The 112788-nt window shown below is 71.3% G+C and carries 106 protein-coding genes, 2 pseudogenes and 1 riboswitch (2 of these 109 cut by a window edge); of the genes and pseudogenes, 55 read left to right on the forward strand and 53 right to left on the reverse strand.

Annotation, left to right across the window (positions count from 1 at the left end):
- Both OG866_RS24160 and OG866_RS24165 read right to left on the reverse strand, forming a co-directional pair.
- Nucleotides 1–690, reverse strand: partial view of a zinc-binding dehydrogenase gene (locus OG866_RS24160; RefSeq protein WP_329337720.1) — the 5' portion only. The gene continues 291 nt to the left of window position 1, outside the view; only the first 690 of its 981 coding nucleotides appear in the window; the start codon lies at nt 688–690; its stop codon lies off the left edge, out of view.
- 59 nt (nt 691–749) lie between these two features.
- Complete coding sequence (locus OG866_RS24165) at nt 750–1910, reverse strand: FAD-dependent oxidoreductase (RefSeq protein WP_329337722.1); 1161 nt, start codon at nt 1908–1910, stop codon at nt 750–752.
- A 157-nt stretch (nt 1911–2067) separates the two neighbouring features.
- Here OG866_RS24165 and OG866_RS24170 point away from each other — a divergent pair, with 157 nt between their 5' ends.
- Nucleotides 2068–2778, forward strand: coding sequence for a pentapeptide repeat-containing protein (locus OG866_RS24170; protein WP_329337724.1), 711 nt, complete (start codon nt 2068–2070; stop codon nt 2776–2778).
- A 21-nt stretch (nt 2779–2799) separates the two neighbouring features.
- Here OG866_RS24170 and OG866_RS24175 read toward each other — a convergent pair whose 3' ends face one another.
- Nucleotides 2800–3261 carry a hypothetical protein gene (locus tag OG866_RS24175; RefSeq protein WP_329337725.1) on the reverse strand — a complete coding sequence of 154 codons (462 nt, stop codon included), beginning with the start codon at nt 3259–3261 and terminating at the stop codon, nt 2800–2802.
- A gap of 75 nt (nt 3262–3336) precedes the next feature.
- Nucleotides 3337–3837, reverse strand: a complete 501-nt coding sequence (locus OG866_RS24180; RefSeq protein ID WP_329337727.1) for a hypothetical protein — start codon at nt 3835–3837, stop codon at nt 3337–3339.
- A gap of 324 nt (nt 3838–4161) precedes the next feature.
- Between OG866_RS24180 and OG866_RS24185 the strand changes: the two genes are divergently transcribed.
- Nucleotides 4162–5565, forward strand: coding sequence for a M1 family metallopeptidase (locus OG866_RS24185; protein ID WP_329337729.1), 1404 nt, complete (start codon nt 4162–4164; stop codon nt 5563–5565).
- 156 nt (nt 5566–5721) lie between these two features.
- Nucleotides 5722–8088 (forward strand): ATP-binding protein, encoded by a 2367-nt coding sequence (locus tag OG866_RS24190; RefSeq protein WP_329337730.1) that lies wholly within the window; start codon nt 5722–5724, stop codon nt 8086–8088.
- A 255-nt stretch (nt 8089–8343) separates the two neighbouring features.
- Here OG866_RS24190 and OG866_RS24195 read toward each other — a convergent pair whose 3' ends face one another.
- The 3 genes from OG866_RS24195 to OG866_RS24205 all read right to left on the reverse strand — a co-directional run bounded on the left by OG866_RS24195 (nt 8344) and on the right by OG866_RS24205 (nt 11781).
- The gene (locus tag OG866_RS24195) at nt 8344–9891 is read right to left on the reverse strand and encodes a M4 family metallopeptidase (protein ID WP_329344266.1); all 1548 of its coding nucleotides are present in this window, start codon (nt 9889–9891) and stop codon (nt 8344–8346) included.
- Between the two features lie 298 nt (nt 9892–10189).
- Nucleotides 10190–11131, reverse strand: a complete 942-nt coding sequence (locus OG866_RS24200; RefSeq protein ID WP_329337731.1) for a bifunctional GNAT family N-acetyltransferase/NUDIX hydrolase — start codon at nt 11129–11131, stop codon at nt 10190–10192.
- A 74-nt stretch (nt 11132–11205) separates the two neighbouring features.
- Complete coding sequence (locus OG866_RS24205; protein ID WP_329337733.1) at nt 11206–11781, reverse strand: TerD family protein; 576 nt, start codon at nt 11779–11781, stop codon at nt 11206–11208.
- A gap of 157 nt (nt 11782–11938) precedes the next feature.
- On the opposite strand from OG866_RS24205, the gene arfB reads away from it, so the two are divergent.
- Both arfB and OG866_RS24215 read left to right on the forward strand, forming a co-directional pair.
- Nucleotides 11939–12376, forward strand: coding sequence for an alternative ribosome rescue aminoacyl-tRNA hydrolase ArfB (arfB, locus tag OG866_RS24210; RefSeq protein WP_329337734.1), 438 nt, complete (start codon nt 11939–11941; stop codon nt 12374–12376).
- A 232-nt stretch (nt 12377–12608) separates the two neighbouring features.
- A complete protein-coding gene (locus OG866_RS24215; protein ID WP_329337735.1) occupies nt 12609–13469 on the forward strand; it encodes a sigma-70 family RNA polymerase sigma factor in 861 nt (286 codons plus the stop codon).
- Here OG866_RS24215 and OG866_RS24220 read toward each other — a convergent pair.
- A complete protein-coding gene (locus tag OG866_RS24220) occupies nt 13466–13933 on the reverse strand; it encodes a GNAT family N-acetyltransferase (RefSeq protein WP_329337736.1) in 468 nt (155 codons plus the stop codon). The two genes, OG866_RS24215 and OG866_RS24220, sit on opposite strands and share 4 nt — an antisense overlap.
- A gap of 48 nt (nt 13934–13981) precedes the next feature.
- Entirely contained in the window at nt 13982–14464 is a 483-nt protein-coding gene (locus OG866_RS24225) for a flavin reductase family protein (protein ID WP_329344268.1), read from the reverse strand.
- Between the two features lie 398 nt (nt 14465–14862).
- Here OG866_RS24225 and cdgB point away from each other — a divergent pair, with 398 nt between their 5' ends.
- The gene (cdgB, locus tag OG866_RS24230; RefSeq protein WP_329337737.1) at nt 14863–16515 is read left to right on the forward strand and encodes a diguanylate cyclase CdgB; all 1653 of its coding nucleotides are present in this window, start codon (nt 14863–14865) and stop codon (nt 16513–16515) included.
- A 120-nt stretch (nt 16516–16635) separates the two neighbouring features.
- Entirely contained in the window at nt 16636–17589 is a 954-nt protein-coding gene (locus OG866_RS24235; protein ID WP_329337738.1) for a CBM35 domain-containing protein, read from the forward strand.
- A 3-nt stretch (nt 17590–17592) separates the two neighbouring features.
- On the opposite strand, the gene OG866_RS24240 is transcribed toward OG866_RS24235, so the two are convergent.
- The 3 genes from OG866_RS24240 to OG866_RS24250 form a co-directional block, all read right to left on the reverse strand.
- Nucleotides 17593–18522 carry a 1-phosphofructokinase family hexose kinase gene (locus OG866_RS24240; protein ID WP_329337740.1) on the reverse strand — a complete coding sequence of 310 codons (930 nt, stop codon included), beginning with the start codon at nt 18520–18522 and terminating at the stop codon, nt 17593–17595.
- A 115-nt stretch (nt 18523–18637) separates the two neighbouring features.
- The gene (gene nagA / locus OG866_RS24245) at nt 18638–19849 is read right to left on the reverse strand and encodes an N-acetylglucosamine-6-phosphate deacetylase (protein ID WP_329337742.1); all 1212 of its coding nucleotides are present in this window, start codon (nt 19847–19849) and stop codon (nt 18638–18640) included.
- Complete coding sequence (locus tag OG866_RS24250) at nt 19849–20790, reverse strand: ROK family protein (protein WP_329337744.1); 942 nt, start codon at nt 20788–20790, stop codon at nt 19849–19851. The genes nagA and OG866_RS24250 overlap by 1 nt, the downstream gene beginning before the upstream one ends.
- Nucleotides 20791–20898: 108 nt before the next feature.
- On the opposite strand from OG866_RS24250, the gene OG866_RS24255 reads away from it, so the two are divergent.
- The 3 genes from OG866_RS24255 (at nt 20899) to otsB (ending at nt 23514) form a co-directional block, all read left to right on the forward strand.
- The gene (locus OG866_RS24255) at nt 20899–22179 is read left to right on the forward strand and encodes an extracellular solute-binding protein (protein ID WP_443063657.1); all 1281 of its coding nucleotides are present in this window, start codon (nt 20899–20901) and stop codon (nt 22177–22179) included.
- Between the two features lie 33 nt (nt 22180–22212).
- Nucleotides 22213–22440 (forward strand): DUF3263 domain-containing protein, encoded by a 228-nt coding sequence (locus OG866_RS24260; RefSeq protein WP_329337745.1) that lies wholly within the window; start codon nt 22213–22215, stop codon nt 22438–22440.
- 174 nt (nt 22441–22614) lie between these two features.
- Nucleotides 22615–23514 (forward strand): trehalose-phosphatase, encoded by a 900-nt coding sequence (gene otsB / locus OG866_RS24265; RefSeq protein WP_329337746.1) that lies wholly within the window; start codon nt 22615–22617, stop codon nt 23512–23514.
- Here otsB and OG866_RS24270 read toward each other — a convergent pair.
- Both OG866_RS24270 and OG866_RS24275 read right to left on the reverse strand, forming a co-directional pair.
- Nucleotides 23490–24878: an alpha,alpha-trehalose-phosphate synthase (UDP-forming) gene (locus tag OG866_RS24270; protein WP_329337748.1), complete on the reverse strand. Its 1389-nt coding sequence runs from the start codon at nt 24876–24878 to the stop codon at nt 23490–23492. The two genes, otsB and OG866_RS24270, sit on opposite strands and share 25 nt — an antisense overlap.
- Before the next feature lie 74 nt (nt 24879–24952).
- On the reverse strand, nt 24953–25897 hold the full coding sequence (locus OG866_RS24275; RefSeq protein ID WP_329337750.1) for a glucosyl-3-phosphoglycerate synthase: 945 nt from the start codon (nt 25895–25897) through the stop codon (nt 24953–24955).
- A 150-nt stretch (nt 25898–26047) separates the two neighbouring features.
- Nucleotides 26048–26203: riboswitch (SAM riboswitch) on the forward strand.
- Nucleotides 26204–26221: 18 nt separating this feature from the next.
- Here OG866_RS24275 and thrC point away from each other — a divergent pair.
- The 7 genes from thrC to OG866_RS24310 all read left to right on the forward strand — a co-directional run bounded on the left by thrC (nt 26222) and on the right by OG866_RS24310 (nt 34286).
- A complete protein-coding gene (gene thrC / locus OG866_RS24280) occupies nt 26222–27508 on the forward strand; it encodes a threonine synthase (RefSeq protein WP_329337751.1) in 1287 nt (428 codons plus the stop codon).
- Nucleotides 27509–27619: 111 nt separating this feature from the next.
- A complete protein-coding gene (locus OG866_RS24285; RefSeq protein ID WP_329337752.1) occupies nt 27620–27895 on the forward strand; it encodes a MoaD/ThiS family protein in 276 nt (91 codons plus the stop codon).
- A gap of 451 nt (nt 27896–28346) precedes the next feature.
- On the forward strand, nt 28347–28553 hold the full coding sequence (locus tag OG866_RS24290; protein ID WP_007493268.1) for a cold-shock protein: 207 nt from the start codon (nt 28347–28349) through the stop codon (nt 28551–28553).
- 337 nt (nt 28554–28890) lie between these two features.
- Entirely contained in the window at nt 28891–30513 is a 1623-nt protein-coding gene (groL, locus tag OG866_RS24295) for a chaperonin GroEL (protein WP_329337754.1), read from the forward strand.
- A gap of 208 nt (nt 30514–30721) precedes the next feature.
- A complete protein-coding gene (locus OG866_RS24300; protein ID WP_329337756.1) occupies nt 30722–31840 on the forward strand; it encodes an NADH:flavin oxidoreductase in 1119 nt (372 codons plus the stop codon).
- Between the two features lie 28 nt (nt 31841–31868).
- A complete protein-coding gene (locus OG866_RS24305; RefSeq protein WP_329337758.1) occupies nt 31869–32729 on the forward strand; it encodes a metallophosphoesterase family protein in 861 nt (286 codons plus the stop codon).
- Nucleotides 32730–32804: 75 nt separating this feature from the next.
- Nucleotides 32805–34286 (forward strand): MFS transporter, encoded by a 1482-nt coding sequence (locus OG866_RS24310; RefSeq protein ID WP_329337759.1) that lies wholly within the window; start codon nt 32805–32807, stop codon nt 34284–34286.
- A gap of 57 nt (nt 34287–34343) precedes the next feature.
- On the opposite strand, the gene OG866_RS24315 is transcribed toward OG866_RS24310, so the two are convergent.
- The 5 genes from OG866_RS24315 to OG866_RS24335 all read right to left on the reverse strand — a co-directional run bounded on the left by OG866_RS24315 (nt 34344) and on the right by OG866_RS24335 (nt 38617).
- Complete coding sequence (locus OG866_RS24315) at nt 34344–34910, reverse strand: hypothetical protein (protein WP_329337760.1); 567 nt, start codon at nt 34908–34910, stop codon at nt 34344–34346.
- Between the two features lie 169 nt (nt 34911–35079).
- Nucleotides 35080–35286 (reverse strand): hypothetical protein, encoded by a 207-nt coding sequence (locus tag OG866_RS24320; RefSeq protein WP_329337761.1) that lies wholly within the window; start codon nt 35284–35286, stop codon nt 35080–35082.
- The gene (locus tag OG866_RS24325; RefSeq protein WP_329337763.1) at nt 35283–36632 is read right to left on the reverse strand and encodes a PTS transporter subunit EIIC; all 1350 of its coding nucleotides are present in this window, start codon (nt 36630–36632) and stop codon (nt 35283–35285) included. Before OG866_RS24325 ends, OG866_RS24320 begins: the two co-directional genes overlap by 4 nt.
- Before the next feature lie 17 nt (nt 36633–36649).
- The gene (murQ, locus tag OG866_RS24330; protein WP_329337765.1) at nt 36650–37585 is read right to left on the reverse strand and encodes an N-acetylmuramic acid 6-phosphate etherase; all 936 of its coding nucleotides are present in this window, start codon (nt 37583–37585) and stop codon (nt 36650–36652) included.
- 111 nt (nt 37586–37696) lie between these two features.
- The gene (locus OG866_RS24335; RefSeq protein ID WP_329337767.1) at nt 37697–38617 is read right to left on the reverse strand and encodes a MurR/RpiR family transcriptional regulator; all 921 of its coding nucleotides are present in this window, start codon (nt 38615–38617) and stop codon (nt 37697–37699) included.
- Nucleotides 38618–38672: 55 nt separating this feature from the next.
- On the opposite strand from OG866_RS24335, the gene OG866_RS24340 reads away from it, so the two are divergent.
- Nucleotides 38673–39068, forward strand: a complete 396-nt coding sequence (locus OG866_RS24340; RefSeq protein ID WP_329337769.1) for a hypothetical protein — start codon at nt 38673–38675, stop codon at nt 39066–39068.
- Nucleotides 39065–39334, forward strand: coding sequence for a DUF4031 domain-containing protein (locus OG866_RS24345; RefSeq protein ID WP_329337771.1), 270 nt, complete (start codon nt 39065–39067; stop codon nt 39332–39334). The genes OG866_RS24340 and OG866_RS24345 overlap by 4 nt, the downstream gene beginning before the upstream one ends.
- On the opposite strand, the gene OG866_RS24350 is transcribed toward OG866_RS24345, so the two are convergent.
- On the reverse strand, nt 39331–40473 hold the full coding sequence (locus tag OG866_RS24350; protein ID WP_329337773.1) for a GNAT family N-acetyltransferase: 1143 nt from the start codon (nt 40471–40473) through the stop codon (nt 39331–39333). The two genes, OG866_RS24345 and OG866_RS24350, sit on opposite strands and share 4 nt — an antisense overlap.
- Nucleotides 40474–40588: 115 nt before the next feature.
- On the reverse strand, nt 40589–41227 hold the full coding sequence (locus OG866_RS24355; protein ID WP_329337774.1) for an HD domain-containing protein: 639 nt from the start codon (nt 41225–41227) through the stop codon (nt 40589–40591).
- Nucleotides 41228–41265: 38 nt separating this feature from the next.
- On the opposite strand from OG866_RS24355, the gene OG866_RS24360 reads away from it, so the two are divergent.
- Together OG866_RS24360 and OG866_RS24365 are read left to right on the forward strand one after the other, a co-directional pair.
- Nucleotides 41266–41934, forward strand: coding sequence for a maleylpyruvate isomerase family mycothiol-dependent enzyme (locus OG866_RS24360; protein WP_329337776.1), 669 nt, complete (start codon nt 41266–41268; stop codon nt 41932–41934).
- 111 nt (nt 41935–42045) lie between these two features.
- Nucleotides 42046–42738 carry a copper homeostasis protein CutC gene (locus OG866_RS24365; protein ID WP_329337778.1) on the forward strand — a complete coding sequence of 231 codons (693 nt, stop codon included), beginning with the start codon at nt 42046–42048 and terminating at the stop codon, nt 42736–42738.
- A gap of 143 nt (nt 42739–42881) precedes the next feature.
- Here OG866_RS24365 and OG866_RS24370 read toward each other — a convergent pair whose 3' ends face one another.
- A complete protein-coding gene (locus OG866_RS24370) occupies nt 42882–44924 on the reverse strand; it encodes a HelD family protein (protein WP_443063557.1) in 2043 nt (680 codons plus the stop codon).
- Between the two features lie 272 nt (nt 44925–45196).
- Here OG866_RS24370 and OG866_RS24375 point away from each other — a divergent pair, with 272 nt between their 5' ends.
- Nucleotides 45197–45382: a hypothetical protein gene (locus OG866_RS24375; protein ID WP_329337780.1), complete on the forward strand. Its 186-nt coding sequence runs from the start codon at nt 45197–45199 to the stop codon at nt 45380–45382.
- A 62-nt stretch (nt 45383–45444) separates the two neighbouring features.
- On the opposite strand, the gene OG866_RS24380 is transcribed toward OG866_RS24375, so the two are convergent.
- On the reverse strand, nt 45445–47088 hold the full coding sequence (locus OG866_RS24380; RefSeq protein WP_329337781.1) for a DNA repair helicase XPB: 1644 nt from the start codon (nt 47086–47088) through the stop codon (nt 45445–45447).
- A 148-nt stretch (nt 47089–47236) separates the two neighbouring features.
- Here OG866_RS24380 and OG866_RS24385 point away from each other — a divergent pair, with 148 nt between their 5' ends.
- Complete coding sequence (locus OG866_RS24385; protein ID WP_329337783.1) at nt 47237–47776, forward strand: hypothetical protein; 540 nt, start codon at nt 47237–47239, stop codon at nt 47774–47776.
- A gap of 8 nt (nt 47777–47784) precedes the next feature.
- Here OG866_RS24385 and OG866_RS24390 read toward each other — a convergent pair whose 3' ends face one another.
- Nucleotides 47785–50442, reverse strand: a complete 2658-nt coding sequence (locus OG866_RS24390; RefSeq protein ID WP_329337784.1) for a helicase C-terminal domain-containing protein — start codon at nt 50440–50442, stop codon at nt 47785–47787.
- 153 nt (nt 50443–50595) lie between these two features.
- Here OG866_RS24390 and OG866_RS24395 point away from each other — a divergent pair, with 153 nt between their 5' ends.
- Complete coding sequence (locus OG866_RS24395) at nt 50596–51591, forward strand: hypothetical protein (protein ID WP_329337786.1); 996 nt, start codon at nt 50596–50598, stop codon at nt 51589–51591.
- A gap of 38 nt (nt 51592–51629) precedes the next feature.
- On the forward strand, nt 51630–52265 hold the full coding sequence (locus OG866_RS24400) for an HAD family hydrolase (RefSeq protein WP_329337788.1): 636 nt from the start codon (nt 51630–51632) through the stop codon (nt 52263–52265).
- Here OG866_RS24400 and OG866_RS24405 read toward each other — a convergent pair.
- Nucleotides 52244–52492, reverse strand: a complete 249-nt coding sequence (locus tag OG866_RS24405; RefSeq protein ID WP_329337790.1) for a hypothetical protein — start codon at nt 52490–52492, stop codon at nt 52244–52246. The two genes, OG866_RS24400 and OG866_RS24405, sit on opposite strands and share 22 nt — an antisense overlap.
- Before the next feature lie 164 nt (nt 52493–52656).
- Between OG866_RS24405 and OG866_RS24410 the strand changes: the two genes are divergently transcribed.
- Nucleotides 52657–53040 carry a cold-shock protein gene (locus OG866_RS24410; protein ID WP_329337792.1) on the forward strand — a complete coding sequence of 128 codons (384 nt, stop codon included), beginning with the start codon at nt 52657–52659 and terminating at the stop codon, nt 53038–53040.
- 24 nt (nt 53041–53064) lie between these two features.
- Here OG866_RS24410 and OG866_RS24415 read toward each other — a convergent pair whose 3' ends face one another.
- The 4 genes from OG866_RS24415 to OG866_RS24430 form a co-directional block, all read right to left on the reverse strand.
- The gene (locus tag OG866_RS24415; protein WP_329337794.1) at nt 53065–53904 is read right to left on the reverse strand and encodes a 1,4-dihydroxy-6-naphthoate synthase; all 840 of its coding nucleotides are present in this window, start codon (nt 53902–53904) and stop codon (nt 53065–53067) included.
- A complete protein-coding gene (locus OG866_RS24420; RefSeq protein WP_329337795.1) occupies nt 53901–54542 on the reverse strand; it encodes a futalosine hydrolase in 642 nt (213 codons plus the stop codon). Before OG866_RS24420 ends, OG866_RS24415 begins: the two co-directional genes overlap by 4 nt.
- A 13-nt stretch (nt 54543–54555) precedes the next feature.
- Nucleotides 54556–55056 (reverse strand): hypothetical protein, encoded by a 501-nt coding sequence (locus OG866_RS24425; RefSeq protein WP_329337796.1) that lies wholly within the window; start codon nt 55054–55056, stop codon nt 54556–54558.
- A gap of 72 nt (nt 55057–55128) precedes the next feature.
- Nucleotides 55129–56526, reverse strand: coding sequence for an MFS transporter (locus OG866_RS24430; protein ID WP_443063558.1), 1398 nt, complete (start codon nt 56524–56526; stop codon nt 55129–55131).
- A 304-nt stretch (nt 56527–56830) separates the two neighbouring features.
- On the opposite strand from OG866_RS24430, the gene OG866_RS24435 reads away from it, so the two are divergent.
- Nucleotides 56831–57757 carry a DUF3027 domain-containing protein gene (locus OG866_RS24435; protein ID WP_329337799.1) on the forward strand — a complete coding sequence of 309 codons (927 nt, stop codon included), beginning with the start codon at nt 56831–56833 and terminating at the stop codon, nt 57755–57757.
- 10 nt (nt 57758–57767) lie between these two features.
- On the opposite strand, the gene OG866_RS24440 is transcribed toward OG866_RS24435, so the two are convergent.
- Both OG866_RS24440 and OG866_RS24445 read right to left on the reverse strand, forming a co-directional pair.
- The gene (locus OG866_RS24440; RefSeq protein ID WP_329337801.1) at nt 57768–58037 is read right to left on the reverse strand and encodes a hypothetical protein; all 270 of its coding nucleotides are present in this window, start codon (nt 58035–58037) and stop codon (nt 57768–57770) included.
- Nucleotides 58038–58113: 76 nt separating this feature from the next.
- Complete coding sequence (locus tag OG866_RS24445; RefSeq protein ID WP_329337803.1) at nt 58114–59139, reverse strand: aldo/keto reductase; 1026 nt, start codon at nt 59137–59139, stop codon at nt 58114–58116.
- A gap of 96 nt (nt 59140–59235) precedes the next feature.
- On the opposite strand from OG866_RS24445, the gene OG866_RS24450 reads away from it, so the two are divergent.
- From OG866_RS24450 to OG866_RS24470, 5 genes are all read left to right on the forward strand, one after another.
- On the forward strand, nt 59236–59841 hold the full coding sequence (locus OG866_RS24450) for a TetR/AcrR family transcriptional regulator (RefSeq protein WP_443063658.1): 606 nt from the start codon (nt 59236–59238) through the stop codon (nt 59839–59841).
- A 70-nt stretch (nt 59842–59911) separates the two neighbouring features.
- Nucleotides 59912–63040, forward strand: a complete 3129-nt coding sequence (locus OG866_RS24455) for a sacsin N-terminal ATP-binding-like domain-containing protein (RefSeq protein WP_329337806.1) — start codon at nt 59912–59914, stop codon at nt 63038–63040.
- Between the two features lie 189 nt (nt 63041–63229).
- Nucleotides 63230–64009: a DUF5707 domain-containing protein gene (locus tag OG866_RS24460; protein WP_329337808.1), complete on the forward strand. Its 780-nt coding sequence runs from the start codon at nt 63230–63232 to the stop codon at nt 64007–64009.
- 46 nt (nt 64010–64055) lie between these two features.
- Nucleotides 64056–64979 carry a hypothetical protein gene (locus tag OG866_RS24465; RefSeq protein ID WP_329337809.1) on the forward strand — a complete coding sequence of 308 codons (924 nt, stop codon included), beginning with the start codon at nt 64056–64058 and terminating at the stop codon, nt 64977–64979.
- Nucleotides 64980–65189: 210 nt separating this feature from the next.
- Nucleotides 65190–66026 carry a hypothetical protein gene (locus OG866_RS24470; protein WP_329337811.1) on the forward strand — a complete coding sequence of 279 codons (837 nt, stop codon included), beginning with the start codon at nt 65190–65192 and terminating at the stop codon, nt 66024–66026.
- A 13-nt stretch (nt 66027–66039) separates the two neighbouring features.
- Here OG866_RS24470 and OG866_RS24475 read toward each other — a convergent pair whose 3' ends face one another.
- Together OG866_RS24475 and OG866_RS24480 are read right to left on the reverse strand one after the other, a co-directional pair.
- Nucleotides 66040–68439, reverse strand: a complete 2400-nt coding sequence (locus OG866_RS24475) for a cation-translocating P-type ATPase (RefSeq protein WP_329337814.1) — start codon at nt 68437–68439, stop codon at nt 66040–66042.
- 107 nt (nt 68440–68546) lie between these two features.
- Nucleotides 68547–68816 carry a DUF2530 domain-containing protein gene (locus tag OG866_RS24480; RefSeq protein WP_329337815.1) on the reverse strand — a complete coding sequence of 90 codons (270 nt, stop codon included), beginning with the start codon at nt 68814–68816 and terminating at the stop codon, nt 68547–68549.
- Nucleotides 68817–68959: 143 nt separating this feature from the next.
- Here OG866_RS24480 and OG866_RS24485 point away from each other — a divergent pair, with 143 nt between their 5' ends.
- Nucleotides 68960–70354, forward strand: a complete 1395-nt coding sequence (locus tag OG866_RS24485) for an NCS2 family permease (protein WP_329337816.1) — start codon at nt 68960–68962, stop codon at nt 70352–70354.
- Here OG866_RS24485 and OG866_RS24490 read toward each other — a convergent pair.
- Complete coding sequence (locus tag OG866_RS24490; protein WP_329337818.1) at nt 70347–70535, reverse strand: ribbon-helix-helix protein, CopG family; 189 nt, start codon at nt 70533–70535, stop codon at nt 70347–70349. The two genes, OG866_RS24485 and OG866_RS24490, sit on opposite strands and share 8 nt — an antisense overlap.
- Nucleotides 70536–70680: 145 nt before the next feature.
- Here OG866_RS24490 and OG866_RS24495 point away from each other — a divergent pair, with 145 nt between their 5' ends.
- Entirely contained in the window at nt 70681–71118 is a 438-nt protein-coding gene (locus OG866_RS24495) for a MarR family winged helix-turn-helix transcriptional regulator (protein WP_329337819.1), read from the forward strand.
- 24 nt (nt 71119–71142) lie between these two features.
- Nucleotides 71143–72492 carry an MFS transporter gene (locus OG866_RS24500; protein WP_329337822.1) on the forward strand — a complete coding sequence of 450 codons (1350 nt, stop codon included), beginning with the start codon at nt 71143–71145 and terminating at the stop codon, nt 72490–72492.
- Between the two features lie 32 nt (nt 72493–72524).
- Here the strand turns inward: OG866_RS24500 and OG866_RS24505 are convergent, their stop codons facing one another.
- Nucleotides 72525–73046 carry a GNAT family N-acetyltransferase gene (locus tag OG866_RS24505; RefSeq protein ID WP_329337824.1) on the reverse strand — a complete coding sequence of 174 codons (522 nt, stop codon included), beginning with the start codon at nt 73044–73046 and terminating at the stop codon, nt 72525–72527.
- Nucleotides 73047–73080: 34 nt separating this feature from the next.
- Here OG866_RS24505 and thpR point away from each other — a divergent pair, with 34 nt between their 5' ends.
- Nucleotides 73081–73653: an RNA 2',3'-cyclic phosphodiesterase gene (thpR, locus tag OG866_RS24510; RefSeq protein WP_329337825.1), complete on the forward strand. Its 573-nt coding sequence runs from the start codon at nt 73081–73083 to the stop codon at nt 73651–73653.
- A 196-nt stretch (nt 73654–73849) separates the two neighbouring features.
- Here the strand turns inward: thpR and OG866_RS24515 are convergent, their stop codons facing one another.
- Nucleotides 73850–74842: an aldo/keto reductase gene (locus OG866_RS24515; RefSeq protein WP_329337827.1), complete on the reverse strand. Its 993-nt coding sequence runs from the start codon at nt 74840–74842 to the stop codon at nt 73850–73852.
- Nucleotides 74843–74962: 120 nt separating this feature from the next.
- On the opposite strand from OG866_RS24515, the gene OG866_RS24520 reads away from it, so the two are divergent.
- On the forward strand, nt 74963–75892 hold the full coding sequence (locus tag OG866_RS24520) for a nuclear transport factor 2 family protein (RefSeq protein WP_329337828.1): 930 nt from the start codon (nt 74963–74965) through the stop codon (nt 75890–75892).
- Here OG866_RS24520 and OG866_RS24525 read toward each other — a convergent pair.
- The 3 genes and pseudogenes from OG866_RS24525 to OG866_RS24535 form a co-directional block, all read right to left on the reverse strand.
- Nucleotides 75889–75999 (reverse strand): DUF397 domain-containing protein, encoded by a 111-nt coding sequence (locus OG866_RS24525; protein ID WP_329337829.1) that lies wholly within the window; start codon nt 75997–75999, stop codon nt 75889–75891. The two genes, OG866_RS24520 and OG866_RS24525, sit on opposite strands and share 4 nt — an antisense overlap.
- A 46-nt stretch (nt 76000–76045) precedes the next feature.
- A pseudogene (locus tag OG866_RS24530) lies at nt 76046–76206 on the reverse strand (Uma2 family endonuclease); the annotation flags it as partial.
- A 39-nt stretch (nt 76207–76245) separates the two neighbouring features.
- Nucleotides 76246–76929 (reverse strand): SGNH/GDSL hydrolase family protein, encoded by a 684-nt coding sequence (locus tag OG866_RS24535; protein ID WP_329337830.1) that lies wholly within the window; start codon nt 76927–76929, stop codon nt 76246–76248.
- Nucleotides 76930–77023: 94 nt separating this feature from the next.
- Here OG866_RS24535 and OG866_RS24540 point away from each other — a divergent pair, with 94 nt between their 5' ends.
- Complete coding sequence (locus OG866_RS24540) at nt 77024–78019, forward strand: WD40 repeat domain-containing protein (protein WP_329337832.1); 996 nt, start codon at nt 77024–77026, stop codon at nt 78017–78019.
- A gap of 115 nt (nt 78020–78134) precedes the next feature.
- Nucleotides 78135–79648: pseudogene (locus OG866_RS24545) on the forward strand (cellulase family glycosylhydrolase).
- 37 nt (nt 79649–79685) lie between these two features.
- Here the strand turns inward: OG866_RS24545 and OG866_RS24550 are convergent.
- Nucleotides 79686–80108 (reverse strand): winged helix-turn-helix transcriptional regulator, encoded by a 423-nt coding sequence (locus OG866_RS24550; RefSeq protein ID WP_329337833.1) that lies wholly within the window; start codon nt 80106–80108, stop codon nt 79686–79688.
- Nucleotides 80109–80174: 66 nt separating this feature from the next.
- Between OG866_RS24550 and OG866_RS24555 the strand changes: the two genes are divergently transcribed.
- Nucleotides 80175–81110, forward strand: a complete 936-nt coding sequence (locus tag OG866_RS24555; RefSeq protein WP_329337835.1) for an NADP-dependent oxidoreductase — start codon at nt 80175–80177, stop codon at nt 81108–81110.
- A gap of 68 nt (nt 81111–81178) precedes the next feature.
- Here the strand turns inward: OG866_RS24555 and serC are convergent, their stop codons facing one another.
- From serC to OG866_RS24590, 7 genes are all read right to left on the reverse strand, one after another.
- Nucleotides 81179–82297: a phosphoserine transaminase gene (gene serC / locus OG866_RS24560; protein ID WP_329337836.1), complete on the reverse strand. Its 1119-nt coding sequence runs from the start codon at nt 82295–82297 to the stop codon at nt 81179–81181.
- 87 nt (nt 82298–82384) lie between these two features.
- Complete coding sequence (locus OG866_RS24565) at nt 82385–83647, reverse strand: cytochrome P450 family protein (RefSeq protein ID WP_329337839.1); 1263 nt, start codon at nt 83645–83647, stop codon at nt 82385–82387.
- A gap of 46 nt (nt 83648–83693) precedes the next feature.
- Entirely contained in the window at nt 83694–84899 is a 1206-nt protein-coding gene (locus tag OG866_RS24570) for a cytochrome P450 (protein ID WP_329337841.1), read from the reverse strand.
- Entirely contained in the window at nt 84896–85534 is a 639-nt protein-coding gene (locus OG866_RS24575) for a GTP-binding protein (protein ID WP_329337843.1), read from the reverse strand. Before OG866_RS24575 ends, OG866_RS24570 begins: the two co-directional genes overlap by 4 nt.
- On the reverse strand, nt 85515–85862 hold the full coding sequence (locus OG866_RS24580; RefSeq protein ID WP_329337845.1) for a DUF742 domain-containing protein: 348 nt from the start codon (nt 85860–85862) through the stop codon (nt 85515–85517). The genes OG866_RS24575 and OG866_RS24580 overlap by 20 nt, the downstream gene beginning before the upstream one ends.
- Nucleotides 85859–86266: a roadblock/LC7 domain-containing protein gene (locus tag OG866_RS24585; RefSeq protein ID WP_329337846.1), complete on the reverse strand. Its 408-nt coding sequence runs from the start codon at nt 86264–86266 to the stop codon at nt 85859–85861. The genes OG866_RS24580 and OG866_RS24585 overlap by 4 nt, the downstream gene beginning before the upstream one ends.
- Entirely contained in the window at nt 86263–88065 is a 1803-nt protein-coding gene (locus OG866_RS24590) for a sensor histidine kinase (protein WP_329337848.1), read from the reverse strand. The genes OG866_RS24585 and OG866_RS24590 overlap by 4 nt, the downstream gene beginning before the upstream one ends.
- A 215-nt stretch (nt 88066–88280) precedes the next feature.
- Between OG866_RS24590 and OG866_RS24595 the strand changes: the two genes are divergently transcribed.
- The 3 genes from OG866_RS24595 (at nt 88281) to OG866_RS24605 (ending at nt 93471) form a co-directional block, all read left to right on the forward strand.
- Complete coding sequence (locus OG866_RS24595) at nt 88281–91193, forward strand: FAD-binding and (Fe-S)-binding domain-containing protein (RefSeq protein WP_329337850.1); 2913 nt, start codon at nt 88281–88283, stop codon at nt 91191–91193.
- Between the two features lie 71 nt (nt 91194–91264).
- Nucleotides 91265–92389 carry a lipid II:glycine glycyltransferase FemX gene (locus OG866_RS24600; RefSeq protein ID WP_329337852.1) on the forward strand — a complete coding sequence of 375 codons (1125 nt, stop codon included), beginning with the start codon at nt 91265–91267 and terminating at the stop codon, nt 92387–92389.
- A 116-nt stretch (nt 92390–92505) separates the two neighbouring features.
- A complete protein-coding gene (locus tag OG866_RS24605; protein WP_329337853.1) occupies nt 92506–93471 on the forward strand; it encodes an EamA family transporter in 966 nt (321 codons plus the stop codon).
- A gap of 467 nt (nt 93472–93938) precedes the next feature.
- On the opposite strand, the gene OG866_RS24610 is transcribed toward OG866_RS24605, so the two are convergent.
- Nucleotides 93939–94706, reverse strand: coding sequence for a hypothetical protein (locus tag OG866_RS24610; protein WP_329337854.1), 768 nt, complete (start codon nt 94704–94706; stop codon nt 93939–93941).
- Between the two features lie 193 nt (nt 94707–94899).
- On the opposite strand from OG866_RS24610, the gene OG866_RS24615 reads away from it, so the two are divergent.
- From OG866_RS24615 to OG866_RS24650, 8 genes are all read left to right on the forward strand, one after another.
- Nucleotides 94900–95697, forward strand: coding sequence for a TIGR03084 family metal-binding protein (locus OG866_RS24615; RefSeq protein WP_329337856.1), 798 nt, complete (start codon nt 94900–94902; stop codon nt 95695–95697).
- Nucleotides 95694–97364 (forward strand): acyclic terpene utilization AtuA family protein, encoded by a 1671-nt coding sequence (locus OG866_RS24620; RefSeq protein ID WP_329337858.1) that lies wholly within the window; start codon nt 95694–95696, stop codon nt 97362–97364. Before OG866_RS24615 ends, OG866_RS24620 begins: the two co-directional genes overlap by 4 nt.
- Complete coding sequence (locus tag OG866_RS24625; protein WP_329337860.1) at nt 97361–98959, forward strand: acyl-CoA carboxylase subunit beta; 1599 nt, start codon at nt 97361–97363, stop codon at nt 98957–98959. The genes OG866_RS24620 and OG866_RS24625 overlap by 4 nt, the downstream gene beginning before the upstream one ends.
- A gap of 19 nt (nt 98960–98978) precedes the next feature.
- Nucleotides 98979–100817 carry an acetyl/propionyl/methylcrotonyl-CoA carboxylase subunit alpha gene (locus tag OG866_RS24630; protein ID WP_329337862.1) on the forward strand — a complete coding sequence of 613 codons (1839 nt, stop codon included), beginning with the start codon at nt 98979–98981 and terminating at the stop codon, nt 100815–100817.
- An 82-nt stretch (nt 100818–100899) separates the two neighbouring features.
- Complete coding sequence (locus OG866_RS24635; protein ID WP_329337864.1) at nt 100900–102039, forward strand: acyl-CoA dehydrogenase family protein; 1140 nt, start codon at nt 100900–100902, stop codon at nt 102037–102039.
- A gap of 29 nt (nt 102040–102068) precedes the next feature.
- A complete protein-coding gene (locus tag OG866_RS24640) occupies nt 102069–103637 on the forward strand; it encodes a 4-coumarate--CoA ligase family protein (protein WP_329337866.1) in 1569 nt (522 codons plus the stop codon).
- Nucleotides 103634–104368, forward strand: a complete 735-nt coding sequence (locus tag OG866_RS24645) for an enoyl-CoA hydratase family protein (RefSeq protein ID WP_329337868.1) — start codon at nt 103634–103636, stop codon at nt 104366–104368. The genes OG866_RS24640 and OG866_RS24645 overlap by 4 nt, the downstream gene beginning before the upstream one ends.
- A complete protein-coding gene (locus OG866_RS24650) occupies nt 104356–104988 on the forward strand; it encodes a TetR/AcrR family transcriptional regulator (RefSeq protein WP_329337870.1) in 633 nt (210 codons plus the stop codon). Before OG866_RS24645 ends, OG866_RS24650 begins: the two co-directional genes overlap by 13 nt.
- Here OG866_RS24650 and pdxH read toward each other — a convergent pair.
- Nucleotides 104978–105664, reverse strand: coding sequence for a pyridoxamine 5'-phosphate oxidase (gene pdxH / locus OG866_RS24655; protein ID WP_443063559.1), 687 nt, complete (start codon nt 105662–105664; stop codon nt 104978–104980). The two genes, OG866_RS24650 and pdxH, sit on opposite strands and share 11 nt — an antisense overlap.
- A 223-nt stretch (nt 105665–105887) precedes the next feature.
- Between pdxH and OG866_RS24660 the strand changes: the two genes are divergently transcribed.
- The gene (locus OG866_RS24660) at nt 105888–106991 is read left to right on the forward strand and encodes a citrate synthase 2 (RefSeq protein ID WP_329337872.1); all 1104 of its coding nucleotides are present in this window, start codon (nt 105888–105890) and stop codon (nt 106989–106991) included.
- Nucleotides 106992–107074: 83 nt separating this feature from the next.
- Here OG866_RS24660 and OG866_RS24665 read toward each other — a convergent pair whose 3' ends face one another.
- From OG866_RS24665 to OG866_RS24675, 3 genes are all read right to left on the reverse strand, one after another.
- Nucleotides 107075–108112: an isopenicillin N synthase family dioxygenase gene (locus OG866_RS24665; RefSeq protein ID WP_329337874.1), complete on the reverse strand. Its 1038-nt coding sequence runs from the start codon at nt 108110–108112 to the stop codon at nt 107075–107077.
- Between the two features lie 537 nt (nt 108113–108649).
- Nucleotides 108650–109219, reverse strand: a complete 570-nt coding sequence (locus OG866_RS24670) for a DUF4240 domain-containing protein (protein WP_329337876.1) — start codon at nt 109217–109219, stop codon at nt 108650–108652.
- Between the two features lie 50 nt (nt 109220–109269).
- Nucleotides 109270–110181 (reverse strand): SDR family oxidoreductase, encoded by a 912-nt coding sequence (locus tag OG866_RS24675; RefSeq protein ID WP_329337878.1) that lies wholly within the window; start codon nt 110179–110181, stop codon nt 109270–109272.
- A gap of 138 nt (nt 110182–110319) precedes the next feature.
- On the opposite strand from OG866_RS24675, the gene OG866_RS24680 reads away from it, so the two are divergent.
- Complete coding sequence (locus OG866_RS24680) at nt 110320–111210, forward strand: LysR family transcriptional regulator (protein WP_329337880.1); 891 nt, start codon at nt 110320–110322, stop codon at nt 111208–111210.
- Here OG866_RS24680 and OG866_RS24685 read toward each other — a convergent pair.
- Nucleotides 111197–112090, reverse strand: coding sequence for a LysR family transcriptional regulator (locus tag OG866_RS24685; RefSeq protein ID WP_329337881.1), 894 nt, complete (start codon nt 112088–112090; stop codon nt 111197–111199). The genes OG866_RS24680 and OG866_RS24685 overlap by 14 nt on opposite strands.
- A 73-nt stretch (nt 112091–112163) precedes the next feature.
- Here OG866_RS24685 and OG866_RS24690 point away from each other — a divergent pair, with 73 nt between their 5' ends.
- Nucleotides 112164–112562: a RidA family protein gene (locus OG866_RS24690; RefSeq protein ID WP_329337883.1), complete on the forward strand. Its 399-nt coding sequence runs from the start codon at nt 112164–112166 to the stop codon at nt 112560–112562.
- Nucleotides 112555–112788, forward strand: partial view of a GNAT family N-acetyltransferase gene (locus OG866_RS24695; RefSeq protein ID WP_329337885.1) — the 5' portion only. 225 nt of this gene lie beyond the right edge of the window; 234 of the gene's 459 nt are visible here — the first part of the coding sequence; its start codon is at nt 112555–112557; its stop codon lies beyond the right edge, outside the window. Before OG866_RS24690 ends, OG866_RS24695 begins: the two co-directional genes overlap by 8 nt.

The following is a 112788-nucleotide window of genomic DNA, read 5'->3' on the forward strand; positions in this document are numbered from 1 at the left end:
GGCGAGGGCCTCGCGGGCCACGTCGCCGCCGACACCGTCGAAGACGACGGTCACCTTGTCGCCGCCGAGGTGGGCGCGGACCTTGTCGGGCCAGGCCGGGTCCCTGTAGTCGACGGCGAGATCGGCGCCGTTCGCCTCGACGAGGGCGGTCTTCGCGGGGCCTCCGGCGAGGCCGACGACGGTGGCGCCGGCGTTCTTGGCGTACTGCACGAGCAGGGTGCCGATACCCCCGGCGGCGGCCGGGACGAGGGCCACGGAGCCGGGGCCGAGCTCGCTGAACTGGAGGATCCCCATCGCCGTACGGCCCGTCCCGATCATGGCGACGGCCTCGGCGAAGTCCAGGTTGCCGGGAATCTCGTGGACGCGGTCGACATCGGTGACGGCGAGCTCGGCGTAGCCGCCGGGCGCGAAGCCGAGGTGGGCGACGACGCGCTTGCCGAGCCACAGGGCGGCGACGCCGTCGCCGAGGGACTCGACCACACCGGCGACCTCGCGGCCGGGGACCGTGGGCAGACGGGGCGGTTCGGGCAGCGGGCCCTGGGCGCCCTCGCGCAGGGCGGTGTCCAGGAGGTGGACACCGGAGGCCCGTACGGCGATACGGACCTGGCCCGGGCCGGGGCAGGGGTCCTCGACCTGTTCGAGGACGAGGTTCTCGGCCGGGCCGAAGGCGTGCAGGCGGACGGCGTGCATGAAGGCTCCCTGGGCGGCTGCGGTTGAGGCGGCTGTTGTCGAGGCCCCAGCCTTCAACCTCAAGCATGCTTGAGGTCAAGGGCGTTACGGCCGAGAGCCAGGGACACGGCGGTGAGCGCGCTGTTGAAGGAGACCTCGGACAGCACGCCGGGGGCGGCGACCTGGTCGCCGGCGAGGTAGACGCCGTCGCCGCGGTCGATGGCGGGGCGGTCCCGCCAACTGGTGCTCGGCAGGTCGACGGCGCCGGTACGGCCGTTCGCGACGGCCTCGCCGCGCCAGGTCACGCGGGTGCGCCAGCCGTCGAAGGCGAGGTCGAGGAGCTGCTCGGCACGCGCGACGCCGTCGGCCTTGGACTCGTGCGGGGCGAGCGGGATCTGGCCCTGGATCAGCTGTTCGCCGGCGGGAGCGAGGGTGCGGTCCTGGGCGGTGAAGCGCTCGATCCAGCCCGGGGAGTCGAGGTCGGAGACGGCGAAGGCGTCGCCGCGCCGGGTGCGGACGGCGAGGTCGACGAGAGCCGTACGGCCGCTCGCCCAGGTCAGCGAGTCGTCGGCGAGGAGACGGCGGGCGGCGGCGAGGGAGGTGGCGACGATCACGGGCGTGTCCGTGGGGAGCGTGTCGACGCGGGACAGGGTCTCCATACGGACGCCGAGGTTCCAGGCGCGGGCGGCCATACGGTCGACGACGCTCGCCCAGCCGCCGACCGGGTAGTGCGCCTCGGGCGGCAGCTTGGTGGCGCGGCGCAGGCGCTCCTGCACGAACGCCGCGGACAGGGAGCCGGGGTCGTGGTGGAACAGGGCGACGGCCGAGTAGTGGGCGGCGGCACGCGCGGCCTCCTCCCCGGCGATGGGGGCGGCCCAGGTCAGGAAGTCGGTGTCGACGGGGGCCTGGGGGAGGCCGGGGCGCAGCAGCTTGAGCAGGGCGAAGGGCGGGGTGCGGCGCAGGACGCCCTTGTGGCGCAGCCGTAGCCGGGCCGCCTCCAGGGGCGGCAGCGGGGCGAGCGGGCCGATGAGGTCGCGCTGCTTGAGCCAGGCCCAGTGCGGGCCGCCGTTGTAGAGGGCGTGCGGGCCCTCGTTGGTCCGGTACGGCCCCTCGGCGGTCCGGGCCCGCCCGCCGAGGGTGTGGTGGGCCTCGTGGAGGGTGACCTTGGCGCCCGCTTCGGCGGCGGTGACGGCCGCGGTGAGTCCGGCGAGGCCGCCGCCGATGACGGTGATGCGGTGCATGGGTGGGTGTTCCTCTCGGTCGGGACGTGGGGGGTCGATGTGTGGGCTGCTGCGGATACGACGTCCGCGCGCGCGGAAATGTGACGTCAGGGGGTGTACTCGCAGGTCAGGGCGTGGGTCCCGGGCCGTTGTCAGTGGTGGGGTGCAGCATGGGGGCATGGCGAGGCGAGCGGCGGGCGGGACGGGCAGGACGGGCGGGGCCGTTGGTGGCGGCGGGTCCGGTGTGAGGGCGGCGCGGCGGCCGGAGGTGCGATTGCCCGCGCTGGAGGCGTACGGCGGGGAGCTGGAGCCGGACGGGGACTACGACGGACTGGAGTTCCGGGACCTGGACCTCGCCGGGCAGGACGGCGGGGGCGCCCGGTTCATGGACTGCGCGCTGACCGAGTGCGCGCTGGACGAGACACGGCTGCGCCACGCGCGCTTCCTGGACTCGGTCCTCACCGGTGTGCGGGGCGTCGGCACGGATCTGTCCGAGGCGACGCTGCGTGACGTCGAATCGGTGGACGCGCGGCTGGGCGGGGTGCAGTTGCACGGGGCGGTGCTGGAGCGGGTGGTGATCCGCGGCGGCAAGATCGACTACCCGAACCTGCGGGCGGCCCGCCTCAGAGACGTCGTCTTCGAGGGGTGCGTGCTGGTGGAACCGGACTTCGGAGGCGCCCGCCTGGAGCGCGTCGAGTTCATCGACTGCGCCCTCAGACGCGCGGACCTCACCGGCGCCACCCTCACGGACGTCGACCTGCGCGGCGCGGCCGAACTGGACATCGCCCGAGGGGTGGAGCGACTGGCGGGGGCGGTGGTCAGCCCGGCACAACTGCTCGATCTGGCACCGGTACTGGCGGGGCAGCTGGGGATCCGGGTGGAGGGCTGAGGATGCCGTCGACCGGCGTTCTCAGCCGATGAGGGCCTGGAAGCTCTCGATGGTGCGGCGGCGCGCGGTCATGAAGGCGAGCCACGAGCCGTCGGCGTAGTGCACACGGAAGCGCGCCAGCAGCTGGAGGCGGGGACGCCGTTCGACCCGGACGACCCAATCGCGTGGGACTTCCCACACGGGGACGCCGTCCCGCTGCCCGACCAGCCCGACCCGCTGGTCGGTGACCCGCAGGACGAGGGCGCCGCCGGCGGTCCGCGGCATGCTCGCGGCGATGCTGCCGGCTCCACCGGAGGCGGCGCCGACGGTGTGCATCAAGTGGTCGCCCAGTTCGCCGCCGCGTTGACCATGGCCGTGGATCTTCATCTTGACGCCCTTGGCGTCCTTGGCCGGGACGACTACGCCGTAGGTCTGGAGCTGCTCGCCGGCGGCCAACTGGCTGCGTGCGGAGCGTTCGTTGAGGGAGAGGGTGGGTTCGGACACGAGGCGCGATCGTACCGGGGGCGTGTAGGCCGGCCCGTGGGGGCCCGCCCGTGACGCGCATATCCCCGGCCGGGCTCAGCTCACCCTGGGGAACTTGGCCTGGAGGGTCCAGATCGCCGGGTTCTCGCCCAGGTCCTCGTGGAGGTCGGTCAGGTCGGCGAGGAGGTCGTGGAGGAAGTCGCGGGCCTCGCGGCGCAGGTCGGCGTGGGAGAAAGTGAGCGGGGGGTCCTCGGCCGGCATCCAGTCCGACTCGATGTCCACCCAGCCGAAGCGGCGCTCGAAGAGCATGCGGTCCGTGGACTCGGTGAAGTCGAGTTCGGCGTACTGAGGGCGGGAGGCGCGGGAGCCCGCCGGGTCGAGGTCGAGGTGTTCCACGATGTCGCACAGGGCCCACGCGAAGTCGAGCACCGGCACCCATCCCCAGGCTGTGGACAACTCCCGGTCCGCCTTGGTGTCGGCGAGGTAGACGTCGCCGCAGAACAGGTCGTGCCGCAGCGCGTGGACGTCCGCGCGGCGGTAGTCGGTCTGGGGCGGGTCGGGGAAGCGGTTGGAGAGGGCGTAGCCGATGTCGAGCACGTACGTGATGGTGTCACGCCACCCGGACCGGGGCGTCCGGCGTCCGGCGTCCGATGGGCCGGGGGTCGGGGGGCGGGCGTCCGCGGGTCCGAGGGTCGGGGGCGGGCGTCCGTGGGCCGGGGGTCGGGGGCGGGTGTCGGAGGGGCCGGGGGCTGGGCGTCCGAGGGGCGGGTGTCCGAGGGGCGGGGGCGGGTGTTCGCGGGCCCGGGCGGCCGGGGGCGGGTGTCGGAGGGGCCGGGCGTCCGCGGGTCCGCGGGTCCGCGGGGCGGGTGTCCGAGGGGCGGGGCGGGTGTCCGCGGGGCCGGGCGTCCTAGGATCTCTGGCATGTCCAGATCCGCACGCCTTGTCCCGGCCTGTGTCTCCGCCCTGACCGCTCTCGCCGCGCTCACCCTCACGGCATGCGGCGCCGGCGACGGCGCGGTGCGGGGCACCCCAGGGGGAGCCGGGGTGCGCGACCCGTATTTCCCCAAGGCGGGCAACGGCGGATACGACGTCGGCCACTACGACCTGCGCCTGTCCTACGACCCGGACACCGACCACCTGTCCGGCACCGCCGGCATCACCGCCCGGGCCACGCAGGACCTGTCCGCCTTCGACCTGGACCTGAAGGGGCTGGACGTCGAGTCCGTCACGGTCGAGGGAAGGGCCGCCCGCTTCCACCGCACCGGCCAGGAGCTGACCGTCCGCCCCCACGACGGCCTCGACAAGGGGGAGACCTTCAAGGCCGAGGTCCGCTACTCCGGCACCCCCCGGACCCTCACCGACGCCGACGGCTCCCAGGAGGGCTGGCTGCGCACCGCCGACGGAGCGGTGGCCCTCGGCGAGCCGATCGGGTCGATGACGTGGTTCCCCGGCAACCACCACCCCGCGGACAAGGCGTCGTACGACATCACGGTCACCGTCCCGGACGGTCTGGAAGCCGTCTCCAACGGGGAGTTGAGGAAGAAGGAGACCGGTGACGCGGGCACGACCTTCTCCTGGCACACGGCCGAGCCCATGGCGAGCTATGTCGCCACCCTCGCCGTCGGCGACTACGGCATCCACCGCTCCACCGCCGCTGACGTGCCCGTCTACACGGCCGTCCGGGAAGGGGAGAGCGCGAAGGCGCTCGCGCGGCTGCCCGAGATCATGGAGTGGGGGGAAGAGAACTTCGGGCCCTACCCCTTCTCCTCCACCGGCGCGATCGTCGGCGGCGAGGACGACGCCGAGTACGCCCTGGAGACGCAGAACCGGCCCTTCTTCCCCGGCGCCCCCGACACCGGGCTCCTGGTGCACGAGCTCGCCCACCAGTGGTTCGGCGACTCCGTCACCCCGAAGAGCTGGCGGGACATGTGGCTCAACGAGGGGTTCGCGACATACGCGGAGTGGCTGTGGGAGGAGGACGAGGGCGGCGACAGCGCGCAGGACACCTTCGACCGGCTCTACGAGGAGGGGGAGGACGAGTATCCGGACCTGTGGGCGTTCCCGCCGGCCGAGCCGAACGGGGCCGCGCACCTCTCCGACGATCCCGTCTACCAGCGCGGCGCGATGGTGATCCAGAAGATCCGGCAGACGGTCGGCGACGACACCTTCTACGACATCGTGCAAGGCTGGACGGCCGGGCACCGGCACGGCAACGCCGACACCGACGACTTCACGGAGTACGTCGAACAGCGGGCGCCGGACGAGGACTTCGACGCGATCTGGGACGAGTGGCTGTACGGGGAGGGCAAGCCGGCACGACCGTAACGGTCACCCGGTGATCAGAGAACGGTCCCGGACGGTCACGGATGGCTCCGGGCGGTCGGGAACAGGCGCCTTCCGGACGGCCGCCCCGCATATGCGTCGGTATACCTAGGGTGGGCGCCCCGGGTACGTATCCGGTCCTGCTGCCGAGGGGACGTCATGGACAGCTTCGTACCGCCGGCGCTGTCGGCCCATGAGACGGACGACGTCGGACTGCCCGCCGAACTCACCCGGTTCATCGGACGGGACGCCGAACTCGCCGAGATCCGCGAGGCGTTGTACCGGGAGCGGCTGGTGACGCTGATGGGCGCCGGCGGGGTCGGCAAGACCCGGCTCGCGCTGCGCACCGCCCGCCGGATGCGCGAACGCTGCCCGGACGGCGTGTACTTCGTGGAGCTGTCCGAGCTGCGCGACCCGGAGCTGCTGGCCAACGCGGTCGCGGCGGTCGTGGAGCTGCCCGAGCAGTCCGAGCGGGTGGGCCGCACCCCGCTGGAGGCGCTGATCGCCTACTTCGGGAGCCGCAGACTGCTGCTCGTCCTGGACACCTGTGAGCATCTCGTCGACGCCTGCGCGGTGTTCGTGCAGTCCGTGCTGCGCTACTGCCCGCAGGTCCGCGTCCTGGCGACCAGCAGACAGCCGCTGGACGCCCCCGGCGAGCGGGTGCTCCAGGTGATGCCGCTGCCGGTGATCGACCCGGACGACGACGCCCGGCCCGGCGCCGAACCCAGCGACGCCATGCTGCTGTTCGCCGAACGCGCGGCGGCCGTGGTCCGCGGCTTCGGGCTCACCGACGCCAACCGCGGCCTGGTCGCCCGGCTCTGCCACCGCCTCGACGGCATCCCGCTGGCCATCGAACTGGCCGCCGTACGCCTGCGAGCGCTCTCCCTGGAACAGCTCCTCTCCCGTCTCGACCACCGCTTCCGGCTGCTGTCCGGCGGCAGCCGCGGAGTACTGCCCCGCCACCAGACCCTGCGCACGGCCATCGACTGGAGCCATGGGCTGTGCACCGAGCAGGAGCAGTTGCTGTGGGTGCGGCTCTCGGTGTTCGCCGGGGAGTTCGAGCTGACCGCCGCCGAGGAGGTCTGCTCGGGGCCCCGGCTGCCGCCGGAGGAGATCCTGGAGTGTCTGATCGGGCTGGTGGACAAGGCGATCGTGCTGCGGCTCGACGACGAGGGCGACGGCAGCGACGCCCGCTACCGGATGCTCGACACCATCCGTGAGTACGGCCGCGAGCGCCTCGCCGAGAGCGGCGCCGAGCTGGAGTACCGCACCCGCCACCGCGACCACTGCCTCGCCCTGGCCGAGGAGTTCGACGCCCGCTGGCTCAGCCGCGACCAGGTGGTGTGGATGCGCAGGGCCTGGCGGGAGCGGGCCAGTCTGCGCTCGGCGCTGGAGTTCTGCTGCACCGAACCCCGCGAGGCCATCGCCGGGCTCCGGCTCGCCGCGGCCCTGTGGGGGCTGTGGCTCGGCACCGGACGCACGGTCGAGGGCCTGTACTGGCTGGAGCGGCTGCTGCCGCTGTGCCCCGAGCCGCACCCGGCCCGGGTCCGCGCCCTCAGGGTCGCCGGCCACCTCAGCCTCATGTCCGGCGCCCACGGCCGCGGCCTGGAGCTGACCGAACGCGCCGAGGACGCCTCCCACGAGGGCGGCGGACGCGTCGACGCCGCCTACGTCGTCTTCAACCGCGGACTCGCCCACACCCTGGCCGGCGAGGTCGACTGGGCGCTGGAGCGGCTCAGGGACGCCCGCGAACGGTTCGCCGGCCTCGGCGAACAGGGCGGCGAGGCATGGATGCTGGGCACGATGTGCGGGGCACACCTGTGCGCGGGCGAGTATGACAAGACCCTCGCCACCTGCGAGGAGACCCGACCCGTCCTGGAACCGCTGGGGGAGCGCTGGGTGCGGGGCTGGGTGGGCTGGATCCAGGGCTGCGCCCTGTGGGGGCTGGGCCGGCACGAGGAGTCCGCGGCCGTGCTGCGCTCCGCGCTGACGATGTGCCTGGAGATCCACCACGCCCAGGGCATCGCCTTCTCCATCGACACCCTCGGCTGGGTCGCCGCAGCCGAGGGCCGCCCCGAGCGGGCGGCGGCGCTGCTGGGCGCGGCTGACCGGCTGTGGGAGAGGTTCCACGACCCGCGGCTCGGCATCCCCGCCATGCACCGGGCCCACGACGACGCGAGGGCGATCACGCGCGGCGCCCTCGGTGCGCGCCGCCACGAGGAGTTGTACGCCGCCGGCGCCGCGCTGTCCCTCCAGGAGGCCGTGGACCGCGCCACGGGCGAGGCGACCGGCGGGCGGACGAGCGCCAGACGGGCGGTGGGACACGGCGGCTGGTCCGCACTGACCGTACGGGAGCGGGAGATCGCGGCCCTGGTCGCGCAGGGTCTGTCGAACCGTCGTATCGCCGAGCAGCTCACCATCTCCAAGCGCACGGTGGACTCGCACGTGGAGCACATCATGGGCAAGCTCGGCTACGCGTCACGGACCCAGATCGCCACTCTCGCCGCGGCCCGGCCCAGCGCCTGACGCCGAGGGGCCGCCCGGCGCGTGGTGATGATCCGCCGACAGATCACCGTACGCACCGGACGGCCTCGAGAGCCTTCGACGGCACCGCCGGACAGGGCGATGCCGCCGTCGCCGATCACCAGGACGAGCGGGCTCTGTGGTCGCACCCCGGACAGTCTGCGCCACGCACCCGCCGCCCGCATCGGCAACAACACCCACTAGGGATACGTAAGTTGCGACGCGGACGGCATCGGTACGCCCGCGGGGGCCGTACGGCTACTTGACGTTGACGGCGTTCCACGCCGCCGCGACCGCGTTGTACTCGGCGCTGCCCGCCCCGTACAGGTCGCTCGCCGCCTGGAGGGTGCCGGTGCGGGCGCCCGCGTAGTCGGTCGAGGAGGTGAAGTACGTCGTCAGCGCCTTGTACCAGATCTGGTACGCCTTGGTGCGGCCGATGCCGGTGACGGTGGAGCCGTCGTACGTGGGGGAGTTGTAGCTCACGCCGTTGATCGTCTTCGCGCCGCTGCCCTCGCTCAGCAGGTAGAAGAAGTGGTTGGCGACACCGGACGAGTTGTGGACGTCCAGCCGGCCGACGGTGCGCGACCAGTAGTCGGCCGAGCCGCCGTCCTTGCTGGGCTTGTCCATGTAGCGCAGCGGGGTGCCGTCGCCGTTGATGTCGATCTTCTCGCCGATGAGGTAGTCGCCGACGTCGGCGGAGTTGGCCGCGAAGAACTCCACCGAGGTGCCGAAGATGTCGGAGGTCGCCTCGTTCAGACCGCCCGACTCACGGCTGTATTTCAGCCCGGCCGTGGCCGCGGTCAGGCCGTGACTCATCTCATGTCCCGCGACATCGAGCGAGGTCAGCGGGTGGGAGTTGCCCGAGCCGTCGCCGTACGTCATGCAGAAGCAGCTGTCGTTCCAGAAGGCGTTGACGTACGCGTTGCCGTAGTGGACCCGGCTGTAGGCGGCCTTGCCGTCACCGGCGATGCCGTTGCGGTTGAAGGCGGACTTGTAGAAGTCCCAGGTGACGGCGGCACCGTAGGCGGCGTCGACGGCGGCGGTCTGCCGGTTGGCCGGGGTGCCGTCGCCCCAGGCGTCGTCGGCGTCGTGGAAGAGGGTCCCGGTCCCGGAGGTACCGCCGCCCAGGTCATAGGTCTTGTGGCCACCGCGCCCGGAGTCGACGAGGTCGAAGCCCCCCGAGGCGGCGGCGGTGGTGCCCAGCGTCACGGTCCCGCTGTACTCACTGCTGCCGGTACCGGTGTCGATGCCCTGGTACTCGTAGATCTTCTTGCCGGTGGTGGCGTCGGTGATGACGTGCAGCTCGCTGGGGGTGCCGTCGTGCTGGAGCCCCTTGACGACGGACTCGTAGGCGAGGACGGGCTTGGCACCGGCGGCCCAGACGACCTTGCGAGCGGAGGCGCTGGCGGAACCGGTCCCCGCGAGGGCCGCCTTCTTCGCGGTGGCGGCGGATATCGCGGCGTCCGTCGACGCCACGGCTATCCGGGCGTGGGTCGCCTTGCTGACGCCCTTGAGCGCCCCGCCCTTCGCGACGTGCGTGACCAGGTCGCCGCCGAGGACGGGCAGACCGGCGTAGGTGCGCTCGTAGCGGGTGTGGACGGTGCCGTCGGCGTCCTTGACGACATCGCGGGCGACCAGCGCCTCCTGGGCGCCGAGCCCGAGCTCGTCGGCGGTGGAACCCGCCGCGTCCTGCGCCGACTTGAGGGCGGCGGCGCGGGCCGGGGCGCTGAGGGGAAGGGCGGTGGCGCCGTTGACGGACTCGGGGGCCGCGGTGGCGGCACCGTTCTGAAGCGCGAGCACGACCATGGCCGCCGAGCCGATCAGGGCGGCGGCACGCAGACGGGTCGTACGGGAGATACGGGACTGCTGTCTCACTCGGTCTCCTTCGGGCCGGCCTCAGGGTTGGCGAGGCACAGGCAAGGCACAGGTGGGGCACAGAGGTGCGGCGAGCGAGGAGAGGGTGACATCCGAACCGGCCCGTTTGACAGGCCGCCGTCAAGACTTTACGTGTTCTTGTCCGAAAGTCAGTTTTCACAATCCGCTATGCGGACGTGTGAGGCATGGTCAACTCCTCGCTTGTTAAGCGGAGTTGGCGGCGAATCCGTCACTCGGCCCCGTCCAGCAGGCGGGCGAGGTCCGGCGGCCACAGGGCGTCCGGCGTGGCGCGCAGTTCCTCCCGTGGCCACCAGCGCCAGGCGAGGATGCCGTCCTCGGCGTGGGCGGCGGCGAGATGCGGGCCGACCGGCTCGCGGCGCGGACCGTGGGCGACGTAGATGTGCTCGTCCTGGTGAACGGGCCCGACCGCATGGGTGAAGTCGTGTTCCCAGGTGCACAGCAGCGGGCCGGGCTCCAGATCCGTCCAGCCCGTCTCCTCGCGCAGCTCCCGCAGGGCGCCCTCCCGCGGCGTCTCGTCCGCCTCAAGGCCCCCGCCGGGCGGCGCCCAGTGGAGGCCGACCTCGACGTTGTCGTACCGGAAGAGGAAGACGGCCCCTTCCGGATCGAGTACGGCGACCCGGGCGGCGTGCCGGGGCAGGCGCAGCGACTTGCGCAGAACGGCACACGGCCGGCCGAGTTGAAGGTCGGTGCGGTGGTCGACGACCTCGTAGCCGAGGGCGGTCCAGAAGGCGAGGCCGCGGGGGTTGTTGTCGAGGACGGCCAGCCGCAGAGCGGTACGCCCGGCGGAGCGGAACCGTTCCTCGACAAGCCCCGCGACCCGCTTGCCGACCCCCTTGCGATGCGCCGCCGCGTCGACCATCAGCAGCCCGATCCACGGGTCGGGATCGTCGGGATCGGGATGGTGCGCGAGCGTGATCACGATCCCCACCACCCGCCCCTCGCCACGGGCCAGCAGCACCTCCACACCGGGATGGGCCAGCTCCTCGGCCAGCGCGGCGGCCACCTGCTCCGGACGGATGTCGTACGGGTCGGGGAAGTCGCCGCTGAGGGCGTGGAACTGGTGATTGGAGGCGTAAAGCGCGGTGAGTTCGGTGAGGACGGGGGCCGGGATGTCGTGATCGGCCGTCAGAGGCAGGGGTTCGAGGCGCACGCGGGGACGCTACCGCCCCCGAACGCCGAAGACCCCCGGCCGAAGCCGGGGGTCTTCGCGCGATCCCGCGTTTGTCAGACGCTGACGCCGAAGTCCTGGGCGATGCCGACCAGGCCCGAGGCGTAGCCCTGGCCGACGGCGCGGAACTTCCACTCGGCGCCGTTGCGGTACAGCTCGCCGAAGACCATCGCCGTCTCCGTCGCCGCGTCCTCGGACAGGTCGTAGCGCGCGATCTCGGCGCCGCCGGCCTGGTTGACGATGCGGATGTAGGCGTTGCGGACCTGGCCGAAGTTCTGCGAGCGGTTCTCCGCGTCGTAGATCGAGACCGGGAAGACGATCTTGTCGATGTCGGCCGGGAGACCGGCCAGGTTGACGTTGATCGCCTCGTCGTCGCCGGCGCCCTCACCCGTGCGGTTGTCACCGGTGTGGACGATGGTCTGGTCCGGGGTCTGCTTGTTGTTGAAGAACACGAAGTGGCCGTCCGAATAGACCTTGCCCTGCGTGTTGACCGCGATCGCGGAGGCGTCGAGGTCGAAGTCCGTGCCGGTGGTGGTGCGGACGTCCCAGCCGAGGCCCACGGTGACGGCGGTCAGGCCCGGAGCCTCCTTGGTGAGCGAGACGTTGCCACCCTTGGACAGGCTTACAGCCATGGTTGGGAGTCCTTTCCCTCGTTTATGTACTGCCTGAAGCTACATCTACCCGTATGAACGCCGAGAGGGGTACCGAAGGTTCCAGGTGTCTTTACTTTCTTTACCGAACAGACGGTGAACGATATTCGCGTGACGTGTGCCGGTCATCCGGGGGACCATGGACGGCATGTCCGGTCCCCACGTCATCCGCGGCTCCGTCTCGCTTCCCGAGGCCGAGCTCCAGTGGCGTTTCTCGCGCTCGTCCGGACCCGGCGGGCAGCACGTCAACACCAGCGACTCCCAGGTGGAGCTCCGCTTCGACCTCGCCAACACCGACGCCCTGCCCGAGGTCTGGAAGGCCCGCGCCCTCGAACGGCTGGCGTCCCGCCTGGTGGACGGCGTCATCACCGTCCGCTCCTCCGAACACCGCTCCCAGTGGCGCAACCGCGAGACAGCCGCGGTACGCCTCGCGGCGCTCCTCGCCGAAGCGACCGCCCCGCCCCCCAAGCCCCGCAAGCCGACCCGCATCCCGCGAGGCATCAACGAACGCCGCCTACGCGAGAAGAAGCAGCGCGCGGAGACGAAGCGAGGCAGAACGGGCAGAGACTGGGGCTGACCGAGGACGCCCGGCCGCGGCCACGTCGTGGCCGCTCGCGCGGTTCCCCGCGCCCCTGGGCGGCACGACGCCGCAGCGCGTCATCACGGGCGCCTCTTCATAGGTGACCGATTCCGCGCCGTTCCGAGGACGGACACCCCCCGGCGCGGCCCCGACCCACAACGCACCCGCACGCTTGCTGTCACACAGTCGCCCCGTCATCCGTCAACACCCTGACGGAAAGGTGTGACAGATGACCGACAACGACTTCCTCGCCCACCGCTTCGAGACCCACCGCCCCCGTCTCAGGGCCGTGGCGCACCGGATGCTCGGATCGTCCTCCGAGGCGGAGGACGCCGTACAGGAAGCCTGGTTCCGGCTGAACCGCACCGGCGCCGACGACATAGACAACCTGGCCGGCTGGCTGACCACGGTCGTCGGCCGGGTCTGCCTCGACATGCTCCGCACCCGCACCTCACGCGCCGAACAGCCCCTGGAACCCGACGACGTCCCCCTCCCACCCGCCGAGACCGCCGAGACCGCCGACCCCGAACAGGACGCCCTGCTCGCCGACTCGGTCGGGGTCGCCCTGCTCGTCGTACTCGACACCCTGACGCCCGCCGAACGCCTGGCGTTCGTGCTGCACGACCTGTTCGCCGTGCCCTTCGAGGAGGTCGGCGAGGTCGTCGGCCGTACCCCCGCCGCCGCCCGCCAGCTGGCCAGCCGCGCCCGCCGCCGCGTGCAGGGTGCGCCCGCGCCCGACGCCGACGAGGTGCGCCGACGCCAACGCGAGGTCGTCGACGCGTTCCTGGCCGCCGCGCGCGACGGCGACTTCGAGGCCCTGGTCGACGTACTCGACCCGGACGTGGTCGCGCGCACCGAGGCCGGGGTCACGGCCGGCGCCCTCGCGGTGGCGAAGGGCGCGACGAGCTTCGCGGCGGTCGCCCGGATCGCGAGGCCCGCCCTGGTGAACGGCCGCACCGGGCTCGCGGTGCTGATCGACGGAAGGGTGGAGCGGACGCTGGCGTTCACGTTCGTACAGGAGCGGATCGCGGTGATCGACATCGTGACGGAGCACGCGCGCGTGGCGGACAGCGAGGTGGAGATCCTCTAGCCCAGCCCCAGCACCCCCACCGTTTCCCCCTCCACCGTCTCCCCGTTCGTCCGGAATCCCAGCCCGAGGTAGAAGTTCTCCGGCCCGTGCTCCCCCGGATGCCAGGTGACGTACAGCTCCGTGCCGCCCCGGCGCCGGATCTCCGCCGCCACCGACTCCACCGCGAACCGCCCGTACCCCCGCCCCTGCGCGCCCGCGTCGATGTTCAGCCGCCACAGTCCGGAGCGGATGAGGGTGCCGTCGTCGGCCCAGTCGATGTCGAAGAAGGCCATCAGGAAGCCGACCGGCCGGTCGCCGTCGACGATCAGGCGGGGCCAGGCGGTGCCGGGATGGACGTACGCCTCGGCGAGGGACTTCACCACCGGGGAGACCGCGAATTCCTGCTCGGGACGGACGCGAATGGCGAGGGCGGCGTCGATATTGCGGGGGGTTATTTCTTCGAGGCGGAGGCCGGGCGTGATCATGCGCGGCACCTTAGACGGCGCCGTCCCCGAGGCACACGCGAATTACCGTCAACCCAGCTGCCGATACCGCCCCTTGAAGTACGCCAGCGGCCCCCCGTCCGCGCTCGGCACGCGCGCGGTGAGCACCCGGCCGATGACGAGCGTGTGGTCCCCGGCCCGCACGCGCTGCTCCGTCCGGCACTCAAGGGTCGCCAGCGCTCCACCCACCAGCGCTGCCCCGGTGGCCGCGCCGCGGACGTAGGGGATGTCCTCGAAGAGGAGCCGGTCGCTGAGCCGGCCCTTCATCGCGAAGCGCCCCGCGATGTGCCGCTGGCTCTCGGCCAGGACGGAGACGGCCCACAGGGGCTGCTCGTCGAGGAGGTCGTCCATGCGGGAGCCTTCACGCAGGCTGACCAGCACCAGCGGCGGGTCGAGGGAGACCGACATGAACGCGGTGGCCGTCATGCCGACGTCCTCGCCCTTGGGTCCGTCAGGGTCGAGCGGCGGCTCGAAGGCGGTCACCAGGACCACGCCCGAGGCCAGCCGGGACATGGCGGCGCGGAACTCGTCGTTGCTCACCCCCTCAGGATGCCCGGAGGGAAGGACGGTGGCGGTGGGGGCTGTGTTCGGCACGTCGGGAACGCTAGTGTCCGCCCGGTGCTCGCCGCATCGGACCTCAGCCCGAACTCGGACCTAGGACCCGCGACCGATCGCCGTGTATGCACTCCGCACATGCCCACAAAGTTTGCGTTCAGTAAACGCACAGCGAAAACGCAGAAACACCACTCAATTGTTCATCTTTAGCTGTGACTTGAGTCACAAGGGGCATTAATTGTTGACCCTGTGTACCGAGTGAGCAGCGCGCTGTGATTCAGTGGCGGGGAAGCTGCCAGAACGATACGCCGATGAGAACCCTTGATTCGCTGCGAGGTCTCGGGGGGAGGGCGAGCATGGAGACCGAGTCGGAGCCCTACGTCCGCCTTGCGACCCTGCGGCAACTGCACCAGGTCATGGCGGACATGAACACCGCCCGGTCTCTTGCGGACACCCTTCAGACAGTCGCCGACGGCGTCGTCACCGGCCTCGGCTACGAGCTGGCGTGTGTCAACCTCGTCCGCCCCGACGGCGACCTCGTCGTCGCCGCCTTCGCGGGCAACCCGGCCGCCGAGGCGCTGATCACCGGCAGGGTCGGCTCCCGCGAGTCCTGGGAGCGCCGGCTGAGCATGGGCGAGACCTGGGGCGACCTGGTCTTCATCCCGCACACCGAGGGCTGGGTCCTCGACGACGACGACGTACCGCAGTGGTACACCGACGGCCCAGCGCCCCGCTTCGAGGACGAGTGGCACCCCTCCGACCGGCTCTTCGCGCCCATGTTCACGCCGGGCGTGCAGGGCGGCGCGTGCGGCGAGCTGATCGGCGTGCTGTCGGTGGACCGGCCGCGCAACGGACGCAGGCCCGGCGCATGGGGTCGCGAAGCGCTCCAGATGTACGCGTTCCAGGCCGCGATCGCGATCAGCAACGCGCGTCTGAGGGCCAACATGCAGCGCGCACTGGTCAGACTCGAACGGGAGCAGCAGGCGCTGCGCGCGAGCGAGGAAAGCTTCCGGCAGGCCTTCGAGTACGCCCCCTCCGGCATGGCCATCGCCGAGATGGGCGGCGACCAGCACGGCCGCATCCTGCGCACCAATGACGCCCTGTGCCGCCTCCTGGGCCGCCCCGCCTCCGCGATGCGCCGCTACGCCTTCTCCGACCTCGTCCACCCCGAGGACATAGGGACCCTGCTGCGGACCTCGGCGGAGGGCGGACGCGCGGAGCTGCGCCTCGGCCGCCGCGACGGCACGTACGTGTGGGTCAGTCTCCGCAACTCCGTCGTCGCCGACGCCGCGGACGGCCCCCGGTTTCTCCTCACCCACGTCGAGGACATAGAGGACCGCAAGCGCCGCGAGCTCCAGCTCGCCCACCGCGCCTCGCACGACTCCCTCACCGGCCTGCCGAACTCCGCCGAACTGCGTGCCCGTCTCTCCTCCCGCCTCTGTCAGCGCCCCGCGCACCCCGGCGCCCTGGAGTCCCTGGACGCGGCCTACGGCCACCCCGCCTTCGACGCGCACGGCCATGGCTTCGACTTCCGGCCCGGCGTCGAGTCCTTCGACGCCTACGACCACCATGTGCACACCGCCGCCCCCGAGGGGGAGCACGACGACGGCACCAAGGGGCTCGCGGTCCTCTTCTGCGACCTCGACGGCTTCAAGTCGATCAACGACCGGTTCGGGCACAACGCCGGTGACGCGGTTCTCATCGAGGTCGCCCGCCGGCTGACCCGGCAGGTCCGCGACGGTGACACCGTCGCCCGGCTCGGCGGCGACGAGTTCGTCATCCTCGCCGACGGCCTCGGCCGCGCCGACGCCGCCGATCTCGCCGTACGCCTGCGCAACGAGATCATCCAGCCCATCCGCGCCGAGGGCCGGGCCGTGCGCGTGGGCGCCAGCTTCGGCATCGGCTGGGCGCACTGCGGCATGACCGCCGACGAGGTGCTGAAGTCCGCCGACGAGCGGATGTACGTAGAGAAACGATCTCGTCCCAAACAGCACCGGCGCGCGGGCTGAAGCCCAGGTCAGTGAGTTGATGCGATCCGAGTCACCCGTTTGGGGCAGCAGGAGCGGGTAGGCTCGCCATTCTGACTCCATGTATCGCATCCGCCCGCACCTGGTGAGGAGTACCAAGGGATGACGTCCGGCAACAACGGCGCCAGCACGCCCGAGGACGACGACCCGTTCGGCTACCTCTACGCCGACGGGCAGGCCAACGGAGCCCAGCCGCCGTCCGGTGGCTACGGCTACCCGAACACCGTCAACCGGGTGCGCCCCGTCGGACAGCGCCAGTACGGCCAGCAGCAGCCGACCGCGCCGTACGGACAGGTGCCGCAGCAGCAGGCCCAGCAGCAGGGGGCCTACGGCCAGCCGAACAACGCGCACTACGCCGCGCCCGAGACCTTCCCGGGCGGCGCTCCCACCACCCAGCAGCAGCCGTACGGCGGCAACGGCGGCGGCCGGGGCCGCGGCCCCAACACCAAGGGGCTGCTGATCGGCGCCATCGCGGTGGTCGCCGCGGTCGTCATCGGTATCGGCGTGGCCATGCTCGGCGGCGACGACGACAAGGACGGCGGCAGCGAGGCGTCCACCGCCCCGACCGCCCAGCAGAGCAGCAAGCCGAGCGCGTCGGCGAGCGGCAGCGCGGCGAGCGAGGACGACCTGCCGAAGATCGACGCGAAGGCGCTGTCGCTGAGCCCCGGCATCACCACCGCGACCGACGTCCAGGGCGCCAAGGCCGACGGCGGGATCTACCTCAACGGCTTCAACCAGGTCGGCTCCTCGGTGACCTGGAACGTCAGCGGCATCCCGAAGAGCGGCAAGTACACCCTGTACACGGGTTACAGCGTCCCCGGAAAGGACGCCACCGCGACCCTCACGATCAACGGCACGGCCTCCACGACCCCGGTCGGCATGGACAACTACGCCAAGGCCGCCGAGGGCGACTACGCCAAGGGCTGGACGCAGACCTACAACTGGGTCCAGCTCAACAAGGGCAGCAACACCATCAAGATCTCCTGCGAGCAGGGCAACCAGTGCGACGCCCTCCTCGACCAGCTGTGGCTGGTGAACGGCTGGGTCGACTCCTAGTCCCTACGCCGCGTTGACCCCGCCGGTCACCGTGATCCGCCCCAGCAGCTCCTCGTAGACCCCCTGGTCGAACTCGCCCGCCACCGGCGCCGCGACCGTCGCCGCCGACAGGGCGACCGCGCGGGCCAGCCGGTCGGGCCAGGGCAGATGTTCCACCAGCCCCGACAGCAGGCCCGCGACCGCCGAGTCGCCGGCGCCCGTCGGGTTGCCGTGGAGGCGGGCCGGCGCGGTGGCGCGCCAGCGGCCCTCGGGGGCGGCGGCGAGCAGGCCGTCGGTGCCGAGCGAGGCGACGACCGCGCGGGCGCCCCGACGGCGGGCGTCCTGGGTGGCCCGCTGTGGCTCGTGGGAGCCGGTCAGCTCGGCCAGTTCGTCGGCGTTCGGCTTGATGAGGTCCGGGCGGGCGGCGACCCCGCGGCGCAGCGGCTCCCCGCTGGTGTCCAACAACACCGGTACTCCGGCCGCCCTCGCGGTGCGGACCAGCCCGGCGTACGCGCCCACCGGCACCCCCGGCGGCAGGCTGCCGCACAGGGCCACCGCGTCGGCCGACGCGAGGAGATCCTCGTACGCCTCCTGGAAGGCCGACCACTCCGGCGGGGTGACCACCGGGCCCGGCTCGTTGAGCTGGGTGGTGTCGCCGGTCCGCTCGTCGACGACGGCGATGGTGCGGCGGGTGGCGCCGGAGACCGGGAGCAGCGCGTCGGTCACGCCGGGAGCACTCGTCAGCTGGTCCTGGATCACGCGGCCGGTCGCGCCGCCGGTGAAGCCGGTGACCGTCACCTCGTGGCCGAGGGCCGCGAGCACGCGGGCCACGTTCAGACCCTTGCCGCCGGGGCGTTCGGTGACCTCGGAGACCCGGTGGGAGGCGTGCGGCCGCAGGGCCCGTACACGGTAGGTGATGTCGAGAGCGGTGTTCAGCGTGACCGTGAGGATCACCTGGGCCGACCTCCCCCGAAGACGTTGCTGAGCCGTTTGGTGGGGTGATCATGCCAAACGGACGGCGGTCGGCCCAGTCTCCCAGGCCAACCGCCGCCCTCAACAGATGGACAGATCAGCCCAGTTGGGGATCGACCACCCATTCACCCCGGCGCATCACGCCCTTGAGCTCGAAGTCGGCGTCGAGCAGGACGAGGTCGGCGTACCGGCCGGGTTCGAGGGAGCCGACGCGGTCGGCCATGCCCAGCAGCCGGGCCGGGTTGGCCGACAGCGCCGCGACGGCGTCCTCCACCGGCAGCCTGTCGATGGTCACCGCGCGCTTGAAGGCCCGGTCCAGGGTCAGCGTCGACCCCGCGATCGAACCGCCCTCCACCAGCCGGGCCACGCCCTCGCTGACCTCGACCTCCAGCGGGCCCAGCATGTAGCGGCCGTCGCCGAAGCCGGCCGCGTCCATCGCGTCCGTGATGAACGCGACCCGGTCCGCGCCCTTGTGATGGAACGCCAGCTGGAGGGCGGCCGGGTGCAGATGCGTGCCGTCGTTGATGAGCTCGACCGTGATCCGCTCGTCCTCCAGGAGGGCGGCGATCGGGCCCGGGGCGCGGTGGCCGAGGGCGGGCATCGCGTTGAAGAGGTGGGTGGCGACGGTGGCGCCCGCGTCGATGGCCTCCACCGTCTGCTCGTACGTCGCGTCGGTGTGGCCGATCGCCGCGATGACGCCGTGCTCGGCGAGGAGCCGTACGGAGTCGATGCCGCCGGGGAGCTCGGTGGCGAGCGTGACCATCCTGGCCTGGCCGCGCGCCGCGTCGATCAGCTTGCGGACCTCGGCGGGGTCCGGGTCGCGCAGCAGCTCCTCGGAGTGCGCGCCCTTGCGGCACGGGGAGATGAACGGGCCCTCGAAGTGGATGCCGGCGATGTCGCCCTGCTCGGCGAGCTCGCTCAGCAGGCCGGCGCGCTGGGCGAGGAAGTCCATGTCGCCGGTGACGGTGGAGGCGACGAGGGTGGTGGTGCCGTGCACGCGGTGCGTGTGGATGCCGTGGAGTACGTCTTCTGTGGTGCCGGAGGTGAAGCTGGCTCCGCCGCCGCCGTGGTTGTGGATGTCCACGAACCCCGGGATGAGCCAGTGGCCGGATACGTCGGTGACCTGGGCGTTCTCTGGTGCGCTTCCGGCGATGTGGGTGCCGTTGATGATCACTCGGCCGCTTTGGACGGTTCCTGTGGGGAGGACGACCGTTGCGCCGGAGAGGATGAGGGGGGCGCTGTTCGATGCGGGGTGCGGGTGCGTTGTGGCTGGTCGCGCAGTTCCCCGCGCCCCTTGCGGCGTTGCCATCAGGGGGTTTCCTCCTTGAGGTCGGTTGTGTCGAGGAGGTCCCAGGCCAGCAGGCCCGCGCCCAGGCAACCCGCCGTGTCGCCGAGGGCCGCCGGGACGATCGTCGGCAGCTTCTGGAAGGTGATCCGCTGTTGGACGGCATCCCTCAGTGGTGTGAACAAGGTTTCCCCCGCCTCCGCCAGGCCGCCACCGATGATCAGGGTGCTGGGGTCCAGGAGGGTGAGGGCGGTGACCAGGCCGTCGGCGAGGGCGTCGATGGCGTGCTGCCAGACGGCCTGAGCCCGGGGGTCGCCGGACTCGACGGCTTTCGCGCAGTCGGCCGCGTCGGCCGAGGGGTCCCCGCAAGCGGCGGCCCATGCCTGGCTGACCGCCGCCGCGGAGGCGTACCGCTCCAGGCAGCCGGCCTGACCGCACGGACAGGCGGCCCCGCCCGGGCGTACGACGATGTGGCCGATCTCGCCCGCGAAGCCGTGGGCGCCCGCCTCCACCCGGCCGCCGATGCCGATGGCGCCCGCGATGCCGGTGCCGAGGGGGACGAAGAAGAAGCGGTCCGCGCCCTGGCCGGCGCCGAGCCGGCCCTCGGCGAGGCCGCCGGTGCGGACGTCGTGGCCGAGGGCGACGGGGACTGCGAGTCGCTCGGTGAGCAGCGCGCGCAGCGGGACGTCGCGCCAGCCGAGGTTGGCGGCGTAGCGGGCGACGCCCTGGTCGGCGTCGACGATGCCGGGGACGGCGACGCCGGCGGCGGACGCGGGCTCGCCGAGGTGCTCGGCGCCGTACGCGTGCAGCTCGGCGGCGAAGTCGAGGATGCCCTCGACGACCGCGTCGGGGCCGCGCTCCCGGCCGGTGGCGCGGCGGGCCTGGTGGAGCAGCTCGCCGGAGGCGCCGACGAGGGCGGCCTTCATTCCGGTGCCGCCCACATCGAGGGCGATGACATGTCTCACGGGGGTAGTGTGGCCCGCCGACCCGGGAGAGGTCTAGTCCACTCACGTGGTGTAGACCTTATGTCTGACCTTTCGAAAGTTTCGGAGGTTCCAGTGGCGATGACGACGATGTGGGGCTCGGCAGTGCGGCGGGGTAGGACAGGAACGATCGCGGTGGTGTCCGCGCTGGGCATGACGGCGGTTCTCGGCGGCTGCGGCCTCGGCGACGACTCGGGGGACGTGACCCTGCGACTGGTCGCCGCGGACTACGGGAACAGCAAGGCGAACAGCTCCCAGAAGTACTGGGACGCGCTGGTGGCGGACTACGAGGCCGATCACCCCGGCGTCGAGGTCGACGTCAGCGTCTACTCCTGGAACGACGTCGACCGCGAGGTCAAGGACATGGTCGCGGACGGGAACGCGCCCGACATGGCGCAGATCGGCGCGTACGCCGACTACGCGGCCGACGGCCTGCTCTACTCCGCCGGCGAACTGCTCTCCATCTCCACCGAGGCCGACTTCGTCTCGCGGCTCGCCTCGGCGGGGGAGGTCGACTCGACGCAGTACGGCATGCCGTTCGCGGCCTCCACCCGGCTGCTCTTCTACAACAAGACCCTCTTCGCCAAGGCCGGGCTGACCCCGCCGAAGACCTGGGCGGAGCTCGCCGCGGACGCCGCCGCGCTGAAGGCGGCGGGCGTGAAGTACCCGTACGCCCTGCCCCTCGGCTCCGAGGAGGCGCAGGCCGAGACCATGCAGTGGCTGCTCAGCGGCGGGGGCGGCTACACCGAGGACATCGGCACCTACGGCATCGACTCGGCGGCGAACGTCGACACCCTGACCTGGCTCAGGGACGACCTCGTCGGCAAGGGGCTGACCGGGCCGGTCGCGCCGGGGAAGCTGAACCGGGCCGACGCGTTCGCCGCGTTCGCGGACGGCGAGGTCGGGATGCTGAACGGGCATCCCACGCTGATGAAGACCGCCGCGGCCAAGGGCGTGAAGTTCGGCATGGTCCCGATGCCCGGCGTCGACGGTCCGACCAAGTACTCCATGGGCGTCGCCGACTGGATGACGGCGTTCAAGCAGAACGGGCACGCCGAGCAGATCGGGGACTTCCTCGACTTCGTCTACGACGAGAAGAACGTGCTCGCCTTCTCCCGTGAGTACGACCTGCTGCCGGTCACCCTGTCGGCCTCCGAGGTCATGAGCACGGCGAAGGAGGACAAGCATCTGGAGCCCTTCCTGGCGGAACTCCCCGGCTCCGAGCTCTACCCCGTCGGCAAGACGTCCTGGGCGGACGTCAGCGCGGCCGTCAAGCAGCGGATCGGCGAGGCGGTGACGGCCGGGGGCAGTCCGTCGGAGGTCCTGGCCGGCATCCAGTCGAAGGCGCAGATGGCGGAGAGCGCGGAGTAGGGCTTGTCAGTGGCGGGGGCTACGGTCGCTGACATGAACGACCTGGCCCCCCGAGAACAGGCCATCCTCGCCCTCGAACGCCGCGGCTTCACCGGCCCCGGCGCGAAGGAGCGTGCGATACGCGAGGAACTGGGCCTGGCCCCGGTCCGCTACTACCAGCTCCTCAACGCGCTGCTGGACGACCCACGCGCCCTGGCCCACGACCCGGTCACGGTGAACCGCCTGCGCAGGGTGCGCGACGCACGCAGGTCGGAGAGGTGACGGAGGGACTGACCGACACGGACGCTTCTTTCAGCCCGTCCGGCGTTTGAGGACGAGGCCCTTTCGGGGCCGAAGCGGGGGTCTGGGGGCGGCAGCCCCCAGGGATGGGAACGGGTAGGGGCGGCGGGGGCGAGAAAAAGGCGTGCGATCCGGCGCCGTGGATATGGTCCCTCTATGGGCAGCCACAAGGACTCCACGGACGACTTCCCGCGCACGCCGGTGACCCAGGCCGGACGCGAAGGGCTCGCGGCGATGCTCGCGCGGCCCGGCAGGACGGTCGTCGCGCTCGACTTCGACGGGACGCTCGCGCCGATCGTGGCCGACCCGGAACAGGCCCGGGCCCACCCCGACGCCGTGTCCGCGCTCGCCGCCCTCGCCCCGAAGCTCGCCTCCGTGGCCGTCGTCACCGGTCGCCCCGCCGGTGTCGCCGTCCGCCTCGGCGGTTTCGCGGGCGTCCCCGGCCTCGAACACCTCGTCGTCCTCGGCCACTACGGCGCCGAGCGCTGGGACGCCGTCAGCGGCGAGGTCACCGCCCCCGCCCCGCACCCCGGCGTCGCCGCCGTCCGCGCCGAACTCCCCGGCTTCCTCGACGGCATCGGCGCCTGGCACGGCACCTGGATCGAGGAGAAGGGGCGGGCCGTCGCCGTCCACACCCGCCGGGCCGAGGACCCGCAGGCCGCCTTCGACGCACTGCGCGGCCCTCTCACCGACCTCGCCACCCGCCACGGCCTGATCGTCGAACCCGGCCGGCTCGTCCTCGAACTCCGCCCGCCGGGCATGGACAAGGGCCGGGCCCTGACGGAGTACGTCCATGAGCTGGGCGCCGAGGCCGTGCTCTACGCCGGCGACGACCTCGGAGACCTCCCCGCCTTCGCCGCCGTGGACAAGCTCCGCTCCGACGGGATCCCCGGGCTGCTGGTGTGCAGCACCGGCAGCGAGGAGGTGGCCGAGCTGAAGGAACGGGCCGACCTGGTGGTGGACGGCCCGGCGGGGTTGGTACGACTGCTGCGGCGACTGGCGGAAGAGCTTCCCGGAACTTCCCCCGGTGATCAGGAGCGCAACGCCGCCAGCTGATCCAGGAACCACTGCGCGGGCGGCAACGCCGTGGCCGCGGCGGCGAGCCGCTTCGTGCGCTCCGCCCGCTCCCCGGGCCCCATCGTCAGCGCCTCGTGCAGGGCGTCGGCGGTGCCGATCACGTCGTACGGATTGACCACGATCGCGTCCTCGCCCAGCTCCTCGTACGCCCCCGCCTCCCGCGACAGCACCAGCGCGCACCCCTCGTCGGAGACGACCGGCACCTCCTTCGCGACCAGGTTCATGCCGTCGCGGATGGGGTTGACCAGGGCCACGTCGGCAAGCCGGTACGCGGCGAGGGAGCGGGCGAAGTCGTCCTTGACGTGCAGCACCACCGGGGCCCAACCAGGCGTTCCGTACGCCGAGTTGATCTCGTCCGCCAAGCGCTGCACCTCGGCCGTGTAGTCCCGGTAGACGGCGAGGTCCTGCCGGGAGGGGTAGGCGAACGCCACGTGCACGACCCGCTCCCGCCACTCGGGGCGGGTCGCCAGCAGATGCTCGTACGCGTGCAGACCGCGGACGATGTTCTTCGACAGCTCGGTGCGGTCGACCCGGACGATCGTGCGGCGGCCCGCGCCGATCTCCGTCCTCAGGGCCGCCATCCGCTCGGCCACGTCCGCCTCGTGCGACCGCTTGCGCAGGAAGTCCGCGTCCGCGCCGAGCCCGTGCACACCGACCCGGGTGTCCCCGAGCCCGCCGACGATCTCCGTCGCGCACGCCTCGAACGCGGATGCCCAGCGCCGGGTCAGGAACCCCAGCCGGTCCGCGCCGAGCATGCCCCGCAGCACCTGCTCGGCCACGTCGTCCGGCAGCATCCGGAAGTACTCCGGCGGGGCCCACGGGGTGTGCGAGAAGTGACCGATCCGCAGGTCGGGGCGGAGCTCCCGCAGCATCCCCGGCACCAGCGTGAGGTGGTAGTCCTGCACCACGACCGCCGCGCCCCGCGCGGCCTCCGCCGCCAGCGCCTCGGCGAAGGCGCGGTTGTAGGTCTCGTACGACGCCCACTGCCGCCGGAACTCCGCGTCGAAGACCGGTTCCAGCGGGGTCTGGTACAGCAGATGGTGGACGAACCACAGGACCGAGTTGGCGATGCCGTTGTACGCGTCCGCGTGCACGCCGGCGGGGATGTCGAGCATCCGTACGCCGGCCTCGCCCTCCCCGCGCCGTACCGCCTCGCGGTCGCCGTCGCTCAGCGCCGAGCAGACCCACAGGGCGTCCGCGTCGGAGCCGATCGCCGACAGCCCCGAGACCAGCCCACCCCCACCGCGCCGGGCGGACAGCGTGCCGTCCGCCCGGACCTCGTAGGAGACCGGGCCACGGTTGGAGGCCACCAGTACCTGAGCAGCACCGAACGTTGAAGCCATACGGATCAACCTAGCCCGGCCACGGAACACTCAAACGTGCGTCCGGTCCGATGCGGCCCGCCCGACCGCAAGGCTCAGGCCACCTTGCGGGTCGCGTACTCCGCGATCTCCGCCATCGGCGGGCGTTCCTCCGTGTCCACGGAGTAGGTGCGGGGCTCGAAGCCGGTCTCGCCGCGTTCGAACTGGGTGAGGGAGGGGCGGACGAGGTGGCCGCGGGCCAGCCGGAGCTGGGCGGTGCGGTAGATCGCGGCGGACATCCGGCCGAGGGCCTGCCCGTCCTGGTGACGGTGTTTGCGGACACCGACGTCGACCTGGGCGAGCGCGTCGAGGCCGACGAGGTGCAGGGCGTCGACGAGCATGCCGAGCTCGATGCCGTAGCCGACCGGGAACGGCAGCTGCTCCAGCAGAGAGCGGCGGGCCGCGTACTCACCGCCCAGCGGCTGGACGAAACCGGCCAGCTGCGGCCAGTGCATGTTCAGCAGCGGGCGGGCCATCAGCTCGGTCACCCGGCCGCCCTGGCCCGCGGCGCCGCCGAGCGGACGGTCGTACATGGCCTTGACCAGGTCGACCCCGGGTTCGGTGAGCAGCGGGCCGACGATCCCGGCGACGAAGTCGGAGGAGAACTCCTTCAGGTCGGCGTCGATGAAACAGACGATGTCGCCGCTGGTCACCAGCAGCGAGCGCCACAGCACCTCGCCCTTGCCGGGGACGGCGGGCAGGCGGGGCAGGATCGCGTCGCGGTGCACCACCGTGGCCCCGGCCGCGGCCGCCACTTCCGCCGTACGGTCGCTCGACCCCGAGTCGACGACGACTATCTCGTCGACCAGCGGGACCTGCTGCATGAGGTCGTGACGGATGATCGCGACGATGTCGCCGACCGTCTCCTCCTCGTTCAGCGCGGGCAGCACCACACTGACCGACTGGCCCGTGCGCTGCTTGGCGGCCAGTATCTGGTGGAGCGGCCGGTCGGTCACGGACCAGGAGCGGGTGGTCAGCCAGCGCTCGACTTCTTCCAGCACGTAGGCGACTCCTCTACTTGTGATCCACTACTTGTGATCCATCTCGCGGTTCGGACGTCTATCTCAACTGTCCACCTCGTCGGTTACAGTCTTGAACAACGCGGATGACCATCACATGTCCTGGATGGTCCGACGTTCACAACTTCATACCGCTCATCCAGAGGGGCAGAGGGATACGGCCCGATGAAGCCCCGGCAACCCTCCAGTCGGTACTCGTAGATCATTGTTGATCGCTCCGCGAGGCTCCCGACTCGGGAAGGTGCCAAATCCGTCTCACGGCGAGATGCGTCGTGAGGAAGATGAGGAGAAAGGGCCTCGCCTCTCATGGCTGCGCAGACTGTCGCAAACACCACCGGAACCACCGTCGACCTCGGCCCCGCCGCGGCGCTCAGCTGCCGCGAATGCGGTCACCGGGTGCCTCTCGGCCCGGTCTTCGCCTGCGAGGAGTGTTTCGGCCCGCTCGAGATCGCGTACGACTTCTCCGCCTACGACGCCGAGGAGCTCCGCAAGCGGATCGAGGCGGGACCCGCGAACATCTGGCGCTACGCGCCGCTGCTGCCCGTCCCCGCGGACGTGGCCGACAAGCCCAACATCAACCCCGGCTGGACCAAGCTCGTCCAGGCCGACAACCTGGCCCGTGAGCTGGGTGTCGAGGCCGGCAAGCTGTTCGTGAAGGACGACTCCGGCAACCCGACGCACTCCTTCAAGGACCGCGTCGTCGCCCAGGCCATCGAGGCCGCCCGGGTCTTCGGCTTCACCACCCTCTCCTGCTCCTCCACCGGCAACCTCGCGGGTGCCGTCGGCGCCGCCGCCGCCCGCGCCGGCTTCCGCTCCTGCGTGTTCATCCCGCACGACCTGGAGCAGGGCAAGGTCGTCATGGCCGCGGTCTACGGCGGTGAGCTCGTCGGCATCGAGGGCAACTACGACGACGTGAACCGCTTCTGCTCCGAGCTGATCGGCGATCCGGCCGGTGAGGGCTGGGGCTTCGTCAACGTCAACCTGCGGCCGTACTACGCCGAGGGCTCCAAGACCCTCGCGTACGAGATCTGCGAGCAGCTCGGCTGGCGGCTGCCGGACCAGCTGGTCGTGCCGATCGCCTCCGGCTCCCAGCTGACGAAGATCGACAAGGGGCTCCAGGAGCTGATCAAGCTCGGCCTCGTCGAGGACAAGCCGTACAAGATCTTCGGTGCGCAGGCGGAGGGGTGCTCGCCGGTGTCGGTCGCCTACAAGGCGGGCCACGACGTCGTTCGTCCCCAGAAGCCGAACACCATCGCCAAGTCCCTCGCCATCGGCAACCCGGCCGACGGCCCCTACGTCCTCGACATCGCGCGTCGCACCGGCGGTGCGGTGGAGGACGTGAACGACGAGCAGATCGTCGACGCGATCAAGCTGCTGGCCCGCACGGAGGGCATCTTCGCGGAGACGGCCGGTGGCGTGACGGTCGGCGTGACCCGCAAGCTGATCGAGAACGGGCTGCTGGATCCGACGTTGACGACGGTGGTGCTGAACACCGGCGATGGGCTCAAGACGCTGGATGCGGTGGCCGGGACGGGGCTGACCGCGACGATTCGCCCCAACCTTGATTCGTTCCGCGAGGCTGGTCTCGCTTAGTCGTTGTTCGTCTGCGGGCCGGTGGGGGCTGGTCGCGCCCAGGCGGCGGTAGCCGCAAGTCAATACAGCCCCGCGCCCCTGAGGGCGACTACCTGACCGGAGGTCTTGAAAATGAGCGTCACCGTCCGCATCCCCACCATCCTGCGCACCTACACCGGCGGGCAGGCCGAGGTCGCCGCCGAGGGCTCGACCCTCGCCGACGTCATCGCCGACCTGGAGAAGAACCACACGGGTATCGCCGCCCGCGTGCTCGACGACCAGGGCAAGCTGCGCCGGTTCGTCAACGTGTACGTCAACGACGACGACGTCCGCTTCGAGCAGGGCCTGGAGACCGCCACCCCGGACGGTGCCGGCGTCTCGATCATCCCGGCCGTCGCCGGCGGCTGAGTCAAGCTGACCGAATGACCGATCATTACCGTCGGTAAGGCCGATTACCGAGAGTTCAACGAATTGCCCCCTCCGTGAGAGAAACGGAGGGGGCAATTCTCTATGGTTGAGCGCGGTACAGTTGGGGAAGCTGCTGCGCCCCCATGCCACACGCATATGAGTTCCTGCTCCACTTGCGACGAGAAGCAGCCAAAGTGTGCGGTTCTTTTGCGCGTCTTGTGCCTTTTATGAGGCCCGACTTGCCCCGAATTCGGGCGAATTCTCACTACATTCCGGACCCCGCACGTCCAGAATTCTCGTCCGATTGACCTGTTGCAGACGGCAGTTGGACAGATACATTCAGCCGCGGTCGACGCGTTCCGGCGCACGCCCCCAATCCGTGGGGGGTGAGGTCTGACCCGGATCCGCGAAGTGTGGATCTGTGCAAGGGCCAGTAATAGGGGAGTTAGGCATGGCTCAGGGCACCGTCAAGTGGTTCAACGCGGAGAAGGGGTACGGCTTCATCGCGGTCGACGGTGGTGCGGATGTTTTCGTCCACTACAGCGCGATCCAGATGGACGGGTACCGCACCCTGGAAGAGGGCCAGCGGGTCGATTTCGAGATCTCGCAGGGCCAGAAGGGGCCGCAGGCGGACATGGTCCGGCTGGCGACCGGCTGAAGCACGCGCCGACTGATTAGCAGCGACGTTCTTCTTTGAAGGGCCCGCACCTCATGGGGAGTCATGGGTGCGGGCCCTTCGGCGTGCCCGGGACCCCCTGTGGCCTGCGCGGAGCCCTTGCGGCGCCTGGCCGGTCCCTGAGCGGCGCTTGCACTCGACCATGCCGAGTGCTAATTATTGGCGTTAGCACTCTGAAGGTGAGAGTGACAAAGAAGGACCGGGTCGGTGAGGCCCGCAGGCCAGGTGGGGCAAGGAACCACGAGGTGTGCGAGCCGTCCGTCGCGGGCGCGGGCGCGGTCCGAAGGAATCACCCCCAGTCCTGGAGGGACCACTTCACATGGCCAAGATCATCGCGTTCGACGAGGAGGCGCGGCGCGGCCTCGAGCGCGGCATGAACCAGCTCGCGGACGCCGTCAAGGTGACGCTCGGCCCCAAGGGTCGCAACGTCGTCCTCGAGAAGAAGTGGGGCGCCCCCACGATCACCAACGATGGTGTGTCCATCGCCAAGGAGATCGAGCTCGAGGACCCGTACGAGAAGATCGGCGCCGAGCTGGTCAAGGAAGTCGCGAAGAAGACCGACGACGTAGCCGGTGACGGCACGACGACCGCGACCGTCCTGGCCCAGGCCCTGGTGCGCGAGGGTCTGCGCAACGTGGCCGCCGGTGCCAACCCGATGGCCCTCAAGCGCGGTATCGAGAAGGCCGTCGAGGCCGTCTCCGGTGCTCTCCTTGAGCAGGCGAAGGATGTCGAGACCAAGGAGCAGATCGCTTCTACGGCCTCCATCTCCGCCGCCGACACCCAGATCGGCGAGCTCATCGCCGAGGCGATGGACAAGGTCGGCAAGGAAGGCGTCATCACCGTCGAGGAGTCCCAGACCTTCGGTCTGGAGCTGGAGCTGACGGAGGGTATGCGCTTCGACAAGGGCTACATCTCCGCCTACTTCGCCACCGACATGGAGCGTATGGAGGCGTCCCTGGACGACCCGTACATCCTGATCGCCAACTCCAAGATCGGCTCCGTCAAGGACCTGCTCCCGCTCCTGGAGAAGGTCATGCAGTCGGGCAAGCCGCTGCTGATCATCGCCGAGGACGTCGAGGGCGAGGCCCTGTCGACCCTGGTCGTCAACAAGATCCGCGGCACCTTCAAGTCCGTCGCCGTCAAGGCCCCGGGCTTCGGTGACCGCCGCAAGGCCATGCTCGGCGACATCGCCATCCTCACGGGCGGCGAGGTCATCTCCGAGGAGGTCGGCCTCAAGCTGGAGAACGCGACCCTGGACCTCCTGGGCCGCGCCCGCAAGGTCGTCATCACCAAGGACGAGACCACCATCGTCGACGGTGCCGGCTCCGCCGACCAGGTCGCCGGCCGGGTCAACCAGATCCGCGCCGAGATCGAGAACAGCGACTCGGACTACGACCGCGAGAAGCTCCAGGAGCGCCTGGCCAAGCTCGCCGGTGGCGTCGCCGTCATCAAGGCCGGTGCCGCGACCGAGGTCGAGCTCAAGGAGCGCAAGCACCGCATCGAGGACGCCGTGCGCAACGCCAAGGCGGCCGTCGAGGAGGGCATCGTCGCCGGTGGTGGCGTGGCCCTGCTCCAGGCTTCCGCGGTGTTCGAGAAGCTCGAGCTGACGGGTGACGAGGCGACCGGCGCCAACGCCGTGAAGCTCGCCCTGGAGGCTCCGCTCAAGCAGATCGCCGTCAACGGTGGTCTCGAGGGCGGCGTCGTGGTCGAGAAGGTCCGCAACCTGACCGTCGGTTGGGGTCTCAACGCGGCCACGGGCGACTACGTCGACATGATCGCCGAGGGCATCATCGACCCGGCGAAGGTCACGCGCTCCGCTCTTCAGAACGCCGCGTCCATCGCCGCGCTCTTCCTCACCACCGAGGCCGTCATCGCCGACAAGCCGGAGAAGGCCGCCGCGCCCGCCGGTGGCGGTATGCCGGGCGGTGACATGGACTTCTGATCCCTCGCGGATCGGTCCAGTCCTTGCCGAGGGCGGCACTCCCTGTTCCGACAGGGGGTGCCGCCCTCGGGCGTTCCCCGGAGGTGGGCGGGATCACAGGGGCAGTGGAAATGGAGGGATGTACTGAGCGGTTGCCTACTGCGTACTGTCCATGCGTATGCACATACCCGACGGTACCCACCGCTCGTACCACCGCTAGGAGCCCCGCGTGACCGCCTCCCCCTCCCGCGCCGCCGAGATCCTCTCCCGGCCGATCACGATCAACGGCCTGACCGTCCCGAACCGCATCGTGATGGCGCCGATGACCCGGATGTTCTCCCCGGGCGGCATCCCGGGCGCGGACGTGGCGTCGTACTACGCGCGGCGCGCGGCGGCCGGTGTGGGTCTGGTCGTCACCGAGGGGACGTTCGTCGGCCATGACTCGGCCGGGTACAGCGGCCGTGTCCCGCGCTTCCACGGCGAGGAGCAGCTCGCGGGCTGGAAGAAGGTCGCCGAGGACGTGCACGCGGCGGGCGGCACGATCGTCCCGCAGCTGTGGCACATCGGCATGGTCCGCAAGGAGGGGCAGAACCCCTTCCCCGAGGCCCCCGCGGTCGGTCCCTCCGGCATCCGCGTCGGCGCGACCGAGTCCACCGGTACGACGATGACCCAGCGCGACATCGACGATGTCATCGGCGCCTTCGCCGAGGCCGCGGCCGCCGCGGAGCGCATCGGCATGGACGGCGTGGAGATCCACGGCGCGCACGGTTACCTGGTCGACCAGTTCCTGTGGGCCGGCACGAACCGCCGTACGGACGGCTACGGCGGTGACGCGGTCGCCCGTACCAGGTTCGCCGCCGAGATCGTCGCCGCCGTCCGCGAGACCGTCTCCGCCGACTTCCCGGTCATCTTCCGCTACTCGCAGTGGAAGCAGGAGGCCTACGACGCCCGGCTCGCGGAGACCCCGGAGGAGCTGGAGGCCATCCTGAGCCCGCTCGCCGCCGCCGGTGTCGACGCCTTCCACGCCTCCACGCGCCGCTACTGGCTCCCCGAGTTCGACGGCGCCGACCTCAACCTGGCCGGCTGGACCAAGAAGCTCACCGGCAAGCCCGTCATCACCGTCGGCTCCGTCGGCCTCGACGGCGACTTCCTCAACGCCTTCGTGGGCGAGGGATCCCCGCTCAAGGGGCTCGACGATCTCCTCGACCGCCTGGAGCGCGACGAGTTCGACCTCGTGGCCGTCGGGCGCGCGCTGCTCCAGGACCCGGAGTGGGCGGCGAAGGTCCTCGCGGACCGCTTCGAGGAGCTCAAGCCGTACGACGCGGCGGCGCTTCAGTCGCTGAGCTGAGCCCCAACTCCTGTGTAGTGTCCGGGAGATGAGGATTCTCCAGCTCTCGGACACGCACCTGGAGCGCGTTGACGCCGTCAACCGGCACGGTGTCAACGCGCATGACTCCCTGCGGCTCCTGCTGCACGAACTCCGGTATCTGCGGGGCATCGACGCCGTCGTCGTCACCGGCGACCTCGCCGATGACGGGTCCCCGGAGGCGTACACGGCCGTACACGCGCTGGTGGGCGGGTTCGCGCGGGACGTGCTGGGCGGGGTGCCGGTGTTCTATACGACCGGGAACCACGACGAGCGCGAGGCCTTCGGCAAGGTGCTCGGCAGTGGGCACGCGGAGCCCGAGGCCGTTCTGGAGTCGGCGGCGGCGGAGCGGGCCGCGGTGAGCACCGTCGGCGGGTGGCGGTTCGTCACGCTCGACTCGCTGGTGCCCGGGAAGGTGCACGGGCACCTCTCCGCCGGGCAGCTCGCCTGGCTGCGCGAGGTGGTGAGCACCCCGGCCGAGCACGGCACCGTCCTCGCGTTCCATCATCCGCCCATCGCCCTCGACAACCCCCTCCAGCAGGTCTTCGGGCTGCGCAACCCCGCCGACCTCGCCGCCGTGCTGCGCGGCAGCGACGTCCGGGCCGTGCTCACCGGGCACTTCCATCTCCAGCTCTTCGGGCTGCTGGAGTCGGTGCCGGTGTGGGTGACGCCCGGCGTGGTCAGCCGCATCGACCTGACGGCGGCGCCGGGAACCGAGCGTGCCGTGCGCGGGGCCTCGGCCTCGCTCGTCGTGCTCGGCGGTTCCTCCGGGCCGGTCTTCCACACCCTCCACGCGCGTGACCCCCACGCGCACGAGACCGTCTACGAACTGGGGGAGGAACGGGTAAGGGATCTCGTCGCACGGGCATGACCTGCGCCACTTGGGTAAGTCAAGCAACTGACTTAAGGTTGCCTCGGTCAAGTACTAGCCGATGGAGGCCCACCCATGTCCGACGCCCTCGCCCCTCCCGCCCCGGCGGGAGGTTCCGCACCGCCGCGGTCGAACGCCGTGGTGGCGGTGCTGGCCTTCGCCGGAATCGTGGTCTCGCTGATGCAGACCCTGGTGATCCCGATCGTCCCGGAGCTGCCCAAACTCCTGGACGCGCCGGCCTCCGACACCGCCTGGGCCGTCACCGCCACCCTGCTCGCCGCCGCCGTGGCCACCCCGGTCGTCGGCCGCCTCGGTGACATGTTCGGCAAGCGCCGCATGCTGCTGATCAGCGGCGTCATGCTGATCATCGGCTCGGTCGTCTGCGCCCTGGCCGACTCCCTCGTGCCGATGATCATCGGCCGCGCCCTCCAGGGCCTCGCCTCCGGTGTCATCCCGCTCGGCATCAGCATCATGCGCGACGAACTGCCCGCCGAGCGGCTGGCCTCCGCCACCGCCCTGATGAGCGCCTCCCTCGGCATCGGCGGCGCCCTCGGACTGCCCGCCGCCGCGCTCATCGCCGACAACTTCAGCTGGCACGTGCTGTTCTGGACCTCGGCCGTGCTGGGCGCCGTGGCCATCGGCCTGGTCACCGTCTTCGTGCCCGAGTCCCGGGTGCGCACCGGCGGCCGGTTCGACCTCGTCGGTGCCGTGGGCATGGCGGCCGGGCTCATCTGTCTGCTGCTGGCCATCTCCAAGGGCGCCGACTGGGGCTGGGGCAGCGGCACGACCGTCGGGCTGTTCGTCGCGGCCGTCGTGATCCTGGTGGCCTGGGGCTTCTTCGAACTGCGCACCAGCCAGCCGCTGGTGGACCTGCGCACCACCGCCCGCCGTCAGGTGCTGGTCACCAACCTCGCCTCGATCGCCGTCGGCTTCGCCATGTTCGCGATGAGCCTGGTGATCCCGCAGCTTCTCCAGCTCCCCGCCCAGACCGGCTACGGCCTCGGCAAGTCCATGCTCGCCGCCGGTCTGGTCATGGCCCCCTCCGGCCTGGTCATGATGGCCACGGCGCCGATCTCCGCCGCCGTCTCCAAGGCCCGCGGCCCGAAGGTCACGCTGATGATCGGCGCCCTGATCGTGGCCGCCGGGTACGGCCTGAACATCGTCCTGATGAGCGAGGTCTGGCACTTCGTCCTCGTCTCCTGTGTCATCGGCGCCGGCATCGGCTTCACCTACGGCTCGATGCCCGCGCTCATCATGGGCGCGGTGCCCGCGTCGGAGACGGCCGCGGCGAACAGCCTCAACACCCTGATGCGGTCCATCGGCACCTCGTCGGCCAGCGCCATCGCGGGCGTCATCCTGGCCCAGCTGACCACGGACTTCGGCGGCTACGCGCTGCCCTCCGAGAGCGGCTTCAAGGCGGTCCTCGCGGTCGGCGCCGGGGCGGCCCTGCTCGCCTTCGCGGTGGCGTCCTTCATCCCGCGCCAGCGGGTGGCGGGGGACGCGGTGCCGGTGGCGGAGGGGCCGGTGGAGCCGGCCGAGGTCGCCGCCAAGCCGTAGGCGCCGTACGGCAGTCGGGGCCCGTCGCTCATCCGCGGCGGGCCTCTTCCGTGCTGCCTAGAGGTTCCCCAGTGGCTCGATGTCGACCTTCACCGGTGTGCCCCACACCCGCAGCACCTCGTAGTCGGTGAACTCGTGGACCAGCCGGTACGCCATCGCCGCGCGCGGCCCCCTGCGCGCCGCCGCGAGATAGAGCTCGGCCTCGCGGCGGTCGCGGCGCGGGGTGCCGCACAGCTGCCACTCCTGGCCGGTCCACAGCTCGGGCAGCCAGCGCTGCTGCGGCTGGGGCCGGTCGTCGCGGACGCCGTAGCGGGAGGGCGCGGTGGCCGCGGGGCCGGTCTGGGCGGGGCCGTTGATGGAGGCGCGGCGGGCGGCCCGGCGCCGGGTCTCGCACAGCAGGCACAGGTCGGGGGCGTTCTCGTCGACCGGGCCGTTGGGATGCTCGGCGCACCGGGTGCTCGGCGCGGCGGTGGTGACGCTCTCGTCCAGCAGCTCCAGGGCGCGCTTGAGGTCGGCCTTGACCTCGTGGAGCTTGGCGTCGGGGGTGTCGGAGGAGAGGGCCTCGCCGTGCTCGCCGAGAAGACGCAGGGCTCGGCCCAGGGCGGTGAGCTGGGCGTGGTTCATGGGTGAAACCGTACACATCCGGATGAGGCGGTGAGACGCTCCGCCCGGCTCACCGACCTCGGGGACGACGTCGACACGTCGTACTCGTCCGGTGGATCGCGGCGGGTCACCGGCCCAGGTGAGAAACCGCCGATGCCCCGGCGGCGGCCGGGGCATCGGTCAACGGGGGTCAGCCCTGGGGGCAGGCGTGTGTCGGTGCGGAGGCGAGGTCGCCGAGCACGGGCGCGACGGTGTGCTCCGCGGTGCACATCACCGGGGCGGCCGACCCCCAGTGGTTCCCGGAGGCTCCGGAGGCAGGGTCGTGATCGGCGTGCGCGGGGGCGGCGAGGGCGACGGCGGAGGTGGCCAGCGCGGCGGCCATGAGCATCTTCTTCATGATCGGGAAACGACCGGACGGCCACCTGGGTCACATCGGGCCGCGTCCTTGAGCCCGAACACGTACGTCGCCCCGAACCCGACCGCATAGGCCGTCAGCAGCCCGCCCCCGTAGATCCCGGCGAGGACCGGCCACCCCGCGCCGCCCGCGAGCAGCGGGAACAGCGCCCATCCCGACGGCCCGATGGCCGTCGCCCCCACTCCCTGCCCGAGCATCGCGAACAGCCCGACGAAGGCGCCGCCCGCCGCCCCGCCCACGCAGGCCGTGAGGAAAGGGCGCCCCAAGGGCAGGGACACCCCGTAGATCAGCGGCTCGCCCACGCCCAACAACCCTGCCGGAAGCGCCGACTTGATCGTCGTACGCAGGCCGGTGTCGTGCCGCAGCCGCACATACACCGCGACCGCCGCCCCCACCTGCCCCGCACCCGCCATGGCCAGCAGAGGCAGGAGCGGGGTGGAGCCCTGTTGCTCGATGAGGGTGGCGTGGAGGGGGATCAGGGCCTGGTGGAGGCCCAGCATCACCAGGGGGAGGAAGAGGCCGCCGAGGACCGCGCCCGCGAAGACACCCGTCGTCGACAGCAGCCAGTTCGCCGCGGTGCCGATCGCCGACGAGACCGTACCGGCGGCGTACATGAGGACGTACAGGGTCGCGAGGCCGGAGACGAGGACGGTGACCGTCGGCGTCACCAGGACGTCCAGCGCCGCCGGCACCCGCCCCCGGCACCACTTCTCGACGTACGTCCCCAGCAGCGCCGCCGCCAGCGCGCCCAGCACTCCGCCCTGCCCCGGGGCCAGCGTCACGCCGAAGGCCGTCACCTTCGCCACCCCCGGGTAGACGACGACGGCCGCGACCGCCGCGCCCAGGATGGGTGTGCCGCCGAACTCCTTCGCGGTGTTGTACCCGACGAAGACCGCGATGAGGGACATGAAGGCGGACGCGATCGCGGCCAGGGCGGGGGTGAGCGAGGGCAGCCAACCGGCGTTCACCAGCAGCCCGTTGACGCCCGCGAGGATGCCGCAGCCGATCAGCGCGGGGATGAGCGGCAGGAAGACGTTCGCCACCCGGCGCAGGACCGTCCTCACCGACGAGGGTTCCCGCCGTACCAGCAGCGCCTCGAAGTCCGCCGTCACCCGCGCCACGGCCCCCGGCCCCAGCACCACCTGGTACGTGTCGTCCTCCACCACCCCCAGCACCCCCGGCAGCGCCCGCACCGCCTCCCCGTCCACCAGCGAGCGGTCGGCCAGGTCCAGCCGCAGTCGGGTCATGCAGTGGGCGACGGACGTGACGTTCGAGGGGCCGCCCACGAGGGGGAGCAGGGCGGCGGCGAGTTCATCGGAATGGGGCACGCCCCCGAGCGTGCTGCTCAGCCGCCCGCCGCCGCCAGCGCGGCACGCAGATGCCCGCCGGACTCCTCCAGAAGGCGGGTGGCCGCCGGTCCGTCGACCCCGGCGAGGATGACCAGGATGGCGTTCTTCACCTCACCGTCCGTCTCCGCCAGGGCCCGCTCGATCTCCTCGTCCGCCGCGCCCGTGGCGAGGGCGACGATACGGCGGGAGCGCGCCCGGAGCTTCTCGTTCGAGGCGCGCACGTCGACCATGAGGTTCCCGTACGTCTTGCCCAGCCGGATCATCGTGATCGTCGACAGCATGTTCAGGACCAGCTTCTGCGCGGTGCCCGCCTTCAGCCGGGTGGACCCGGTGACCAGCTCAGGGCCCACGACGACCTCGATGCCGTGCTCCGCGGCGGCGGCCAGCGCGCTGCGCGCGTTGCAGGACAGCCCGATCGTCAACGCGCCCTGTGCGCGGGCGTGTTCGACGGCACCGATGGCATACGGGGTACGGCCGGAGGCGGAGACGCCGACCACCGTGTCCAGCGGCGTCAGCTTCAGCGCGTCCAGGTCGGCTCGCGCCAGCTCCTTGGAGTCCTCGGCGCCCTCGACCGAGGTGACCATGGCCTCCCGTCCGCCCGCGATCAGACCGACGACCTGCGCGGGGTCGGTGTTGAAGGTCGGCGGACACTCGGAGGCGTCCAGGACACCCAGGCGCCCCGCGGTACCGGCACCGGCGTAGACCAGCCGGCCGCCCTGGGCCATCCGGGCGGCGACGGCGTCGATGGCGGCACCGATCTCGGGCAGGCGTTGCGCCACGGCGGCGGGCACGGTGACGTCCTCACCGTTCATGAGACGGGCGATGTCGAGGGTGGGCAGCTGATCGATGTCGGCCAGGTCGGGGCGGAAGGCCTCGGTGGTGAGCGCTTCCAACTCGGCGCGCAGATCACGGTGATTGGAGGTGGAGGTCATGGGGGGCGGCTCTTTCAAGTAACGGTGTGGAGTCCTACCTCAGGGGCGCGGGGAACTGCGCGACCAGCCACCACAAACCCGCAGCCGCCAACGCAACACCCACCCCTACGATCACGATCTCCCGCGATGCCGGTGTGCCAACGCCTCGTACGACGAAGCAAGCGCAGGCGCCGCGGTCTCGTAAGTCCTCTGCGCCACCCCCACGAACAGACAGTCCACGACCAACAGCTGACTGGTCCGAGAAGACATCGCCGCCGGCCGCAGCTCGCTCTCCCGGGACGTCGACGTCGTCAGCACATGGTCCGCGTACTGCGTCACCGAACTGTCCGGCCGCCCGGTGATGGCAACCGTCGTCGCCCCGCGTTCGAACGCGACCCGCAGTGGCTCGATGACATCCCCCGTCGCCCCGGAGTGGGTGATCGCGATGGCGACGTCCCCCGCCCTCAGCTGCACCGCGTTGGTGACGGCGAGGTGCGGATCGCTGTGCGCGTGGGCTATCAGCCCGATCCGCAGCAGCTTCTGCGTGAGGTCCTGGGCGACCAGCCCGGACGCCCCGACGCCGTACACGTCGATACGACGCGCGGTCGCGGCGGCGGCGACGGCCGCGGCCAGCTGCACGGTGTCCAGACCGGCGGCCGTGTCGGCCAGCGTCTGCTGCTCGTCGTACGCCAGTTTCGCGACGACGTCGGCGATGGGGTCGTCCACCGCGATGTCCGTCGTGATCGCCGGCGCCCGCCCCGACTGCTGCTGGGCGGCGAGGCCCGCGAGGGCGAGGCGCAGGTCACGGTAGCCGGGGTAGCCGAGGATGCGGGCGGTGCGCACGACCGTCGCCTCGCTCGTGCCCGTCAGCTCCGCGAGGCCGGTGACCGTCAGGGCCGCGCAGCCCGCCGGGTCACCGGCGACGGCCTCGGCGACCCGTTGCATGGAGCGCGTCATGGAAGGGCTGAGGGTGCGCACCTTCGCGGCGAGGGCGGCGGGGGCGGGCGGTGCGCCCGAGGCGCTGCCGAAAATTTCCTTCACGTCCTGCGTCACAAGTGAAAGATATTTTCGGCTCGGTGTCGGGGTCAAGAGTACGCACAATGGGTGCATGGATCCCTCCGGCCTCCCCGTAAGCCCCTTGGAGCAGGCGTTGCACGCGGCACGCGCCCTCGTGCTCGCCGATCTGGTCGCGGGAGAGGTCGCCGACGCGGACGTCGTCTCGCTCGTCGAGGAGTCCGTGGTGCAGCGGCGCTGGTGGGTGGAGCAGTGGCCGGCCGGCGCGGAGTTCGTGGCCGGGCTGGTCGCGCAGGACGTACAGGACGCGCTTCTGGAGCGGTACGGCCGCTGGCCGCTGTGCCCGGTGTGCGAGGCCGGTGATCCGCACGCCCTGGAGGTCGAGCCGGAGCTGGGGCCCGATCCGCACTGGGTGTGCCACAAGGCGGGGGTGAAGGTGGCCTCGGTGGGCTCACTGGGCCCGGCGACCGGCGGGACCCCCTCCGCGTGACCGTCTACATAGACCCGCCCGCCTGGCCGGGGCACGGCCGGATGTGGTCCCACCTGGTGAGCGACGTGTCGTACGACGAACTCCACGCGTTCGCCGACGGCCTGGGCGTCCCGCGCCGGGCCTTCGAACGCGACCACTACGACATCCCCTCGCACCGCTACGCGGACGTGGTCGCGGCCGGAGCGGTGGAGGTCAGCAGCCGCGAGGTGGTGCGGCTGCTGACGGAGTCGGGGCTGCGGAGGCCGAAGGGCCGCCGGATCGGCTAGGACAGGCCCTGGTCCCGCCTGCGCAGGTACAGCCGAAGCTCGGCGTCCTGCTCGTCCCGCTCGTGCGGCGCGTGCTGGTCGTGCGTGTGCACCTCCCGCTGCTCCTCGACGGTCGCCCGGACGTACCCGGCGCGGGTGACCACGGCCTGCGAGGCGAGGTTCGTCTCCTCGATCGTCGCCATGAGCAGCCGTACGCCGTCCCGGGCCAGCGCCCACTCGCTCAGCGCGCGCAGCGCCTCCGTGGCGTAGCCCTGGCCGCGGGCCGACTCCGCGAGGTCGTAGCCGACCTCCGCGCGGCCGTCCTCGTCCGGGACGCCATGGAATCCCATGCCGCCGACGGCCCGGCCGTCCTCCCGTCGTACGAGGACGAAGACGCCCCACTCCGGGCGGTGCACGCCCGCCTCGTACGCCTTGACCAGCATCCCGGCGGCTTCGCGGGTGCCGTCGTAGGGGCCGTCGGCGACCCACTCGTAGCCGCCGTCGCCGCCCAGGCGCAGGTCGGCGGCGGCCGCGGGGGTCAGGCCCTCCAGGGTGAGCCGGTCGGTGGGGAGGACGAGGTTGTTGTACCAGTCCCACTCGGTGACCGGGGTACGGCCGGACAGCTCGCCGCGGCCGGTGGCCCACAGCAGGGTGGGCCAGTGCTCGGGTCCTGGCTGGATGTGCGGGAACATGCGGGTGAGCACGAACTCGGCGAGCTCGGCCGGGGGTTCGTAGACCAGGCCGAGGCCTTCGGCGATGTCGTGGGTGTGCAGCAGCACCTCCCCGACGGCGAGCGCGGCGAAGCCCTCGGGGTTCGCGGAGTAGTAGGGCCGCGGATGGTAGGCGCGGGTCCTGGGCGGCGTCACCCGGACCGTCGCGGCGAGCAACACGCCGCCGCCCTCGATGAGTTGAAGAACGCGCGCGTTGTCCGTGCGGTCGTCGACCACGATGTCGAAGGGCCGGTAGGTGTCCTGCACCCGCCCGGCCAGCCGCCCCGCGTACACGATCAGATCCTGCGCGATGTGCTGGGCGGTCTCCCGGCAGCTCCACTCGCACCGCCCGGCCCGCACCCCGTCCCAGTCCCGCTCGACCGCGCCCCGCAGCACCGCCACGGCCCCCGCGACGGCCTCTTCCACCCGTTCCGCACCCCTGTTTCCCATGAGGGCAGGCTAGGGCCTGCCCGGCGGATGCCGCAGACGCGGGGTCACCCGCACCATATGAAGCACCGTGGCTTTCCTGCGACCTGATCCGCCGGACAGGCCCCGGCCGGTGCGCTCAGGGCGACAACATTTCCAGCTCACCGGCGAGGTTGTAGCGCGCGGTCGCCTCCCACTCGGCGGCCCCGTGAGGTGTGCGGTACAGCCGGGGCAGCTCGAGGAGCTGTCGCAGGATCGCCGAACGTCCTTCCCTGAAGGCCTCGTTGGGCACGAAGTGGTATTCCTCCCGCACGGCGGCCGTGTAGGCGGCGTAGGCGGAGGGCGGCGCGGCCAGGATCGCGAGATCGGCGTCGCACAGCACCTGCCCGTCGCGGTCGTCGTCGGCGGGGTCGTGGGTGACGGTGAGCCGCACGAGCCGCGCGACCTCCGCGGTCCTGCCCTCCGGCACCCCGGCCTCGGCAAGGGCCCGCTCGGCGATCCGCGCCGACCGCTCCTCGTTCTCCGACCGCTCGGGCAGATACACGGCGTCATGGAACCAGGCCGCCAGCCGTACGACGTCCGGGTCGTCCGCGTACTTCTCCAGTACGTCGACATGGTCGAGGACCGCGGTGAGGTGAGCGAGCGTGTGATACCGCCGCTGCGGCTCCTGCCAGCGGGCGAGGAGGTCATCGGCGTAGGGGGCGGGATCGGGGCCCTCGCCGCGGACCCCTGCCAGCGCGTGGGAGAAACGGACACGGAGGGCATCGAGATCGACCATGTACCGATTGTCGCGCGGGGCCCCTAGCGTGTGGGGGCATGACGACGACTGATGACGTACGCGATCCCGAGCTGCCCGGCCTCCTCCTCGCCACCGAGCGCGACGCGCTGATCCCGCTGCTCCGGTCCCGCCCGGACGCCGATTTCGCAACTCTGACGGCCGGATGTCCCCGCTGGACGGTCCGGGACGTGGTGGCGCACTGTTCGTCCGCGCTGACGCGGGTGGTGGAGAGCCGTTACGAGAAGGGGGTCTTCTCGCCGGAGGCGAACGACCGGGACATCGCCGAGCGCGCCGAGTGGACCAACGCGCAGGTCGTGGACGAGCTGGAGCGCGGGATGACCGAGGCCGGGCCGGTGATCGCCAAGGCGGGTGGGGCGCTGGACCTGGCCGCGCTGGGTGAGTGGGTGCACGGCGGGGACGTACGGGACGCGCTCGGGGAACCGGGCGCGTACGCGGGCCCCGGCCTGCCGCACGCGCTCACCCTGCTGGCCCGCATCACCCGCGAGAAGGGCTGCCTGCCGCTCCACGCCGACCTGGACGACGTCGACGAGCCGCTCACGCTGGGCGCGGTGTCGGGCGAGCGGACGCCGGCCCGCTACATCGGGGACGCCGCCACGCTCGTACGGCTCTGCTCGGGGCGCCCGGTGGCGGGGCGGACGTTCGAGCTGGCGGGGGCGGAGGCGGCGGAGCTGAACATCTTCTGGTGACCGACGGCGATCTTGTCGCAGGCGCGGCGGCTGCGGGCGTACCCTGGGATTGGACTAGACCTCTAGTGCCGTCCTGTCCTGTCTGTCGCCTACGCCTACGAACGGGGTCCCATGAGCAAGCGTGCAGTCCTCGAGGTCATCGCCCTCGACGCCGAGGACGCGATCGCGGCGCAGGCCGGAGGCGCGGACCGGCTGGAGCTGGTGACCGACATGGCGGCCGACGGTCTGACCCCGTCCGTGGCGACCTTCACCGCGATCCGGGCCGCCGTCGACATCGACCTGCGCGTGATGCTCCGCCTCACGGACGGCTTCGCGGCGGGCGATGTGGACCGGCTGGTCCGCACCGCCGGTGAGCTGCGCGCGGCCGGCGCGGACCAGTTCGTGCTCGGCTTCCTCGACGCGGAGGGCGGCGTGGATCTGGCAGCGGTGGAGCGGGTGGTGGCCGAACTGGACGGCTCCCCCTGGACCTTCCACCGCGCCCTCGATCACACCGCCGACCGGGACGCCTTGCGCAAACAGCTGGCGGACCTGCCGGGGCTGGACACCTACCTCACGGCGGGCGCCGCGACGGGTGTGGAGGACGGGCTCCCCACGCTGCTCACCGAGGCGGCGAGGGCAGGGGAGCCGGGGTACGAGCAGCGGATCCTGGTGGGCGGCGGCCTGGAACTGACCCACGTGCCCCAACTGCTGGCGGCGCGGATCGACGCCTTCCACATCGGCGGAGCGGCAAGGCCGAAGGGCTGGAGCCACCCGGTGTCGGCAAAGGCGGTGGAGGAGTGGCGCCGCGTATTGAACGCCGGATGAGTCGATGCCGTCTTTGGGGCGCGGGGAACTGCGCGACAAGCCACGACTCACCCGCACCCGGCGACGCACACCCCCGCCGCCGCCATGCCCAGATAGATGGCGCTGCTGTTGAGGGAAACCCCCCTGCTGAAATCCCTGCCTGACTAGGCGAGTTGCTGTGGCAGCGGAGCCGCGTGGGTGACGATCAGGCCCGACACCGCTCGGGTGAGGGAGACGTACAGGCGGCGCAGGCCCGTCCGCTCGTCCGGCTCGCCGTCGACGACCGCCTGGGGCTCGTCGAGGACCACGTAGTCGTACTCCAGGCCCTTCGCGAGCGAGGCGGGGACGAGGGTCAGCCGGGTCTCCTCGGTCGTCTCCTCGCCGGGGGCGAGACAGCCGATGCCGGCCGCGTCGAGGGCCTCCGACAGTGCCGGGACGCGGGCGTCCGCCGCGATCAGCCCCGTCGAACCCTCGTTGCGCAGCAACTCCTCGCACGCGGCGATGACATCGGCCGTGTCGGTGGTCTCGCGCAGATCGAAGAAGCCGGGGTTCTCACGGACCGACGCGACCGGGGTGAGGCCCGGCGCGATGTGCGGGAGCAGCCGGGAGGCGTAGGTGATGACGTCCGTCGGGACGCGGAAACCGGCCGTCAGCTCCTCGATCACCCCGTCGGACTTGCCGAGGTGGGCGAGCGCCTCGTCCCAACTTCTCGTCGCCCAGGGCGTGGTGCCCTGCGCGAGGTCGCCGAGGACGGTCGCCGAGCCGGTGGTGCAGCGGCGGCCGACCGCCCGGTACTGCATGGGGGAGAGGTCCTGCGCCTCGTCCAGCACCACATGCCCGAGCGAGTGCGTGCGCTCGACCACGTCCGTCGCCTCGTCGATCAACACGGCATCGGAAGCGGACCACTTGGCGGACTTCACCGACCGCACGGGCTTCGCCCAGAGGATCGTCTTCTGCTCGTCCTCGTCGAGGATCCCGTCCGCGTGGGCGGCGAGGAAGTCCGCGTCCGTCAGCAGTCGCAGCACCAGCTTCGCCGGATCGACGGGCGGCCAGATCTCCTTCACGGCCGCCTTCACCGCCGTGTTGCGGGCCACCGCGTCCTGCACCCGGTCGTCCGGCGCCTCGCCCGCGCGCTCCATCTGCACCAGCACGGCGTGCGCGATGCGCTGCGGAAGGGCGGCACGGGCGGCGCCGTAGCGGATGTCGCGGTCGAGCAACTCGCGGACGATCTCCTCGAGTTCGTACGCCGGAACCCGCCACCGGCGCGATCCGCGCACCACCACGACCGGCTCGGTCGGCAGCACGACATGCGAGTAGACGGCCCGCCGGACGACCTGTGCCATCCGGGCGTCGCCCTTGATGACCGCGGCGCTCGCCTCGTCCGTCCCCCGCACCTCGATGCCCTTCGCCACCAGGTCGTCGACCGTGGCCTGCTGCACGCTCAACTCGCCCAGCGCCGGCAGCACCTGCTCGATGTAGTGCAGGAAGGACCGGTTCGGCCCGATGACGAGGGTGCCGGTGCGGGCGAGCCGGTCGCGATGGGCGTACAGCAGATACGCGACCCGGTGCAGACCCACGGCGGTCTTCCCGGTCCCCGGCCCTCCCTGCACACACACGGTCCCGCCCAGACCCGACCGCACGATCTCGTCCTGCTCGGGCTGGATGGTGGCGACGATGTCCCGCATCGGCCCGACACGCGGACGCTCGATCTCCTGCTGGAGGAGCTTGCTGGTGGTGGCCGCCTCGGCCGGGTCGGAGAGGTGCTCGTCCTCGTACGCCGTGATGTCGCCGCGCGTGTACCCGAAGCGGCGGCGCAGGCCGACGTCCATCGGGTCCTTCTTGGACGCCCGGTAGAACGGCTGCGACACCGGCGCACGCCAGTCGATGACCATCGGGTCGCCGTCGTGGTCGTGGACGTGGCGCCGCCCGATGTAGAAGCGCTCCCCGTCGGCGCCCTCCGCCTGCTCGGCGCCTGGGGCGTGCAGATAGTCGAGGCGGCCGAAGAACAGGGGGGTGTCGCTGAGGTCGGCCAGCGCCTTGATGCGCTCGTTGATCTGGCGTTCCAGGATCTGGGCGTTGACCCAGTTCGCGGTGACGTCCTTGATGTCGAGGGACTCGGCGTCCTCCCGCATGGCGCGCAGGGCGGCGCGGGACGCGGCGAGATGGCCGCGCTCGCGGCCGAGGGGGTCGTCGGCGGGCGTGGACAAGGGGGTGCCTCCGAAGGTGCTGCGGGCTGAGGTGCTGCGACATGCCGACCGGTTTCCGTCCGGTCGGCGGCACTCCGCGGGGGAGGCGGGCAAGAGCGGAGATTGTAGGTGAGGTGAGTGAGGGGCCGCCAATGGTTTTCGCGGGCCGGGCCCCTGATCGATTTCCGCGGGGCCCCTAGGGGACGGGGCCGCGCACCCCGTACTCAGGTATCACGGCAAGTCGGGACCTTGGGCCGATGCGCTCTTTATGCCTCGAAAGCCACCATGGAGACATGAGTGCAGCGACCATCACCCCAGCCCCCGGTCGCCCGTCAGGAGCGACCCCCCTCACCGACACCCACCCCACCCACCGCCTCGGCGACCTCCTCCGGGCGATACGCGTCTTCACCGGCGCCGCCTTCGAGGTGGTCATCCTCGGCGAGTACGGCGAGGAGGCCGGCGTCCGCCGCAAGCGCTAGGCCCCCAGCTCCCAGCCGCCCCCAACCCTCAGCCCCCAGCCGTCCTCAGCCCCCAGCCGACCTCAGTCCTCCGCCAGCAGTTCATCGGCGTCCATGATCCGGTAGGCGTACCCCTGCTCCGCCAGGAACCGCTGCCGGTGCGCGGCGAAGTCCTGGTCGATCGTGTCGCGGGCGACCACGGAGTAGAAGTGGGCCTGGTGCCCGTCCGCCTTGGGCCGCAGCACCCGCCCCAGCCGCTGCGCCTCCTCCTGCCGGGACCCGAAGGTGCCCGACACCTGGATGGCGACCGTGGCCTCCGGCAGGTCGATGGAGAAGTTCGCCACCTTCGAGACGACGAGGACGCTGATCTCGCCCTCCCGGAAGGCGTCGAAGAGCTTCTCGCGCTGCGCGTTGGGTGTCTCACCCTTGATGACCGGCGCCCCGAGGTGCTCCCCGAGCTCGTCGAGCTGGTCGATGTACTGCCCGATGACCAGGATCTGCTGCCCGGCGAAGCGCCGCACGATCGCCTCGGTCACCTTCCGCTTCGTCGCGGTCGTGGCACAGAAGCGGTACTTCTCCTCCTGCTCGGCCGTGGCGTACGCGAGCCGCTCGGAGTCGGTCAGGTTGACCCGGACCTCGACACAGTCGGCGGGCGCGATGTAGCCCTGTGCCTCGATCTCCTTCCAGGGCGCGTCGAACCGCTTGGGGCCGATGAGCGAGAAGACGTCCGACTCCCGCCCGTCCTCCCGGACGAGGGTCGCGGTCAGCCCCAGCCGCCGCCGGGCCTGGAGGTCGGCGGTGAACTTGAACACGGGGGCGGGCAGCAGATGCACCTCGTCGTAGACGATCAGCCCCCAGTCCCGCGAGTCGAACAGCTCCAGGTGCGGATAGACACCCTTACGCCTGGTCGTCAGCACCTGGTAGGTGGCGATGGTGACGGGCCGGATCTCCTTCCGCGTCCCGCTGTACTCGCCGATCTCCTCCTCGGTCAGCGAGGTCCGCTTCACCAGCTCGTGCTTCCACTGCCGGGCGGAGACGGTGTTGGTGACGAGGATGAGGGTGGTCGACTTGGCCTGCGCCATGGATCCGGCCCCGACCAGGGTCTTCCCGGCACCACAGGGCAGCACCACGACCCCGGAGCCACCGTGCCAGAAGTTCTCCACGGCCTGCTTCTGGTACGGGCGCAGCGCCCAGCCGTCCTCGGCCAGCTCGATCGGATGCGCCTCGCCGTCCACGTACCCGGCGAGGTCCTCGGCCGGCCAGCCCAGCTTCAGCAGCGTCTGCTTGATCTGTCCGCGCTCGGAGGGGTGCACGGCGACGGTGTCCGGGTCGATCCGGGCCCCGACCAGCGGCGCGACCTTCTTCGACCGCAGGATCTCCTCCAGCACCGGCCGGTCGGTGGTCGTCAGCACCAGCCCGTGCGTCGGGTGCTTGGAGAGCGTCAGCCGTCCGTACCGGTCCATGGTCTCGGCGACGTCCACGAGCAGCGCGTGCGGCACCGGATACCGGCTGTACTGCACGAGCGCGTCGACGACCTGCTCGGCGTCATGCCCGGCCGCGCGGGCGTTCCACAGGCCCAGCGGTGTCACCCGGTAGGTGTGGATGTGCTCCGGTGCCCGCTCCAGCTCCGCGAACGGCGCGATGGACCGACGGCACTCGTCGGCCTGCTCGTGGTCGACTTCCAGGAGCAGAGTTTTGTCCGACTGGACGATCAGCGGTCCGTTCACGTACGCACTTCCTTCCGCACGGGCCAAACCTCCAGTGTGCCGTATGCGGCGGGAAGGGGGTTCTCAGAAGACCACCGTCCTGTGCAACCCCTGACCGGCCTTGTCTGTCTAGTCGGGCGGGGACCGGCGGAGTGAGGAGCACGCGGTGATGTCGGTGGGCAGGTGGGGGTTCGGAATCGGGGCCACGGCGGTACTGGTGGCCACCGGGGCGTGGGTGATGTGGCCGCAGGGCGTCGACCCCGACCTGTGGCACGAGATACGGCCCGCGATAGAGGCACATCTGGAGGCCGAGTCGCACGGCACCGGGTACGGCGAGACCGTCCCGGAGCTCGACGCCCGCTGGTTCTGCCACGCGGAGGCGCTGGAGCTCGACGAGCGCGACGGGGTCGTCCGGGCGGGCGTCGACACGCTCTGCATGGAGTACGGCGTCCAGGCACACGCCCTCGTCGAGTGCTCCGGCGCCCATGTCCCGCAGGTGCTGCGCCTGGAGCGGGAGGCGTCCGGCGGCTACCGGATCGTGTCCCAGGAGGAGCCGCCCGACGGGGCGGAGTACGCGGAGTGGACCCACGCCCACTTCGGTCACTTCACCCGCGCCGAACTCGACGACACCCTCTCGGCCACGCCCCTGGAGGCCGCCGCCCGCACCCACTTCGGCCTGGCCGCGGACGCCCCGGTGAGTGACTGCTAGGTCCTGCCTCAGGGGCCCGGCCGGCCTTGTTCGTCGGCCAGCTCCGCCACCCCGGTGATCCGGTGCAGTGGATACGTCCTTACCTCGTCCGCCGTGTGGTCGTACGCGGTGACGAAGCCGCCCTCGACCCGGACCGGGGCGATGACGCGCTGGCTGGCGGCGCCCTCGGCGTTGACGTATCCGATCCACAGGGCCTCGCCGGTGAGGACGGCTGCCTGCATGGTGGCGAGGGTCTCGGCGGAGCTGGTGCGGGGGAGGCCGCCCGTCGGGCTCGCCGAGGGTGTCTCCTTGCGCGGGGTCGTGGAAGCCAGGTCACCGGCGCGGATCGCGCGGATCGCCGCCGCCAGCAGCGTGGTGTCCGGCACCGGCGGGCCGTCCGGGACCGGCTCGGGTGCCGTGCGCGGCGGGGTGCGGTGGGCGTGCGCGCGGGCGATGAGGACATCGCCCTCGGCGGACTCGGCGGCGGGCGCGAAGCCCATCGAGCGCAGCCCGTCCAGGAGGGCGGCCGGGTCGGCCTGCGAGGCCAGCACGGTCGGGGCCAGGCGGCGCAGGCCCAGCCCCGCCGCCCGCTTGTCGGCGAGGATCTCGTTGAGCACGGCGTCGTCGTCGCACCGCACGTACGCGGAGGCCGCGCCGACCCGCAGATGCCCGTGCCTACGGGCCACGTCGTCGATCAGATAGGCCAGCGGCTGCGGCACCGGCGTACGGGAGTGCGCGGCGAGGAAGGCGTGCAGGTCGGAGGCGGACCGCCCGGCGTCCAGCGCCCGCCGCACCGAGCCCGGCGTGAACCGGTACACGGTCGCGCCACCCTTCGACTCCACGTCCGCCAGCACCCCCAGCGTGTCCGCGAGCGGCCGTCGCAGCGGCCCGGGCGCCACCGCCGTCAGGTCGGCCTGGAGCAGCACGTGGTCGAGCGGCTCGGGCAGCAGCGGCGCGAGCAGCCGCCCGGCGGCCGCGGCGGCGACGGCCTGCTCGGCGGCGGAGAGGGGTTCGGGGTGGGGTGCCGGTACGGGGTGATGGTGCGCGGGGTGGTGGTGCACGGGGAGCTTGTCGCCGGGGCCGGCCGGCTCGTGTTCGGCGGCCCTGGCGGGGGCGGCGGCCCCCAGCAACGCCCGCCCGTGCGCCGACAGCGCCCCGCGCCCGGTGACACCGAGCATCTCGGCCTCGCTGAGCGCCCACTGGGCGAGACGGGAGCGGAGGTCGTCGCCGGGAGAGCCGGGACCGCCGGGAGAGCCGGGGGAGCCAGGGACGCCGGGAGAGCCGGGGACATCGTGGCCCCCGCTCGGCCCCTGCGCCCCTTGAGCCCCCTGCGCCCCCCGCAACGGCCGTTCCCACCGCAGCCGCGCCAGCACCGATTCCGCCGCCGGTGCCGCCCCCTCCGGGAGCCCCGCCAGCAGCGTCAGCACCCGGTGGCGTACCTCCGACGCGGCGCTGCGGTCGAGGCCCGGACCGAGTGCCGACAGGGCCCGTTCCTTCGCGTCCCGGCCGCCGACCAGCCCGGCCGTGCGGGTCGCCGCCAGCCATGCCTCCGCGAGCCGCGCCCACCGTTCGGCGGCGGGCTGTTCCAGCCACTCGTCGTACGCCGGGGTCGCCGCGTACCGCTCGTCGGCCTCCCCGTCGGAGGCCAGCAGCCCGGCGGCGTAGGCCAGTTCGACCCAGAACGCGGCGATGGGCTCGGGCACGTCGAGGGCGACCGCGGTCCGCTTCAGGTCCCGCACGCTCAGCCCGCCGGCCCGCAGCACCGTCGGCCCGCCCTCGTCCCAGTCCTTCAGCAGCTCCTCGACTGTCGCCAGCGCCGTGTACGCCTGTCCGGCCGCCGTCGCGTCCACAACCTGTGGACGGTAGGTCGCCACCGGTTCCACGACCGGCGGCACCGGCTCGGTCACCCGGTGCGCGAGCCCGCCCCGCAGATGCAGCGCGACCTCACGCGGCAGGACGACCGTCCCCGGCGACGTCGGCAGCAGCAGCCCGAGGTCGAGGAGCCGCCGCAGCCGGGGCGCCGGATCCGCGGTGACCTGCCCGTACGGCGGCCCCCACACCAGCCGCCGCAGCACGTCGAGGGACTCCTCCGGCAGCCCGCCGAGCAGCTTCGTCATCCGCTTGCGGTCGGTGAACAGCCCGGCCAGGGCGGCCACGGCCGACACGGAGTCGTGCGTGGACGGCAGCCCGGCCGCCGCCACGAGCTCCTGGATCCGCCCCGGCGACATCCCCGCCGACGCCTCCTGCACGGTCGGCCCGAGCCCCGTCGGCGACGGATGCTGCGGCGAGGGCGCGAGCAGTTCCCGCGCGGTGCGCACCAGCCGCAGCCGCTCGTCCTCGCCCCACACCAGCGCCTGCTCGCGCAGCGTGCCCAGCGCCCGGGGCAGCGCGGCGGCGACGGTGGGGTCCCCGGCGTCCCCGGCCATCAGCCCGAGCAGTTCCTCGTACGACGCCGGGTCCTGGGCCACCGCGAGCGCCTCCGCCGTCTGAAGCGCGAACCGGTCCAGGCGTTCGAGGGCGCGCACGACCGAGGCGCGCGTCCCGGCGCGGGTGGCGAGCTGGGTGAGGTCGGTGGGGACGGGGGTGATGAGATCGGGGCGGGCCCGCAGCAGCAGGGCCAGGGAGGCGTCGTCCCTGGCCCGGAGGGCTTCGGCGAGGGAGCGGGGCGGGGTGGCCGGGGTGCTCATCCGACCCACGGTAGCGGGTGGGTACGACGGTGAGGTGCGGCCCAGCGGCTCGCGACCCGCCCCGGCGGCACGACCGTACGCGGCCACGTCGGCCGCCCCGCGCGCGATACGGTCACCACGGGGCATCAACCCGCCGCCCCCCGGAGGGACTTCGTGGGAATCGAGAGCGATCAGGTCGTCTACGAGTATCTGAGCCGCGTCGGCGACGTCGCGCAGCAGCGGCAGTTGCCGTCCGGCACTCGCATGCGCCTCGTCTCCGAGCTGCGCAACGAGATCGACCGGCGCCGCGCCAAGGCCCCCGTGGACAGTCCCGCGGCCGTGCGCCGCATCATCGACCGTCTCGGCAGCCCCGACGATGTCGTCACCGCGGCCGGCGCCACCCCGCAGAGCACGTCGGTGCCCGCGCCCACCCCCACCGCCGTACCCGTGCAGCGCGACCGGGAGGTGGCGGAGCCGCGCCCCAAGGGCCTGCGCCGCATCATCCCCAAGCCCCGCCCCGCCGAGACCTCGAAGACGCCGGACGAGGTCCCCGCCCCACCGCACCTCGCCTCCGCGGCCGACCTCGGGGACAGCGAGCTGCGGCCCGACTGGTGGCGGCTGGACGACACTCCGTTCGGCGCCGGGGAGAGCGTCCCGGGTTTCGTCGGCGGTGTGGAGATCCCCGAGCTGCTCAAGCCTCCGCCGCCGAAGCAGGACCCGAAGCCGCTGGTCGAGAAGGCCGGGGAGCCCGAGGAAGAGGAACTGGAGGAGGCCGCCGGGGAGATCGCGGCCCCACGCCGCCGCCTCTCGTCCCTCTTCAGGGCCCCCCAGGGCAAGTGGACCAACCCCCTGCTCCTGCTCGCCGCCGCTCTCCTGGTCGCGGGCGCGGCGATCGGCAACCTCGTCGTGCTCCTCCTCGGCTGGCTGATCGCCTACGCCTCACGGCGGCTGACCGACCGGGAGACGAAGTGGGCGGTGATGTATCTGCCCGGCCTGGCGCTCACCGCCGGGATCGTGTGGCTGTGGGGCAGGACCGAGGGCCGCTGGGGCGACCCCATCGCCGAGGGCCGGATGAACGCCGCGGTCGCCGACACCTGGCCGTGGGTGGTGCGGGGCGCGGCGGTGGCGTCGGCGCTGTTCCTGGTGTGGCGGTCCCAGCGACGGAAATAGCGGGAAGCCCATTGCCGCGCCCGGGCACAATGGCCCATATGGCCTCTACACCCTTCTCCGCCGCCCCGACCGTCGGCTTCGACCTCGACATGACCCTCATCGACTCCCGCCCCGGCATCCGCGCCTGCTATGTGGCGCTCGCCGAGCGGACGGGGACGTACATCGACGCCGACCTGGCGGTGACGCGGCTCGGGCCGCCGCTGGCGGAGGAGATGGCCCACTGGTTTCCCGCGGAGCAGGTCCCGGCCGTCGCCGATCTCTACCGCGAGCTCTATCCGACGTATGCCATCACCGGCACCCTCGCGATGCCGGGTGCCCGGGAGGCGATAGCGGCCGTGCAGGCGGCGGGCGGCCGGGCCGTCGTCGTGACCGCCAAGTGGGAGCCCAACGCCAAGTTGCACATGGAGCACCTGGGCATGGCGCCCGACGCGGTCATCGGCAACCTGTGGGCCGAGCAGAAGGCGGTGGCCCTGCGTGAGCACGGGGCGAGCGTGTACGTCGGCGACCACGTCGGTGACGTGCGCGGTGCCCGCGCCGCCGGGGCGCTGTCGGTGGCGGTGCCGACGGGCCCGTGCGGCGCGGTGGAGCTGACCGGGGCCGGTGCGGACGTCGTGCTCGACGACCTCACCCGGTTCCCCGACTGGCTCGCCGGCTACCTTCCGGCGCGCGCCTGACGCCGCCCCGCGGCGACCGACTGAAGCACTCCGGCCCCGGCCATCAGGAAGCCGACGCCCATCAGCATGCTCAGTCCGAACATGTACGTCGGAAAGGGCGTCGTACCGAGCAGGAACGGGGCCACGGTGACCAGAGTGGCCACGGCGCCGATGAAGAACACGACGGCACCGGCACGGATCAGTCGGTCACCGGGCACGGCGGAATTCGTTTGGGTTTTGTCACGCACCGGACCAGGGTAGTTCCCTGCCCGGAGGAACAACCGGGCGACGTCTTGTCACCGGCCTGAAGACCATTAGCCTTGGTACCGGCGGGTCCCGACGACCCGCCCCAGTGCTATCAAGAGCCGTTTCAGAAGCAGTTTTCCGACGAGTACGAGGACGAGGAACAGACGTGCCTACCGGCAAGGTCAAGTGGTTCAACAGCGAGAAGGGCTTCGGCTTTCTCTCCCGCGACGACGGCGGTGACGTCTTCGTCCATTCCTCGGTCCTCCCCGCCGGAGTCGAGACACTGAAGCCGGGCCAGCGAGTGGAGTTCGGGGTCGTCGCCGGACAGCGCGGTGACCAGGCCCTTTCGGTCGTCATCCTCGATCCGACCCCGTCGGTCGCGGCGGCGACCCGTAAGAAGCCCGACGAACTGGCCTCCATCGTCCAGGATTTGACGACCCTCCTGGAGAACATCACGCCGATGCTGGAGCGCGGCCGCTACCCCGACAAGGTCGCCGGAAACAAGATCGCCGGCCTGCTGCGCGCGGTCGCCGATCAACTCGACGTATAGAAGCCGTACGGAACTGGTGGATTTCTAAGGGAATTCCAGCGCGTCCGGGCCGAGGGGCGGCACCAGCCCCTCGGCCGCCGCGCGCGTCAGCAGTCCCCTGACCGCGGCGTATCCGTCCGTGCCGAGATCCGCCGTGAACTCGTTGACGTACAGCCCGATGTGCTGGTCGGCGACGGCCGGGTCCATCTCCTGGGCGTGTTCCATGACGTACGGCCGGGACACCTCGGGCTCGTCCCAGGCGGCGCGCACGGAGCCGCGGATGGAGTCGGCGAGCAGCGTCAGCGTCTGCGTCCCCAGCGACCGCTTGGCGATGATCGCGCCCAGCGGAATGGGCAGCCCGGTCGTCTCCTCCCAGTGCTCGCCCATGTCGGCGAGCTTGTGCAGCCCGTAGTTCTGGTAGGTGAAGCGGGCCTCGTGGATGACGAGTCCGGCGTCGGCCTTTCCGTCCCGCACGGCCGGCATGATCTCGTGGAACGGCATGACGACGATCTCGCCGACCCCGCCCGGCAGCGTGTCCGCCGCCCACAGCCGGAACAGCAGATACGCCGTCGACCGCTCGCTCGGCACCGCGACCGTCCGGCCACTGAGATCGGCGCCGGCCTCCCGGGTCAGCACCAGTGGCCCGCAGCCCCGCCCCAGCGCGCCTCCGCAGGGCAGCAGGGCGTACTCGTCGAGGACGTACGGCAGCACGGCGTACGACACCTTCAGCACATCCAGCTCACCGCGCTCGGCCATGCCGTTGGTGATGTCGATGTCCGCGAACGTGACGTCCAGCGCCGGCGCGTCCGGCACCCGGCCGTGCGCCAGGGCGTCGAAGACGAAGGTGTCGTTCGGACAGGGCGAGTAAGCGATGTCGAGCCTCATACCGTCTTCCAACTCTCCAATACCGGTGCGAGCTTCCCGAAGCCCTCGGTCAGGGCCTGGAGTGCGTCCCCGATCCGCCAGGCGGCGCGGTCGCGCGGGCCGACGGGGTTGGAGACGGCCCGGATCTCCAGCACGGGTACCCCGTGCAGAACGGCGGCCTCGGCGACACCGAAGCCCTCCATCGCCTCGGCGAGCGCGGTGGGGTGACGGTCCTTCAGGAGCGCCGCGCGGGCGGCGGTCCCGGTCACGGTCGAGACGGTGAGCACGGCTCCGGCGCGGGCGCCGGTGGCGGCGACGGCCTCTCGTACGAGTGCTTCCGGCGGACGGTGGCTGACGGTCCCGAAGCCCAGCTCGGTGACCGGCACGAACCCGTCGGCCGTCTCGGCGCCCAGGTCCGCCGCGGTGATCTCGTCGGCGACGACGAGCGACCCGACGGGCGCGTCGGGCTGGAAGCCGCCGGCGATCCCGGCGGAGACGACGAGGCCGTAGGGGGCGGCTGCGAGGGCCGTCGCGGTGGCCGCGGCGGCGCGGGCGGGGCCCACCCCCGCCGCGATCACCTCGATGTCCGTGGTCCCCGACAACGCGCGAGCCACCGCGTCCCGTTCGACCGGGACCGCGGTGGCTACGAGGATGCGCATGGCGTACGACGGCTCAGGCGTCGGAGTTGACGAGCTTGAAGTTCCAGACGCCCTTGTACTTCTCGCTGGCGCCGCTCTTCGTCTTGTCCTGCTCGACGACGCTGATGTACAGCGTCTTCGGGGCGGCCTGGCCCTGCTGGTCGGCGAAGAGGTCGACGCCCTGGAAGGAGTAGTACGTCTTCTTGTAGACCGTCGTGACCTGCTGGCCGTTGATCCACAGCGCCCAGCCGGTGTCCGCGATCTTCGGGTCGACACCGATGCGGAGGGTCTCGCTCTGGGCGACCTCGATCGAGTCGGACGCCTTCTTCAGAGCGCACTTGGTGGCCTTCTCCTGGCCGAGGTTGTCACCGTCCTCGTAGCAGGTGGCCTCGGCGCTGATGGAGTTCTTGCCGACCGTCACGGTCGCGCGGGGCGTCGGCTTGTCACAGGCCGACAGGACGAGCAGTCCGGCGGAAACGGCGCCGGCGACAGCGACGGCGCGGCGGCGTCGCACAGCGGCTTGCATCGTGGTCATGGCCGAAGGCTATCGGGCAGGTGCGGCAGTCTCTTTATGCGGGGTACGGCGTGCCCTGTTCGTTACGCCTCGTTACGCCACGCGCGTGCCCGGCCGGCCCCCCTGGCGGGCCGAGCTCAGCAGCCCCTTCACCGTCGTCAGCCAGCCCACGGCGATCACCGCGGCGGCCACCGCGAGGCCCAGGGTGCCGTTGAGGGGCATCACGATGCCGACCGCGCCGCCGAACACCCAGGCCATCTGGAGCATCGTCTCCGAGCGGGCGAACGCCGAGGTGCGCACCTGTTCGGGCACGTCCCGCTGGATCAGAGCGTCCAGGGACAGCTTGGCGAGGGCCAGCGAGAACCCGGCGATCGCGGTGAGGACGGCTACGAGGAACGCGCCGAAGAAGACCGCGGCCGTGATCGCCGTGCCCAGCACCACCACCAGGACGGTCACGATGATGATCTCCGGCGCGCGGGAGCGCAGCCCGGCACCGACCGCCGTGCCGACCGCGTTGCCCACACCGGCCGACACGGCCACGATCCCCAGCGAGACGGCCGCGCTCTCCCCGGTCAGCGGGTGCTCGCGCAGCAGGAAGGCGAGGAAGAAGGTCAGGAAGCCGGACAGCCAGCGCAGGGCGGCGTTGGCGCCGAGGGCGTGGGTGACGGCGATACCGACGGTCCGCAGCCCCGGCCGCTTGGCCGACTTGCGGTGGGGGCCGTGCAGATGCTCCTCGTCGGCGGCGAGCAGCGCGACGTCCTCGCCCTTGGCGGAGTCGACCTTCGGGGGCAGCGTGAAGGACAGGAAGGTCCCCGCGATGAAGATCACGAAGGCGCCGTAGAGCGGCCAGCGCGGCCCGAGGGCCTGCAACCCCGCCCCGATGGGCGCGGCGACACCGGTGGCGAGGAGCCCGCCGAGCGTGACCCGGGAGTTGGCCCTGACGAGGGAGAACCCGGGCGGCAGCAGCCGCGGCACGACAGCGCTTCGTACGACGCCGTACGCCTTGGAGGAGACCAGCACGCCCAGGGCCGCCGGATACAGCTCGATGCTGCCCGTGACGACCGCACCGGAGAGCACCAGAGCCAGCAGGGCGCGGGCGAGCATGGCCCCGGCCATGGCGGCGCGGCGCCCGTGGGGCAGCCGGTCGAGGAGCGGGCCGATCACCGGGGCCAGGACGGTGAAGGGGGCCATCGTGATGGCCAGGTAGAGGGCGACACGCCCGCGTGCCTCGTCGGTGGGGACGGAGAAGAAGACGGTCGAGGCGAGCGCGATCGTGATCATCACATCGCCCGCGCCGTTCACACCGTGCAGCTCGATCAGCTTGCCGAGGCCGGATTCCCCCGCCCCGTGGGCGTGTGTGGCCTTGCGGATGCCGCGCGCGGGGCCGGTCACCGGGAAGTGCAGGGCACGCCCGACGGAGCGCAGAGAACCTCGCGTCCTGCCGTTGCCCTTGATCCCGGTGGCCCCATGGGGCGTCTTAGCGGTTGCCACGACGTTCATAGTGCCCCGAGTGGGCCGTTCGTAGTGCGGTTACCGCGCGTATGTCCGTGCTTTCGTGAGGTGCTTTCGTGCCGTGCCGAGTCGGATGGGTGGGGGTAAACGTCCCGTCGGTGTAGGCCGTACGCACGCGAGCAGGTAGCGTGCGTATCTCAGCCATCCCGCAGAATGGATGGACAGGTGCGCCCGAGTGCGAGCGGGCGCGGACGTCGACGCGGTCCTCCGGTCCGCTCCGTCCGCCCCACCGCGCGTTCAGGCAGGCGCACCAGAGAGACGGCGTAGGAGAGAAGCGATACCTGTGAGCGCAGCGACCACGCGAAGCCGCACCCCCGACCGCCTGTGCGCCGAGGCCGTCGACCTCGCCCGCGCCGCAGCCGAGGAGGCGGCGGCGCCCGGTGTAGTCGGGGAGCACACGGGTGTGGCCTCCGAGGGAGACCGGGTCGTCACGCACTTCTTCGAGTGCAAGGAAATGGGTTACCGCGGCTGGCGCTGGGCGGTGACGGTGGCGAGGGCGTCGCGCGCCAAGAACGTGACCCTCGACGAGGTCGTCCTGCTCCCCGGGCCCGATGCCCTCCTGGCCCCCGAATGGGTCCCCTGGAGCGAGCGCCTGCGCCCCGGTGACATGGGCCCCGGCGACCTCCTCCCCACCGACGCCGAGGACCTGCGCCTGGAGCCCGGCTACTCCGGTGAGGACGAGCCGATCCCGAGCTCGGCGGTCTCGGAGGAGATGGCGGAGCTGGTGGAGGCGGAGGACGCGGAGGTGACCGCGGGCACCCCCTCCAACCTCCCGGTGGCCCCCACCCGGGGCACGATCGCCGCGCTCGCCGAGGAACTGGGCATGCGCCGCGCCCGGGTCCTCTCCCGCTACGGCCTGCACAGCGCCGCGGACCGCTGGGAGGAGGCGTTCGGCTCCAAGACCCCCATGGCCCAGGCGGCCCCCGCCACCTGCGTCAGCTGCGGCTTCCTCACCCCGATCGGCGGCTCCCTCGGCCAGGCCTTCGGTGTCTGCGCCAACGAGTTCGCCCCGGCGGACGGCAGGGTGGTCTCCCTGTCCTACGGCTGCGGCGGCCACTCGGAAGCAGCGATCATGCCGAAGCCGCCCCGTCCGGCGCCCCCGGTGATCGACGAGACAAAGGTCGACGCCTTCCCCCTCCGCCCGGCCCCGGACTCGGGTTCGGTCCCAGCGGTCACGGACGAGGACTCGGCGGAACTGGGGCATTCGTAGGGACGCCGGCTCAGCTCTCGTAGGGGTGGTCGTGCACCTGTCGGCTGACCCGGTCTCCATCGCGCCCCCTCGTGATGTCCAGGATCTGTGCGAACCACCCCGACATCTCGATCTCCTCGTCGCGCGGGTCGTACGCCGCCCCGGCCTGCCGGAGCCACAGTCGGGCCAGTTCGCGTTCGGAGAGGTTGGCGGCCAGCAGCTTCGTGAGCGCCGCGCGCAGTGCCGTCACCGCCAGCCGCCTGATCGCCTCCAGCAGCGGGGCCGCGTCGCCCTCCCACACGGTGTCGCACTCCCTGGCCGCGTCGGGGGCATCTGTTCATGCTGGTCATCCCGAGCGAGCCTAGGGCGTGTGTGCTTCAGCGGCGGCGTCGCAGTGACGCGTCCAGCAGGGCCGGCGGGGTGTTGAACTTCTCGTGGGCCGCCAGGTCCGTGCCGGGCGGCACGATCTTGTCGATCTCGTCCAGGACGTCGGGTGACAACACCGTCTCCGCCGCCGCGAGTTGTGAGGCCAGGTGCTCCGCCGTGCGCGGGCCGATGAGTGCGCTCGTCACCGCCCGGTGCGCGGTCACGAAGCCCAGCGCCAGCTGGATCAGGGTGAGGCCCGCTTCGTCCGCCACCTCGGCCAGGCGTTCCACCGCGTCCAGCCGCGCCCGGTTGTACGGCAGGCTCATGTCGAAGCGGTCCGGCATGAACGCCGAGCGGTTGGTGGCGACTTCCCGGCCCCTTCGGACCGCTCCCGTGAGCCAGCCCGACGCCAGCGGGCTCCACGCCAGCACCCCCAACCCGTACTCCTCCGCCACCGGCAGGACGTCCGCCTCGATGCCCCGCTGGAGGATGGAGTAGCTGGGCTGCTCGGTGACGTAGCGGGCCAGACCGGACGAGCGGGACGCCCACTGCGCCTGCACCATCCGGTGGGCCGGGAACGTCGACGAGCCGAAGTAGCGGATCTTTCCGGCGCGTTGGAGGTCGGTCAGGGCCGACAGGGTCTCCTCGTCGCTCGTCTCCGGGTCCCAGCGGTGGATCTGGTAGAGGTCGACGTGGTCCACGCCGAGGCGGCGCAGGCTGTCGTCCAGGGCCTGGGTGAGCCAGCGGCGGGAGGTGCCCCGGTGGTTGGGCTTGTCCTCGCTCATCGGCATGGCCGCCTTCGTGGCCAGCACGATGTCCTCGCGCCGGCCCGCTATCGCCTTGCCGACCATCTCCTCCGACTCGCCGCGGCTGTACATGTCGGCGGTGTCGATCAGGTTCACCCCCGCCTCCAGCGCCGTGTCGACGAGGGCGGTGGCCTCCTCCTGGGTGGTGCGTCCGATCGCGCCGAAGTTCATGGCGCCGAGCGCCAGGGTGCTGACCTGCACGCCGGTGCGGCCCAAGGTGCGGTACTGCATGATCACGCCTTTCGGAGAAGAGAAACGGAACACAGTTCCGGATTGCCTCGCAAACGATACGGAACCTTGTTCCGTTTTCGCAAGCGGCCCCGCCGGATGTCGTACGGTGGGCCCGTGAACGACCCCGACGCCCCCGCCCGGCACCCCGCCCCGCCGCGGCGGAAAGATGCCCGGCGCAACCAGGAGACGCTCCTCGACGCCGCCGCCACGGTCTTCGTGGCCAAGGGTGTGGACGCGCCCGTGCGGGACATCGCGGCCGAGGCCGGGGTCGGGCTCGGCACCATCTACCGGCACTTCCCGACCCGCGCCGACCTCGTCATCGCCGTCTACCGGCATCAGATCGAGGCGTGTGCGCAGGCCGGGCCCACCCTGTTGGCAGAAGGGCCGACACCGTACGACGCACTCGTCCGGTGGATCGACCTCTTCGTCGACTTCCTCGTCACCAAGCACGGCCTCGCCGCCGTGCTCCAGCCCGGCAACGCCGACTTCGAGGCGCTGCACACCCACTTCCTCGACCGGCTCGTGCCCGTCTGCGCCGAACTGCTCGACGCCGCGGCCGGGCAGACCGACTCCGAGGTGACGGCGTACGAGCTGATGCGCGGCGTCGGCAACCTCTGCATCGGCGCGGACACCGACCCTCGCTACGACGCGCGCCGGATGGTCGGGCTCCTCGTCGCGGGGCTGGGCCGGCCACGCGGCTGACGGGAGATCCCGTCGAGGGCCCAAGACCAACTCGCGGTACCTTCGTCGCACGCAGACGAGGAGAGCCATCGTGAGCAAGTTCGTGCGGCCCGCAGCCGAGGGAGCCGACCCGTTCGGGACCGCCCGTCTCAGGCGGGGCGTGCTCGACGCCTGGACGACCAGCCCCGCCCGCTTCCGGGAGGACGCGAACGCCGAGGAGGACCTCGTCCTCGGCGGATACCGGGACCGGCTCGTCGTCGAGCTCGCCCAGAACGCCGCAGATGCCGCCGCCAGAGCGGGGGTGCCGGGGCGGCTGCGGCTCACGCTCCGCGAAGGCGTCCTGGTCGCCGCCAACACCGGCGCCCCGCTGGACGCCGCCGGTGTCGAGTCGCTCTCCACCCTCCGCGCCTCCGCCAAGCGCGACACCCCCGCCGGTGCGCCCTCCGTCGGGCGTTTCGGCGTCGGCTTCGCCGCCGTCCTCGCCGTCACCGACGAGCCCGCGGTCGTCGGCCGGCACGGAGGCGTGCGCTGGTCCCTCGCCGAGGCGCGCGACCGTGCCGCCGAGACCGCCCTGCACAGCCCGGGCCTGGGCGACGAGATCAGGCGGCGCGACGGGCACGTCCCGCTCCTGAGGCTCCCCTTCGCCGCCGAGGGCACCGCCCCCGACGGCTACGACACCGCCGTCATCCTGCCGCTGCGCGACACCGCCGCCGCCGATCTCGCCGAGCGGCTCGTGCACGCCGTCGACGACGCGCTTCTGCTCGCCCTTCCCGGCCTTGAGGAGGTCGTGATCGAGGCGGGCTCCGACGTCCGCACCCTCCGCCGCCGCACCGACGGCGCCTTCGTCGTCGTAGAGGACGTGCAGGACGGTACGACCGGGGCGACCACCTGGCGGGTCACCTCCGCCCACGGGCCGCTCACGCCCGACCTGCTCACCGACCGGCCCGTCGAGGAGCGGCTGCGGCCGCACTGGTCGGTCACCTGGGCCGTGCCGGTGGACGCGGACGGGGCTCCGGTCCGGCCCCGCACCAACCCCGTCGTCCACGCCCCCACCCCCAGCGACGAGCCGCTCGGCGTCCCCGCGCTCCTCATCGCCTCCTTCCCCCTCGACCCCACCCGGCGGCATGCCGCCCCCGGCCCGCTGACGGACTACCTCGTGCAGCGGGCGGCGGACGCCTACGCCGAACTCCTCGCCGCCTGGCGGCCGGTGAACGTCGGGATCATCGACCTCGTGCCCGGCCCGCTGGGCAAGGGGGAGCTGGACGGAGCACTGCGACAGGCCGTCCTGGAACGGCTGCCGCGCACCGCCTTCCTGCCGCCCGTCCACGAGCCCACCGACGAACTGCCCGAGGCGCTCCGGCCGAGGGAGGCGGAGGTCGTCGAAGGCGCGGGCGCGGACACCGTCCGGGTGCTCGCCGAAGTGCTGCCCACCCTGCTCCCCGCCGGCCTCGAACGCCGTGTGGAACTGCGGACGTTGGGCGTCGCGCGCGTGCCCCTCACCGACGCCATCGACCGGCTCGCCGGTCTGGAGAAGGAACCGGAGTGGTGGCGGCGGCTCTACGACAGCCTCGCCGGGGTCGACCCCGACCGGCTCTCCGGGCTGCCCGTGCCGCTCGCCGACGGGCGGACGACCATCGGGCCCCGGCAGGTGCTCCTCCCCGCCCCGGACGGCGCCGCCGTCGAGCCCGAGATGCTCGCCCGGCTCGGGCTGAAGGTGGCCCACCCGGACGGTACCCATCCGCTGCTGGAGAAGCTGGGCGCGCTGCCCGCCTCCCCGCGAGCTGTCCTCACGACCCCCCAGGTGCGGGCGGCCGTCGCCGCCTCACTGGACGACGAGGGTCCGCTCGACTGGGAGCAGGACACCCTCGACGCCGAGGAACTCGCCGACACCGTCCTGGCGTTGGTGCGGGACGCGGGCCTCGAACCCGGTGACGAGCCCTGGCTCGGTGCGCTGGCCCTCCCCGACGAGGACGGCGAACCCGCCCCCGCCGGCGAACTGGTCTTCCCCGGCAGCCCCTTCCACCAGGTCATCCGGGACGGCGAACTCGCCACCGTGGACGCAGAGTTGGCCGACCGCTGGGGCGAACAGCCGCTCGCCGCCTGCGGTGTCCTCGCCACCTTCGCCCTCGTCCGCGCCACCGACGTCGTCCTCGACCCGGACGAACTGGAGCCGCGCGACGGGGACTTCGCCGAACCGGACGACGCCGGGCTGCTGGACGCCGTGGACGTGTGGAGCGAGGACGTCCTCGACCGCTTCCCCGACTCGCCGGTCCCGCCGGTCGCCACCGAGCTGGTCGCCGTACGGGACCTGGAACTCGTCGACGAGGAGCGCTGGCCGCAGGCCCTCGCGCTGCTCGCCCGGCCCCCGCTGCGGGACGCCCTCACCCAGCAGGTGCGGATCCTGCTGCCGGACGGCACCCATGAAGTCGTACGGCCTTACACCGCATGGTGGTTGCGCGGGCACCCGGTGCTCGACGGCCGCCGCCCGGCGGGCCTGCTGGCGGCCGGCGGCGACCCCCTCCTGCGCGGGCTGTACGACGAGGCCGACGCGACCGGGTTCGACGACGAGCAGGTGCTGCGGGCGCTGGGCGTACGGACGTCGGTCGCCGCGCTGCTCGACGAGCCGGGCGGCGCGGCCGAGCTGCTTGACCGGCTGGCCGATCCCGAGCGGGAGGTCAGCGGGGCGCAACTGCACGGCCTCTACGGGGCCTTGGCCGACCTCGACCCGGAACAGGTGACGCTGCCGGAGGAGTTGCGGGCCGTGGTGGACGGGCATGTGGAGGTCGTGGACGCCGCCGACGCCGTGGTCGTCGACTCGCCCGACCTGCTGCCCTTCACCTACGGGGTGCCGCTGCTGCCGGTGCGGCCGACCCGGGCCGCCGAGCTGGCCGAGCTGTTCCAGGTGCGGAGGCTGAGCGAGTCGGTGACGGGGTCGGTGGACTCCGAGGGCACCGAGCACGACGTACCGGACTCGGTGCGGGTGCTGCTCGGGGCGCGGACCCCGGCGTCGTACGTCGAGCACGAGGAACTCGTCGTGGACGGCGTGGAGATCGACTGGCGGCTGACCGGCGACGGCGTGCTGCACGCCGCGACCCTGGAAGGGGTCGCCGCCGGCCTGGCGTGGGCGGCCGGGCAGTGGCCCCGGCGGTTCGAGGTGGCGGCGCTGCTGGAGGATCCCTCGCGGACGGAGGAACTGGCGCGGGATCGCTGGTTCGACTGAGGCGGGCAGCGGGGTACGGCCGGTCTTGAAAACTTCCGCACAAATTTCTTACCGGCCGTACAACCATTCCCATGCGTCGCGAATCTGATCAGCTGAGTCAACAGACTCACCGATCACTTTGGGCCCAGGCGTGCTGACACGACCGTGGGGGACGATCTCCGTCAGGGCCCCTCTTCACGTGGGGAACGCATGCGCATTCGAGTCCTCGGGGCTGCCGTCACCGGCGCCCTGGCCCTGTCCGCCCTCGCCGTGCCGGCCGCCCAGGCCGACACCATCGAAGGCGACACCACGATCTCGAACGTCGTCGTGAACGGCGGCAAGGCGGTCGTGGTCGGCGCGACCACCACCAAGACCGTCTCCGTGACCTTCAAGGTCACGGACGACTCTGGCGTCAAGGACGCCATGGCCATCCTGTGGCACGGCTCGGACTTCGACAGCTCCGACAGCGGCGCCGTGGCCACCAGCGGCGACGGTTACGCCACCTGCACCGCGACCAGCTCCACCACCGCGAACTGCAAGGCCAGCTACGAGTTCGAGCCGCAGTACAACGCCGTCAACTCGGTCGCCGGCACCTGGAAGGTCTGGGGCATCGCCTCCGGCAAGGACGCCGACTACGTCCAGAAGGACAACGTCAAGACCTTCCAGGTCCAGCGTCTGTCCAAGCTCACGGTCAACGCCTCCCCGGAGCCCGTGAAGAAGGGCAAGACCATCACGGTCACCGGCAAGCTGACCCGCGCCAACTGGGACGCGGCGAAGTACTCCGGCTACTCCGCCCAGTCGGTGAAGCTTCAGTTCCGCAAGAAGGGCTCCACCACCTACACGACCGTGAAGACCATCAAGTCCAGCTCCACGGGCGGTCTGAGCACCACGGTCACCGCGTCGGCCGACGGCTACTACCGCTACAGCTTCGCGGGCACCTCGACCACCCCGGCGGTCTCCGCCACGGGTGACTACATCGACGTGCAGTAAGCACCCCTCGCACCTCTCTCTTCACCTTTCCCACCTGAGGAAACACATGCGTATTCGCGCCACCGTGGCCGCCGTCTCCGGCGCCCTGGCCCTGTCCGCCCTGGCCGTTCCGGCCGCGCAGGCGGACGGCTCGTCGTACAGCAAGGACGACCTCGTCAAGGCCGCGCAGTCCGCGCGTCAGGCCGCCGACGGCAAGTCCACGTACGCCGCCGACGACACCGGCGTCCCGTACGCCCTCGACCTGTCCTTCTCCAACGTGAAGGTCAACAAGGGCAAGCCGATCGTCGCGGGCATCGCCAACCAGGTGACCGTGCCGGTCACCTACACCGTCACGCACGCCGAGGACATCGACCTCAACGCCTCGGACTTCGTGTTCGACGTCGAGATCTACCGCGGCACCTACGACGAGCCGCTGAACATCCTGTGGGGCGACGACTGGCCGACCTGCACGGAGACCTCGGCGACCACCGACACCTGCACCGGCACGATCGACGTCTACCCGGGTGACGAGCTGGTCAACGCCGACGCCGCCACGTGGAAGGCGATCGGCTACGCCATCGACTGGAACGACCAGGACCCGATGTCCGAGGACATCGACTGGAGCAAGGTCGGCTACGTCGACCAGGACGCGCTGACCACCACCAAGCTCCAGCGCTACTCCAAGCTCACGGTCAACGCCTCCCCGGAGCCGGTCACCAAGGGCAAGACCATCACGGTCACGGGCAAGCTGACCCGCGCCAACTGGGAGACCCACAAGTACGCCGGGTACACCGGTCAGTCGGTGAAGCTTCAGTTCCGCAAGAAGGGCTCCACCACCTACAGCACCGTCAAGACCATCACGACGAACTCGACGGGCAACCTGAGCACCACCGTCAAGGCGGCGGCGGACGGCTACTTCCGCTACTCCTTCGCGGGCACCTCGACCACCCCGGCGGTCTCCGCCGCGGGTGACTTCGTCGACGTGAAGTAAGCAGTACGTGCCACGAAGGCCGGCCCCGGGCGCATCCGGGGCCGGCCTTCGCGTTTCGTCATGGGCATCCCATACGACGATCAAGCATCCCGCCGGTAACGACAAAGTCGGCAAAGTTCGCACCGGCCCCTACAACTCACCCGGGTGGCCGTGGATCTGATCCCGTGAGTCAACAGACTCCTAGATCGACTCTCCCCCTGGGGAACGCACATGCGCATCAGAGCCACCGTGGCCGTCGTCTCCGGCGCCCTGGCCCTCACCGGCCTCGCCCTTCCGACCGCCCAGGCCGCCGACTCCGGCACCCCGTACACGCTGGACGTCAGCTTCTCCAACTTCAAGATCGCCTCGTCGGTCAAGGTCGGCACCTCCGCCGTCGTCAGCACGAAGGTCACCTACACGCTGACCCACGGCTCGGACGTCGACCCCACCGCGTCGGACTTCTTCACCGACCCGTTCCTCTACCGGGGCACCTTCGGCGCCGACAGCACCCCTGAGCTCTACGGCGACGACGCGGCGACCTGCACGGTCACCTCGGCCACCACCGCCACCTGCACCGGCACCATCGACATCCACCCGGCCGACGGCGACCTGTCCAACGCGAACGCCGGTACCTGGAAGGGCGCCGCCGAGGCCGTCGACTTCAACGGCCAGGACCCCTCCAGCAGCAGCCTCGACCTCAGCAAGGTCGGCTACAAGGACCAGGGCGACCTCGCCTCCCTCAAGGTGCTGCGCCTGGCCAAGCTCACCGCCAACGCCTCCCCGGAGCCGGTGCGGAAGGGCAGGACCATCACGGTCACCGGCAAGCTGACCCGCGCCAACTGGGACACCGGCACCTACTCGGGCTACTCCGCCCAGTACGTGAAGCTCCAGTACCGCAAGGCCGGCACCACCACGTACACCACCGTGAAGACCGTCAAGACCAGCTCCACGGGCGCCCTGAGCACCACGGTCACCGCCTCGGCCGACGGCTACTACCGCTACAGCTTCGCGGGCAGCCCGACGACGTCGTCGGTGAGCGCCACCGGGGATTACATAGACGTTCAGTAAGCAGCAACCCCCGTTATGCGGGAACGCGGCGGTCGACCCATTTCCAGGTCAGCTCCAGGGCGGCCGCCGCCACCACCGAGATGCCCACCGCTATCCACGGCATCGTCACCCCGACCAGCTTCAGCGCGAAGAAGTCCTGGAGCCACGGGACCGCGAGGACCAGCAGGAACCCGGCGCCCATCGACGCCACCAGCACCACCCGCCACCAGGTGTACGGCCGGGCGATGATGGCCAGCACCCACATCGAGATCAGGAACAGGGTGAGGGTGGCCACGCTGGTCTCCGCGTCCAGTGAGCCCTTGCCCGTGTAGTAGTGCCGCGCGATCAGGTAGGTGGCGAAGGTCGCGACGCCCGCCACCACGCCGCCCGGGATCGAGTACCGCATCACCCGCCGTACGAAGTGCGGTTGGGCCCGTTCCGTGTTGGGCGCCAGGGCCAGGAAGAACGCCGGGACGCCGATCGTCAGGGTCGAGAGCAGGGTCAAGTGGCGGGGCAGGAAGGGGTATTCGACCTGCCAGCACACCACCAGCAGCGCCAGCAGCACCGAGTACACCGTCTTCACCAGGAACAGCGTCGCCACCCGCGTGATGTTCCCGATGACCCGGCGCCCCTCCGCCACCACGTCGGGCAGCGTGGCGAAGCTGTTGTTCAGGAGCACGATCTGGGCGACCGCCCGGGTCGCCTCCGAACCCGAGCCCATCGAGACGCCGATGTCGGCGTCCTTCAGCGCCAGCACGTCGTTCACCCCGTCGCCCGTCATCGCGACGTTGTGCCCGTGGGACTGCAACGCCCCCACCATGTCCCGCTTCTGCTGCGGGGTGACCCGCCCGAACACCGTGCCCTCGTCGAGGGCGTTCGCCATGTCCTCGGGGTCGGACGGGAGGTGGCGTGCGTCGACCGTCGTACCCTTCAGGCCGAGTTTTCCGGCCACCGCGCCCACCGACACCGCGTTGTCACCGGAGATGACCTTGGCACGGACGTCCTGCTCGGCGAAGTACCGCAGGGTGTCGGCGGCGTCGGGGCGCAGCCGCTGTTCCAGTACGACGAGGGCGGCGGCGGAGGCTCCGTGCGCGACCTCCGGATCGTCGAGGTCGCCCGTCGTGCGGGCCAGCAGCAGGACGCGCAGGCCCTGTTCGTTGAGCCGCTCGGTCTCGGCCAGTGCCGGGTCGTCGGCGCCCAGCAGCACGTCCGGCGCTCCCAGCAGCCAGGTGCTGGACTCCCCGTTGCCCTCGCTGAAGCTCGCGCCGCTGTACTTGCGGGCGGAGGAAAAGGGGAGCGACTCGGTGCAGCGCCAGTCCTCGGCGTCGGGGTAGGCGTCGATGATCGCCTGGAGGGACGCGTTCGGGCGGGGGTCCGATTCACCCAGGGAACCCAGTACCCGTCGTACGTACGTCTCGTCGCTGCCGTTGAGGGGCCGCAGCTCAGTTACGTCCATGCCCCCTTCCGTCAGTGTGCCCGTCTTGTCGAGGCAGACGGTGTCGATCCGGGCGAGGCCCTCGATGGCTGGAAGCTCCTGGACGAGGCACTGTTTTCGGCCAAGCCGGATCACGCCGATCGCGAAGGCGACGGAGGTGAGCAGGACCAGGCCCTCGGGGACCATCGGGACGATGCCGCCGACCGTGCGGGCGATGGACTCCTTCAGGTCGTGGCTCTTGACGACCAGTTGCGTGATGACGAGGCCGATCGCGGCCGGGATCATCATCCACGTCACGTACTTGAGGATCGTGGAGATGCCCGTACGCAGCTCGGAATGGACGAGGGTGAACCGGGACGCCTCCTCGGCGAGTTGGACGGCGTACGCCTCGCGCCCCACCTTGGTGGCCCGGAACGCGCCGCCGCCCGCGACGACGAAGCTGCCGGACATGATCGGGTCGCCGGGCTGTTTGACGACCGGGTCGGCCTCGCCGGTCAGCAGCGACTCGTCGATCTCCAGGCCGTCGGCCTCGACGCACTCCCCGTCGACGACGGCCTTGTCACCGGGCCCGATCTCGATCAGATCGTCGAGAACGATCTCCGACGTGCTGACTTCGAGCGCCTCGCCGTCCCGTCGTACCGTCGGCTTCGCCTCGCCGATCACGGCGAGGGAGTCGAGGGTCTTCTTCGCCCGCCACTCCTGGATGATGCCGATACCGGTGTTGGCGATGATCACGTACCCGAACAGGCTGTCCTGGAAGGGGGCGACGAACAGCATGACCAGCCAGAGCACGCCGATGATCGCGTTGAACCGGGTGAAGACGTTCGCGCGGACGATCTCGGCGAGCGACCGGCTGCTGCGCACCGGTACGTCGTTGACCGCCCCGCGCGCCACCCGCTCGGCCACCTCGGCAGCGGTCAGCCCGCCGTCGGCCGCGGGGGCGGGCACAGGCACGGGGTGCACGGGGTCGAGTTCGGCGCCCGCGTCGATGTGCGTCATGCATTCGACGGTACGTGCGGTTTTGCGGCTTCACCCGCCGAGTGAGCGGAAGTTCCGACCTGGGGAGGAGAGGCGGCAGGGCCGAGTGGTGCCCAGGTAGTACGGGCCTACTCGGCTTCCCGTAGGGCCCCGGCGGCCTCGGCCCGCTTGATGGCTGCGTCGCGCCTGCGGACGTAGTAGATGCCGATCAGCCCGAGGCCCGCGCCGGCCAGGCAGGTCCACACCCACCAGGCGTGTCCGCGGTCGTCGAACCAGCCGTAGAAGGGGAGCTGGACGAGGAAGAGGACGAACCAGAGGATCGTGCCGCCGATGATCGTCGGCACGATGGGGCCCTCCAGGGGCTCCGGTGCTTCGTGCTGCGGGGTCCACTTCGCCATGGGCACAGCTTACGAGGCGATCGCGGAGCGGCCGGAGGCGCGTGCGGGCGCGCCGGTCTACGCGCGGAGATAGGCATCCCGGCTCTCATATGTTCATACTGAAACCGTTTGCGTCTGTCCACTTCTCATCGTAGGAACATCCAATGTCGACCGCCCTTGACCGTTACTTCAGGATCTCGGAGCGGGGCAGCACACTGCCCCGAGAGATCCGCGGCGGTTTCGCCACCTTCTTCGCGATGGCCTACATCATCGTGCTCAACCCGATCATCCTGGGCAGCGCGAAGGACATGTACGGGCACCAGCTCGACAACGGCCAGCTCGTCACCGCCACCTGTGTCACCGCGGCCTTCACCACGCTCCTCATGGGCGTCATCGGCAATGTGCCGATCGCGCTGGCCGCCGGTCTCGGTGTGAACTCGGTCGTCGCCCTCCAGCTGGCGCCCCGGATGTCGTGGCCGGACGCCATGGGCATGGTGGTCCTGGCGGGCTTCATCGTGATGCTGCTGGTCGCGACGGGCCTGCGCGAGCGCGTGATGAACGCGGTCCCCTTCGGCCTCCGCAAGGCGATCAGCATCGGTATCGGCCTGTTCATCATGCTGATCGGGCTCGTCGACTCCGGCTTCGTCTCCCGCATCCCGGACGCCGCGCACACCACCGTCCCGCTCCAGCTCGGCGGGGACGGTCACCTCAACGGCTGGCCGGTCCTGATCTTCATCCTCGGCGCGCTGCTCACGCTCGCGCTCCTCGTCCGCAAGGTCTCCGGCGCGATCCTGATCTCGATCGTCGCCATGACCGTCCTCGCGATGATCATCGACGCCGTCGCCACCATCCCGTCCTGGGGCCTGACCACGCCCGAGTGGCCCGGCAACCCGGTCGCCACCCCCGACTTCGGTCTCATCGGCGAGGTCAGCCTGTTCGGCGGCTTCGACAAGGTCGGCGTGCTGACCGGCATCCTCTTCGTCTTCACCGTGCTGCTGTCGTGCTTCTTCGACGCGATGGGCACGATCATGGGCGTCAGCGACGAGGCCAAGCTGACCGACGCACAGGGCCAGATGCCCGGCATCAACAAGGTCCTCTTCGTCGACGGCCTCGCGGTCGCGGCCGGCGGCGCCAGCTCCTCGTCCGCCACCACGGCCTTCGTGGAATCCACGGCCGGCGTCGGCGAGGGCGCCCGCACCGGCTTCGCGAACATCATCACCGGCGGCCTCTTCACCGTGGCGCTGTTCCTCACGCCCGTCGCCACGATGGTCCCGTCCCAGGCGGCCACCCCGGCGCTGCTCGCGGTCGGCTTCATGATCCTGGCCAACTCGGTCAAGGAGATCGACTGGGCCGACTACACGATCGCGATCCCGGCCTTCATCACGATGGTGATGATGCCGTTCACCTACTCCATCACCAACGGCATCGGCATGGGCTTCATCACCTTCGTGGTGCTGCGGCTGGCGGCCGGCCGGGGCAAGGAGATCCCGGTCGCGATGTACGTCGTCTCCGCCGTCTTCGCCTTCTACTACCTGATGCCGGCGCTCGGCCTCACGTGACGCCGTAGAACTTCTCTGTCTCCTCGACGGCGGTCTGGAACCGCTCGTCGAAGTCGTCCCGAATGAGCGTCCGGACCACATAGTCCTGGACGCTCATTCCCCTTTTGGCCGCATGGTCCCGGAGCCGGTCGAGCAGCTCCCCGTCTATCCGCAGGCTGAGCACGCTGGTCCCCATGAACACGAGGGTCTAGGTCGCGACGGGGCGCCGTTCACTTTCCGCCGTCGGCTCACTCGTACGAGTGACGTCGCCGTTTCAGTGGCCTGAGTCACGGGAATCACCGTGCACCGCCGCTTGTTTAGCGAGAGTAATGAGTTACCCTAAAGAGATGCCGGACCTTACCCATGGCGACGACGTAGCCGCCGTGAACTCACTCCGCTCCGCCGTGATGCGACTGTCACGCCGACTCAAGCACCAGCGGGTCGACGAGTCGCTGAGCCCTACCGAGATGTCGGTCCTGGGCACCCTTTCCATCTGCGGCAAGGCCACCCCGGGCGAGCTCGCCCGCAAGGAGCACGTACAGCCGCCGTCGATGACCCGCATCGTGGCGCTGCTGGAGGCCAAGGGCCTGGTCCGGCTTGAGCCGCACCCCGAGGACCGCCGCCAGAAGGTCGTCACGAAGACGGAGCAGGCGGAGGCGATGCTCGCCGAGAGCCGCGCCAAGCGCAACGCCTTCCTGGCCGCCCTGGTCGACGGTCTCGACGAGGACGAGTGGGCGAAACTGCGCGCCGCCGCCCCCGTGCTGGAGAAGCTCGCACACCTGTAGTCCGTCTTGAGGAGGCGAACCCTTTTGAGTACGGGATCCGGAGCAGACTCCGCCCCCGCACCGTCCACCCCGACCCTTGAGGACCCTGGCAAGTCCTCGATGTTCAGCTCGCTCAGGAACCGCAACTACCGCCTCTTCTTCCTGGGGCAGGTCGTCTCCAACACCGGTACCTGGATGCAGCGCATCGCCCAGGACTGGCTCGTCCTCAGCCTCACCGGCTCCGCGACCGCCGTCGGTGTCACGACGGCACTCCAGTTCCTGCCGATGCTCCTCTTCGGCCTCTACGGCGGCGTACTCGTCGACCGTCTCCCCAAGCGCCCCACCCTTCTGGTCACCCAGTCGGCGATGGCCCTCACCGGCCTGGCGCTCGCCTTCCTCACCCTGACCGGCCACGTCGAGGTCTGGCACGTCTACGTCGCCGCCTTCGCCGTCGGCCTCGCCACCGTCGTCGACAACCCGGCCCGGCAGACCTTCGTCTCCGAGATGGTCGGCCCCGACCAGCTCCAGAACGCCGTCAGCCTCAACTCCGCGAACTTCCAGTCGGCCCGCCTGGTCGGCCCGGCCGTCGCCGGTCTGATGATCACGGGCGTCGGCACCGGCTGGGCGTTCCTGGCGAACGGCCTCAGCTTCATCGCGCCGATCACCGGCCTGCTGCTGATGCGCGCCCGCGACCTGCACGCCGTGCGGCGCGCCCCGCGCGGCAAGGGCCAGCTGCGGGAGGGGCTCCACTATGTCGCGGGCCGCCCTGACCTGATCTGGACGATCGTGCTGGTCGGATTCGTGTCGACCTTCGGCTTCAACTTCCCGGTCTACCTGTCCGCCTTCGCCGACGACGTCTTCCACGCGGGCGCCGGCTCCTACAGCCTCTTCAACACCGTCATGGCGATCGGCTCCCTCGCGGGCGCCCTCCTCGCCGCCCGCCGCGGCACCGCCCGGCTGCGGGTGCTGGTGGTGGGCGCGGTGGCCTTCGGCGCACTGGAGATAGTGGCGTCCATCGCCCCGTCCCTGTGGCTGTTCGCCCTGCTGATGATGCCGATCGGCATGTTCGGCATGACCGTCAACGTCACCGCCAACAGCAGCGTCCAGCTGAGCACCGACCCGGCCATGCGCGGCCGGGTGATGTCCCTCTACATGATGGTGTTCATGGGCGGCGCCCCGCTGGGCGCCCCGATCGCCGGCTGGATCACCGACGCGTACGGGGTGCGGGCCGGCATGGCGGTGGGCGGCGCGATCGCCGCCGCCGCCGCGATCGTCATCGGCCTGGCCCTGGCCCGGCTCGGCAACCTGCGGCTGTCGGTGGGCTGGAACCACGGCCACCCGCACGTCCGCTTCGTCCCGCGCGAGGCGCAGGAGCAGCTGGCGGCGGCGGCGTAAGTCAAAGACGGCCGGCCCGGGGGCTGGACCCGCTAGACCCTCCGGGCCAGCAGCTGCCCCGGCCACTGCTGCTCGCCGACCGTGAAGGCCTCGACGCGGCTGAAGCCGTTGTTCTCGTAGTAGCGGACGAGCTTGCCGTCGTCGCCCGCGTAGCAGTCCACGCGGAGCAGTCCGATCCCGGCCAGCCGGGTCTCCTCGGCCGCGTGTTCGATGAGGGCGCTCCCCACCCCCTGGCCCTTGAAGCGGCGCTCCGAGGCGAGCCAGTGGATGTACCGCTCGGGCTCGCCGGGCGCCGGGAGATGGGCGAGATAGGCGCCGGGCGCGCCGGTGAGGCTGAGGGTGGCGGCCGGTACGCCGTCGACCTCGGCGATGTAGGTGACGCCGTCGTCCATGTACCGAGTGACGGATTCGAGCGTCTTCGGGCTCTCCGACAGCGGCTTGGACCCCCACTGCCCGGTACGCCCCTGTGAGACCAGCCACTCCACACAGCTGTCCAGCATGCCGAGTATCGCGGGGATGTCGTCGTGGTCGCCGTTCCTGATGGTGATCGCCATGACGGCAGCGTAGATCTTTGCCAAGGTGAGCGACATGAGACTTTTCGCCGCCGTGCTGCCGCCGGATGACGTGGCCGAGGAACTGGCCGCCGAACTGGACGGCTTGAAGCAGCTGCCCGGGGCGGATGAGCTGCGCTGGACCGGCCGACCCGGGTGGCACTTCACGCTGGCGTTCTACGGCGAGGTCGAGGACGACGTCGTACCCGAACTGTCGGCGAGGCTGGAGCGGGCGGCGGGGCGGACCGGTCCGTTTCCGCTGGGCCTGCATCGGGGCGGGCAGTTCGGGCGGGGGCGGGCCCTGTGGATCGGCGCCGACGGGGACATGGCGGCGCTGCGGCTGCTGGCCGAGCGGGCGGAGGCGGCGGGACGCAAGGCGGGCGTCGACATGGGGGAGCACCGGCGGTACAAGGCGCATCTGACGGTGGCGCGGAGCCGGTCGGAGGTGGATGTGCGGCCGTATGTGACGGCGCTGGGTGGTTTTGAAGGGCGGGCGTGGACCGTGGACGAGCTGGCGCTCGTGCGGAGCAGCCTGCCGCGGTCGGGGGTGCCGGGGGAGCAGCCTCGGTATGAGGTGGTCGGTCGGTGGGGGTTCGGAGGGGCCGGTTAGGCTCGGGGGCGTGGACCCGAAGACCCGGAACCGGATCATGGCCGTTGTGCTGGTGCTGATGTTTGGCGTTGTCGCGTTGGCGGCGGCGCTCGGTAAGTAGGGCTGGGGAACTGCGGGCCGGTTTGTCGGCTGCGGGCCCGAGGTGGCTGGTCGCGCAGTTCCCCGCGCCCCTGGGGGCGTTTGCCCTGACCGGTGATTACCAGGCGAAGGCCTCGGGGGACGGACCCGGGCCCGGGAAGATCTCGTTCAGGTCGGTGAGGAGTTCCTCGCTCAGTTCCAGTTCCGTGGCCCGGATCGCTGAGGCGAGCTGGTCCGCGGTGCGCGGGCCGACGATCGGGCCTGTGACGCCGGGGCGGGTGAGGAGCCAGGCCAGGGCCGTCTCGCCGGGTTCCAGGCCGTGCTTGTCGAGGAGATCCTCGTACGACTGGATCTGCGCGCGCACGGCCGGATTGGTGAGCGCCTCCGCCGTACGGCCGGACGTGCGGCGACCGCCCGCCACCTCCTTCTTGATGACCCCGCCCAGCATGCCGCCGTGCAGCGGCGACCAGGGGATCACGCCGAGGCCGTACTCCTGGGCGGCCGGGATGACCTCCATCTCGGCGCGGCGCTCGAAGAGGTTGTAGAGGCACTGCTCGCTGACGAGGCCGATGGTGCCGCCACGGCGGGCGGCGATCTCGTTGGCCTGGGCGATCTTGTAGCCCGGGAAGTTGGAGGAACCGGCGTACAGGATCTTGCCCTGCTGGATCAGGACGTCGATCGCCTGCCAGATCTCCTCGAAGGGGGTGGCGCGGTCGACGTGGTGGAACTGGTAGACGTCGATGTGGTCGGTCTGGAGCCGCTTGAGGCTGGCGTCCACGGCTCGGCGGATGTTCAGCGCGGAGAGCTTGTCGTGGTTGGGCCAGGCCTCGCCGTCGGCGGCCATGTTGCCGTAGACCTTGGTGGCGAGGACGGTCGCGTCGCGGTGGGCGGGGTTCTTGGCGAACCAGTTGCCGATGATCTCTTCGGTACGGCCCTTGTTCTCGCCCCAGCCATACACATTGGCGGTGTCGAAGAAGTTGATGCCCGCGTTCAGCGCCGCGTCCATGATCGCGTGACTGTCGGCTTCGTCCGTCTGCGGGCCGAAGTTCATGGTGCCGAGGACGAGCCGGCTGACCTTGAGTCCCGTGCGTCCGAGCTGCGTGTACTTCATGACTTCTTAGCCAACGGCGTGGAGTGCGCTCTAGGCAAGGAGCCTTGACGCTAACTGGAAGTTAGTGCTTTCCTTTGGCAAGTGAGATCTTGAACTTTCAATATCACTCCAGGAGTGCCCATGCCCCCCACCGGGTCTTTCCGCAAGACGCTCGTCGCCTTCGTCGCGTCCGCCGCCGTCCTGGGCCCCGCCGCCGTACCGGCGCTCGCATCGCCCCACGCCGTTTCCTCCGCTCGGGCCGACCACGGCGCCTCCGCCCGCCTTGAGCACCAGAAGGATGTCGTTGTCCGCGTCCTCAAGGGCGTGTTCGAGCGCGGCGACACCGAGGTCGTGGACCGTTTCGTACGGCCGGACTACATCCAGCACAACCCGCTCGCGCCGGACGGGGCGGAGACGCTGAAGGGGCTGGCGACGGCCGTACACGCGCAGTTCCCCGACGCCAAGTACGACATCAAGCGGGTGATCTCCGACGGCGACCTCGTGCTGGTGCACTCGAACGTCGTCCTGACGCCGGGGACGCGCGGCACCGCGGTGTTCGACATCTTCCGGTTCCAGGACGGGAAGATCGCCGAGCACTGGGACGTCGGCCAGAATGTGCCGGAGACGTCCGCCAACGGCAACGACATGTTCTCGACGGTGAGTTGGCCGCGGACGGAGCAGCCGGGGCCGGGCTTTCTCACCGCGTACAACAAGAAGCTGGTGACGTCCGCGTTCGACCAACTGCTGGTGAAGAAGGACCTGTCGGCGATCGACCGGTACTGGGGCCCCGAGTACGACCAGCACAACCCGAACATCCCGAATGGCGTGGCGGGTGTGAAGTCAGGCCTGGGCGCGTTCTTCAAGCAGTTCCCGCAGCTGAAGGTCACGCCGAAGCGGGTCATCGCCGAGGGTGATCTGGTCGCCGTCCACAGCCACTACGTGAACGCGCCGGGGGAGCGGGGGCAGGCGATCGTGGATCTGTTCCGGGTGCGGTGCGGGAAGATCGTCGAGCACTGGGATGTGATCCAGGACGTGCCGGCGACTTCGGCGAACGACAACGGGATGTTCTAGGCGAGGGAGTTGACGAACCTCGTCCAGGTTGCGGGGGTGATCTGGACGGGGTGGGTCTCGGGGGTCTTGGAGTCGCGGACGTGGATGGTGGCGGGGGTGACGGCCACTTCGAGCCACCTAATGGGTGTGTCAGTGTGTTCTCTTCGAGAACGTAGTTGATGCTTGTGGCGTCATGTGAACATTGCCCCCGACGATCTCGACCCTGTAACCCTCGGGGACGGGCATCCGCTCCAGCCGCTCGAACCACTCGTCCAAGCGCGCTCGGTGTCGGCGCCGGCGTCGGCCATCTCGATCCTGTCTTCAAGGACGGTCATCGTGGCGCTCCTCCCCGTGACCGAGGTGCGCCGATTCAGTCAGTCTGTTCCGGCCTCGTACGTCTGTCCCCATCCCCACGCCTGGTACATCGCCTCCGCGAACGCACCCGCGATCTTGTGCTCACCGTCGGCGTTCGGATGCGTCCCGTCGTACGTGTCGACGGTGAAGTCGTACGACTCCGGCGGCGACGCCAGCAGCAGCGGCGAGCGCGGCTCGTCCAGGTCGGCGACCGCCTTCGCCAGCAGCTCGTTGAAGAGAGTCACCTGGGCCGCGAACTCGGCGTCCTCCTCGACGCGTACGTTCGTGAGCACGGGGAGGACGACCATCCGGACGCGGGGGTTCGCTTCCCGCGCCGCGGCGATGAAGGCGCGCGCGTTCTCCGCCGTCTGCTCCGCGTTCGTGTAGAAGCCCAGGTCGATCAGGCCCAGGGAGACGAGGAGGACATTCGCCCGGCAGGTCCGCACCACCTCGCCGATCAGGGGCGTCATGTGGAGCCAGCCCTCGCCCCACCCCGCCAGGTGGGCGGTGGGGAAGTCGGGGTCGGCGTACTCGTACGACGTCGGCGCGTCCGTCGCCTTGTCGTGCAGGGTCTCGCGCGGGCCCACCACGGCGAACGGGCCGCCGTACGTATCGCACAGGTGCTGCCACATCCGGTAACGCCATGTGTGGTCGCCCGCGCTTCCGATCGTCATGGAATCGCCGACGGGCATGAACCTGAGCATCCGCTCATGATGAACGATCACGGCGCGAGGCGGGGTGTGACAGTCACCACGTGATCACCATCCCTCCCCATCCGGGGATGGCAAGCTTGACCGCATGCGTGCGCTACTGGGTGTCGTCGGAGCCTCCGCCCTGCTCCTTCTCATGGGCGCGGCCCCCGCCGCCGTCGCCGCCGACGGGGACGGCAAGGGTGACCAGGACTTCACCATCGAGGACTCCCGGATCACCGAGTCCAGCGGCCTCGCCGCCTCCCACCAGCACCCCGGCATCTACTGGACGCACAACGACCAGGACACCGGCAGCTACCTCTACGCCGTGGACAGCGGCACCGGGAAGACCGTCGCCCGCATCACCCTCGCCGGGGTCGGGCAGCAGCGGGACGTCGAGGCCATCGCGATCGGGCCGGACAACCAGATCTACGTCGGGGACATCGGCGACAACGACGGTGTGAGCTGGCCGTATGTCTGGATCTATCAGCTTCCCGAGCCGAAGAACCTCACCGACCAGACCATCCGCGCCAAGCAGTACGTCGTGAAGTACACCGACGGCTCCCGGGACGCCGAGTCGATGATCGTCCATCCCAAGACCGGGCGCGTCTACATCATCGACAAGCAGGAGGACGGCGGGCACCTCTACGAAGGGCCCGCCCAGCTCTCCACGTCCGGCACGAACGTCTTCAAGCCCGTCAAGCCCGTCGACCTCTGGGCCACCGACGCCGCCTTCTCGCCGGACGGCCAACAGCTCGCCGTACGCGGGTACTTCGGGGGTATCTGGTACGACTGGAACGGCGGCGACCTGAAGCGGGAGGGGCGGCTGAGCGTGCCCCTCGGGCAGGGGGAGTCCGTCAGCTACTCCGCCGACGGCACGAAGCTCATGCTCGGGAGTGAGGGCGAGGGGAGCGAAGTGGTGGCGCAGGACGCGCCGGGGGGTGGCGGGTCGTCCGATTCGCCTTCCGGGGGCGGTGGTTCGGCCCAGGATGGCGGCGATGACGGCGGTGGCGGCAACGGCACCGTCAAGGTCGGTGCCCTCGCCGTCGCGGCCGTCGTCGCCGTCGTGTTCGGGTTCCGGAGGCTGCTGCGGCCCCGGCGGTGAATTACCGCGGCGCCCGATGTCTTGACGTGTTCATGTGGCTTGTCTTCCATGGGGGTGCGGGTGTGGGAGCGCTCCCACCCGTTCCGGGCCCGTATCCCCGAGAGAAGGCAGCGACATGTTCCGCACCTTGCGAAGAGCGTTGTGCGCGGCGGCGCTTCTGTTACCGCTTCTGGCCGGTGTGCAGCCGGCGGCTCAGGCGGCCGAGGCCGCGGCGGGTGCCGGCTACTGGCATACCAGTGGCCGGCAGATCCTGGACAAGGACGGGCAGGCGGTCCGGGTCGCCGGGATCAACTGGTTCGGCTTCGAGACCAGCAACCAGGTCGTCCACGGCCTCTGGTCCCGCGACTACAAGTCCATGATCGACCAGATGAAATCGCTGGGATACAACACCATCCGCATCCCGTACAGCGACGACATCCTCAAGTCGGGGGCCGTCCCCAACAGCATCGACTTCAGCAGCGGCAAGAACGCCGACCTCCAGGGGCTCAACTCCCTGGGCGTGCTGGACAAGATCGTCGCGTACGCCGGACACGACGGCCTCAAGGTCATCCTCGACCGGCATCGCCCTGACTCCGGCGGCCAGTCCGCGCTCTGGTACACCTCCGCGGTGCCGGAGTCGACCTGGATCGCCAACCTCAAGGCCCTGGCCACCCGTTACCTCGGCCAGGACACCGTCGTGGGCATCGACCTGCACAACGAGCCCCATGACCCCGCCTGTTGGGGCTGCGGCGACACGGCCACGGACTGGCGGCTCGCCGCCCAGCGGGCCGGCAACGCGGTGCTCTCCGTCAACCCCGACCTGCTGATCTTCGTCGAGGGCGTGCAGACCTTCAACGGTGTCTCCGGCTGGTGGGGCGGCACCTGATGGGCGTCGGCCAGTACCCGGTGAACCTGAACGTCGCCAACCGGGTCGTCTACTCCGCCCACGACTACGCCACGAGCGTCGCCCAGCAGAGCTGGTTCAGCGATCCGTCCTTCCCCGCGAACATGCCGGGGATCTGGGACAAGTACTGGGGTTACATCTTCAAGCAGAACATCGCCCCGGTGTGGGTGGGGGAGTTCGGTACGACGCTCCAGTCGACCGTGGACCAGAAGTGGCTGGCGGCGCTGGTCTCGTATCTGCGGCCGACCTCGACCTACGGGTCGGACTCCTTCCACTGGACCTTCTGGTCGTGGAACCCCAACTCCGGTGACACCGGCGGGATCCTGAAGGACGACTGGCAGACCGTGGACACCGTGAAGGACGGGTATCTGGCGAGCATCAAGGCACCGGGCTTCCCGAGCGGCGGGGGCGGTCCCACCGATCCCGGCGATCCCGGCGGGGGCACCGCGGCCTGCACCGCCGCCTACACCGTCAGCAGTGACTGGGGCGGCGGCTTCAACGCCGAGGTGAAGGTCACCAACTCCGGCACCACCGCGCTGAGTTCCTGGAAGGTGACCTGGACCTGGAGTGGCTCCCAGAAGATCACCAACATGTGGAACGCGTCCTACACGCAGTCCGGGGCGACGGTCACCGCGACCAACGCCGCGCACAACGGGGCGGTGGCCGTGGGAGGTTCGGCGAGCTTCGGGTTCGGCGGTGCCCCCGGGGGCGGGGGTGTGCCGACGGTGAGCTGCACGGCGACCTGAGCGGCGGGGCGCCCGGCCCGGTGGGTGCCGGGCGCCCTCACCGTCGTACGGGAAGGGGATCGGGCTCGGCCTCGGCGCGTTCGTCGAACTGGCGGCGGGCCGCGCGGATGGTGTCGATGTTGGCCTGCGACCAGTCGGTGATGTGCTGGATCAGGGCGCCCACCTCCCGGCCGAGGCCGGTCAGTCGGTACTCCACGCGCGGGGGGATCGTCGGGTAGACCGTGCGGGCCAGCAGGCCCTCGCGTTCCAGGGAGCGCAGGGTCGAGGTCAGTACCTTCTGGGTCACGCCGTCCAGGCGGCGGCGCAGCTCGGTGAAGCGCATCGGGCTGCCGTCCTCCAGGGCCACCAGCACCAGCATGGTCCACTTGCTCGCGATCACCTCCAGCACGGCACGGGTGGGGCAGTCGCGCAGGAAGACGTCCACGCCGCCGTGTTCTCTGAGGTCGAAGCCGGTATCCATGAGGAACCTCGATACCAGAGAAGTGCCTTCTTCCGCGCGGGGATTGCGGCGGCCGAGGATGAGCGCATGAACCGTATGCATGCCATCGTCCAGTCCGCGTTCGGCGGCCCCGAGGTACTGACGTATGCCGAGACCGACGTGCCCGAGCCCGGGCCCGGTGAGGTGCTGGTGCGGGTCGGGGGTGCCGGGGTGAACCCCGGGGACACGGTGTTGCGGTCCGGGCGGGTGCCGGAGCTGGTGACCCTGCCGTGGACGCCGGGCAACGACGTGGCCGGGGTCGTGGAGCGGGTCGGGGAGGGCGTGACGCGGTTCGGGGCCGGGGACGAGGTGTACGGGCTGCTGCCGCTCTCCCCGCGCGGGGCGTACGCCGAGTACACCGCCGTACCGGCCGCCGTGCTGGCGCCGAAGCCCAAGAACCTCGGCCTGGCGGAGGCCGCCGCCGTGCCGCTGGTCGCGGTCACCGCCTGGACGGCCCTGTCCGTCCTTGCCCGGGTGCGGCCCGGCGACCGGGTGCTGATCCACGCGGCGGCCGGTGGGGTGGGGCATGTCGCGGTGCAGCTGGCCAAGGAGCTGGGCGCGTTTGTCGTCGGTACGGCACGGGAGGCCAAGCACGCCTGGCTGCGGGAGCTCGGCGCCGACGAGGTGATCGACTACACGGCCGTGGACTTCCGGGACGCGGTGGCGCCGGTGGACGTGGTGCTGGACCTGGTCGGGGGCGCGTACGGGCAGCGGTCGCTGGATGTGCTGCGGCCCGGCGGGCTGCTCGTGGGCGCGGCGATCGACCCGGGGGTCGATGAGGGGCAGGCCGCCGAGCGCGGGCTGCGCTATGTGTGGGTGACCGCCGAGCCCGCGGGCGAGCTGCTGTCGGAGATCACCGAGCGGATCGAGGCGGGGCGGCTGCGGGTGACGGTCGAGCGGACCTATCCGCTGGCGGAGGCCGCCGCGGCACACCGGGCGATCGAGGAGAAGCGGACGACCGGCAAGCTCGTGCTGGTGCCGTGACGGACGGACGAGATAAGGGCGCCCGGTTCGTCACCGGGCGCCCTTCATCGTCGTACGACTGCTGTGACTTACAGCTTCTCGATCACGTAGTCGATGCACTTCGTCAGCGCCTCGACGTCCGCCGGGTCGATCGCCGGGAACATCGCGACGCGGAGCTGGTTGCGGCCGAGCTTGCGGTAGGGCTCGGTGTCGACGATGCCGTTGGCGCGCAGGACCTTGGCGATCGCGGCGGCGTCGATCTCGTCGGCGAAGTCGATCGTGCCGATGACCTGCGAGCGCTTGGCGGCGTCGGTGACGAACGGGCTCGCGTACTTGCTCTCCTCGGCCCAGGTGTACAGGCGCGTCGAGGAGTCCTTCGTACGGGCCGTCGACCACGCCAGACCACCCTGGCCGTTGATCCACTCCAGCTGCTGGTTGAGCAGGAAGAGGGTGGCGAGGGCCGGGGTGTTGTACGTCTGGTTCTTGCGGGAGTTGTCGATCGCCGTCGGCAGCGAGAAGAACTCCGGGACGTGGCGGCCGGACGCGTGGACGCGCTCGGCGCGCTCGATCGCGGCCGGGGAGAAGACGCCGATCCACAGGCCGCCGTCGGAGGCGAAGGATTTCTGCGGGGCGAAGTAGTAGACGTCGGTCTCGGCGATGTCGACCGGGAGGCCGCCGGCGCCGGAGGTGGCGTCGACCAGGACCAGCGAGCCCTCGTCGGCACCGGCCACGCGCTTGATCGGGGCGGCGACACCGGTGGAGGTCTCGTTGTGCGTGAAGGCGTAGACGTCGACGCCCGCCTCGGCCTGCGGCTCCGGGTGGGTGCCCGGGTCGGAGGCGATGACGGTGGGCTCGGCCAGCCAGGGAGCGAGCTTGGCCGCCTTGGCGAACTTCGAGCTGAACTCGCCGAAGTTCAGGTGCTGCGACTTGTTCTCGATCAGACCGTGGGTCGCGACGTCCCAGAACGCGGTGGAGCCGCCGTTGCCGAGGATCACCTCGTAGCCCTCGGGGAGCGAGAACAGCTCGGAGATCCCCTCGCGCACCGCGCCGACCAGGTTCTTGACCGGGGCCTGGCGGTGGGAGGTGCCGAGCAGGGAGGTACCGGTCGCGGCGAGGGCGTCCAGCGCCTCGACACGCACCTTGGAGGGGCCCGCGCCGAAACGTCCGTCGGCGGGCTTGATGTCAGCGGGAATCTGGATCTCAGCCACGAGCCGGAGCGTATCTCCTCGGTGAAACCGGACGGAAACGTGTCCGTTCGATGAGACGACGCCGCCGGCTCGTGGACTTGTCGGGATCTACGACTCCTGCGGTGCCGTCAGCCGTACCGGCAGCTCGAAGAGGTCGTTCTGGGTCACCACCGGCTTGTTGCGGAGTTCCGTCGCCGGGACCGCCAGGTCGAGGGCCGGGAAGCGGGCGTAGAGGGCCGGGAGGGCCACGCCCGCCTCCAGACGGGAGAGGGCGGCGCCGGGGCAGACGTGCGGGCCGTGGCCGAAGCTGATGTGGCGGTTCGGGGAGGTCCGGGTGATGTCGAACTCGCCCGCCGTGGGGCCGTGGGCCTGCTCGTCGCGGCCGATCGCGGCGTACGACACGATCAGCGCGTCGCCCGCCGGGAGGGTCTGGTCGCCGACCTGGACGTCCTCCGTCGCGAAGCGGATCAGGACGTGGGAGGTGGGGGTGGAGTGGCGGAGCGTTTCTTCGACGACCGAGGACCAGTCGACCTCGCCCGCGAGGACCAGGGCGCGCTGGACCGGGTGGAGTGACAGCTGGACCACCGCGTTGACGATGAGCGAGATCGTCGTCTCGTGGCCGGCCGCGACCATCAGCTGGAGGGTGGAGACGATCTCCTCGTCGGTGAGGTGGTCGCCGTTCTCGGAGGCCTGGATGAGGGCCGAGGTGAGGTCGTCGCCGGGCTCGGCGCGCTTGGCGGCCACCGTCTCCGCCATGATGCCCGCCAGCTCCATCAGCGTGGCGATGACCTCCTGGGGCGGCGTCTGCGTCGAGAAGAACTTCTCGAACAGCTCCTTCAGGCGGGGGAGCTTCGACTCGGCCAGGCCCATGAGGTCGGCGATGACGTACATGGGCAGGGGGTAGGCGAAGGCCGCCTTGAGGTCGACGGTGTCGCCGCTGTCGCCGCTGTCCAGGCCGTCGAGGAGCTTCTCGGTGAGCGCCGTGATCCGCTCCCGCATCTCCTCCACCCGGCGCGGGGTGAGCGCCTGGGCGACCAGGGTGCGCATCCGGCGGTGGTCGGCGCCGTCGACGGTGAGCATCGAGCGGCCCGGGTTGGCGAGGCCGATCAGCGGCCAGTCCGCGGGGATCTCGCCGCGCTGCCAGGCGCCCCAGACGTTGATGTCCTTCACCAGCCGGGGGTCGGTGAGCAGGGCCTTCGCCTCGGCGTGGTGGGTGACCGCCCAGACGGGGACGCCGCCGGGCAGCTCCACGGCGGCCAGCGGACCGGCCGCGCGCAGCCGCGCGCTCTCCCCGTCCAGGTCGGTGACGAAGGGGTCGAGGGCTATGCGGGTCTGTTCCGGGGCAGGGGTCTGTTCCGGGTCGGTGGTCATAGGGGTGTCTCCAGACGGACGGCGTGAGTGAGGGCAGGCGTGGGGCTCAGCGCGCCGGTACGGGTGTGAAGCGGACCGGCAGTGCGGACAGGCCCCGCAGCCAGGGCGAGGGGCGGCGCGTCAGGGTGTCGGCGGGGACCGCGAGGTCGATGTCGGGCAGGCGGTCCAGGACGACCTCGATGCCGGTCCGCGCGATGACCTCGGCGACCTCCTGCGCGGGGAAGGGGCACCGGTGCTCGCCGTGTCCGAAGGAGAAGTGCGCGCTGTTGCCGCCGGTGAGCGTGGAGCCGTCGGTGCGCACCTGCGGGTCGGAGTTGGCGCCCTGGAGGCCGAGCAGCAGCAGGTCTCCGGCGCGGACCCGGCGCCCGCCGAGCTGGGTGTCGCGGGACGCCCAGCGCCCGGCCACGTTCTGGGTGGGCGTGTCCTCCCACAGGACCTCGTTCATGGCGTCGGCGACGCTGTTGCGGCCGCCGAACAGGGAGGCCGCGAACCGGCTGTCGGTCAGCATCAGCCGCAGCGAGTTGCCGATCCAGTCGGCGGTGGGCTGGTGCCCGGCCGCCATCATCACCATCAGGTCCTGGGCGATCTCCTCGTCCGTGAACCCGCTGCGGTTCGCGAGCATGCGGGAGACGACGTCGTCGGCGGGCTGGGCGCGCCGGTCGGCGAGGAGCTGGAACATCGAGGTGGCCAGATGGGTCTGGCCCGCGATGGCCCGCTCCCGGCCGTCGATCATGTCGTTCAGTGCGGTGACCAGGCCCGGGCCCTGCTCGTCGGAGAAGCCGTAGAGGCGGGCCAGGACCCGTACCGGCAGCAGCATCGCGTAGTTGCCGATGATGTCCGTCTCGCCCTCGGCGCACACCGCGTCGAGCAGCTCGTCGGCGAACCGCTCGGCATAGGCGCGCAGTTCGGCGGGGCTCACCGCCTCCAGCGCCTCGCTGATCATCGCGGCGCGCTCACGGTGGCGCTCGCCGACGGTGTAGAGGATCGACGGCTGCTTGCGGCCGATCATCGGCAGCAGCGGCCAGTCGTCGGGGATGCGGTCCCACTGGTTCCACAGCTCGGAGTCCCGGCTGAACAGCACCGGGTCACCGGTGACCTGGTGCAGCTCGCGGTAGCCGAGCACCAGCCAGGCCGGTATGTCACCGTCGAGCACGACCGGCGTCACGGCACCGTGGTCGCGCCGCATCTCCCGGTACAGCTGCGCCGGTTCGGTCTGGAACCTGGGGCCGCCGAGGGGTACGGGAGCGGTCACCGGGTCAACTCCTGTTCGAGGACGGGGGCTTGGTGGGCGTATGTGTTCTTGACGTGCTCGACCAGGGTGATCAGCACCTGCTTGCCGGAGGCCCGGGAGCGGGCGTCGCAGTCGAGCAGCGGGATGTGCGGGTCGAGGTCGAGGGCCTCGCGGATCTGCTGCGGGGCGTAGGCGGGGCCGCCGAAGTCGTTGCAGGCCACGATGAACGGCGTGCCGTGGTGTTCGAGCCGGTCGATGGCGTACCAACTGTCGTCGATACGGCGGGTGTCGACGAGGACGACCGCGCCGAGCGTCCCGGAGAACAGCCGGTCCCACAGGAACCAGAACCGCTCCTGGCCGGGGGCGCCGAAGAGGTACAGCACATTGCGGGCGTCGAGCGTGATCCGGCCGAAGTCGAAGGCGACGGTGGTCGCCTTCTTGTCCCGGACCTCGCTGATGTCGTCGAGGTGCTCGCCGGCCCGGGTCATCGTCTCCTCGGTGTTGAGGGGACGTATCTCGCTGACCGAGCGGACGAGGGTGGTCTTGCCGACGCCGAAACCGCCGACGACGACGATCTTGAGGCCGTTGTCGGCGGTGGCACCCAGGGGGGTGCGAGCGGCTGCCTCGGAGGCTGCTTCAGAGGTTGCGGAGTCCAACGAGCACCTGTTCCAGGACGTCGGGATCGGGGACGGCGGCCTTGCGGGGGTGGCGGGCGCTGACGCGGCCCGCCGCGAGGAGGTCGCCGAGCAGGATCTTGGTGATGCTCACCGGCAGCTTCAGCTCGGCCGCCAACTCGACGACCGCCGTGGGCAGTTGGGTCAGCTTCAGGATCGCCGCGTGCTCCGACTGCATGCCGGTGGTCGGATCGCACTCGGCGACCACGAGCGTCACCAGGTCGAAGGGGCTGTCCGGAGTGGCGTGCGCGCGGCCACCGGTGAGGGTGTACAGACGGTCGGGTGAGTCGTCCCTGCCGGGGCGGCTCATGACGACCGGGGCTGCGCGGTGAGATGGGCGCCGAGCTGTTCGACGAGCTCGCTCATGTTGTGCCCGACGAGACCGGCGTCCGCCTCCTCGGTCGTGACGACGGCCAGATGAGCGCCCTCACCGGCCTCGACGATGAAGAGGACGCCGCCGTAGAACTCGGTCATCGCCGACCGCACGCCTCCGGTGCCGTCCCCGAACTCCACGGAGGCGCCCTGCGACAGGGCCTGGATGCCGGCGGCGATCGCGGCGAGCTGGTCGGCCTGGTCGACGGTGAGTTCCGGCGTCCGGCACAACTTCAGTCCGTCCCGAGAGAGGACGAGCGCGTGCCGCGCGCCCGGGGTGCGCTCCAGGAGGCCCTCGATGAGCCAGGTGAGCTTCTCGTCGGCGGTGGTCGTGCCGGTCATGACGTGGGGTCGCCTTCCGGGGTGGGGTGTGCGGTGGACGGGGTGGACGGTTCGGGGGTCGCTTCGCGGACCTCTTCGCGCGCCTCTTCGCGGCTCTCTTCGGCCGGAGTGGCGGGGTCGCTCTGGTCGGAGAGCGAGCCGCGCACGGCTTGGCGGAAGCTGCTGAAGCGGATGGCGCGGGTGGGGGTGTCGTCGGTAGGGGCGCCGGGCGCGCCAGGGGCGCCGGGGGCGGTGCTCGCGTTGGGCCTGGCGTGTCCGCCGGACCCGGGGGCGCCGGTGGACCCGGTGGGCCCACTGGACCCGGCGGTCTCGGCGGCACGCGCGCGGAGCCGTTCCCGCTGCTCCCGCTCGGCCTCGGCGAGGGCGCGGCCCCGGCGGCGCTTGGGCAGGCCGTCGGGGAGCCCCTCTGACCGGCTTTCGGACCGGCCTGTGGGCAGGTCGTCGGGGAGGGTGGCGGCGCTGTGGCGGGGGGACTCGTGGGTGGGGACCGGGTCGGGGGCGGGGGCGGACGGCGTGTGCGGGGCCGCCTCCGTCCCCGTGCTCGGGTCCGGTCCGGCGGCGTCGCCCCGTACCTCCGTACCTTCCACCGACTCCGCGGTCTCCGCCGTCACCGCCGTCTCCGTCTGCGGAAGCGTCAGTGCCCCCGGCGGGCGGGCGGCCAGTTGTTCCGGTACGAGGATGTCCTGCGGTACGAGGACCAGGACGCCGGTGCCGCCACGGGCCGAGGGACGGAAGGAGACCGTGAGCCCGTACTTGCGGGACAGGCGGCCCACGACGGCGAGGCCGAGACGGGTGCCGGTGAGGCCGCCGAGTTCGGCGTCGTCGCCGGACACGGCCCGTTCGGCGCGCCGGAGTTGGACGTCGCCCATGACCAGGCCGCTGTCCTCGACGGAGACGATGACACCGGCCGGGACCTCCTCGACGTACACGTGTACCTCGGCGGTCGGGGGTGAGAAGTTCGCGGCGTTGTCGAGGAGTTCGGCGAGCGCGTGCATCACGCCTTCGGCGGCGTGCCCGGCGACGGCGGCCTCGCAGGCGGAGTGCACCCGCACCCGCCGGTAGCCGCTGATGCGGCCCATCGCGCCGCGCAGGATCGACTCCATGGCGATGGGCCGGGCCCAACGGCGGCCCGAGCGCGCGCCGGTGAGGACGGCGACGGAGTCGGCGAGCCGGCTGGCCTGGGCGGTGCGGTGGTCGAGGTGGAGGAGGTCGGCGAGGACGTCCTCGTCGTCGTGCCGCTCCTCCATGGCGCGCAGGTCGGCGAGCATCCCGGTGGCCAGCGCCTGCATCCGGCTCGCCGCGTTGGCGGTGGCGGACAGGGCGGTGGAGCGTTCCTGCTCGGCGCGCCGGGCGCGCTCGGTCAGGCGGGCGTTCGCGGCGGTGAGCCGGGCGCGCTCGTCCTCCAACTCGGCGGTGAGCCGGGCGCGTTCCTCGGCGAGCTCGGTGGTGTGCCGGACCCGCTCATGGGTGAGCTCCTCGGTCAGCTGCACCCGTTCCTGGTCGAACTCCGTGCTCTGCCGGGCCCGGTCCTGCAACAGCCGCCCGGCGTCGAGGGTGACGGCCTCCAGGCGGCGGCGGGTGATCCGGGCGTTCTGCAGGGCGTGGACGGCCACGGCGACGGCCGTGGTCAGCAGCAGGGCGCCGATGCCGGTGCCGAGGGCGAGCGGGACGCGCTCCGACTCCGGCGCCCGGGCCACCGCGCCGGCGACCGCGAGCGCGGCGAGCACGGCGGTGAGCAGCGGGGCGGGCAGGAGGGTACGGGCGGTGGGTCGTTCGCCGGGCAGGCTGGGGGCGGTCATGAGTCGGGTCCTTGGTAGGGGGCCGCTGTCTGTTCCTGGGCGAGAAGCGACACCTGTCGCTCAATAGGCGGTCACTATATGAGAGTTGGTGATCAAATTGGGAAGGTTCTGGAGGCGTTCACAGGTTCCGGTGACGCGGGGTGACGGCGCATCAGTCGGCGCACGGTCACGGTCGGTGTGCCGTCACTGTCAGTGGTCGGATGCATGCTTGAGCCATGACGGATCTCGAGTCGGCGCTGCGGGCGGCCGTCCGGGGTGAGGTCGGCTTCGACGTCACGTCCCGGGCGCTGATGACCATGGACGCGTCCAACTACCGGAGGGTCCCGCTGGGTGTCGTGGCACCCAGGGACGCCGACGACGTGGCGGCGGCCCTTGAGGTGTGCCGGGAGCACGGCGTGCCGGTGGTGCCGCGCGGCGGCGGCACGTCGATCGCCGGTCAGGCCACCGGCACCGGGGTGGTGCTGGACCTCACCCGCCACATGAACCGCCTGCTCTCCCTGGACCCCGGGTCCCGTACGGCCGTCGTCCAGCCGGGCCTCGTCCTGGACCGCCTCCAGGACGCCGCCGCGCCGCACGGCCTGCGTTTCGGCCCCGACCCCTCCACCCACAGCCGCTGCACGCTCGGCGGGATGATCGGCAACAACTCCTGCGGCTCGCACTCGGTGGCCTGGGGCACGACCGCGGACAGCGTCCGGGAGCTGGACGTGATCACCGCGCGCGGGCGGCGGCTGAGGCTCGGGCAGGACTGGGCCGGCGCCCCGGACGGCCTGCGCGACCTGGTGTCGGGCGACCTGGCCCGTCTGCGCACGGGCTTCCCCGCCCTCCCTCGCCGCATCTCGGGCTACGCGCTGGACGCGCTGCTGCCGGAGAACGGCGCCGACGTCGCCCGCGCCTTCTGCGGCAGCGAGGGCACCCTCGGGGTGCTGACCCAGGCGGTGGTCCGGCTGGTGGAGGCCCCCCGCGCGCGTGCGCTGGCCGTGCTGGGGTACGTGGACGAGGGCGCGGCCGCCGAGGCCGCCGCCGGGCTGCTGCCCCACCACCCCCTGACCGTGGAGGGCATGGCGGCCGACCTGGTGCCCTCGGTGGCCGCGCTGCCGCGGGGCGGGGCCTGGCTGTTCGTGGAGACGGGCGGAGACACCGAGGCCGAGGCACGCGCGCGTGCGCAGACCGTCGTGCGTGCGGCGGACGTCGTGGACGCGCTGGTGATGACCGACCCGGCCGGGCAGCGGGCGTTGTGGCGCATCCGGGAGGACGCGTCCGGCACGGCGACGCGTATGCCGGACGGCTCCGAGGCCTGGCCCGGCTGGGAGGACTGCGCGGTGCCGCCACCCCGACTGGGCGCGTATCTACGGGACTTCAGAAGCCTCCTCACCGACCACGGGCTGCGCGGGACGCCGTACGGCCACTTCGGCGACGGCTGCATCCACGTCCGCATCGACTTCGACCTGCTCACCGACCGGGGCGTCGCCGGTTTCCGCCGCTTCTCGGAGGAGCTCGCCGACCTGGTGGTGGCGTACGGCGGCTCGCTGTCCGGGGAGCACGGCGACGGACAGGCGCGGGCCGAGCTGCTGCCGCGGATGTACGGCGCCGAGCTGGTGTCCCTCTTCGAGCGGGTTAAGGGCGTCTGGGACCCCGACGACCTCCTCAACCCCGGCATGCTGGTCCGCCCGGCCCCCCTGGACGCCAACCTCCGCTTCTCCGTCCTCCCGCGCGAGCCGGTCGACGTGGCCTTCGGCTACCCCGCCGACGACGGCGACTTCTCGGCGGCGGTCCGTCGCTGCGTGGGCGTCGCCAAGTGCCGTACGACATCCGTGGCGGCAGCGGGCGTCATGTGCCCCTCGTTCCGGGCGACCGGCGAGGAGGCGCACTCCACGCGCGGGCGCGCCCGGCTGCTGCACGAGATGCTCGCGGGCGAGGTGGTCACCGACGGCTGGCGCTCGGAGGAGGTGCGCGAGGCGCTCGACCTGTGCCTGTCCTGCAAGGGATGCCGGTCGGACTGCCCGGTCGGGGTGGACATGGCCACGTACAAGGCGGAGTTCCTCCACCACCACTACGCCGGCCGCCGCAGGCCGCCCGCCCACTACACGATGGGCCGGCTCCCGATGTGGCTGCGCGCGGTGGCCCGTACGCACACCGCATGGCTGGTCAACGCCCTGGCGGCCGTACGGCCGTTTGCGGGGGCGGCGAAGCGGCTGGGCGGGATCGCGCCGGAGCGGCAGATTCCACGGCTGGCGGGGGAGACGTTCACCCGCTGGTGGGCGAAGCGGGACACGGCCGACAGCGGGGCCAGGGGTGAGGTGGCCGCCCGCCGGGCGGGGCGTACCGGTGCCGGCGCCTCGGTGGTGTTGTGGCCGGACACCTTCACCGAGCATCTGTCCCCCGAGGTGGGGCAGGCGGCCGTCCGGGTCCTGGAGGCGGCGGGCCTGTCCCTGATCCTGCCGCCCACCCTGCGCCCCTCACCCGCCTTCGCCCCGCTCACGGCCCGCCGCGGCCGGGTCTGCTGCGGGCTGACGTACGTCTCCACCGGCCAACTCGACCGCGCCCGTACGGTCATGCGCCGCACCCTCGACCTGATGGCACCGGTGCTGGCGACGGACCTGCCGGTCGTCGTCCTGGAGCCCAGCTGCGCGGCGGCCCTCCGCACGGACCTGCCCGAACTCCTCCACGACGACCCGCGCGCGGCCGTGCTGTCGTCCCGTGTCCTCACCTTCGCCGAGGCACTGGAACGGCTGGCCCCCGGCTGGACGCCTCCGCGGGTCGACCGCCCGGCGGCCGGCCAGACCCACTGCCACCAGCACGCGGTCCTGGGCGACACCGCGGACCGCCGGCTGCGCGAAGCGGCGGGCCTGGAAGGCGACCTGGCCGGCGGCTGCTGCGGCCTCGCGGGCAACTTCGGCTTCGAGGCGGGGCACTTCGAGGTGTCGCGGGCCTGCGCGGAGGACCAGTTGCTGCCGGCGGTCCGCGACGCGCCCGACGGCGCGGCGATCCTGGCGGACGGCTACTCCTGCCGGACCCAGCTGGAACAGCTGGCGGGGGTGCGGGGGCGGCATCTGGCGGAGGTGCTGGCGGAGGCGCTGGAAACGGATGAGAACCCCGGAGAGAGGCCGGGAGAGAGGCCGGGGGTCTGACGGCCGGCGTCGGGCTGACGCGGCACATGATCTATAGCCTGGTGGGCTCACCTGTCTGAAGGAGCCCGCGCATGGCCCTCCGCGTCCGCCCCATCTCCCGCCCCGACCACCTCGCCTTCATCGCCGCCCGCCCCTCCGCCAGCCACACCCAGATCCCCTCCTGGGGTGAGGTGAAGCCGGACTGGCGGGCGGAGAGTCTGGGGTGGTCCGACGAGGAGGGGCGGCTGGTGGGGGCGGGGCTGGTGCTGTACCGGCCGGTGCCGAAGCTGCGGAAGTACCTCGCCTATCTGCCCGAGGGGCCGGTCATCGACTGGTACGACGCCGATCTCGGCGAGCGCTGGCTGGAGCCGATGCTCGCCCATCTCAGGCGGCAGGGCGCGTTCTCGGTGAAGATGGGGCCGCCCGTCGTCGTGCGCCGCTGGAGCGCCGACGCCGTGAAGGCCGCGATCGCCGACCCGGCCGCCCGGCGGCTGCGGGACGCCGAGGCGACCTCGTACGAACCCCGTGCCTTCGATGTCGCCGACCGGCTGCGGCGGGCCGGCTGGCAGCAGACGGAACCGGGCGGCGAGGACGGCTTCGCCGCCGGACAGCCCCGGTACGTGTTCCAGGTCCCGTTCGCCGGGCGGTCCCTGGACGAGATCCACGGCGGTCTCAACCAGCAGTGGCGGCGCAACATCAAGAAAGCAGAGAAGGCGGGCGTGGAGGTCGTCCGGGGCGGCCACGAGGACCTTCCGGCGTTCTACGCCCTCTACACCGAGACCGCCGAACGCGACCGCTTCATCCCGCGCCCGCTCGCCTACTTCCAGCGCATGTGGACCGTACTCAACGCGGAACACCCCGACCGCATGCGTCTGTACCTCGTCCGCCACGACGGCGACCTCCTCGCCGCGGCCACGATGCTCACCGTCGGGGAGCACGTCTGGTACTCCTACGGCGCCTCCACCGCCCGCAAGCGCGAGGTCCAGCCCAACAACGCCATGCAGTGGCGCATGATGACCGACGCCCACGAGCTTGGCGCCGCCGTCTACGACCTGCGCGGCATCACCGACACCCTGGAGGACTCCAACCACCTCCTCGGCCTGCTCCGGTTCAAGGTCGGCACCGGCGGTCAGGCCATCGAGTACCTGGGGGAGTGGGACTTCCCGCTCAACCGGCTGCTGCACAAGGCGCTGGACCTGTACATGGCGCGGCGCTAGCGGGGCTGTCGCGGGTCAGTGGCAAAAGGGGTTCACGTTACTGACCGAGTCCATTACTCTGGACTGGACAGTACATCCCGATGAACGACCCGTGTGTCGAACCCCTGGAAGGCCCCGTGAGCACCCCCAGCACCGCCGCCTCGCCCTCGGCGACCCCGGCCGCCCAGACCTCCGCCGCCCAGCCGCCGGCAGGCGCGCCGCCGCGCCGGGCCTCCCTCGGCTCCATCGGCATGGTGCTGTCCGCGGGCGTCTCCGTGCAGTTCGGCGGCGCCCTCGCGGCGAGCCTGATGCCCCGGGCCGGGGCGCTCGGTGTGGTCACGCTGCGGCTGCTGGCGGCGGCAATCGTGCTGCTGGTGGTGTGCCGGCCGCGGGTGCGCGGACACGGCCGCGCCGACTGGGCCACGGTGATCGTCTTCGGTCTCACGATGGCCGGGATGAACGGCCTCTTCTACCAGTCCATCGCCCGCATCCCGCTCGGCCCGGCGGTCGCCCTGGAGGTCCTCGGCCCGCTGGCCCTCTCGGTCCTCGCCTCCCGCCGCGCGATCAACCTGGTCTGGGCCGGGCTCGCCCTCGCCGGCGTCATGCTCCTCAGCGGTGGCGGCTTCGGCAGCCTCGGCGTCGTCGGCGTCCTCTTCGCCCTGGGCGCGGGCGCCATGTGGGCGGCGTACATCGTCTTCAGCGCCCGTACCGGCCGCCGCTTCCCGCAGGCCGACGGGCTCGCCCTCGCCATGGTGGTCGCGGCGCTGGTCTTCCTGCCGCTCGGGATCGCCGAGTCCGGCACCAAGCTTCTCGACCCCACGACCCTCGCCCTGGGCTCGGCGGTGGCCGTACTCTCCTCGGTCCTGCCCTACACCCTCGAACTCAGCGCCCTGCGCCGCCTGCCCGCGTCCACCTTCGCCATCCTCATGAGCCTGGAACCGGCGATCGCCGCCACCGCCGGCTTCCTCGTCCTCAGCCAGGCCCTCTCCACCACGGAGGCGCTCGCCATCGCCCTGGTCATCGCGGCCAGCATGGGCGTGGTCCTGACACAGACGGGGCGGGCGAAGCCGACGACACCGGTGGCACTACCGGAGGAGCCCTGAGCGACTCTGGCCGGTCCGGGCGCCCTGTTCTTCACGGTGCCCAGGGCTCCGGCCGGTCCGCGCGGCCATGTTCTTGACGCCTCGGGGTCTGGCCGGTCCGCGCCGCCTTGCTTCCGGCACGTCGGGGTCTGGTCGGCCTGTGCCGCCATGTTCTCGGTGTCTCGGGCTCTGGCAGATCCGCGCTGCCCTGCCGCCGTGCTGCCGGCGTCTCAGGCTCTGGTCGGTCCGTGCCGCCGTGCTCCCGGTGCCTCGGGGTCTGGTCGGTCCGTGCCGCCGTGCTCCCGGCACGTCGGGGTCTGGTCGGCCTGTGCCGCCATGTTCTCGGTGTCTCGGGCTCTGGCAGATCCGCGCTGCCCTGCCGCTGTGCTGCCGGCGTCTCAGGCTCTGGTCGGTCCGTGCCGCCGTGCTCCCGGCACGTCGGGCTCCGGTCGCCCCGCGCCCCCTGCCCCTGGCGTCTCGGGGGCTGGTCAGCCCGAGGTCGGTGTGCCTTCCGGTAGCTGTGGTGAGCGCACCATGCGGAGGAACGCCTTTACCCCCGCGATGATCTCCTGGTTGTCGGTGAGGCGGTCCACCGTGGACTCGAACTCCCGGCCCAGCGCGGCGATCCTGCGATCGTTCTCCTCCGCCCGTTCGTACGCGCTCATGGCCAGCGCGTCCACGGTCCGGCGCAGTTCGGCGAGGGCCCGGTACTGTTCCTCCGCCTTCTCCTCCAGGACCCGCGTCCCGGTCTCGGCGCGGTCCAGGCGGGCGTTCAGCTCGACCACGTCGTCCCGGGGATACGTGACGTCCTTGAGCAGTGCCCCGAGCCGCCGCCGAAGCTGGCCGAACCAGGCGCCGGCCGGGCGGAAGAACGTACTCAGCAGGAAGAACGCGGCGAACCAGTAGCCCGTGAACGCGCCCGTCGCCCAGGTGACCGCGACGACCACCGCCGACGTCACCACATGTCCCGCGACCGCCGTCCGCAGCATCGCGCGGGCGATCCGCGTGGCCTCGGCGTCCCGGGCCGGGGAGATCTCCAGGCCCTTCTCCCGGCTCACCGCGATCTCCGCGAGGACGGCATGCGCCCGGAAGTAGAGGTTCCAGGGCACGGTCAGCAGAAGCAGCAGCCACAGCAGGCTGAGCACCCCGGCCCCGGCTCCGAACACCACCTCCGCCGGCGCCCCCGCCAGATACGCGACGACCAGCGCGACCCCCGCGGCGACCACGGCCCCGACCCCCGCCAGAAACCTGCCCATGCCCCACCTTCCAGGTCGGATCCCCACCGGTGTCCATGGTTCCCGCACGGCCCCGCGGTGGCATGAGTAGCCGTACTCAGTCGTGCTCGCCCGGCACCTGGTGCCTTCGACACCTCCGACGCCTCCGACACCCTCCGAAAAAACAATGCAAGCACGCTTGCTTGTTTATGGGGCGGCTGTCATCCTCGCTGCCATGGCAGACCCCACGCCCGTCATCGACGACCTCTGCGCGGAAAGCGAGGAACTCGACCTGATCGTGGCCGAGTTGAGCAAGGAGCAGTGGTCGTTGCCGACCCCCGCCCCCGGCTGGACCGTCGCCCACCAGATCGCCCACCTCGCCTGGACCGACCACTCCTCCCTCCTCGCCGTGACCGATCAGGGCGCCTTCTCCCGCGAGGTCGAGAAGGCGCTGGCCGCACCCGGCGACTTCGTGGACAACGGTGCCGAGGAGGGGGCGGCAAAGCCTCCGGAGCGGCTGCTCGCGTACTGGCGGGCGGGGCGCGAGGACCTGGCCGACGCTCTGCGGGGCGCTCCGGACGGCGCCCGTTTCCCCTGGTACGGCCCGCCCATGTCCACCGCCTCCATGGCCACCGCCCGCCTGATGGAGACCTGGGCACATGGCCTGGACGTGGCGGACGCTCTGGGCGTCACCCGCGCCCCCACCGACCGGCTGCGGCACATCGTCCGACTCGGCGTCCGCACGCGCGACTTCGCCTTCGGCGTGCACGGGCTGACCCCTCCGTTCGAGGAGTTCCGCGTCGAACTCGTCGCACCCTCCGGTGAGGTGTGGTCCTACGGCCCCGAGGACGCCCCCCAGCGCGTCACCGGCCCCGCCCTCGACTTCTGCCTCCTGGTCACCCAGCGCGCCCACCGCACCGACCTCGCCCTGACCGCCATGGGCGAGGACGCCGGCCGCTGGCTCGACATCGCCCAGGCCTTCGCGGGGCCGGCCGGGGACGGGCGCGCGCCCAAGGGGGAGGCCGCCGGATGAGGACTCTCCGTATCGGCAACGCCTCCGGCTTCTACGGCGACCGGTTCGACGCCCTGCGCGAGATGCTCACCGGCGGCGAACTCGACGTCCTCACCGGCGACTACCTCGCCGAGCTGACCATGCTCATCCTGGGCCGCGACCGGCTGAAGGACCCCGGCGCCGGGTACGCCCGCACCTTCCTGCGGCAGTTGGAGGAGTGCCTCGGCATCGCCCAGGAGCGGGGCGTGCGGATCGTCGCCAACGCCGGCGGCCTCAACCCGGCCGGACTCGCCACCCGGGTACGGGAGTTGGCGGACCGGCTCGGCATCGCCGTCCGCGTCGCCCATGTCGAGGGCGACGATCTGACCGCCGCCCACCCCGGCAGCCTCGCCGCCCACGCCTACCTCGGCGGCTTCGGCATCGCGGAGTGCCTGCGCGCGGGCGCCGACGTGGTGGTGACCGGGCGGGTGACGGACGCGGCCCTGGTCACCGGCCCCGCCGCGGCTCACTTCGGCTGGGGGCCGACCGACTACGACCGGCTCGCGGGCGCGGTCGTCGCCGGCCATGTGCTGGAGTGCGGAACCCAGGCCACCGGCGGCAACTACGCCTTCTTCGCGGACGGCGACGTACGCCGCCCCGGCTTCCCCCTCGCCGAACTCCACGAGGACGGCACCGCCGTCATCACCAAACACCCCGGCACCGGCGGCTTCGTCGACGTCGGCACGGTCACCGCGCAGCTCCTGTACGAGACCCAGGGCGCCCGGTACGCCGGACCCGACGTCACCGCCCGTCTCGACGCCGTCCGCCTCACCCAGGACGGCCCCGACCGCGTCCGCGTCTCCGGCGTCCGCGGCGAGGCCCCGCCCCCCACCCTCAAGGTCGGCCTCAACAAGCTCGGCGGCTTCCGCAACGAGGTCGTCTTCGTTCTGACCGGCCTCGACATCGAGGCCAAGGCGGCGCTGGTGCGGGCGCAGATGGAGCCGGTTCTGGGCAAAGTCGCCTCCGCCCGCTGGGAGTTGGCCCGCACCGACCGCGCGGACGCCCCCACCGAGGAGACCGCCAGCGCCTTGCTGAGGCTGGTCGTCCGGGACCCGGAACAGGACGTGGTGGGGCGGGCGTTGAGCGGGGCCGCCATCGAGCTGGCCCTCGCCAGCTACCCCGGCTTCCATGTGCTCGCGCCACCTGGGAAGGGCGCGCCTTATGGGGTCTTCGAGGATGTGTACGTCTCCCAGGGCGCCGTCGACCAGGTGGCCGTCCTCCACGACGGCCGCCGGATCCCGGTGGCGCCGGCCCAGGACACCGCCGTACTCGAGAGTCTGCCGGAGCCACCTCTCCCCGAGCCGTTGCCCGAGGCTCCGCTGACCAGGGCGCCCCTCGGCCTCGTCGCGGGCGCCCGCAGCGGGGACAAGGGCGGCAACGCCAACGTGGGGGTGTGGGCCCGGACCGACGAGGCCTGGCGCTGGCTCGCGCACACGCTCACCGTCGACCGCTTCCGCGAACTCCTGCCGGAGGCAGCCGACTTGACGGTCACCCGGCACCCGCTTCCCGCCCTGCGCGCCCTGAACTTCGTCGTCGAGGGGATCCTCGGCGCCGGTGTCGCCGCCCAGCACCGATTCGACCCGCAGGCCAAGGCGCTCGGCGAATGGCTGCGCTCCCGCCACATGGACATCCCGGAGGCACTGCTGTGACCGTCCTGTCGTCCGCGCTGGACGTGGAAGGCGCCGACTACCGCGCCCACCGCGAGGCCATGCTCACCAAGCTGGACGAGCTGACCGCCGAGCACGCGAAGGCGCTCGCGGGCGGCGGCGAGAAGTACGTCCAACGACACCGGGGGCGCGGCAAGTTGCTGGCGCGCGAGCGCATCGAACTGCTCCTCGACCCGGACACTCCCTTCCTGGAGCTGTCCCCGTTGGCCGCCTGGGGCAGCGACTACTCCGTCGGCGCCTCCCTCGTGACCGGCATCGGAGTCGTTGAGGGCGTGGAGTGCCTGATCACCGCCAACGACCCGACCGTGCGCGGTGGCGCGAGCAACCCGTGGTCGTTGAAGAAGGCCCTGCGCGCCAACGACATCGCCCTCGCCAACCGGCTCCCCTGCATCAGCCTGGTGGAGTCAGGAGGCGCCGACCTGCCGTCCCAGAAGGAGATCTTCATCCCCGGGGGTGCCATCTTCCGCGACCTGACCCGCCTCTCCGCCGCCGGAATCCCCACGGTCGCCGTCGTCTTCGGCAACTCCACGGCGGGCGGGGCCTACATCCCCGGCATGTCCGACCACGTGATCATGGTCAAGGAGCGCGCCAAGGTGTTCCTCGGCGGTCCGCCCCTCGTCAAGATGGCCACCGGCGAGGAGAGCGACGACGAGTCGCTGGGCGGCGCGGAGATGCACGCGCGCGTGTCCGGGCTCGCCGACTACTTCGCCGTCGACGAGCAGGACGCCCTGCGTCAGGCGCGCCGCGTGGTGGCCCGCCTCAACCACCGCAAGGCGTACGGTGATCCGCCCCTCGCCGAGCCGCCCAAGTACGCGGCCGACGAACTCCTCGGCATCGTCCCCGGCGACCTGAAGATCCCCTTCGACCCGCGCGAGGTCATCGCCCGGATCGTCGACGCCTCCGACTTCGACGAGTTCAAACCGCTCTACGGCACCAGCCTCACCACCGGCTGGGCGAGCCTGCACGGCTACCCGGTCGGCATCCTCGCCAACGCCCAGGGCGTCCTGTTCAGCGCGGAGTCGCAGAAGGCCGCCCAGTTCATCCAGCTCGCCAACCAGCGCGACATCCCCCTCCTCTTCCTGCACAACACCACCGGCTACATGGTCGGCAAGGAGTACGAGCAGGGCGGCATCATCAAGCACGGCGCGATGATGATCAACGCGGTGTCCAACTCGAAGGTCCCGCACCTCTCGGTGCTCATGGGCGCCTCCTACGGCGCCGGGCACTACGGCATGTGCGGCCGCGCCTACGACCCGCGCTTCCTCTTCGCCTGGCCCAGCGCCAAGTCCGCCGTGATGGGCCCCCAGCAACTGGCGGGCGTGCTCTCGATCGTGGCCCGGCAGTCGGCGGCGGCGAAGGGCCGGCCCTACGACGACGACGCCGACGCGGCCCTGCGGGCCATGGTGGAGCAGCAGATCGAGTCCGAGTCGCTGCCGATGTTCCTCTCCGGCCGCCTCTACGACGACGGCGTCATCGACCCGCGCGACACCCGCACGGTCCTCGGTCTGTGTCTGTCGGCCATCCACACGGCGCCGTACGAGGGTGCGCGCGGCGGCTTCGGCGTCTTCCGGATGTGAGGGATCCCCAGTGACTTCCATGATCACTTCTGTCCTTGTCGCGAACCGCGGCGAGATCGCCTGCCGGATCTTCCGCACCTGCGGTGAGTTGGGAATCCGAACGGTCGCGGTGCACTCGGACCCGGACGCGAACGCCCTCCACGCGCGCGTGGCCGACACGACGGTACGACTCCCGGGGGCCACACCCGCCGAGACGTATCTGCGCGGCGACCTGATCGTGAAGGCCGCCGTCGCCGCCGGCGCGGACGCCGTGCACCCCGGCTACGGCTTCCTCTCCGAGAACGCCGACTTCGCCCGCGCCGTTCTGGACGCCGGGCTGGTGTGGATCGGCCCGCCCCCGGAGGCGATCGAGGCGATGGCGTCCAAGACGCGCGCGAAGGAGCTGATGGGGCTGAGGCCGCTGGGGGAGGTCGGCGCGTCCGACCTGCCGGTGCTCGTGAAGGCTGCCGCGGGCGGCGGGGGGCGCGGAATGCGGATCGTGCGCCGCCTGGAGGATCTGAGCGCCGCGCTGGAGAGCGCACGCGCCGAGGCCGCGAGCGCCTTCGGGGACGGCGAGGTGTTCGTCGAGCCGTACGTCGAGAACGGCCGCCATGTGGAGGTGCAGATCCTCGCCGACACCCACGGCACCGTCTGGGCGCTCGGCACGCGCGACTGCTCCCTGCAACGCCGGCACCAGAAGGTCATCGAGGAGGCACCGGCGCCCGGGCTCTCCCAGGGGCTCGAAGAGGAGCTGCGCACACTGGCCGTGCGTGCCGCGCGCGCCGTCTCGTACGTCGGCGCGGGCACCGTCGAGTTCCTCGTCGCCGACGACAAGGCGCACTTCCTGGAGATGAACACCCGCCTCCAGGTCGAGCACCCCGTGACGGAGGCGGTGTTCGACGTGGACCTGGTCGCACTCCAGATCGCCGTGGCAGAGGGGCAGCCGCTCCCCGAGTCACCTCCCCACGCGCGTGGCCACGCCGTCGAGGCCCGCCTCTACGCCGAGGACCCCGCACACGACTGGGCCCCCCAGACCGGCACCCTGCACCGCCTCACCGTCCCCGGCGTCCGCCTCGACACCGGCTACGAGGACGGCGACGAGATCGGCGTCCACTACGACCCCATGCTCGCCAAGGCCGTCGCCCACGCCCCCACCCGCGCCGAGGCCCTCCGTAAACTGGCGGGCGCGCTGGAGCGGGCGGAGATCCACGGCCCGACGACCAACAGAACCCTCCTGGTGAACTCCCTGCGCCACGAGGAGTTCACGACGGCCGCCATGACCACGGCGTTCTACGACCGCCACCTGACGCCGTTGACGACGACACTCCCCGATCCGCACGCCCCGCTGGCCGCCGCCCTCGCCGACGCCCACGCCCGCTCCCGGTTCGGCGCCTGGCGCAACGTCCCCTCACAGCCCCAGGTGAAGCGGTACGACCTGGCGGGCGAGGAGACCGAGGTCCGCTACCGCTGGGGGCGGGAGGGCCTGGAGGCGGACGGGGTGCGAGTGGTGCACGCCGACGCGCGTCTGGTCGTACTCGAAGTGGACGGCGTACAGCGGCGGTACGAGGTGTCCAGGTACGGCGACGAGGTGTACGTCGGCCCGACCGCGCTGAGGGCCCTGCCCCGCTTCCCCGATCCGAAGACACAACTGGCCCCGGGCTCCTTGGTGGCCCCCATGCCGGGAACGGTGGTCAGGATCGCCGAGGGCCTGGAGGTCGGCGCGAAGATCGAGGCCGGTGAACCGATCGTGTGGCTCGAAGCGATGAAGATGCAACACCGCATTTCGTCCCCGGTCACAGGAGTGCTGAGCGCTCTGCACGCCGTCCCCGGGCAGCAAGTGACAGTCGGTTCTCTGCTTGCGGTGGTGGACACCCCCTAGGGGCGCAGGGCTGCATCAATGTGCGGCTACCGCCGCGTGAGCGCGACCAGCCACAAACAACCCGCACCCGGGAAGGAATCCCATGCCACCCACGATCGAATCCGAAGAACACAAAGCCCTCCGAACAGCTGTCGCCGCCCTCGGCAAACGCCACGGCCGCACCTTCGACCGAGAAGCCCTCTGGTCCGAGGCGGCCAAACTCGGCTACCTCGGCGTCAACCTCCCGGAACAGTACGGAGGCGGAGGCGGCGGCATCTCCGAACTGTCCATCGTCCTCGAAGAGCTGGGCGCCGCAGGCTGCCCCCTGCTGATGATGGTCGTGTCCCCCGCCATCTGCGGCACCGTCATCGCCCGCTTCGGCACCGAAGCCCAGAAGCAGGAATGGCTCCCCGCTCTCGCCGACGGCACCCGCACCATGGCCTTCGGCATCACCGAACCCGACGCCGGCTCCAACTCCCACCGCATCACCACCACGGCCCGCCGCGACCCGGAATCAGGAGACTGGCTGCTCACCGGCCGCAAGGTCTTCATCTCCGGCGTCGACATCGCCGACGCCACCCTCATCGTCGGCCGCACCGAAGACACCGGCACAGGCCGGCTCAAGCCCTGCCTGTTCATCGTCCCCAGGGACGCCGAAGGGTTCCACCGCCGTCAGATCGACATGGAACTCCAGGCCGCGGAGAAGCAGTTCGAGCTGACGCTCGACGACGTACGGCTCCCCGCGGACGCGCTCGTCGGCGACGAGGACGCCGGCCTCCTCCAGCTCTTCGCCGGCCTCAACCCCGAGCGCATCATGACGGCCGCGTTCGCGATCGGCATGGGCCGCTACGCGCTCGCTCAGGCGATCACCTACGCCCGCGACCGCACCGTGTGGAACACCCCCATCGGCGCCCACCAGGCCATCGCCCACCCCCTCGCGCAGGCGCACATCGACCTGGAGCTGGCCCGGCTGATGATGCAGAAGGCGGCCCATCTCTACGACGCCGGGGACGACGTCGGCGCGGGCGAGGCGGCGAACATGGCCAAGTACGCGGCGGGCGAGGCCTGCGTCAGGGCGGTCGACCAGGCCGTGCACACCCTCGGCGGCAACGGCCTCACGCGCGAGTTCGGGCTCGCCTCGTTGATAACGGCCGCACGCGTGGCTCGTATTGCTCCGGTGAGCCGGGAGATGATTCTCAACTACGTCTCCCACCAGACCCTGGGCCTGCCCAAGTCGTACTGACCCGGCACAGCGTTGTGCGAGGAGGAACCATGTTCCGCAGCGAGTACGCAGACGTCCCGACCGTCGAACTCCCCATCCACGAGGCCGTACTGGGCCGCGCCGCCGAGTTCGGCGACACACCCGCCCTGATCGACGGCACCGACGGCACCACCCTCACGTACGCCCAACTGGACGCCTTCCACCGCCGCGTGGCCGCAGGCCTGACCGAGGCGGGGGTAAGCAAGGGGGACGTGCTCGCCCTGCACAGCCCGAACACGATCGCCTTCCCCACCGCCTTCTACGCGGCCACGCGCGCGGGGGCCTCCGTCACCACCGTGCACCCGCTGGCCACGGCGGAGGAGTTCGCCAAGCAGCTCACCGACTCGGCGGCCCGCTGGATCGTCACCGTCTCACCGCTCCTCGGCACGGCCCGCAGGGCGGCCGAACTCTCCGGCGGCGTCGAGGAGATCTTCGTCTGCGACAGCGCCCCCGGACACCGCTCCCTCCTCGACATGCTCGGCACCACAGCCCCCGAGCCACAGGTCGACATCGACCCGGTCGAGGACGTGGCCGCGCTGCCCTACTCCTCCGGCACCACCGGCGTCGCCAAGGGCGTGATGCTCACGCACTCCCAGATCGCCACCAACCTCGCCCAGCTGGAACCGCTGATGCCGGCGAAACCCGGCGACCGCATCCTCGCCGTACTGCCCTTCTTCCACATCTACGGCCTGACCGCCCTGATGAACGCGCCCCTGCGGCAAGGCGCCACCGTCGTCGTACTGCCCCGCTTCGACCTGGAGACCTACCTCGCGGCCATCCAGAAGCACCGCATCACCGACCTGTTCGTGGCCCCGCCGATCGTCCTCGCCCTCGCCAAGCACCCCCTGGTCGCGCAGTACGACCTGTCGACCCTGCGGCACATCGTCAGCGCCGCCGCCCCCCTCGATGCCCAGCTCGCCGCCGCCTGCTCACGGCGCCTGAACCTGCCGCCCGTCGGCCAGGCGTACGGCATGACCGAACTGTCGCCCGGAACCCATGTCGTCCCCCTGGACGCCATGCGCGAAGCCCCTGCCGGCACCGTCGGCAAGCTCATCGCCGGCACCGAGATGCGCATCGTCTCCCTCGACGACCCCGGCAAGGACCTCGGCGTCCGCGAGGCCGGCGAGATCCTCGTCCGCGGCCCCCAGGTCATGAAGGGTTACCTCGGCCGCCCCGACGCCACCGCCGCGATGATCGACCCCGACGGCTGGCTGCACACCGGCGACGTCGGCCATGTCGACGCCGACGGCTGGCTGTTCATCGTCGACCGGGTCAAGGAACTCATCAAGTACAAGGGCTTCCAGGTCGCACCCGCCGAACTCGAAGCCCTGCTCCTCACCCACCCCGGCATCGCCGACGCCGCCGTCATCGGCGTCTACAACGACGAGGGCAACGAGGTCCCGCACGCCTACGTCGTCCGCCAGCCCACCGCCGCCGACCTCTCCGAAGGAGAGGTCATGATGTACGTTGCCGAACGCGTCGCCCCCTACAAACGCGTCCGCCACGTCACCTTCATCGACGACGTCCCAAGGGCCGCCTCCGGCAAGATCCTGCGCCGCCGGCTGAGGGAGCGCGCATGACCCTGATCGACCGCACCCGCGCGCGGGGCGTCGAGACCCTCACCCTCGACTCCCCGCACAACCGCAACGCCCTGTCGGCCGCGCTGGTGGGCGAGTTGGCGGACGCGCTGACCGACTGCGGCAAGGACGGCGACGTACGCGCCGTCGTCCTCACCCACACCGGCAACACCTTCAGCGCCGGCGCCGACCTCAAGGACCCGCCCCACCCGGACGCGCTGGTGGGCCTGCTCCGCCAGATCGTCGCCGTACCGAAACCCGTCCTCGCCCGCGTCACCGGCCACGTCCGCGCGGGCGGCCTCGGCCTGCTCGCCGCCTGCGACATCGGAGCGGCGTCCACCGGAGCGACCTTCGCCTTCACGGAGGTACGGATCGGGGTCGCCCCCGCCGTCATCTCCCTCCCGCTCCTCCCGCGCACCGACCCGCGCGCCCTCGCCCGCTACTACCTCACCGGCGAACGCTTCGACGCCGCCGAGGCCGCCCGCATCGGCCTGCTCACGACGACGGGCGACGACGTGGACGCCGTACTCGAACCGATCCTGGAAGGACTGCGCAAAGCCGCCCCCGAGGCCCTGGCTGAGACGAAACGGCTGCTCACGGTTAGGGTGCTGGAAGCCTTCGACCGGGACGCGGCCGACCTCACCGCGCTCTCGGCCCGCCTGTTCGCCTCCGCGCAGGCCCGCGAAGGCATGACGGCCTTTCTAGAACGACGGGACCCCACATGGGCGCTGTGAGCACGGTCGGCGACCGTATGGACCGTTCCCCTGGCGAACGCACCCCCAAGCAGGACCGCAGCCGGGCCACCCGGCAGCGGCTCCTCGAAGCCGCCGTGGCCTGCCTCGCCGAACACGGCTGGGCGGGCTCCACGGTCTCCGTCGTCGCCGAACGCGCGGGCGTCTCCCGAGGCGCCGCCCAACACCACTTCCCGACCCGCGAGGACCTCTTCACGGCGGCGGTGGAGTACGTCGCCGAGGAACGCTCCGGAGCGCTCCGCGACCTGTTCCCGCAAGGCGCGGCCGGCGACCGCCGAGCCGTCGTCTCGGCCCTGGTCGACCTCTACACCGGCCCCCTCTTCCGGGCCGCCCTCCACCTGTGGGTCGCCGCCTCCAACGAGGAGCAACTGCGTCCCCAGGTGACGGAGTTGGAGGCCCGGGTCGGCCGTGAGACCCACCGCATCGCGGTGGACCTGCTGGACGCGGACGAGTCGAGGCCGGGCGTACGGGAGACGGTCCAGGGCTTGCTGGACATGGCCCGCGGCCTGGGCCTGGCCAACCTGCTCACGGACGACAAGGGACGCCGGGAGAAGGTGGTCGCGCAATGGACGGCCCTGGTGGAGACGGCGCTCAGGGACTGAGCCGCTCCACCCGCCAGCTCCCGTCCGCCTCCGCCACGTACCGCAGCCGGTCGTGCAGCCGGTTCTCCCGCCCCTGCCAGAACTCCACCGTCTGCGGAGCCACCCGGAAACCACCCCAGTGCGGCGGCACCGGCACCTGCTCGCCCTCCGGATAACGCGCCGCCAACTCGGCGTACGACGCCTCCAGATCGGCCCGCGTCCCGATCACCGACGACTGCTCGCTCGCCCACGCGCCCAACTGCGAACCGTGCGGCCGGGTACGGAAGTACGCGGCGGTCTCGTCCCGGCCGGTGCGACGCGCGACGCCGGTGACGACGACCTGGCGGGCCATCGGATGCCACGGGAAGAGCAGCGAGACGTACGGGTTCTCGGCGAGGTCACGCGCCTTGCGGGAGTCGTAGTTCGTATAGAAGACGAACCCCCGCTCGTCGAACTGCTTCAGCAGCACCGTCCGCGCACTCGGCCGCCCGTCCGCGTCCGCCGTCGACACCACCATCGCGTTCGGCTCGAACAGATGGGCCTCCGTCGCGGCCTGCTTGAACCAGCGCGCGAACTGCGCCACCGGAGTGGCGGCCAGCTCGCCCTCGGAGAGCCCCTCGGCCCGGTACTGCTTACGCATCGAGGCGGGGTCGGGAGCGGTCTCGGCTCCTCGGGAGACGGCGTCTGCGTCGGTCACGTGGTCATCTTGCCGTATCGAACGCCACACCACGGAAGGTGGCACTGAGTGCCGCGAACCCTGCCCAGGGGTGGCACTCGGGGATATGGTGCAGATGCCACCCCCGTGGGGTGACCGCCGACCCAACGGGGCATCACTGGGATGACCGCCCAGGACCGCGAGCCCCGCACAGGCCGTGGATCCGTCGGCGTCACCCGTCGCACACATCATGAGGAGCCGCCTGATGTCCGACTTCGTACCTGGCCTCGAAGGAGTCGTCGCGTTCGAGACGGAGATCGCCGAACCGGACAAGGAGGGCGGCGCACTCCGCTACCGGGGCGTCGACATCGAGGACCTCGTCGGCCACGTCTCGTTCGGCAACGTCTGGGGCCTGCTCGTCGACGGCGCCTTCCGCCCCGGCCTGCCGCCCGCGGAACCCTTCCCGATCCCCGTCCACTCCGGCGACATCCGCGTCGACGTCCAGTCGGCCCTCGCCATGCTCGCCCCCGTCTGGGGCCTCAAACCCCTCCTCGACATCGACGAGGCCCAGGCCCGCGACGACCTCGCCCGCGCCGCCGTCATGGCCCTGTCCTACGTCGCCCAGTCCGCCCGCGGCCAGGGCACCCCCATGGTCCCGCAGCGCGAGATCGACAAGGCCCAGTCCGTCGTCGAACGCTTCATGATCCGCTGGCGCGGCGAACCCGACCCCAAGCACGTCGCGGCGGTCGACGCGTACTGGACCTCTGCCGCCGAGCACGGCATGAACGCGTCCACCTTCACGGCGCGCGTCATCGCCTCGACCGGCGCGGACGTGGCGGCGGCCCTGTCGGGTGCGGTGGGCGCCATGTCGGGCCCGCTGCACGGCGGCGCCCCCTCGCGCGTGCTCCACATGATCGAGGAGATCGAACGCACCGGCGACGCCGAGGCGTACGTCAAGCATGCCCTCGACAAGGGCGAACGCCTGATGGGCTTCGGCCACCGTGTGTACCGCGCCGAGGACCCCCGCGCGCGCGTGCTCCGCCGCACCGCCCGCGAACTGGGCGCCCCGCGCTTCGAAGTCGCCGAGGCGCTGGAGAAGGCGGCCCTAGCGGAACTCCACGCCCGCCGCCCGGACCGCGTCCTGGCCACGAACGTGGAGTTCTGGGCGGCGATCGTCCTCGACTTCGCGGAGGTCCCGGCGCACATGTTCACGTCGATGTTCACGTGCGCGCGTACGGCGGGGTGGTCGGCGCACATTCTTGAGCAGAAGCGGACGGGGCGGCTGGTGCGGCCCTCTGCCCGCTACGTGGGGCCGGGGGTCCGGAGCCCGCAGGAGATCGAGGGCTACGGGGACATTTCCGCCCACTGAGGTGGCTGGCTGAAGGGCGCGGGCGACTGCGGGCCGGTCTGTGGCTGGTCGCGCAGTTCCCCGCGCCCCTTGAGTGGCGTTGATCAGGCCGGAGTCAGCAAGTCACCGTGGTGGCGCTCCGCCACCAGCGGATGCGCCCGCAGCTTGCCCTTGAGCTCGTTGTAGCCGTACTCGGCGAAGAGCGGGTTCGACGGGTCGTCGGTGACACCCGGCGCGGTGGAGGCATGCGGGAAGGGCAGCGGCTCCACGCGCGCGTCCAGCCGCGGGTTGTAGAAGAACGGCACGGAGAACCGCTCGGTGGCGCCGGGCGGGGAGACGACGCGGTGATTGGTGGCGACGAGATACCCATTGGTCGCCACCTCCAACAGCTCCCCCAGATTCACGACGAAGGCCCCCTCCAAGGGCGGCACGTCATGGAAGAGCCCGTCCTCACGCTGCACCTGGAGCCCGCCGACCTGGTCCTGAAGGAGCAGGGTGAGGAACCCGTAGTCCTTGTGGGCGCCGACCCCCTGATCGGCCCCGTCACCGGCACTCCCCGGATACCGCACGAGCTTGAGATGCGGATGGGCGCGCGTGCCGAAGATCGGGTCGTAGAAGTCCGCGGGCGCCCCGATGGAGGCGAGCAGCTCGTGCAGCAGCCGCTCGGCGACGGAGCTGAGCCGCTCGACCCAGGCGAGGGAGGCGGTACGCAGCTCGGGCAGGGAGTCGGGCCACTGATTGGGCCCCTCCAGCCACCAGTACGCCGGCTCACCGGCCCCGGGTATCCGCGCGGGCCGCTCGGCCCCGATGTCGAGCTGATCCCGCCAGTCCCGACTGCCCCCGGTGCGCTCGTCACCGGTGCGGGTGTACCCCCGGAAGTGGGGCGAGTGCACGTTGTCGAGGGCGAGCCGCTCACTCTCGGGAAGAGCGAAGAACTTCCGCATGGCGGAGAGGAGGGCGTGAGTCTCCTCTTCCGGGACCCCATGCCCGACGAGCTGGAAGAACCCCACGTCATGGGCGGCACTGTGCAACTGGGCATGCAGCAGCGCACGGGCCTGGGGACCGCGATCGGCGGCCGACAGATCGATGATCGGGAGCTGCTGGTACGACGGATTCGACGGATTCGTCGACACGTAGGTCATGGTGCGTCCGCAAAGGGTGAGAGGGAGAGAAGCGCGGCAGTGGATGGCTGCGCAAAGGGAGGGCTGGAGGCTCAGATGGAGCGTCGACAGCCCATGCTCGTGACGCGGACGTAGTCCACGTGGCGGCGTCGAACGAGCGAAAGCATGAGGTCAGCGTACTGCGTGCCGCAAGAAACGCGGGTGGCGCAGGTCACTCCCGTAAATCCTGCGGAGCCCTGACAACGCAGACGACCCGCGAGCTCGGGTCCCCCCGCCTCAGCGGGGGAGCCGGCCGGACGTACCGGCGAGCTCGCGGGTCGGGTGACTGCTTGGGATTGGGCCGGCTGCACGCGTCTGTCGCGCACTGGTCCGGCACCGCACTGAATGTGGTGACGGGCTGCTAGCCCGCAGCCACCTCACGCGTCCGGGTTTCACTCATTTACCCGATCACCTCCCTTCGGTGTGAACCACACCTTAGGAACCGCTCGGTCACCGATCAACCGCTTTTTCGAGATGTTGACGGAGCGGATTCAGACCGGACGCTGTACCCGTTGCTCTTCAGGTCCCCTCCGAGAGGAACAGTGCCGCCAGCCCAGGCAGCCGCCGACGCATCTCTTCCTCGTCGTCGAAGTCGAAGTCCTCGCCCAGTGGGTCGGTGGGGGAGTCGGCTGGCGGATGGTCGGCCTCGTACTGCTTCCAGTCGGCCCAGAAGATCTCGCCGTCCCCGGTGATCCGTTCGTAGGCCTCGGAGGCGCAGTAGTTGGCGTCCTCGTTGAAGAGGGCACGGTCCTCGAAGTCGGCGGCTGCCGCGATGACGTCGGGGTGCTCGGCGAGGCTGTCGGGGGCGGCTGCCGCGCGTTCGTACCAGTGGCGGCCCTCGGCTATCAGACCCGCGCGGAAGTCCATGAAGCTGTCGTCGGAGCAGCCCCCGCCGATGAGGTAGGCGGCGGCCCAGACGTCCCAGCGGTAGAGGGCGTCGTGGAGGGTGTCGAAGTGGTCCTGGTACTCCAGGATCTGTTGCTTGGGGCGGGCTGCCAGGAGGGTGGCCAGTGCCTCGTGGAAGGGGACTTCGTCCGTGGTGGCGAAGCGGGCCTTGTTGATGAGGTGCCAGAACTCTTTCGTGTCCACAGCGCCGCACTGTGCCGGCCGGGTCTGACAATCGCCCCCACCCGCCGACCTCAGAGCATGCTCCTGCGCCCCTCCTCGAAGTAGTGCCCCTGCGCCAGGTCCGCGAGCAGCCCCGCCTCCTCCGGCTTCCAGCCCAGTCGCTGTCGCGTCAGGGCGCTGGACGCGCGGAGGTCCAGGGAGGCGAAGTGGGCGATCCAGCCGAAGTGGGCGGCGGCGTCGGTGTCGGTCACCTGGACCACCGTTACGCCCAGGCCGTTGCCTATGGCGGTGGCGATGTCGTGCAGCGGTACGCCCTCGTCGTCGATCGCGTGGAGTCGGGTGCCTGGCTCGGCCTTCTCCAGGGCCAGGCGGTAGAGGCGGGCCGCGTCGTCGCGGTGGACGGCGGGCCAGTGGTTGGTGCCGGCCCCGATCATCGCGGAGACGCCCTTGTCGCGGGCGATGTCGATGAGCTTGGGCACGAAGGCGCCGTCCTCGGGGCCGTGGACGGACGGGGGAAGGCGGACCACGCTGGTGCGTACGCCGCGGTCGGCGAGGGCGAGGGTGGCCTCCTCCGAGGGGACGCGGAAGGGCGCCACGGAGTCCGGGTGGGCCGGGTCCTCCTCGGTGGCGAAGACGCCGGGCTCGACCAGGAACGCCGATGTCGTCACGAAGGGCTTGCCGGTGCCTTCCAACACCGAGCCCATCGCCTCGATGGCGTGCAGGTCGATCACGCCCGAGGCGGCGATGTTCGAGAAGTCGTGCTTGAAGGCGGTGTGGATGACGCCGTCGGCCGATTCGGCGCCCCTGCGCAGGCTGTCGAGGTCGTCCAGGTCGCCGTGATGGACCTCCGCCCCTGCTGTCCGCAACGCGGCCGCGGAGGAGTCGGAGCGGGCCAGGCCCACCACCTCGTGTCCCGCGCTGATGAGTTCACGTACGACCGCGGTGCCCACGAAGCCGCTGGCGCCGGTGACGAATACGCGCATGCTGATGACCCCCAGAGGGATGGAAATCGGGGTGGAAATCGGGATGCCTCCAGCCTCGGCATCAGAGGGGTCCCGCGTCCAAAGCCTCTTTCGTATACGGCAATGCGATCTGGGCATCACCGCAGCTAGGCTCGTTGTATGGCCGACTCCCAACCGATCTCCGTGGACCTCGACCTCCGTCTCGTCCGGTACTTCACCGTCGTCGCCGAGCACCGGCACTTCGGTCGTGCCGCCGATGCGCTGCACATCACTCAGCCCTCCCTGAGCCGTCAGGTGCAGCGGCTGGAGCGGGAGTTGGGGGCGCGGCTGCTGGACCGGACGCCGCGGGGGACGCGGTTGACCGAGGCGGGGGAGGTCTTCCTGCCGGAGGCACGGGCGTTGCTGCGTGCGGCGGCTCAGGCGGCCGTACGCGCGCGTGCCGCCGCTCAGCCGCACCGGATGACGGTCGGTTTCACCTCCGGCATCATCGTCACCCCGGCGGTCCGGGCGGTACGGCACCGGCACCCGGACGCCGAGGTGCTGACCGCCCACCTGACCTGGGACGACGTCCACCACGCCCTGCTCGATCACCGGGTCGACGCGGTGGTGACCCGGTTGCCGTTCCCGACCGACCGGCTGCGGGTGACGGTCCTGTACGACGAGCCGCGCGTGCTGATCGTGCCGCTGGACCATCGGCTGGCCGGCAAGGAGTCCGTCACCCTGGACGACATCGCCGACGAGCGGCTGCCGCGTACGGCGGACCCGGTGCGCAGCGCGTTCTGGCGCTTCGAGCCGCGCCCGGACGGGCGTCCGGCGCCGGACGGGCCGCTCATCGAGGCGATCGAGGACAAGCTCGAACTCGTGGCCGCCGGCGAGTCGTTGGCGGTGGCCGCGCAGTCCGTCGGCCGGGTCCTGCGGCCCGACCTCACCATGGTTTTGCTGGAGGGCGTCGAGCCGAGCCATGTCGTCGTCGCGACCCGCGCGGATGACCACGGCCGCCTGGTGACGGCCTTCCGCAAGGCCGCGCGGGATCACCTCACGGCCGACTGATCGTCTCCAGCAGATTCCTTACGAGGGGACTGTCGTCGCCTTCGCGCCAGGCCACGGCCACCACGGTCCGCGCGTCCGTGACACCGCTCAGGGGCCGGAAGGCGACGCCCTTGAGGCGGATACGGCGGATGCTCGCCGGTGCGAGCGAGACCCCGAGGCCGGTCTCGACGAGGGCGCAGACGGTCTGCCACTCGGTGGCTCGCTGGGCGACGCGCGGGGCGCAGAGGTCGGTGATGCGGTCGTGGAGGCCGGGGCCCGCCTCGCGCGGCAGGAGGACGAAGGGGTGCTCGGCCAACTGGGCCGGGGTCACCGTGCGTTGGGCCGCCAGGGGGTGGGCGCGGGGCAGTACCGCCACGAAGGGTTCCGTCAGGACCGTACGGAAGGACAAGTCCGGGTCGGTGGAGGGTGGTTCGCGCAGGAGGCCGACGTCCAGGCTGCCCTCGCGCAGGGCGGCCAGTTGGGGAGCGGTGGTCATCTCCCGGATGTCCAGGCGCACTTGGGGATAGTGGCCCACGTAGGTCCGCAGCAGTTCCGGCAGCAGCGTCAGGGCGAGCGACGCGGCGAAGCCGAGGCGCAGGGTGCCGGTCCGGCCGTCCGCCGCCGCGCGGGCCGCCGCCAGGCCGTCGGCGAGGGCGGTGAGGGCCTGGCGGGCGGCGGGGAGGAGTTCGCGTCCGGCCGGGGTGAGGGCGACGAGGCCCGGCGGGCGGGCGAAGAGCGGGGCGCCGACCTTGTCCTCCAGGCGCCGGATCTGCTGGCTCAGGGGCGGCTGGGCGATGCCGAGCCGTGCGGCGGCCCGCCCGAAGTGCAGTTCCTCGGCGAGGACGACGAAGGCGTGGAGTTGGGGGAGGGGGAGTTCGGGTCGCTGCTCCATGGCTGCCATATCTCTATCGATATCACTTCATCCATCACCACCTATTAGACGTATACCCCCTGCTCACCTACCGTTCCGGCACATGACGAAGCGACGCGCGATTCTCAGCGGTTCGGTGTTCGAGGAGCAGATCGGGTACGCCCGTGCCGTGGTCGACGGCGACTGGGTGCATGTCTCGGGGACGACCGGATTCGACTACGCGACCATGACCATCTCCGAGGATGTCGTCGAGCAGGCCGAGCAGTGTCTGCGGAACATCGGGGCGGCTCTGGCCGAGGCCGGGAGCGGTTTCCCGGACGTGGTCCGGGTGCGGTATCTCCTCCCGGACCGCGAGGACTTCGAGCCGTGCTGGCCGGCGCTGCGGCGGGCGTTCGGGGAGGTGCGTCCGGCGGCGACGATGATGATGTGCGGGCTCGCGGATCCTCGTATGAAGATCGAGATTGAGGTGTACGCGCGGCGGGGAAGTGGAGAGAGTGTCTGATCTTCGGATAGTCCGGGTGGAGCGTGCGGTCGGTGACGCCATGCTCGAACAGTGGCGGTACGTCCACAACGTGATCATCCCGGCCGACCCGCTCGGCCTGGACGCGGTGCGGGAGCGGAGTACGCGCTACCGGTTGGAGAACGCGTACGTCGGTGACGTTCTCGTCGGCTGTTCCACCGTGCGCCCGCCGGAGGGCGAGGACGCGGTGGCGACCGTCATCGCGCGC

The sequence above is a fragment of the Streptomyces sp. NBC_00663 genome (genome assembly GCF_036226885.1).
Classification (GTDB): domain Bacteria; phylum Actinomycetota; class Actinomycetes; order Streptomycetales; family Streptomycetaceae; genus Streptomyces.

Bases quoted from the DNA above. Each gene is read 5' to 3' on its own strand.
- OG866_RS24205 (WP_329337733.1), bottom strand. From the start codon at position 11,781: ATGGCTGTAAGCCTGTCCAAGGGTGGCAACGTCTCGCTCACCAAGGAG.
- OG866_RS24535 (WP_329337830.1), bottom strand. From the start codon at position 76,929: ATGCTCAGGTTCATGCCCGTCGGCGATTCCATGACGATCGGAAGCGCG.
- OG866_RS24540 (WP_329337832.1), top strand. From the start codon at position 77,024: ATGCGTGCGCTACTGGGTGTCGTCGGAGCCTCCGCCCTGCTCCTTCTC.
- OG866_RS24400 (WP_329337788.1), top strand. From the start codon at position 51,630: ATGGCCTCTACACCCTTCTCCGCCGCCCCGACCGTCGGCTTCGACCTC.
- OG866_RS24165 (WP_329337722.1), bottom strand. From the start codon at position 1,910: ATGCACCGCATCACCGTCATCGGCGGCGGCCTCGCCGGACTCACCGCG.
- OG866_RS24225 (WP_329344268.1), bottom strand. From the start codon at position 14,464: ATGTCCCGGCTGGCCTCGGGCGTGGTCCTGGTGACCGCCTTCGAGCCG.
- OG866_RS24315 (WP_329337760.1), bottom strand. From the start codon at position 34,910: ATGAACCACGCCCAGCTCACCGCCCTGGGCCGAGCCCTGCGTCTTCTC.
- OG866_RS24320 (WP_329337761.1), bottom strand. From the start codon at position 35,286: ATGAAGAAGATGCTCATGGCCGCCGCGCTGGCCACCTCCGCCGTCGCC.
- OG866_RS24600 (WP_329337852.1), top strand. From the start codon at position 91,265: ATGGCCCTCCGCGTCCGCCCCATCTCCCGCCCCGACCACCTCGCCTTC.
- OG866_RS24675 (WP_329337878.1), bottom strand. From the start codon at position 110,181: ATGCGCGTATTCGTCACCGGCGCCAGCGGCTTCGTGGGCACCGCGGTC.
- OG866_RS24460 (WP_329337808.1), top strand. From the start codon at position 63,230: ATGCGCATTCGAGTCCTCGGGGCTGCCGTCACCGGCGCCCTGGCCCTG.
- OG866_RS24310 (WP_329337759.1), top strand. From the start codon at position 32,805: ATGTCCGACGCCCTCGCCCCTCCCGCCCCGGCGGGAGGTTCCGCACCG.
- OG866_RS24595 (WP_329337850.1), top strand. From the start codon at position 88,281: ATGACGGATCTCGAGTCGGCGCTGCGGGCGGCCGTCCGGGGTGAGGTC.
- nagA (WP_329337742.1), bottom strand. From the start codon at position 19,849: ATGGCAACGCCGCAAGGGGCGCGGGGAACTGCGCGACCAGCCACAACG.
- OG866_RS24635 (WP_329337864.1), top strand. From the start codon at position 100,900: ATGCCACCCACGATCGAATCCGAAGAACACAAAGCCCTCCGAACAGCT.
- OG866_RS24465 (WP_329337809.1), top strand. From the start codon at position 64,056: ATGCGTATTCGCGCCACCGTGGCCGCCGTCTCCGGCGCCCTGGCCCTG.
- OG866_RS24475 (WP_329337814.1), bottom strand. From the start codon at position 68,439: ATGACGCACATCGACGCGGGCGCCGAACTCGACCCCGTGCACCCCGTG.
- thpR (WP_329337825.1), top strand. From the start codon at position 73,081: ATGAGACTTTTCGCCGCCGTGCTGCCGCCGGATGACGTGGCCGAGGAA.
- murQ (WP_329337765.1), bottom strand. From the start codon at position 37,585: ATGACCTCCACCTCCAATCACCGTGATCTGCGCGCCGAGTTGGAAGCG.
- OG866_RS24520 (WP_329337828.1), top strand. From the start codon at position 74,963: ATGCCCCCCACCGGGTCTTTCCGCAAGACGCTCGTCGCCTTCGTCGCG.
- OG866_RS24445 (WP_329337803.1), bottom strand. From the start codon at position 59,139: ATGCAGTACCGCACCTTGGGCCGCACCGGCGTGCAGGTCAGCACCCTG.
- OG866_RS24470 (WP_329337811.1), top strand. From the start codon at position 65,190: ATGCGCATCAGAGCCACCGTGGCCGTCGTCTCCGGCGCCCTGGCCCTC.
- OG866_RS24195 (WP_329344266.1), bottom strand. From the start codon at position 9,891: ATGGTCGTGCTCGCGCTTCAGAACGGTGCCGCCACCGCGGCCCCCGAG.
- arfB (WP_329337734.1), top strand. From the start codon at position 11,939: ATGGACGGCATGTCCGGTCCCCACGTCATCCGCGGCTCCGTCTCGCTT.
- otsB (WP_329337746.1), top strand. From the start codon at position 22,615: ATGGGCAGCCACAAGGACTCCACGGACGACTTCCCGCGCACGCCGGTG.
- OG866_RS24375 (WP_329337780.1), top strand. From the start codon at position 45,197: ATGAGTGCAGCGACCATCACCCCAGCCCCCGGTCGCCCGTCAGGAGCG.
- OG866_RS24515 (WP_329337827.1), bottom strand. From the start codon at position 74,842: ATGAAGTACACGCAGCTCGGACGCACGGGACTCAAGGTCAGCCGGCTC.
- OG866_RS24495 (WP_329337819.1), top strand. From the start codon at position 70,681: ATGCCGGACCTTACCCATGGCGACGACGTAGCCGCCGTGAACTCACTC.
- OG866_RS24425 (WP_329337796.1), bottom strand. From the start codon at position 55,056: ATGACCACGATGCAAGCCGCTGTGCGACGCCGCCGCGCCGTCGCTGTC.
- OG866_RS24450 (WP_443063658.1), top strand. From the start codon at position 59,236: ATGTCGTACGGTGGGCCCGTGAACGACCCCGACGCCCCCGCCCGGCAC.
- OG866_RS24485 (WP_329337816.1), top strand. From the start codon at position 68,960: ATGTCGACCGCCCTTGACCGTTACTTCAGGATCTCGGAGCGGGGCAGC.
- OG866_RS24365 (WP_329337778.1), top strand. From the start codon at position 42,046: ATGAGCAAGCGTGCAGTCCTCGAGGTCATCGCCCTCGACGCCGAGGAC.
- OG866_RS24680 (WP_329337880.1), top strand. From the start codon at position 110,320: ATGGCCGACTCCCAACCGATCTCCGTGGACCTCGACCTCCGTCTCGTC.
- OG866_RS24270 (WP_329337748.1), bottom strand. From the start codon at position 24,878: ATGGCTTCAACGTTCGGTGCTGCTCAGGTACTGGTGGCCTCCAACCGT.
- OG866_RS24585 (WP_329337846.1), bottom strand. From the start codon at position 86,266: ATGACCGGCACGACCACCGCCGACGAGAAGCTCACCTGGCTCATCGAG.
- OG866_RS24390 (WP_329337784.1), bottom strand. From the start codon at position 50,442: ATGAGCACCCCGGCCACCCCGCCCCGCTCCCTCGCCGAAGCCCTCCGG.
- OG866_RS24290 (WP_007493268.1), top strand. From the start codon at position 28,347: ATGGCTCAGGGCACCGTCAAGTGGTTCAACGCGGAGAAGGGGTACGGC.
- OG866_RS24555 (WP_329337835.1), top strand. From the start codon at position 80,175: ATGAACCGTATGCATGCCATCGTCCAGTCCGCGTTCGGCGGCCCCGAG.
- OG866_RS24620 (WP_329337858.1), top strand. From the start codon at position 95,694: ATGAGGACTCTCCGTATCGGCAACGCCTCCGGCTTCTACGGCGACCGG.
- OG866_RS24615 (WP_329337856.1), top strand. From the start codon at position 94,900: ATGGCAGACCCCACGCCCGTCATCGACGACCTCTGCGCGGAAAGCGAG.
- groL (WP_329337754.1), top strand. From the start codon at position 28,891: ATGGCCAAGATCATCGCGTTCGACGAGGAGGCGCGGCGCGGCCTCGAG.
- OG866_RS24415 (WP_329337794.1), bottom strand. From the start codon at position 53,904: ATGAGGCTCGACATCGCTTACTCGCCCTGTCCGAACGACACCTTCGTC.
- OG866_RS24305 (WP_329337758.1), top strand. From the start codon at position 31,869: ATGAGGATTCTCCAGCTCTCGGACACGCACCTGGAGCGCGTTGACGCC.
- OG866_RS24235 (WP_329337738.1), top strand. From the start codon at position 16,636: ATGACGTCCGGCAACAACGGCGCCAGCACGCCCGAGGACGACGACCCG.
- OG866_RS24590 (WP_329337848.1), bottom strand. From the start codon at position 88,065: ATGACCGCCCCCAGCCTGCCCGGCGAACGACCCACCGCCCGTACCCTC.
- OG866_RS24505 (WP_329337824.1), bottom strand. From the start codon at position 73,046: ATGGCGATCACCATCAGGAACGGCGACCACGACGACATCCCCGCGATA.
- thrC (WP_329337751.1), top strand. From the start codon at position 26,222: ATGGCTGCGCAGACTGTCGCAAACACCACCGGAACCACCGTCGACCTC.
- OG866_RS24190 (WP_329337730.1), top strand. From the start codon at position 5,722: ATGGACAGCTTCGTACCGCCGGCGCTGTCGGCCCATGAGACGGACGAC.
- OG866_RS24610 (WP_329337854.1), bottom strand. From the start codon at position 94,706: ATGGGCAGGTTTCTGGCGGGGGTCGGGGCCGTGGTCGCCGCGGGGGTC.
- OG866_RS24580 (WP_329337845.1), bottom strand. From the start codon at position 85,862: ATGAGCCGCCCCGGCAGGGACGACTCACCCGACCGTCTGTACACCCTC.
- cdgB (WP_329337737.1), top strand. From the start codon at position 14,863: ATGGAGACCGAGTCGGAGCCCTACGTCCGCCTTGCGACCCTGCGGCAA.
- OG866_RS24550 (WP_329337833.1), bottom strand. From the start codon at position 80,108: ATGGATACCGGCTTCGACCTCAGAGAACACGGCGGCGTGGACGTCTTC.
- OG866_RS24660 (WP_329337872.1), top strand. From the start codon at position 105,888: ATGTCCGACTTCGTACCTGGCCTCGAAGGAGTCGTCGCGTTCGAGACG.
- OG866_RS24480 (WP_329337815.1), bottom strand. From the start codon at position 68,816: ATGGCGAAGTGGACCCCGCAGCACGAAGCACCGGAGCCCCTGGAGGGC.
- OG866_RS24215 (WP_329337735.1), top strand. From the start codon at position 12,609: ATGACCGACAACGACTTCCTCGCCCACCGCTTCGAGACCCACCGCCCC.
- OG866_RS24350 (WP_329337773.1), bottom strand. From the start codon at position 40,473: ATGGGAAACAGGGGTGCGGAACGGGTGGAAGAGGCCGTCGCGGGGGCC.
- OG866_RS24185 (WP_329337729.1), top strand. From the start codon at position 4,162: ATGTCCAGATCCGCACGCCTTGTCCCGGCCTGTGTCTCCGCCCTGACC.
- OG866_RS24355 (WP_329337774.1), bottom strand. From the start codon at position 41,227: ATGGTCGATCTCGATGCCCTCCGTGTCCGTTTCTCCCACGCGCTGGCA.
- OG866_RS24650 (WP_329337870.1), top strand. From the start codon at position 104,356: ATGGGCGCTGTGAGCACGGTCGGCGACCGTATGGACCGTTCCCCTGGC.
- OG866_RS24220 (WP_329337736.1), bottom strand. From the start codon at position 13,933: ATGATCACGCCCGGCCTCCGCCTCGAAGAAATAACCCCCCGCAATATC.
- OG866_RS24420 (WP_329337795.1), bottom strand. From the start codon at position 54,542: ATGCGCATCCTCGTAGCCACCGCGGTCCCGGTCGAACGGGACGCGGTG.
- OG866_RS24685 (WP_329337881.1), bottom strand. From the start codon at position 112,090: ATGGCAGCCATGGAGCAGCGACCCGAACTCCCCCTCCCCCAACTCCAC.
- OG866_RS24360 (WP_329337776.1), top strand. From the start codon at position 41,266: ATGACGACGACTGATGACGTACGCGATCCCGAGCTGCCCGGCCTCCTC.
- OG866_RS24665 (WP_329337874.1), bottom strand. From the start codon at position 108,112: ATGACCTACGTGTCGACGAATCCGTCGAATCCGTCGTACCAGCAGCTC.
- OG866_RS24340 (WP_329337769.1), top strand. From the start codon at position 38,673: ATGGATCCCTCCGGCCTCCCCGTAAGCCCCTTGGAGCAGGCGTTGCAC.
- OG866_RS24285 (WP_329337752.1), top strand. From the start codon at position 27,620: ATGAGCGTCACCGTCCGCATCCCCACCATCCTGCGCACCTACACCGGC.
- OG866_RS24255 (WP_443063657.1), top strand. From the start codon at position 20,899: ATGTGGGGCTCGGCAGTGCGGCGGGGTAGGACAGGAACGATCGCGGTG.
- OG866_RS24690 (WP_329337883.1), top strand. From the start codon at position 112,164: ATGACGAAGCGACGCGCGATTCTCAGCGGTTCGGTGTTCGAGGAGCAG.
- OG866_RS24645 (WP_329337868.1), top strand. From the start codon at position 103,634: ATGACCCTGATCGACCGCACCCGCGCGCGGGGCGTCGAGACCCTCACC.
- OG866_RS24385 (WP_329337783.1), top strand. From the start codon at position 47,237: ATGTCGGTGGGCAGGTGGGGGTTCGGAATCGGGGCCACGGCGGTACTG.
- OG866_RS24565 (WP_329337839.1), bottom strand. From the start codon at position 83,647: ATGACCACCGACCCGGAACAGACCCCTGCCCCGGAACAGACCCGCATA.
- OG866_RS24630 (WP_329337862.1), top strand. From the start codon at position 98,979: ATGATCACTTCTGTCCTTGTCGCGAACCGCGGCGAGATCGCCTGCCGG.
- OG866_RS24260 (WP_329337745.1), top strand. From the start codon at position 22,213: ATGAACGACCTGGCCCCCCGAGAACAGGCCATCCTCGCCCTCGAACGC.
- OG866_RS24170 (WP_329337724.1), top strand. From the start codon at position 2,068: ATGGCGAGGCGAGCGGCGGGCGGGACGGGCAGGACGGGCGGGGCCGTT.
- OG866_RS24640 (WP_329337866.1), top strand. From the start codon at position 102,069: ATGTTCCGCAGCGAGTACGCAGACGTCCCGACCGTCGAACTCCCCATC.